Below are 82932 nucleotides of genomic sequence, written 5' to 3'. Positions count from 1 at the left end.
ACGGATGCTCGGCGAGCCGGGCTCGGTGCACGCCCGGGCCGTCTCCAACCCGCCCGGCGCGCGTGACCTGGCCGTCGTCAACAGTCCGCTCTGGCGCCGGGCCGCCGTCCCGGCCATCAACGTGCACGCCACGTCGATGGCGATCGCCCGCTTCTACGCCGCCGTCCTCGACGGCCGGCTGCCCGCTCTCGCGATACCGCAGTTCACCGGCACCGACCTGTTCATCGAGCAGGAGGTGACCTGGGGTCTCGGCGTCCAGATCGAGCCCGACGGGACCTGGGGGCAGGGCGGCCTGGGCGGCAACGCCGGGTGGGCCGACCCCGAACGCGGGCTTGCCGTCGCGTACGTCACCCGGCGTCTCGGAGATTTCGCCGCCGTCGACCGCATCGAATCCGCCCTGCCCGCCTGATCCGCGCGACCAGCGCGGGAAAACCTCATGTGCGCGACCCGTCCGCCGATTCTCACCGTCGCGGAAGAGGGATCAAAGGTGGTCGTGAGGGGGCGATGGCGGGCCCGGGCTGGTGTCCGCCATCCTCACGATCACCACGTCGGCGCCGCCCGTGGTTTCGGCCATGGGCGGCGCCGGTCCTGCTCCGGCGAAACCGCGAAAGCAAAAGCCCCGACCGGCACATGCGGGTCAGGGCTCAATCGCCTATGTCTTGGTGGCCAGGGGCGGGGTCGAACCGCCGACCTTCCGATTTTCAGTCGGACGCTCGTACCAACTGAGCTACCTGGCCAAGGATGGTGCTTGCGGTCCTGACGGGACTTGAACCCGCGACCTCCGCCTTGACAGGGCGGCGAGCACTCCGACTGCTCCACAGGACCTTGCTATTTACTTCTCAACTGCTCACTTCTCAACTACTCGAATCTCACTGGCTCATCGGTAGCTTACGCGACCAACCTACCAGTGCCCCCAACGGGATTCGAACCCGTGCTACCGCCTTGAAAGGGCGGCGTCCTGGGCCACTAGACGATGAGGGCAACTCCGCCAGTATTGCACGTCTGCAACGCTGTGCGGCGTAGACCCCAACCGGGCCCCGCTTGAGGCTTGGAAAGCATACGTGATCGACCGCCCCGCCTCCAAACCGGTATCCCCCGCGTTGCTGACCAGGGAAAACGTCATGCCAGGGCGGCTTTCACGACCTCCAGGGCGGAAGCCAGCGAGGTGAGCTGAACCACCCCGGGCGGCAAGTCGTGGGGCCAGCCGGGGCCGGCGGCGGCGATCAGGGGAACCCCGGTGATGCGGGTTAGCTGGCCGGCGTCGCCCGTGCTCGGCATCTGCGACCAGAGGACGACCACCGCCGGGCCGGTACGGGCGATTGCGTCGGCCAGCGCGCCGGGTGGCACGCGGCCGCCGAGGAGGCGGGACGGCACGCCGGCCGCCGCCAGCGCGGCGTCCAGAGCCTCCAGGGAGAGCGTGTGCTGCTCCTCGTCGGCGGCGGCCAGCAGGACCCGGGGGACCTCGCGGCCGCCGGGGCGGGGCACGGCCGCGAGCACCTCGCTGACGCTGCGGGAGATCAGGTGCTCGACCTCGACGAACTTCTTGGTCGCGGCGTAGCGCTCGCCGACCCCGATCAGCACCGGCAGGGCGACCTCGTCCCAGGCGCCGATCACGCCGCGCTCGGCGACCGCCTCCTGGAGGATCTCGCGCATGGCGGGGGCGTCGAGGCGCATGGCGGCGCGGGCCAGGCCGCGGGCGGCCGGGGTGACCGAGCCGAGCGGGATGGCCTGGCCCCCGCCGTCGCGCGCCGACGAGGAACGCGCTGACGAGGAAGCCGACGAGGAGGAAGCCGACGAGGAGGAAGCCGACGAGCGGGCAGCGGGGGCAGCGGGGGGAGGCGGCGCGGGGGAGGACGGCGGAGGCGGCGAGACCGACGTACGCCGGGCCCACGCCGCCGCCTCGGCCGGCGCGACGCCCTGGGTCGTCAGCCGCAGCATCACCTCGAGCCGGTCGAGATCCTGCGTCGTGTAGCGGCGATGCTGACCGGGCACGTGCCGGCTCGGCCCGAGCCCATATCTCTGATGCCAGGTGCGCAGCGTGGTGACCGCCACCCCGAGGCGGCGGGCGACGGCACCGGCGCTCAGCGCCTCATCGGCCACCCGACCGCTCCGGAACCTCGTCGGCGGCATCCGCGACCCGGGGACCCGGTGGGCGGGAGAGGTGGTCGGCCAGGCATGTGGTCACCCCGGCGAGCCACGGCGAGTACGACGAGGGGTCGGCGGCGAGACCGTCGATCAGTGCCGAGATCGACACCCAGCGCAGGTCGGCCACCTCGGCCGGATCGGGCGACGGCCGCGCGCCGGCCGGCAGGTCGCCGAGCAGCACATGGTCGTACTCGTGCTCGACCCGCCCGGTGACCGGATCGGCCGCCCGATAGGTGTAGACCCCGACCGGCGTCAGCGGCACCCCGTAGACGCCCAGCTCCTCGCCGAGCCGCCGGGCGGCGCCCACCGCGACGTCCTCGCCGGGCAGCGGATGCCCGCAGCACGTGTTCGCCCAGCGCAGCGGGAACCGCGTCTTGACCGCCGCCCGCTGCTGCAGCAGCACCCGCCCGTTGGCCGGGTCGCGCAGGAAGACCGAGAACGCCCGGTGCAGCATCCCCGGCTCGCGGTGCGCCTCGTCCACCGTGGTCACCCCGACCGATACGCCGGCCGTGTCCACCAGGTCGACGTCGTGCGACTCGCGAACACTCATGAGGACGCGCCCGTGACCCGGCTCGCCGCCAACTTTCCGGAGATCAGCACCATCGGCACGCCGACGCCGGGCTGCGTGCCCGAGCCGGTGAACACCACGTTGGGGAAGACCGGGTGCAGATTGGACGGGCGGAACGGTCCGGTCTGGCTGAAGGTGTGGGCGGCCGCGAACGGCGTGCCCGCCGCCATGCCCTGCGCCTCCCAGTCGGCCGGGGTCACGATCCGCATCACCTCGACGCCGTCGCCGAATCCCACGTAACCGCGCGCCTCCAGCGTGCGGATCAGCGAGTCGGCGTAGCGCTGACCCATTGTCTTCCAGTCCATCGGGCCGACCGACAGGTTCGGCGTCGGGGCCAGCACGTAGTACGTCTGCCGTCCCTCGGGCGCGGCCGACGGGTCGGTGAACGTCGGGTTGGTGACCAGCAGCGAGGGGTCGCTCATCAGCAGCCCGTCCCGGATCACCTCGTCGAACGTGCGCTTCCAGTGCGTACCGAAATGGATGTTGTGGTGGGCGATCTTCCCGTACGCCTGCCGGGACCCCACGTGCAGCACCACGCACGAGGGTGAGAACTGCAGCGAGCGCGACCGCCGCCGGGGAGGCAGAAGCTCGCGATCGGCGACCGGCAGGTCGGGGTTGAGCACCACCACGTCGGCCGGAATCCGCTCACCGTCGGCCGTGATCACCCCGGTCGCCCGCCCGTTGGCCGTCTCCACCGACGTGACGGTCGTCTCGTAGCGGAAGACCACACCGTGCTTCTCGGCCGCTCCGGCCAGCGCCCGCGGCACCGCGTGCATGCCGCCCTTGGGGTGGTAGACCCCGGCAACCGAGTCGAGATAGGCGATGACCGCGTAGATCGCCAGCGCGTCGTGCGGCGCCAGACCGGCGTACATCGCCTGGAACGAGAAGATCCGCTGGGTGCGCGGATCGCGCAGGAACGAGGCGACCTTGCCGTGCAACCGCCGGAAGCCACCCATCCCGAGCAGCTTGAGCAGGTTGAGGTTGACCAGGTCGAGCGGGGTGTCGAGGTTGCGTCCGATGAAGTGGTCGCGCTCGAGCAGCCAAAGCTTGCGGGCGAAGTCGACGAAGCGCAGGTAGCCGTCGGCCTCGCGGGGCCCGCACACCCGGGAGATCTCGGCCGCCATCCGGACCGTGTCGGTGCGCACGTCGAGCGTCGACCCGTCCGGGTAGTAGGCCCGGTAGGCGGGGTCGAGCGGCTCGAGCTCGAGCCAGTCGGCAAGCCGCTCCCCGACCGCGGCGAGCGGCTCCTCGATCAGCGACGGCATGGTCAGCACGGTCGGGCCGGTGTCGAACTCGTACCCCTGAAGGCTGAGCCGGCCGGCCCGTCCGCCCGGGATCGGCTCGCGCTCGACCACGGTGACCTGCCGGCCGGCCGCGGCCAGATGCAGGGCGCAGGCCAGGCCGCCGAGGCCGGCTCCGACGACGACGACCCGATCGGTGGGCCCGGTGACGACTCGCATGGCTGCCATCATGCCGGGCGCTGGGTCGCGCGGACGGCCAGCTCGGTCAGCGCGGCGCGGGCGTCGTCCTCGATCGGGGCATCGGCCAGCGCCGCGACGGCCGCCGCGACGCGCTCCGAGATCATCGCCTCCACCCGTGCGGGCGCGCCGGATTCGGCGATGCGCCGGGTGAGCAGCTCGATCTGGGCGGGGTTGAACCCGCCGGAGCCCTCGGCGGGGTTGACGGCTCCGGCGGGGGTCATGAACGCGCCGAGACGGCGCGCGAGAAGGAGAAGCGTGGTCGGTTTCCCGGTACGCAGGTCGTCGCCCGCGGGCTTGCCGGTGACGGCCGGGTCACCGAACACGCCGAGCAGGTCGTCGCGCAGCTGGAAGGCCTCGCCGACCAGCTCGCCGTAACGCAGGTAGGCGTCGTCGATCGCGGGGTCGGCCGGGCCCGCGAGCGCCAGCCCGAACTGCAGCGGCCGTTGCACGGTGTAGCTCGCCGTCTTCAGCCGGGCCACCAACAGCGCCCGGTCGATGTCGAAGCAGTCGGGGTCGGTCTCGCCCAGGACGTCGAGGTATTGACCGGCGACGGCCTCGACCCGCATCCGGTCGTACCGGGCCCGCACCGCGAAGAGCGTCGCCGTCGGCATCGGCGTGCGGGCGAGCAGCTGGTCGGCCCAGACCAGGCACAGGTCGCCGACCAGGATGGCGGCGCTGGCCCCGAACCGATCAGGGTCGGTTGCCCCGGCCTGCTGGCCGGCGAAGATGCGGTGGGCGGTGGGCCGGCCGCGGCGGGTGGCCGAGTCGTCCATCACATCGTCGTGCACCAGGGCGAAGGTGTGCATGAGCTCGAGCGCGGCGAGCGCCGGCAGCAGCGGCTCGACCGGCTCGCCGGCGACGGCGGCCCCACGCCAGCCCCAGTAGGCGAACGTGGGGCGCAGCCGCTTCCCGCCGGCCAGCACCAGGTCCCGCGTGGTGCGGGCGAGACCCCCGAGCGCTGGATCGACCGTATCGAGCGCGGCGATCTGGGCGGCGAGGAAGTCGGCAAGAGTGCCCTCGACCGCGTCGAGCAGAGTGGTGGAGCGGCCGGCCTGGCGGGGTATCCCGCGATGCCGGTTTCCCTCGAGCGTGTCGTTGGCCACGAGTTCACCGTACCCTAGGTTCGTGGTTGCGTCGATTCGTGCGTCGATTCTAAGGACGGGAAACGTGGAAGACGACCTCGCGAGCGCCTACGAGCGCTGCAAAACGCTGCACAAACAGCACGGCCGCACCTACTACCTCGCCACCCGCCTGCTGCCCGCCTGGAAGCGCCGCCACGTGCACGCGCTCTACGGCTTCACCCGTTACGCCGACGAGATCGTCGACCGGACCGAGGCGTTGCCGCCGGCGGAGCGGGCCGCGCGGCTCGGCGAGTGGTCGGATCGGTTCGTCGCGGGCCTGCGCGGTGAGCCGGTCGACGACCCGTTGCTGCCGGCGGTGCTGCACACGATCGCCGTCTTCGACCTCGACGTGGAGGACTTCGCGACGTTCCTGCGCTCCATGGCGATGGACCTGACGATCACGACCTATCGCACGTACGACGATCTGCTCGACTACATGGAGGGCTCGGCCGCCGTGATCGGCACCATGATGCTGCCGATCCTGGGCTCGAGCGATCCGATCGCGGCGCGGGAGCCCGCCCGGCAGCTCGGCCTCGCGTTCCAGCTCACCAACTTCATCCGGGACGTCGCCGAGGACCTCGAGCGGGGCCGGATCTATCTTCCCCTCGACGATCTCGCCCGCTTCGATCTCACGCCGGACGACCTGCGGCCCGGCAACCCCGAGGTCAAGAGCCTCATCGCGTACGAGGTGAGCCGCGCCCGCCGTCACTACGCGTTCGCGGCTCCGGGGATCCCCCTGCTCGAGCCCGCGTCCCAGGCCTGCATGCGCACCGCCTTCCAGCTCTACGGCGGCATCCTCGACGAGGTCGAGGCGGCCGACTACGACGTCTTCACCCGGCGGGCCACGGTGCCGAACTCCCGGCGTGCCTCGGTCGCCGCGCGCAGCCTGCTGACCCGGCCCGGCACCCCGATGGGGGTTTGATGCGGACGGCGGTGGTCCTGCTCACCCGCGACCTGCGGGTGCACGACAACCCGGCGCTCGCGGCGGCCTGCGCCAACGCCGACCGGGTCCTGCCGCTCTTCGTGCTCGACCCGAAGCTCGGCGCGCTCTCGCCCAACCGGTCGCGCTTCCTGCACCAGGCGCTCGCCGACCTGCGCTCGTCCCTGCGCGAGCGCGGCGGCGACCTGGTGGTGCGCCACGGTGACCCGGTCGCCGAGACGATCAAGCTGGCCGGCGAGACCGGGGCCACCATGCTCGGGATGGCGGCGGACGTCAGCGCGTACGCCCGCCGGCGGGAACGCCGCCTGCGCGAGGAATGCGACCGGCAGCGGATCGCGCTGCGGCTCTTCCCGAGCGTGACGGTCGTGGACCCGGGATCGCTGCGGCCGGGCGGCGGCGGCAACTCCTACCGGGTCTTCACGCCCTACTTCCGCACCTGGTCGTCGGCGAAATGGCGGGACGAGGTGGCCACCCCACGCAAGATCACGCTGCCCGATGTCGCGGCCGGGCCACTGCCGGCGCTGCCGGACGGCGAGTCACCGTACGCGGCCGAGGGCGGTGAGACGGAGGGGAAGCGCCGACTCACCGCGTGGCTTCGCCGCCTGGACGCGTACGAGGACATGCACGACGACATGCCCGGCGACGGCACCAGCCGGCTGAGCCCGTACCTCCGCTTCGGTTGTCTCTCGCCGCTGGCTGTGGCCGAGGCAGCCAGGGCGCGCGACGCCGGCGCCTTCGTCCGTCAGCTCTGCTGGCGCGACTTCTACTACCAGGTGGCCGCCGACTTCCCGCGGATCTCGACCGCCGCCTACCGCCGCAACGCCGACGACGACTGGCGCGCCGACCCCGACGCCCTGCAGCACTGGCAGGACGGGCTCACCGGGGTGCCGGTGGTGGACGCCGGAATGCGGCAGCTGCGGGCCGAGGGCTGGATGCACAACCGGGCCCGGCTGATCACCGCGGCGTTCCTCACCAAGCACCTGGGCGTCGACTGGCGGCTGGGCGTGCAGTGGTTCTTCCGCTGGCTGCTCGACGGGGATGTTCCCAACAATTCGGGCAATTGGCAGTGGGTGGCCGGGACCGGCAACGACAGCCGCCCCTACCGCCGGTTCAATCCGATCCGCCAGGCCGGTCGTTTCGACCCGGAAGGCGTGTACGTTCGGCGCTACATACCGGAACTCGAGGCCATCGACGGCCCGGCCGTCCACCAGCCGTGGCGCCTCCCTTCGGAGGTTCGCCGCCGGCTGGACTATCCGGGCCCGCTGGAGTCACACCGGGACGAGGCGGTGTGGCTGCGGCCATGACCCCCGCCCGGTACGCCCGGGCGGGTTCCAGTGGGGTCCGTCGGCAGTTGCGTCCGTCTAAACGCTGAGGCCGGCGGGCCCCTCTCCGGTTGCTCCCGCTATGCCTTTCCGCGTCGGGTCATGCCGGCTGCCACGTGTTGTCGTCGCTGTTCGGGGTCGGCTCGCAGATCATCAGCTTGCCGTTCTCGGTGCGGCCCTCCGAACCGGTCGGCGCACACTCCTCGTTGGCCTTGACGTCGCGCTCGACCGGGGCGACCGGCTTGCGGGGCAGGGCCGACATCGCGCGGTCGCGGTCGGCCGAGCTCGCCGGGCTGGGCACGGGCGGCTCGTGGCTGATCGAGTCGGCCTCGTCCAGCACCGGCGACGGCGGGGTCGGCACCCGCGAGGTGACCGCGGCCTTCTTGGCCCGGGCCGGCTTCGGCGAGTCGGCGACGGCCGCCGTGTTCGACAAGATGTCCCGCTGCGACTTGCCCGAGACGGCGAGGACACCGAAGAAGGTCACACCACCGAGCAGAGCCAGCATTGCCATCAGCGGAGCCAGGTATGCGCTCCGGCGGGACGTCCGCGAAGAAGTCACGTCTACACCTTGTCGCGACGTTCGTGCGCCGTCGATGGTCCCTTTGTCCATGGCCCCACGGAATTCAGGCCGGGCTTTTGCCCGTCCAGTCCCCTGGTGATCAACCGCCCTGGCTCGCCTTGATCACCTCCCGGAGGACGGCCGCTCCGGTGGCGGCGGTGACATCCGGCCGAAATGCCAGGTCGGCGGGCCACTCGCGCTTCAGGGAGACCCATCCCGTACGCAGGCCGGCCGCCACGCCGCCGCCGACGTCGGCCGCCGCGCTGTCCCCCACCATCCAGCCCGTTCCCGGTTTTCCCGGCTTGGTCCTCGCCCACGACCGGCCCGCCTCCGCCGCCGCGATCTCGAAGATCCGGGGGTCGGGCTTGCGCACGCCGACACCCTCGGAGATGGTCCAGCCCGCGACCAGGCGGTCCAGGCCGGTGCGCCGCAATTTGGCCTCCTGCTGGGCGACCGTCCCGTTTGTCACGACGAACGGAACGAAGCCGGCGTCGGCCGCCTCGACCAGCACCGCGTCGATCTCGGGGTCGGGCGACATCTGCGCGACCATGCCCGCCCGCAGCTCGGCCAGCATCTCGTGCGCGTCGCCGCCGTAGCGCGCCACGATCCGGGCGGCGAGCATTTCCCGGGCCTCGAAGCCGTCTTTGTCCGCTTCCACGAGCCACGGTGTCTCGGATTCCCCGAACCGGGACTCCGCCCAGCTCTTGAAGGCCGCGCGGCGGTCGATGAGAGTGTTATCCAGATCGATCAGAAGCAGCACCGGAACATTGTGACTGGCGCATTCGAGGAGGCGGCGTGCTGACATTCACGAACGCGGCGGAACAGGCGGCGTGGACCTTGGCGGAGGCGCTCAGCGAGAAGGCCTTCGCCGCGATGAAACAGGCCGAGGAGGCCGCCGAGGCCTTCCGCTCCGGCAAGATGGCCATGCGCCGCCAGTTCAAGGCGCGCGGCATGTCCGAAGTGGACGCCGACATCCGCTGGTCGGGCACCAGCCAGTCGCGCAAGGCCCTTTCCGACAACGAGTGGTACATGGCGCAGGCATCGATGTACAACGAGGCGGCCGCAGCCCAGTACGCAAAGGCGCTGTACCTCAAGAAGTCCTGACCCACTTGTGGATAAGTCCGGGGAAGTGTCGTACCCGGGCCGTATCGTCGCCCCACCCAGTGACCGGGTGGGGTGCAGTAGCCCGCGGCTGGGCCGAGTGGAACGGCTGGGCGCAGCAGACCCGACCTGCCTGTGGATAGCGCCGCGCGAAATGTCGTACCCCGGCCGTAACGTCACCCCCACCCAGTGACCGGGTGGGGTGGAGTAGGCCGGCGCTCGGCGCAGCAGACGGCATCGGGCTGACGCTGGCTTATCCGAGTGGTGCGGCGCGGTGATGCGTCTGGCGGCGAGGCGCATCCTGGGAGCGGCCCAAGGCAGCGCCACGCAATCCGGGCGGCGCAGTGGCGGGCGTAGGGCGATGCGGTGCAACGAGGCGGCACGGCGGCGGGCTAAGCAGGGCGATGCGATCCGGGCGGCGCGATGGCGGTCCAAGCGGCGCGGAGGGTCAAGCGGCCGGGCGGTGGGCTGAGCGGCCGGGCGGCGGGCTGAGCCGCCGGGCGGCGGGCTTAGCGGACCAGCGGCGGGCCAAGCGGCAGGAGCGGAACAAGCGGGCATGCGAGCGGTGTCGAAGCGGCGCGCGGATGGCTAAGCGGCTGACCGGCGGGGTCAGGGGCGCACGGCGGACCAAGCACCCTAGTGGCCGACCGGGAGACCGAGTAACGGGGCGACCGAGCGACCCAGCCTAAGCGGCCCGATGGCGGAGGGTGGCCACGGTCGAGCCGGCCAGGGCGAGCAGACAGTCGGGCAGCTGGCCGTCCGCTATCGCGGCCCCGAAAAGGGCCTCTCCAGTAGGGATGTCGCCGTTCATGTAGGCGCTCACGAAGCGGGCCACCCAGCGCTTGTCGTATCGGGCATCGTCGATGCCGGGGAAATCCAGGGTCCAGGCGCCGCCGGAAGGGACCTGGCCGACCATCGTGGCGGCCAGGCACCACGCTACGTCGTACGCCCCGACCACGCCCGAGCGGTCGACGACCGCGTCGAACGTGCCGACCACAGCGTCGCTGTCGCCGCTGAGCGCACTCTGCAGCACCAGCGCGGCGTCGTCGAAAGCGTGCTGTGGTACCTCCGTCACGTGAAGAAAGGTACGTGGATCGGTCAAGGATCGCTCGCGGACAGCCCGACATGCACCGGAATTCACGCTCCGCGCAGAAGACAGGTGATCCGGGCGGTGCAGACCCGCTCGCCGGCGTCGTCGGTGATGACCACCTCGTACGTCGTCATCGTCCGCCCCCGGTGCACCGGCGTGGCCACCCCGGTGACCAGCCCGGACCGCGCGCCCTTGTGATGGGTGGCGTTGATGTCGACGCCCACCGCGAACGGCCGGTCCACGGTCTGGCCGTGCATCACGGCGCCGACCGAGCCGAGCGTCTCGGCCAGGACGCAGGAGGCGCCACCGTGCAGGAGCCCGTACGGCTGAGTGTTGCCCTCGACGGGCATGGTGCCGACGACCCGCTCGGGTGAGGCCTCGATGAGCTGGATGCCCATGCGCCGGCCGAGGTCGCCGCCACCCCCGGAGGCGAGCAGCGTCTGTAGTGCGTCGTCGGCGATGTCCATGAGCCGGAACGTTACCCGTCGTTCAGTTCCTTTCCAGCGACATCGATCACAGGCACCAGGTCGCACGTATAGCTCTATGGCCCTACTGTTCGCATGACCCCGAACCGCATGAGGAGACCTGATGAGTGAGCCGCAGGAGACCGTGGAGACGCGCGGCGACGACCGCGTCGACCTGATCGCCAACGACACGACCGGCGACGGCAAGCCGGACGTCTGGGTGTCCGACACCGACGGGGACGGCAAGCCCGACCTGTTCCAGTTCGACACCGACGGCGACGGCAAGGTCGACATCACCATGGTCGACCTCGACCAGGACGGCAATCCGGACACCATCGTCGACGGCGATGGCGGGCTCCCGCCGCGGGCCTGAAGCTCCTACGCGCCACCGAGCGCCGACAGCGCCACCCACAGGACGGCGATCGCCACCATGGTGGTGACGACCGTGGAGGCCGTGTGCCGCCACGATCGCGGACCGGCGATCGCCTCCGGGTGGCCGAGACGGCGTAGCACTTTCCGCTGCTGACGCACCTCCGCGGCCGAGCTGTCGTCGACCTGGCCCACGTCGGCGGCGACCCGGCTCATTTGCACGGCCAGCCGAGCCTGGGCGTGCTGCAGACGGCGTACGGCCTGCTGACCCGCACGCCCCGCGGCCGCGCTCGCATGCCGCCGCGCCGCCGCCCGCGCCGAGCTGGAACCGAGCGCCGCGAGCTCGCCGTCGGTGATCAGCTCGGGATCGCGCAGCGTCGCGAGATGCCCCACGTAGTAGTCCGCCTCCCGGTCGTGGGCGCGCCGCACGAGCCACAGGATCAGCAGCAGCGGCGGCAGGCCCTTGAGCACCAGCACCCCGAGCAGCGCCAGCGGCCCGTTGCCGATGCCGTCGCCCAGCAGCGGCGAGTTCCACAGCACGTGCGAGGCCCAGGCGCCGAGGCAGGCGAGCACGGCCACGCCGATCCGCATGCCGAGCGGACGGTCCCGGCGCACCACGAGGTAGCCGATCCCGGCGCCGGCCAGCGCGCCGAAGAGCGTGTGGCTCCACACTCCGGAGAGGAAGCCGCGCAGCAGGAACGTGGCGATCACCGGCTGCACGTGGTCGCCCTGTCCGGCCAGCGCCACCGCGCCGACCGCGAAGACCACATCCTCGGCGATCTGGAAGCCGAGGCCGACCATCGCGCCGTAGACGATCCCGTCCAGCACGCTATTGATCTGGGAGCGGGCGATCAGCACGATCACGACCACGCCGAGCGTCTTGGCCGTCTCCTCGACGGTGGGCGCGGCCAGCGCGGCGCCCCAGTCGGCGGCCAGATGGGGCGAGCCGAGCTTGGCCACCAGGTCCTCGAGCGCCACGCTCGCCGGGATCGAGGCGCTGGTCGCGACCAGCCCACCCCAGGCGAAGGCCAGCACCAGCAGCTCGGTCGGCTCGCGCTCGAGGAAGTCGAGCTCGGAGACGACGAGCCAGAACGGAACGGCGAACAGCGCGAAGAGCACGACGGCGGTCACGGTGGCGAGGGGGTACGCCGAGAACAGTCGCCCGGCGATCTGGGATATCCGCACAGCGCCCGCCACCACGAGGGCCGCGACCACCCAGAACGCCGGCACCCGGGCCAGCGCCGGCGCCCGGCCGCCGCCGCCGTCGGGCCGGACCGGGGTCGCGGTCACCGGGCGCCTCCGTCGTACCGCAGGGTGCGGGTGCTCGCCTCGATCTGCGGGAGGGTGCGGCCCAGGTCAAGGTCGACACCACTGATGGTGACCTCGATCGTGAGACCGTCGGTGACGAAAACCGCGTACCGGCCGCCCCGCCCCGGCGCCGTGTAGCCGCCCTGGATCCCGCTCAGCCCGCCGGCGGTGTCGACCTGGAGCTGGGCGCCGGTGACCTGGTACCCCGGGTTGCCGGTGATCCGCTGGCGCAGCCCGGCCGCGGCCGTCTGCACGTCGCCGTCGAAGGGCCGCACCGCGATCTTGTATTGCACCGCACCCAGCCGGAAGAGCACGGTGCCGGACGAGTCGCCGGGGCGGGTTCCGGTGACGTCGAGGGTGGCACCGACCGGCGGGACGACCGTGACGCCGGCGCCGACGGCATAGCGCTGCTCGGCGCTGACCGGCCGCTCGGCCGGGAGCGCCCGGTCGATTGCGGGCAACCCGAAGGCGAGCCCGCAGAGCGTGGCGACGACACCGAACGCACCGAGAAGATTCATCAGCTCACGCCGCGTGATCCTCGCCATGCGCCCACGCTAATCGAGCGCGAGCCGTGACCGGATGCTTCGGCCACTGTGGAAACCGGATCAACCAGCGAAACTACTGATTTGTCGGTTTTGGCGAGAGGTACGCGGGAGCGACCACCGCGGTCAGCCAGACCCCGTTGTCGCTGCGGTGGAAAACGTGCCCGGCCGCGGCCATGGCGGCGGCGTGCACTTCGAGCACCACCACGTCGGCCGAGCGGCGCCGGCCCACGACCAGGGCGGTCGGCACGTCCTGGGACAGGTGCACGTGGTGCCGGCTGCGGGGGCGCAGCCCGTGCCGCATGATCGAGCCCAGGTTTTCCCGCGGCGTGCCGTGGTAGAGCACGGCGGGCGGCTCGGCCGGCGGCAGGTCGAGGTCGACCCCGACCCGGCGGGAGTGGCCCTGGCTGGCCCGGATCCAATCGGCGCCGTCGTCGCGACGGGCGATCGCGAACCGGGACTTGTCGTTCTTCTCGACGATCTCGTCGAGCTCGGCGCGGGTCAGGCGCAGCGCGGTCAGCAGCTCGGTGACCGGCACCCAGCCGTTCGCGTCGAGCGTGAGGCCGGCCGACTCCGGCCGGTGCCGCAGGACCATCGAGATCCGGCGGCTGACCCGCACCTGATCGCGGGTTAAAGCGGTCATTTCATCAACTCCATGACCGCAAGGTAGTAGGGCCGGTCGGCGTCGTCGATCGAATTGAGCCGCCATCCCGTACCGGCCAGGAGCTTTTCCAGCTCCTCCACCGAGCAGTTCAGGTAGTCGAACCACTCGGTCGCGAGCAGCCGGTATCGCAGCCGCAGGCGCAGCTGGCCGCCGATCCGGCCGCGCTCCCGGTTGCGCCGGTGATAGCTCACGTGCACGGGATCGTTCGTGCCGTACGGATCGGTGCCCTGGGCGACGATCCGGGCGCCGGGCTTGGCCAGCCGGGACAGCGCGGCGAGGAAGGCCGGGGCGCGTTCGGCCCCCTCGAGCAGGCCGAGGTTGTTGCCGAGCAACAGGAACGTGTCGTATCGGGTGGCGGCGCGGGAAGCGTACGCGTCGATGGTGGTCGCCACCGTGTCGCGCAGGCCGCGTCGGCGCGCGACGTCGATCGCGCCCGGCGAGGTGTCCAGGCCGGTCACCGCCATGCCGCGCCGCTGGAGCTCGAGGGCCGCCCGGCCGGCGCCGGTGCCGATGTCGAGCACCTGACCGCGACAGAGGCGCAGCGCCCGATGGTCGTGCGGCTGCCAGTCCGCCGGCTCGTTCAAGTAGTGATCGGCCGGGGCGCCGTTGATCAGGCCGTCGTCCCGCTCGATCACCTCGATGACCGGACGTGGCACCCGGCCGCCGGCGAGCGGGCGCGGGCCCCGGCCGGTGCGGACGGCGTACGCGTCCCGGATCATCTCGCCCCAGACGTCGCCGATCGGTGGCTCATCCATTGTCGGAACGTACCCGGACACGAAGAAGGGGCGGTCGCCTTCCCCAGCGCTCGCCCCCTGCATCGATGCTTCGACTAAAACGACTCCGTCGGTCAGTCGCCCTGACGCTGCGTGGGAATCTGCCCCTGCAGCAGGGCACGAACCTCCGACTCCCGGTAACGACGGTGGCCGCCCAGCGTGCGGATTGCACTGAGCTTGCCGGCCTTCGCCCACCGGGTGACGGTCTTCGGGTCGACGCGGAACATCGACGCCACCTCGGCCGGGGTCAGTAGCGGCTCAGGATCATGCGTACGCGATGCCATCGGTCACTCCTCCACAGGTACCTATAGACATCGGCCGGGGTCCCGCCGGCCGGTGCGTCTCTCATGGTCCGGCTAGTCCCCGATGTCCGACATGGGCCGAACGGACGAACGTCCCCAGATAGACGGATGAAGCATGCCCGATTTTTCCGCGTTTTCTACGCCAGATAGTGCCGCGTTTAGTCCGATTATCACGCTTCGGCGACCAGTGATTACGAAGAGTGTTCGCTTCGGGAGCGTTCCCACGGTGGACAAACCGGCGGAAAAATCCGCCTATCTGTCCTATTTTCGCAGGTCAATTGCAGCGTTCCAGCAACTGCACGCTCCGCCAGCGATCGACGAGCTTCTCGTACGCCTCGGAGGCCGCGTCCGCATCGCCTCGGGACAGCGCCGAGAGACCGGCCGCCACCAGTCCGGGTGAGTCGTCCTCCGTCAGGACGTCATCCGGGAGGAGGTTGACGAGACCCCCGTAGTCGAGCTCCACGATCGACCGCGGGTGGAACTCCTCCAGCCACCGGGTGCCCTCCTCGACCGCCTCGGTGATCGGGGCGTCGCCCAGCGACTTGCGCAGGACGGAGACGCCGCGGTGAGCGCGGCGGCGGGCCTTGGAGATCTCCGTGCGGTAGCGCAGCGTGCGCCGGCCCTCGACGAGCTCGAACTCCCGCTCGTCGAGGTCGATGAAGACGAACCAGCGCAGCGGCACGCCCCAGGTCGCGATCTGCTCGTGCACGCGCGGCACGCCGTGCTCGAGCACCTTGGCCCCGCTGCGCCAGTCCTCGACGATGGCCCGGGCCTGGCCGGCCAGCACCGGCGGGACGAACGCGTCGGCCAGCACGCTGGGCACGCCGTCGCGGGCGTTCAGCGCGGCCTCGGCGACCCGCAGGCGCAGGTTCCACGGGCAGACCAGCAGCGTGTCGCCCCACTCCAGCACGTACGCCTCGTCGGGCAGGTCGGGCAGCCTGGTCCAGCCGGCGCCCAGCGCCTCGAGCACGGCGGAACGCTGCTTGACCGGGCCGTCGACGGGGCCCAGGGCCCGGCCCTCGCGGGCGTACTTCCGCCAGAAAACCTGGCGGTCGCGGTCGAAGGCGGTCAGCGGCTCGTAAACCCGAAGGTACGACGCGAACAGTGACGGCACGACGCGATCCTTCCATGAATTCGGCCGCATGGAACTTCCCGCGCGGACGTAATCAGTCCCGGGTCCGCCCGACTAGGCTCGCTATGTCCGGCACACCCCGCCGGGCCAGCGGCCTCACAAGGGCCTCGACCAAGAAGATCAGGAGAACAGCGATGGGCGTGTTCGACACCGACGGCACCGACGCCAGCGGGCACGAACAGGTCGTCTTCTGCCAGGACCGGCAGACCGGCCTCAGGGCGATCATCGGCATCTATTCCACGGCCCTCGGGCCCGCGCTGGGCGGCACCCGCTTCTATCCGTACGAGACGGAGGCCGACGCCCTCGCCGACGTGCTCAAGCTGTCGCAGGGCATGGCGTACAAGAACGCGCTGGCCGGTCTCGACCTCGGCGGCGGCAAGGCGGTCATCTGGGGCGACCCGGCGCGCGCCAAGTCCGAGGGGCTGCTTCGGGCGTACGGCCGCTTCGTCGAATCCCTGCACGGCCGCTACTACACGGCGTGCGACGTCGGCACGTACGTGCCGGACATGGACGTCATCGCCCGCGAGACCCGCTACGTCACCGGCCGCAGCGTCGAGCACGGCGGCGCCGGCGACTCCTCCATCCTCACCGCCTGGGGCGTCTTCCAGGGCATGCGGGCCGCGGCCGAGCACACCTGGGGCGCGCCCACGCTGGCCGGCCGCACGGTCGGCATCGCCGGGCTCGGCAAGGTCGGCAAGTACCTCGCCGGCCACCTGATCGAGGACGGCGCCACGGTGGTCGCCACCGACGTGAACGAGACGGCCCGCGCCTGGGCCCGCGCCACCTACCCGCAGATCGAGCTGGCGGCCGACACGCACGCGCTGATCACCTCCGATATCGACGTGTACGCGCCCTGCGCCCTCGGCGGCGCCCTGGACGACGACACCGTCCCGGTGCTGCGGGCCAAGGTCGTCACCGGCGGGGCCAACAACCAGCTCGCCCACCCCGGCATCGAGAAGACGCTCGCCGAGCGCGGCATCCTCTACACGCCCGACTACCTGGTGAACGCCGGCGGCGTGATCCAGGTGGCCGACGAGATCGAGGGCTTCAACTTCGAGCGGGCCAAGCTGCGCGCCACCGGCATCTTCGAGACCACCCGGAAGATCCTGGCGCTGGCCGACGAGGAGAGCGTCGCGCCGGCCGTCGCGGCCGACCGGCTGGCCGAGCAGCGGATGGCCGAGGTCGGCCGGCTGCGCGCGATTTATCTCGGCTGAGTCTCTCTTTTCGCGGCCGCCGGCCCCCTCGGGAGACCGGTTTGCGACCTGCCGCGCGTTCCGGGATGTAAAACCCGCGACGCGCGGCAGTGTCACACGCAACCCGAGGTGCCGAAGGCGGCATCGTCCATGTACCGTAAGACCCACGAGAGATGCCTGACGTCATCGGGGCCCGCCTTCGGGCTGCCCCGAATTCTGTGCGAGGGGGTCGAGCCATGGGGCGCGGCCGTGCTAAGGCCAAGCAGACGAAGGTGGCCCGGGAGCTGAAGTACCACTCCCCGAACACCGACCTCACCGCCTTGCAGCGCGAACTGGCGGGTGCCAGTGGTAAGTCCGACCGTCATTTCGACGACGACAACGACGAGTTCGTCGACGACGACGAGGACGACGCGGAAGACGACCAGGACTCCTGGTCGCCAACAAGGCGCTGACCCGTATTGCACAGAGCACGCGGCTGACCGCGTGCTTCCGTGTGTCGCGGTCACACTTCCCACGGTTCAGCAACGTCGAAGCCCACGCGGGCCCCACCCGCGTGGGCTTCGAGCCGGGCCACCTCAGCATCCGCTGACGAGTCACGGTCGTCTCGCGCTGCGCCGTTCCACGCCTCGCACCGCGGTCGCGTTGCCGCACGCGCCGATGCCGGCGTCACGTTGCCCGCGCCATGCCATGCATCGCGCCTGAATCGCGCCCGCTTCGCACTATGAGGTCGGGGATCGCCAGAGACGGATGGGTGCGTCGCGCTCGCTTTGCGTCGCGCTCGCTTCACGCCTGCGCCGCCCTCGCCTGCGTCGCACTCGCTTCACGCTTGCGTCGCGCTCGCTTCACGCTTGCCGAGCGATGCTCTTCAGGGCTCCACGGCGCCGCTCCATGCCGCATGCCGACGCCAAGCGCCTCCACCCAGCCGGCGCGCATGGGTAAGCAGAGCCGGACGCGCCCGCCCAGCCAGCGCGCATGGGTAAGCAGAGCTGCGCCCAGCCCGCCCGCGCGGTCACCCCTTCGTCTGCGTGGACTCCCACTCACGGAACTGCCCGCGATCGCCTCGCTGAGGGGCAGGCAGTCGATTTTCCGTCGCCGCGGGGTGTGCGGTGCCGGGAAATCGGCTGCCTGCCCCTCAGCCTCCAAGAGGCGATCGCCCGCGGCGCCGGAGGCGACGCCATCCAACACAGTGCCGGGAAATCGGCTGCCTGCCCCTCAGCCTCCAAGAGGCGATCGCCCGCGGCGCCGAAGGCGACGCCATCCAACACAGTGCCGGGAAATCGGCTGCCTGCCCCTCAGCCTCGAAGAGGCGATCGCCCGCGGCGCCGAAGGCGACGCCATCTAACGCGGCCGGTTGTTCCAGTTGTAGAACGTCGGGATGTTCTCGAAGTGGTTCCAGGCGCACACCGCCGAACCCTCCTCCGACGACGTGCTCTCCGCACGCCGCTCGCGGGCCGCCTCGGCCTCCGCGATGAGCGCGGCCAGCCCGGCTCGGGTGTCGTGCACCCGTGCCGCCACCGGATCGGCTCCCACGCTCTCCGGCTGTGCGGCCTCAGACCGCCGTGGGCTCGTGATCTCGGGCATGGTCCAGCACCCCTTCCAGTAGGCGAATCTTGCTATTACGGCAGTGGTCGGTCTCGGTCGTGTCGAACCGGCCGTGCTCGAAGTAGCGGTTGGCCGCGTGGGCGCCGCCGCAGAAGCCGAAGTACGGGCAAGTCGCGCGGCATGCCTCGACGCCGCGCAGGAACTCGGCTATCCACGGGGTCTCCGCGGCCGCGGCCAAGATTTCGCCGAGCGGGGTGGTCAGCACGTTGCCGCTGGTGAAGTCGCCGTATCGGGGGTCGTGGAAGCCGGCCAGCTCGGGCGAGAGCAGCACCACCGAGCCGTCGTGGGCGACGGTGGGTATCGGGTCGAGCCGGCGCGGCAGCAGGTCGTCGGCCGAGCCGTCGAGCACCGCGGCGGCGTAGCGCAGCGACCATTCGATCTCGCGCAGGTGGATCCGCGGGTCGCGGCGCCAGGCGGCGACCAGCTCGGCCCAGAACGCCGTCACGTCGGCGGCATCGTGCCGGTTGGCCCGCTTGTTCACGCCCTCGAGCTCCTCGACGTTGATGCCGAGCACCTCGCAACCCAGCTCGAGGAAGTAGGCGTACAGCGAGGCGGCGGCTCCGGGGCGAGGGTCGCTCACCACACAGAGCGCCGAGAACGGGATCTGGTGGCGGCGCAGCGCGTCGATGCCGCGCATGATCCGGTCGTACGCCGGTTTGCCGCCCCGGGTGACCCGATCTCCATTGCGGTCCGCCGGGCCGTCCACGCTCACGCTGACCCGCACCTGGTGCTCGGCGAAGAACTCGCACCACGCGTCGTCGATGAGCGTCGCGTTGGTCTGCACGTGATGCTCGACGGCCCCGCCGAAGGGTGCCAACAGCGCGGCCAGATGGTCACGCCCGGTAGCGAGCGGCTCACCGCCGTGCCAGACCACCGAGAACCGGCCGGCGCGGGCGAAGGTGTCGACCGAACCGGCCACGGCGGCGGCCACCTCGACCGGCATGCGCTTGTCGGCCGAGCGGAACGGAAGGTAACAGTAGGAACAATCGAGGTTGCACAGAGTCGTGGGCTGCATCACGACGTACGTGGGGATGGCCGCAATGCCGCGCATCCCGCTCCATTGACCGCCCATGTGCACCCCCGTCCGGCGTTCGCCTCAAGGTAGGCCGCCCGAGCCACCCCGTACATGAAAGATCCGCGCGTGTCATAGATAGACACACGCGGATTCTTCCACCGATTTTGTCAGCCGCGGGTGTATTGGCCCATCATCTGCACCTCGCCGGTGCCGTCGATGACCTCGCCGACCTGCCACGCCTCGACGCCGCGGCCGGTCAGGTAGGCCATGGCCCGGTCGGCGTCGTCGGAGGAGACGATCGCGAACATGCCCACGCCCATGTTGAACGTGGCCTCCATCTCGTTGTCCTCGATCCGCCCCTTGGCCTGGATCAGATCGAAGATCGGCTGCGGGCGCCAGGTCGAGCGGTCGACCACCGCGTCCACGTGGTCGGGCAGGATGCGCACCAGGTTGCCGGGGATGCCGCCGCCGGTCACGTGCGAGAACGCGCGGACCTCGGTCTCCTCGATCAGGCCGAGGCAGTCCTTGGCGTAGATCTTGGTCGGGGTCAGCAGTTCCTCGCCGAGCGTGCGCTGGGAGCCGAAGTCGTCGACCACCGAGTCGAGCCGCATCCGGCCGGCGCCGAGCAGCACGTGCCGGACCAGCGAGTAGCCGTTGGAGTGCAGGCCCGAGGAGCGCATCGCGATCACCGCGTCGCCGACCTCGACCCGGTCCCGGCCGAGGATCTCGCTCTCCTCGACCACGCCGACGCCGGTCGCGGAAACGTCGTACTCATCCGGGCGCAGGACGCCGGGGTGCTCCGCGGTCTCGCCGCCGAGCAGCGCGCAGCCGGCGTAGCGGCAGCCGTCCGCGATGCCGGCGCCGATCTCGGCGACCTTGTCCGGCACGACCTCGCCGCAGGCGATGTAGTCGAGCAGGAAGAGCGGCTCGGCGCCGCAGGCGACCAGGTCGTCGACGACCATGGCGACCAGGTCGATGCCGATCGTGTCGTGGATGTCGAGCTGCTGGGCGATCACCAGCTTGGTGCCGACGCCGTCGGTCGACGAGGCCAGGATCGGGCTCTTGTACTTCTGGGTGTTCAGCCGGAACAGGCCGGAGAAGCCGCCCAGGTCGCCCATCACCTCGGGCCGGGTCGTCTTCTTCACCTTGGTCTTCAGCAGCTCCACCGCGCGGTCACCGGCCTCGATCGAGACGCCGGCTTCCGCGTACGTGACCGAACGCTTGCGCGCGGCGCGGCCGGAGCCCGCCGTCCAAGGCCTCCGGTCGCCCTCGGCGCCGTTGGCACTGTTGCGCTCGGACACGTGGGTCACGATATTCCCCTTACAAGTCTCTTGGCGATCACGGGTGCTGCAGGGCGTTGCCGCCGCCGGGGCTGGCGACCAGCCGGGTGCCGGCCCGGTCGTCGTACTCCGCTTCGAGCTCGGCGACCGCCGCCGTGGCGGCATCGTCGGTGGCGGCCGGCATCGAGGCGCGCTTGCCGACCCCCTCCAGCAGGTGCTTTCCGATCAGGTTGCCCGCGGGCAGCTCGATCGGGTACTGCCCGTCGAAGCAGGCCATGCAGAGCCGTGACTTGGGCTGCTCGGTCGCCTGGACCAGGCCGTCGAGGGAAACATAACCCAGGGTGTCGGCGCCGATCGAGCGCCGGATCCCGTCGATCTCCAAACCGTTCGCGATCAGCTCGGCGCGGGTCGCGAAGTCGATGCCGTAGAAGCACGGCCACTGCACCGGCGGCGACGAGATGCGCACGTGCACCTCGAGGGCGCCGGCCTCGCGCAGCATGCGCACGAGGGCCCGCTGCGTGTTGCCGCGGACGATCGAGTCGTCGACCACGACCAGGCGCTTGCCCCGCACGACCTCGCGCAGCGGGTTGAGCTTGAGCCGGATGCCGAGCTGACGGATCGTCTGCGAGGGCTGGATGAAGGTGCGGCCGACGTACGCGTTCTTGGTCAGGCCCGCGCTGTACGGGATGCCGGACGCCTCCGCGTACCCGATGGCGGCCGGGGTGCCGGACTCGGGCACCGGGATGACCAGGTCGGCCTCGACCGGGTGCTCCTTGGCCAGCCGGCGGCCGATCTCGACGCGGGCCGAGTACATGTTGCGGCCGGCGATCGTCGTGTCCGGGCGGGCCAGGTAGACGTACTCGAAGAGGCAGCCCTTGGGCTCGGGCGCGGCGAACCGGGTCGACCGCAGGCCGTGCTCGTCGACCGCCAGCATCTCGCCCGGCTCGACCTCACGCACGAAGCTGGCGCCGACGATGTCGAGTGCCGCCGTCTCGCTCGCGATGACCCAGCCGCGCTCCATCCGGCCGAGCACCAGCGGGCGTACGCCCTGAGCATCGCGCGCCGCGTAGAGCGTGTTCTCGTCCATGAACACGAAGCTGAAGGCGCCCCGCAGACGCGGAAGGACCTCGAGCGCCGCGGCCTCGACCGACAGGTCGGGACGGCTGGCCAGCAACGTCGTGACCAACGCCGTGTCGGAGGTGGCGACGTCGGCCTCGAGACCGCGGTCGGCGACCTCGCGGGCGAGCTCGGCCGTGTTGACCAAGTTGCCGTTGTGGGCCAGGGCGATCGTCGTGCCGGCCGTGGTCGCGCGGATCGTGGGCTGCGCGTTCTCCCAGTTCGACCCGCCGGTCGTGGAATAGCGCGTGTGGCCGATCGCGAGGTGGCCCCGCAGGCTGGCCAGCGTCGGCTCGTCGAAGACCTGGGAGACCAGGCCGAGGTCCTTGTAGACCACCACGCCCGAGCCGTCGCTCACCGCGATGCCGGCCGCTTCCTGGCCGCGGTGCTGCAGAGCGAAGAGCCCGAAATACGTGAGTTTCGCGACCTCTTCCTCCGGAGCCCAGACACCGAAGACGCCACAGGCATCCTGGGGGCCGCGCTCCTGGGGGTCGAGATCGTCGGTCAACCGGCCGTCGCCTCGGGGCACCTGTCGCTCCCTGATCTGGTCGTTTTGCTGGACGCTCCGACGGCCCAGTGTACGCGAGGCGAAGGTGGTCGGCTCGGGCTCGCGCCGCGCTTACTCACCGCTTCCGGGCCGGTACAGCGGCAGGTACTCGGTGAGGTCGGTGCGGATGCCGCTGGCCCGGAGACGTCCGTCACTGAGCGCATCCGCCCAGCTCACACGCTCCGTGGCGAGCAGCACCCAGGTCCGCGGATCCGTTTCGACCACATTGGGCGGTGTGCCGCGTGTGTGCCGGGGACCCGCGACACACTGAATCGCACCGAAAGGCGGAATTCGCACCTCCACCGAACGGCCAGGTGCTCGTCGCGCCAACTCGGTCAGCAGTGCTCGCACAGCGTCACGCAGGACCGTACGCTCGGGTTCTTCGCCGCGATCCAGCGCGTCCAACGCGCGTTGCACGGACTCGGATTTATTGTGCGCAGGGGACACGTCGGGACGATACGACCCGCTCTGCCGAGATTGGTACGCGCCCCTGGGTCGCGGAATGGACCCGTGACAAGGCATAGTGGCCGACGGTGTTTTTAGTCGCGGGATGTAACCGGCACTCGAGTGAGCCCGGAGAACCGTGCGACCGGAAGGCGGTGTACGTGACAACGCACCTACGAGCCCGAGCGGCCCAAGCCGGTGCGTTACTGGCGGTTGTCGTCGGCGGTATCGCCGTCGCGCCCGCGGTGGCGCTGGCGGTTCCCCCGGAAGTGCAAATCACGAGCGTTCCGACCGACGTGCTGTCCGGGAACACCGTGCAGATGCAGTACCAGGTGCGCAACGCCAATCCGGACGGGCAGGTCCGGGTCACCATCGCGGTGACCAGCGGCATGTCCAAGTGCTCCGGTAACTGCGGCCAGGTCGACCAGGTCGACGGCAACGGCAAGACGTACCAGGCGACCTTCACGGCGCCGAACGTCGACGCCGGCCAGACCAAGTCGATCCCGATCAAGGTCACCGTCAACACCCAGGGCGAGCAGCCCGCGTCCGACACGGTGAACGTCAACGTCCAGGGTCCGGACAAGCCGCAGACGGTCACGTCGATCTCCGGCAAGGTCAAGGACTCGAACGGCAAGGCCGTCGCCGGCGCCGACGTCGCCATGAAGGACAGTGGCGGGCACCCGTACCAGGCGAAGACCAACGGCTCGGGCGGCTACTCCTTCAACTCGTCCGACTCGCAGCCGATCACGCCGGGCAACATCACGGTCGGCGCGCTCAAGGAGGGCTACGAGACGGCGACCGTGACCATCCAGGCCTCGGCCGGCAAGAGCGCGATCGCGAACCTGACCCTCAAGGTCCTGGAGTCGACCGCGTCGGCCTCGCCGTCGGCGTCGGTCTCGGCCTCGGCCACCACCGAGGCGACCGACGAGGTCACCGAGGAGCCGACCCAGGAGGACTCGGTCGCGGCCGACCCGAACACCCAGAAGACCGCCTCCGACCAGGGTGGCGGCTCCGGCTCGATGCTGTTCATCGTGCTCGGCGGCCTGCTCGTCGCGGCCGGCGTCGGCGCGATCGTGCTGGTGCTGATGCGCCGCAAGAACAACCCCGAGGCGGGCGGCGGTCCCGAGGTCGACCCGACCGTCATGGGCGGCGGGCCGGCCGGCATGGTTCCGCCGAGCCAGGGCCGGTTCAACGACGCGACCCGGGTGGCCTCGCCGATGGGCGCCGGGCGGGACGCGACCATGGTGGCGCCGCGTGCGGCCTCCCCGATGGCGGACGCGCCGACCATGCTGCAGCGCCCGGTCGAGGACGAGTTCCCCGACCCGTACGGCGCGCCGGTCCCGCACCAGGGCGGCCAGTACGGCGGCGGTGGCTGGGACAACCAGGCCGGCGTCAACGGCGGTCAGCAGTACGGCGGCGGCAACCAGTACGGCGAGCCCACGCAGTATGGCCGCCCCCAGGACAACGGCCAGTACGGCGGCGGCACCAGCACGTACGGCGCCGCGGCGGCCGCGCCGGTCGCCGGGGGCACCTACGGCGGCCAGCAATACGGCGGCGGCCAGCAGCAGCGCTACGACGAGCCGACCGGCATGTACCGCCCCGAGCCGGGCGCGGACGACGGCTACGGCGCCGGCCAGTACGGCGGCGGCAACTACCAGGCCGGTGGCGGCTACGACCAGGGCGTCTACGGCGACCAGGGCGGGTACGACCAGGGTGGCTACGGCGACCAGGGCGGCTACGACCAGCGCGCCGGTGGCGGCACCTACGGCGGCGGCCAGTACGGCGGCGGCCAGTACGGTGGCGGCGGCTACGACGACGACCATGGCGGCTACGGCGACCAGGGTGGCCAGCAGTACGGTGGCGGCCAGTACGGCGGCGGCCAGTACGGCGGCGGGGCCGGTCAGCAGTACGGCGCCCGCAACGACGGCTACGACCAGGGCCCGGCCGGTTACGACGACGGCGCCTACGACCAGCGCGCCGGCAACCGGCAGCCCTCGCACCCCGGCCAGCGTCGTCCGACCGAGTGGGACAGCTAGCCGGCTCAGTTCGACCAGAAAAAGGCCCCGCGTCCGAGGACGCGGGGCCTTTCTGCTTGGTCGGATCAGTCCTCGGCGGGCTCGATCGGTCCACCCGGGACAGCGTCACCCAGTTCGGCGATCTCCAGCTCCACGGAGGTAGCCGGGCTGCCGTCGGCCGCGACGGAGGCCGGGCTCCCGTCGGCCGAGGCCGGGCTCTCGTCGGCCGCGAGGGCAGCCGAGGCGGCCGGGATGCCGTCGGCCTCGATCGGGGCCGCGGACTCCATCGCCGCGCCGGCCGCGGCCGTCGTCAGCACCTGGCTGCCACGGTCGCCCGCCGGCGCGGACGGGTCGGCCGCGTGCTCCGGGTCGCCGTGCCGGCCGGCCAGCTCCGCCACCCCGCCGAACAGCCGGGGAAGTGTCCCCGACCAGGCCTCGCGCAGCTCCGGCAGCGGGATCGTGAACTGCTCCCGAACCTCGAGCTCGGGCTCATGCGTGGTGACGCCGAGCGGGGTGCACGGCACGCCGTAGTCGGCGGCCAGTGCCACGAACGCCTTGTCGTGCCCGCGCGGAACGGCCACCAGGGCCCGCCCGGCCGACTCGCTGAACAGATGGACGAACGCCGAGTTGCCGTCCTCCGGGAACGCGACCCGGGCGCCCACCTCGTACCGCAGGCAGCTCTCGACCAGCGCCTGGGCGAGACCGCCGTCGGAGAGGTCGTGGGCGGCGCTGACGTGACCGGCCTGCGAGGCCCGCGCCATCAGCGCGCCGAGCCGCTGCTCGCGGACCAGGTCGACCTTGGGCGGCCGGCCGCCGAGGTGGCCGTGGGTGACCCACGCCCACTCGGAGCCGGACAGCTCGCACGACGTCTCGCCGAGCAGGAAGAGCTGGTCGCCCTCACCGTCGGTGCGCGGGAAGCCCATCGGGATGCGCCGGGCCACGTTGTCGAAGACGCCGAGCACGCCGACCACCGGGGTCGGGTGGATCGCGGCCGCTCCGGTCTGGTTGTAGAAGCTGACGTTGCCGCCGGTCACCGGGGTGCCCAGCTGCTGGCAGCCGTCGGCGAGACCGCGCACCGCCTCGGCGAACTGCCACATCACGGCCGGGTCCTCGGGCGAGCCGAAGTTGAGGCAGTCGGTGACCGCCACCGGCTCGGCGCCGGTGACCGCGACGTTCCGGTACGCCTCGGCCAGGGCCAGCTTGGCGCCCTCGTACGGGTCGAGCCGGGCGAACCGGCCGTTGCCGTCGACCGATAGCGCCACCCCGAGGCCGGTGCGCTCGTCGATGCGCAGCACGCCCGAGTCCTCCGGCTGGGCCAGCACGGTGTTGCCGAGCACGTACCGGTCGTACTGCTCGGTCACCCACGTCTTGTCGCACAGGTTCGGCGACGCGACCATCCGCAGCACCGTCTCGCGCAGCTCGTCGCCGGTGGACGGCCGGGGCAGGGTCTCGGCCTTGTCGGCCTGCAGCAGGATCAGGTCGGCCGGCTCGCGGATCGGCCGGGCGTAGACCGGACCGTCGTCGGCGAGCGAGCCGGGCGGCACGTCGACGACCACGTAGTCCTTCCAGCTGATCACCAGCCGGCCCGGGGACCCGTCGGCCTCGGTCGGCGTGACCTCGCCGATCGCGGTGGCCCAGACGCCCCACTTCTCGGCGACCGCCAGCACCCGGTCGAGGTTCTCCGGGGTGACGATCAGGAGCATGCGCTCCTGCGACTCGCTGGCCAGAATCTCGGTCGGCGACATCGACGCCTCGCGCAGCGGCACCCGCTCGAGCCAGACCCGCATGCCGGTGCCGGCCGCGGCCGCCGTCTCGGTCAGCGCGCAGGTCAGGCCGGCGCCGCCGAGGTCCTGGATGCCGGCGACGAGGCCGGCGTCGTACAGCTCGAGGCAGCTCTCGATCAGCAGCTTCTCCATGAACGGGTCGCCGACCTGCACCGACGGGCGGCGCTGCTCGGCCTCCTCGTCGAAGGTCGCGGACGCGAGCACGGAGACACCGCCGATGCCGTCCCGGCCGGTACGCGCGCCGAGCAGCACGACCACGTTGCCGACGCCGGCCGCCTCCTTGTGCTGGAGACGCTGCACCGGCAGCACGCCGATGCTCAGGGCGTTGACCAGCGGGTTGCCCTGGTAGGTCGGGTCGAAGACGATCTCGCCGCCGATGTTGGGCAGGCCCAGGCAGTTGCCGTAGCCGCCGATGCCGGCCACCACGCCGGGCAGCACGCGGGCGGTGTCGGGGTGGTCGGCCGCGCCGAAGCGCAGCGGGTCCATCACGGCGATCGGCCGGGCGCCCATGGCGAGGATGTCGCGCACTATGCCACCGACGCCGGTCGCGGCGCCCTGGTACGGCTCGACGAAGCTCGGGTGGTTGTGCGACTCGACCTTGAAGGTGACCGCGAGGTCGTCCGAGATCTGCACCACCCCCGCGTTCTCCCCGATGCCCGCCAGCATCCGGGTGTTCTGCGGGGCCTTGTCGCCGAACTGGCGCAGGTGCACCTTGCTCGACTTGTACGAGCAGTGCTCGCTCCACATGATCGAGTACATGGCGAGCTCGGAGGCGGTCGGCCGCCGCCCGAGGATCTGCCGGATCCGCTCGTACTCGTCGTCCTTGAGACCGAGCTCGGTATGCGGCTGGAGCTCGTCCGGCGTGTCGAGTGCGCGCTGCACCGTGTCCGGCTCGCCGCCGAACTCGTTGACCAGCACATCGGTCGCGGCGAACCCGGTCGGTTTGGCGCCCGCCGTCTCCGGCTGCGTCGTCATTTACTGTCCCCCTGCTTGCTGTCCGCCCGCGGTCGCCCCGGCCAGGGCACGCAGGACGGAGGTGAAGAAGCCGAGGCCGTCCAGCGACGGGCCGGTCAGCGCCTCCACCGCGTGTTCCGGGTGCGGCATGATGCCGACGACGTTGCCGGCCTCATTGGTGATCGCGGCGATGTCTCGCTGCGAACCGTTCGGGTTTCCGCGGATGTAGCGCGCGACGACGCGACCCTCGGCCTCGAGGGCGTCGAGCGTCTTATCGTCCGCGACGAAGCAGCCCTCGCCGTTCTTCACCGGGATGAGGATCTCCTGGCCCGGCGTGAAGCCGTTGCTCCAAGCGGTGTCGGTGGACTCGACGCGCAGGAACTGGTCGCGGTTGCGGAAGTGCAGGTGCTGGTTGCGGGTGAGCGCACCGGGAAGCAGGTGCGCCTCGCAGAGGATCTGGAAGCCGTTGCAGATGCCGAGCACCGGCAGGCCGCCGCGGGCGGCGTCGATGATCGTCTCCATCACCGGGGCGAACCGGGCGATGGCGCCGCAGCGCAGGGCGTCGCCGTAGGAGAAGCCGCCGGGCAGCACCACGGCGTCGACGCCGTGCAGGTCGGGGTCGCCGTGCCAGAGACGGACCACGTCGCCGCCGGCGATGCGCGCGGCGCGGGCCGCGTCCCCGTCGTCGAGCGAGCCCGGGAAGGTGACCACACCGATGCGCATGGTCAGGCGACCTCCGCCGTCGCGCCATCCAGGTGGATGGTGAAGTCCTCGATCACGGGGTTGGCGAGCAGCTTGTCCGCGATCTCGCGGGCGCGCTCGAGGTCGGCCTCACCGGCGAACTCGATCTCGATACGGCGACCGATGCGGACGGAGGAGACATCGTTGACGCCGAGCCGGGGCAGCGCGTTCGCAACCGCCTGGCCCTGCGGATCGAGGATCTCCGGCTTGAGCATGACGTCGACCACGACGCGAGCCACGGGCACTCCTGACTGATAGATGTGAGCATCGCGAGCCTACCTTGCGGCGCTCGGGAGAAAGCCATCGGCCGGTGTCGGCAGAGCGACGCCAGCGCCCCTGAGCAGGGGATGTCGGCCCGGCTTGTGATCTTGCAAGCGGACCATCACACGGTGATATGGCCGAGCTGGGTGGTTGGCGGCGCGATCGGCCGCGCATAGGTTCGGCTCATCGATCTCCCGAAGAGCCGGCGGCGGCGCCCCCACCGCCGCCGGTGGGGGGCGATCGAGCGGGTTCCGCCGAGGTGCGGCGTGAGGGTCGAGCTCCGCCGCGCCTCGACGGCGTATCAGAGGATCGGCGCCGGCGAGTACCGCGCCGCGGCCGGGTGCGCCGCGACGATCGACGCAACCCGGTCGGCCACGGCACGCACCTGCGACGGCGCCGCCCCGACGAAGGCCGCCCGGTCGGCGACCAGGGTGTCGATCTCGCCGCGGGTCAGCCGCAGCCGCTCGTCGCCGGCGAGCCGGTCGAACAGATCGTTCACGGCCGCGCCCTTCTCCCGCATGGCCAGCGCCACCGCGACCGCGTGCTCCTTGATCACTTCGTGCGCGGTCTCCCGGCCGACGCCCTTGCGCACGGCCGCCACCAGGATCTTGGTGGTGGCCAGGAACGGCAGGAACCGGTCGAGCTCGCGGGCGATCACCGCCGGGTACGCCCCGAACTCCTCGAGCACGGTGAGGAACGTCTGGAACAGGCCGTCGGTGGCGAAGAACGCGTCGGGCAGGGCCACCCGGCGGACCACCGAGCAGGAGACGTCGCCCTCGTTCCACTGGTCGCCGGCCAGCTCGCCGACCATCGAGAGATAGCCGCGGACGATCACGGCGAGCCCGTTGACCCGCTCGGAGGAGCGCGTGTTCATCTTGTGCGGCATCGCCGACGAGCCGACCTGGCCCGGCTTGAAGCCCTCGGTGACCAGCTCCTGGCCGACCATCAGGCGGATCGTGGTGGCCAGCGACGACGGGCCGGCGACGACCTGGGCCAGGGCCGCGACCACGTCGAAGTCGAGCGACCTCGGGTAGACCTGGCCGACGCTGCTGAGCACCCGGTTGAAGCCGAGGTGGCCGGCGACCCGCTGCTCGAGCGTGGCGAGCGCCTCGAAGTCGCCGTCGAGCAGGTCGAGCTGGTCGGCGGCGGTGCCGACCGGACCCTTGATCCCGCGCAGGGGATACCGCCCGATCAGGTCGTCCAGTCGCTCGTACGCGATGAGCAGCTCTTCCGCGGCCGAGGCGAAACGCTTGCCGAGGGTGGTCGCCTGCGCCGCCACGTTGTGCGAGCGGCCGGTGATCACCAGATCCGAGTACTCGACGGCGCGCTCGGTGAGCCGGGCGAGGGCGCTCACCACCCGTTCGCGTACGAGCTCGAGGGAGGCCCGGATCTGCAGCTGCTCGACGTTCTCGGTCAGATCGCGCGAGGTCATGCCCTTGTGGATCTGCTCGAAGCCGGCGAGCGCGCTGAACTCCTCGATGCGCGCCTTCACGTCGTGCCGGGTGACCCGCTCCCGGGCCGCGATCGACGACAGGTCGACCTGGTCGAGCACCGCCTCGTAGGCCTCGACCGCGCCCTCGGGCACCGACACTCCCAGATCGCGCTGCGCGCGCAGCACGGCGAGCCAGAGCCGGCGCTCCATCCGGATCTTCTCCTCCGGGGACCAGAGGGCGGTGAGCTCGGCGGAGGCGTATCGGGCGGCCAGCACGTTCGGGATCGTCACGCGATCGATTCTTTCATGGGCTCGGCGGCGGGCTCGGGCAGCTTGTGCGCCAGCGTGCGCACGTCCCGCCTGCTCAGCATGAACACGACGGCGGCGACCATGAGCAGTCCCGCGCCGATCAGGGTGGCCTCCCGGCCGGCGAGCTGGGCGATGGGACCGACGGTCATCTCGCCGACGGGTATCGCGACGAAAGAGCCGACCATGTCGTACGAGTAGACGCGCGCGAGTTTGTCCGACGGCACATGTTCCTGCATCGACGTCTCCCAGGCGACGCCGAACTGCTCGAGGGTGAGGCCGCCGAGAAACGCGCCGATCATCAGCGCCCACGGCTGCGGATACGCGCCGAGCAGGAAGACCGGCAGGGAGAGCGGCAGGCAGCACGCGACGCCGAAGAACAGCAGCCGCCGCAGCCGGAGCCGCATCGCGACGAGTCCCCCGATGATCATGCCGGCGGTCTGCGCGGCCAGCACGAAACCCCAGGCCCGGCGCCCGAACGTGTCGTCGGCGACGACCGGACCGAGCACGAAGAGGCCGCCGGCCCAGGCCATGTTGAACACGCCGAAACCGGCCACCACGACCCACAGCCAGGTGCGGGACCGGAACTCCGACCACCCGGTCCGCAGGTCGGCGAAGATGTGCGGGCGCGTGGCGTTCTCCGCCTTGCCGGTCGCCGGCGCCGGCATGCCGAGCGCGGCGAAGCACACCGCCGAGATCGCGAAGCTCACCGCGTCGACCGCGATGCCCCAGCCCGGGCCGACCGCCGCCACCACGATGCCGGCCGCCGGCGCCCCGAAGATCGCGGCGCCGTTGAGGAAGAGCCGGCTGAGCGCGTTCGCCTGCTGGCGGATCCCCTCCGGCACGGTCTGCGGCAGGATCGAGGCGCTGGCCGGCAACGCCAGCGCGCCCACCATGCCGTTGATCGCGGCCAGGCCGATCAGCAACGGAATCGTCGCCGAGTGGGTCAGCACCAGCGCCGCGACGACGCCCTGGGTCGCCGCCGCGGCCAGGCTCGAGCCGACCATCAGCAGGTTCTTCGGCAAGCGGTCGGCCAGGACCCCGCCGAAGAGCAGGAACGCGACGTTGACCACCGTGCGGGCGCCGACCACGAAGCCGAGGTCGGTGGCCGAGCCGCTGATGTCGAGGACGGCGAAGGCGAGCGCGATCGGGGCGAACGCGTTGCCCAGCGCATTGATCGTGCGGCCCGCGAGCAGGACACGGAACGGACGGTGGCGCAGCGGCGCGGGAACTCTCATTCCTCTTCCCCCATCTGGAACATCGCGGCCGTCGTGCTCGTGCGGATGGTGCCGGGGGTGCGCGGGGGGCGGGCCACCTCGTGCAGCTCGCGCAGGGCGTCGGCGACCCGCTTGCGGATCTCGGCCCATCTCTCCGGTTCGACCCAGAGCTCGGCGTCGGCCATGAGCTTCGGTCCCGGCGGGAAGTGCGCTTCACGCGTACGCCTGATCAGCTCGTGTGCGAAAGCCGAGAACTCGAGACGGAGCTGCTCATCCGACTTCGGACCGCGCTGTCGCTCCTGCGCGTGATCGTGCGCCACGTCGTAGCGATAACGCTTGGCGACACCGCCGCGAATCTTCTCCTCGCCCTCGACCCTGATCAGCCCGCCGGCGAGCAGGTTGCGCAGGTGATAGCTCGCGTTGGCGTGGGTGAGGCCGAGCTCCCGCGCGACCTCGGCCGCGGTCATCGGCGCGGCCGTGAGCAGCGACATCATCCGTAGCCGGACCGGATGGGCCATGGCCCGCAGCGCGGCCTTCTCCCCACCGGCCGGCTCGGCCGCCGCATCTCCCAAAGACATGTTGGGGAGTCTATGCGTGCGCGCGCCGACTGTCCAACACTTATTGGGGAGTGGCACACTGCACGAAGAAGCGGCATTGTCGCTAAGGTTACCGACGAGTAGGTACAGCGCAGATACCGAAAGGTCCACCGATGACTGATTTCAACCCCGAGTCGCTCGCCTCGATCGGCCCGAAGGAGTTCGCTCAGCTCGTCAAGACGACGCCGGATTCGCAGATCGCCGAGGTCATGGCCGGCGACGCGCGCACGAAGATCCTGGACGAGGTCTTCAACCGGATGCCGACGCTGTTCCGCGCCGAGAAGGCCGGCAACACCTCGGCCGTCATCCACTGGATCATCACCGGCGGCGCCGGCGGCGCGAGCGACACCTACGAGACCGTGATCGAGAACGGCGCCTGCACCGTGACCAACCAGCCGGCCCGCGAGCCGAAGCTCGCCATGACCATGGACCCGGTCACGTTCCTGAAGGTCGTCTCGGGCGACGGCAACCCGATGATGATGTTCATGACCGGCAAGATCAAGGCCAAGGGCGACCTCGGCCTCGCCGCCAACGTGGCCAAGCTCTTCGACATCCCGAAGGCCTGACGCTTCGGTTCGTTGTCAGGGGCCGGCTGATCCAGCCGGCCCCTTCGCGGTCTTGATCAGAGGCGGATGCGGCCCTCGACCGCGGCCAGCGCGATGTCCGTCCGGTACTGCGCGCCGTCCAGTGTGACGCCGTCGACCAGGGCGTACGCGGCTTCGCGAGCCGCCGCCAGGTCGGCGCCCAGCGCGGTCACGCTGAGCACCCGGCCGCCGGCCGAGATCAGGGCGCCGTCGTCGCGGCGGGCCGTGCCGGCGTGGATCACGCCGGGGACCTCGGCGCCGGTGATGACGTCGCCGGTGCGCGGGGTTCCGGGGTAGTTCTGGCTGGCCACCACGACCGTGACGGCCGCGCCCTCGTGCCAGCGCAGCGGCGGGTGCGCGGCCAGCTTGCCGGTCGCCGCCGCCTCGAGCAGGCCGCCCAGCGGCGTCGCCAGCAGCGCCAGCACGACCTGCGTCTCCGGGTCGCCGAAGCGGGCGTTGAACTCGATGACCTTGGGCCCGTCCGGCGTCAACGCGAGTCCGACGTAGAGCAACCCGGCGAACGGGATGCCCCGCGAGCGCATCTCGGCCAGCGTCGGCTCGACGACCTCGCGCATCACCTGGGGCACCAGGTCGTCCGGCGCCCAGTCCAACGGCGCGTACGCTCCCATGCCGCCCGTGTTCGGGCCCTCGTCGCCGTCGCCCAGGCGCTTGAAGTCCTGGGCCGGCATCAGGGGGACCGCCGCGGTGCCGTCGGTGACCACGAAGAGCGACACCTCAGGGCCCGACAGATACTCCTCGATCACGACTTTTCCGCAGTCGGCGGCGTGCCGGCGGGCCTCCTCGAGTGACGAGGTGACCACCACGCCCTTGCCGGCCGCGAGACCGTCGTTCTTGACCACATAGGGCGCACCGAGATCGGCCAGCGCGCGATCGACCTGCTCCGCGGAGGTGCACGCAGCGGACCGCGCGGTCGGCACGCCGGCCGCCGCCATCACGTCCTTCGCGAACGCCTTCGACCCCTCCAGCTGGGCGGCGGCGGCGCTCGGGCCGAAGCAGGCGATGCCCTTGGCGCGTACGGCATCGGCCACCCCCGCCACCAGCGGCGCCTCCGGTCCGACGACCACCAGGTCGGCCGCGAGCTCGACGGCCAGCGCGGCCACCGCGCCCGGATCGGTGGCCGTCACCGCGTGGATCTCCGCGAGCTGGGCGATGCCCGGATTGCCGGGAGCGGCGGCGAGGAAGTCGACGGACGGATCGGCGGCGAGGCCGACGGCGAGGGCGTGTTCCCGCCCGCCGGACCCGATCAGAAGTACGCGCACGACCGCCGATCCTACCGGCGGCGTCCTTCCGCACGTCGCACCGCTGGTCGGTCGCGTAAACTTCGCAGGTACCCGGGCTTTCCCGCGTACACGGGAGCGACGGAAGGCGTCACGGAAGTGCCGGTGATCGTGTTGGTCGGCGCCCAATGGGGCGACGAGGGCAAGGGCAAGGCCACTGACCTGCTGGGCGACCGGCTCGACTACGTGGTCAAGTTCAACGGAGGCAACAACGCCGGCCACACCGTGGTGATCAACGGCGAAAAGTACGCGCTGCACCTGCTCCCGAGCGGAATCCTGACCCCGGGCGTGGTCCCGGTGATCGGCAACGGCGTGGTGGTCGACCTCGCCGTCCTGTTCCAGGAGATCGACGGCCTCGAGGCCCGCGGCATCGACACGTCGCGCCTGCGGATCAGCGCCAACGCGCACGTCATCCCGTCCTACAACCGCACGCTCGACAAGGTCAGCGAGCGGTACCTGGGCGCGCGCCGGATCGGCACGACCGGTCGCGGCATCGGCCCCACCTACGCCGACAAGATGAACCGGATGGGCGTCCGCATCCAGGACCTCTTCGACGAGTCGATCCTGCGCCAGAAGGTCGAGGCGGCTCTCTCCTTCAAGAACCAGGTGCTGTCCAAGATTTACAACCGGCAGGCGGTCAAGCCGGAGGACGTGGTCAAGGAGCTCCTCTCGTACGTCGATCGCCTCCGCCCCTATGTCGGTGACACGGCGCTGGAGCTGGCGAACGCCATCGACGACGGCAAGGTCGTGCTGTGCGAGGCCGGCCAGGCCACCCTGCTCGATGTGGACCACGGCACCTACCCGTTCGTGACCAGCTCGAACGCGACGTCCGGCGGCGCCTGCACCGGCTCCGGCATCCCGCCCACCCGGATCGACCGGGTGGTGGCCGTGCTCAAGGCGTTCACCAGCCGGGTCGGCGAGGGCCCGTTCCCGACCGAGCTGCACGACAAGTTCGGCGACTACCTCCGCGAGGTCGGCCACGAGTACGGCACGACGACCGGACGCCCGCGCCGCATCGGCTGGCTCGACCTGGTCATCGGCCGGTACGCGCAGCGGGTCAACGGGGTCACCGACTTCGCACTGACCAAGTTGGACAACTACGACGATCTGGACGAGATCCCGGTCTGCGTGGCCTATGACGTCAACGGCGTGCGCCACGACGAGATGCCGATCAACCAGACCGACTTCCACCACGCGGTCCCGATCTACGAGACGCTGCCCGGCTGGAAACAGGACATCTCCGGCTGCCGTACGTTCGAGGACCTCCCCAAGGACGCGCAGCGCTTCGTCGAGTTCGTCGAGCAGCGCCTCGGCGCCCGGATCTCCATCGTCGGCGTCGGCCCGGGCCGCGAGGCGGTCATCGAGCGGCACTCGGTGCTGGGCGGGGCCTGATGTACGACGTCGTGATCCTGAGTCTGGCCGAGGGGCAGGGTTCGGCCGGCGCGTGCGGCGGCGCCTGCGGTTCGGCTTGCGGTTCGGCGTCGGCGTCGGCTTCGGCTTCCGCGTCGGCTTCCGCGTCGGCCTCGGCCTCTACCGAGCCTGAGGCCTGCGCCGCGCCTCGGGTGCCGGTGCTGCAGCTCGCCGAGGCCCTCACGAAGGCGGGCGCGCGGGTCGAGACGATCACCGCCGAGAGCGACGAGGAGATCGACGCGGTTCTCGCGCGCTTCGACGGCGATCCCCGGCCCGACGGCCTGACCTGGCCCGACCCCGACAGCAAGGCCCGGCTGGTGGTGGCGACGGCGGTCGACGGCCAGTTGCGCGCCGTCCTGCGACGGCTGGTCCGGCGGTACGCCCCGGCGCCGAGCAAGCGGCCGTCCGACCTGCCCGCGGAGCGGACCGTCCCCGATCTGCCGCCCGTGGCGCTGCTGCCGCTCGATGTGACGAACACAACGGATCTCGCCGCCCAGCTCGAGCTCCCGCGTACCCCCGCCGGGGTCGCCGAGGCCGTGCTCGCCGGAAAGGTCCGCCGGCTCGATCTGCTGCGCAACGACGGCGGCTCGGTGACCGTCGACGGCGCCCTGGTCGGCGGCGCGGACGACGACGGTCGCGCGGTCGCCTGGCGGGGCCGGGTGGAGGTGGACGACGCGCTGCTCTCCGACGGCGAAGAGCCGATCCTGGCCTGCGCGATCGGCAACGGCGCCGGGTACGCGGAGTTCGACGGGTTCCGCCTGTTGGCCGACGGTGATCCCACGGACGGCCGGGTCGAGGTGGCGGTCGCGGTCCCTAAGATCGTCAAGCAGCGGTTCCGCGGCACCAAGGTCCAGGTCGAGGTGCGCCGCGCTCGCGGCCGCGCGGTCTCGGTGCTGCCCCGCGACGGTGAGCTGCACTTCCTCGACGACGGCGTCGGCGGCTCGATGACCCGCAAGCGCTCCTGGTGGACCGAGCCCGGCGCCTGGGCGGTGTACGCGAGCTGACGGACCGTGAGAGTCTGAAGTAGTACTGAAGTACGACAATTTCGGGGAGGACGCTTCCGTGGAGGACGAGCACGCCGACCGCGTCTACGTCCCGGGGACGAATCCCACGCCCCCCGACCGGGACGTGGAGCCGTTCTGGGACGACGAGGTGGAAGCGCCGGTGCACGGCCGCCCGGTGCCGCACCAGACGCCGCCCCCGGTCCCCGTGCCCGGCCCACCCGGCGTTCCGGGCGCACACGGCGTATCCGGCATCCCCGGCGCTCCCGGCTCGCACAGCGCCCCCGGCTCACACGCCGTCCCAGGCGCTTCCGGCCGGCCCGGCGTTCCCGGCCAGCACGGCGTTCCCGGCCAGCACGGCGTTCCCGGCCAGCACGGCGTTCCCGGCCAGCACAGCGCCCCCGGCTCGTCCGCCCAGCCCACCGTGCCGGGCATGCCCGCCTCCCAGCCGGTCTACCGCCCCGACCGCGGGGCTCCCGTGCCGCCCCCGCCGAACGCCCCGGTCCACCCACCCACGACGCAGATCCCCCCGGCCACGCAGATCCCGGTGCCGCGCCCGCCGATGGCCACCCCGCCGCCCCGCGCGCAGCACGCGGCCCCGTCCCAGGCCTGGCCCAACCTCGAACCACCGGCAACCAGCCCGACCCCCACCGCCGAGTCCCCCGCTTCCCCCGCGGCGCCGACCTCAGGATCGGGCGTGCACACCAGCCCCGACTCCCCGTGGTCCCAGCCTCCGCAGCGCCCCACCACCGACCCCACACCCCCACCGGCCCGCGCCACCGCCTCGGTCCCCGGCACACCCGGCCCCGCCGCGGCCAGCACAGCCGGCCCCGGCGTGACCGGCCCGAGCGTGACCGGCCCGAGCGTGACCGGCCCGAGCGCGACCGGCCCGAGCGCGACCGGCCCCAGCGCGACCGGCCCGAGCGCGACCGGCCCGGCCGCGGTCCGTCCCGGGCAGCCCTCTGTCCAGCCCTCATCCGGCCCGGCCCCGCATTCCCCGTCCGCCGATCCCTCAAATGGCGCGATCTACCGCCCGGGCCCCACTCCCCAGAGCGCCGCACCCCACCCGCAAGGCGCCGCCCAGGTCCCGCCGGCACCGACCACCCAGTCCGCGCCGACCAACCTCTCCGCGCAGACCGGCCCAACTCCTCAGATCGGCCCGACTCCTCAGACCGGCCCGACGCAACCGCAGTCAGCCCCGCCACTGCACCCGGCCCCACCGCACTCCGCACCCCCGCAGGCCACCACCCTTCCCCCTGCCATTCCCCCGCAGCACCAGGCCCAGCACGCGCCCCCGCCGCCGCCCGGTCCCTACCCGCCGACCATGGACCCGCGCGCCTTCCCGCCGCAGGCCCACGCCCCGGCCCAGCCGCCACCCCCGCCGCCGGGCCAGCCCTCGGGCGACCCGTTCGAGGACCTCCCGTGGGTCTCCGACGGCACGCCCACCGCCGAGGAGTTCGCCCGCCGCCGCCTGGCCAAGCCGGCCGAGCCCACCGCGACCATGGGCGCCCGCGCGATGCTCAACAAGACCGCGATGGGCCTGGTCCGGCTCGCCCCGGGCAAGCGCGAGCAGGAGTACAAGCAGGACGTGGAGATGGTCCGCCGCAACTTCGGCGGGCTGCGCCAGGTGACCGTGGTCAACCCCAAGGGCGGCGCGGGCAAGACGGTGGCGGTCCTGCTGCTGGCCATGACATTCGGCCAGAAGCGCGGCGGCTACGTGCTCGCCTGGGACAACAACGAGACCCAGGGCACCCTCGGCATGCGGGCGCAGCAGGACTTCCACGCCCGCACCGTGCGGGACATGATGCGCGACCTGCATCTCTTCCGCGGCTCGCACGGCCGGGTCGGCGATCTTTCCCAATACGTACGGGCGCAGGGCGAGGGCATGTTCGACGTGCTCGCGTCGGACGAGTCCGCGACCGCCGGCGAGATGCTGACGGCCGCCGCCTTCGCCGAGATCCGGGAGATCGTCAGCCGGTTCTACAAGCTGATCTTTGTGGACACCGGCAACAACGTCCGCGCTCAGAACTGGCAGGCCGCGATCGACGCCACCGACCAGCTGGTGATCAGCATGTCGGCCCGGAACGACTCGGCCGAGACCGCCGCCCGCATGCTCGACCACCTCGAGCAGAGCGGCCGCCAGCGGCTGGTCCGCCAGGCGATCACCGTCGTCTCGCTGCCGCCGACCCGCAAGGACATCGACCTGCCGGCGATCCAGCGGCACTTCGCGGCCCGCACCCGGGCCGTGCTGATGGCGCCCTACGAGAAGCTGATCGACTCCGGCGAGCCGCTGAGATACGGCCAGCTCTCCGCCAACACGAAGGACGCCTGGCTCAAAATCGCCGCCGCCGTGGCCGAAGGGCTGTAACCGCCCTCCGGCCACGAGTCGGCCTCAGGTCAGGGCGTCGGCCGCGGCCGGGTCGCTGTCGCGGAGGAACTGGGCGCACCGCGCCGCCTCGTCGGCCTCGCCGATCTCGGCGGCGGCCTGCGACAGGCTGTGCAGGCAGCGCAGGAAGCCCTGGTTCGGCCCGTGCGACCAGGGCACCGGGCCATGGCCCTTCCATCCGTTGCGGCGCAGCGCGTCGAGGCCGCGGTGGTAACCGGTGCGGGCGTAGGCGTAGGCGGTGACGGGTTCGCCGGCGGCAAGCGCGTCGGCGGCGAGGGCGGCCCAGCCGCCACTGAAGGCCGGGTGGGCGGCCGCGACCGCCTTGTACGCGTCGGCGGTGCCGGTCTCGGCCGCCTTGGCCAGCGCGTTCTCGGCCTCGGCGTCGGCCGGCAGCAGGGTGGCCGGCGGCTCGGGAAGCAGGTTCTGCATGACTTCATTCAACCGGCCGCATGGGGATGAATTCCCACTGCCCCGGACTTTCGATCAATCCCACGCCTGCGCGAGGCGGGCCAGGCGGTCCGCGTACTCGATCCGGGTTTGCCATGCCGCCGGCCACGCGGAAAGCCCGAGTGCCGCACCCGCGAAAGCCCCCGCCAGGCAGGCGATCGAGTCGGAGTCGCCGGAGGAGGCCGCCCCACGCCCGATCACCGCGACCGGTTCGTCCGGCGAGATCAGATAGCAGTAGAGCGCGGTCGCCAGGGCCTCCTCGGCGATCCATCCCGCACCCGTCACCAGACACGGATCTCCGCTGAGCTCACCCGCCGCCAGCGCGGCCTCCACCCGGTCGAGCGCGGTCAGGCACTCGTCCCAGCCGGTCACGATGAACTCCTCCGGCGACGTCGGCACGCTCGCCTGCCGCCAGAGATCCCCCAGCCAGTCGCCGCGGTAGACCTTCCGCTGCCCACGGCAGCGATCCCGGAGGGCGCCGAGCACCTCTCGCGGCGGGAGACCATTCAAGAGCCACCAGCACGCGTACGCCGTGAGCTCGCTCGCCGCTAGACCGGTCGGATGTCCATGGGTGAGGGCCGCCTGCAGTTGCGCCGCGCCCGCGCGTTGGTCGTCGCTCAGCCCCGGCATGAGGCCGACCGGCGTCACCCGCATGTTCGCACCGCAGCCCTTCGACTCGGCCACGGTCGCATGCTGCCAGGGCCGCCCGTCCTCGAGCAGCGCGCACGCCCGCAGGCAGGTCATCCCCGGCGCCCGGTTGTTGTCCGGGCTCCTGGCCCAGTCGAGGAAGGCCCGCCGCAGCACCGGCTCGAGCGCCGCCGCCGTGATCTCCTCGGTCGCCAGCAGGGACTCACCCACCGCGAGCGCCATCTGGGTGTCGTCGGTGACCAGCGCCGGCGTCCCGATCAGCTCCGTCGGCCCGCCCCGGCCGTATCGGGCCACGATCGTCGCGTAGTCCTGGAACTCGGTCGGCTTCCCGAACGCGTCCCCGTACGCCAGCCCGTAGAGCGATCCCGCCGCGTTTCGCACGATCGCTACCCTACGGGGATGCCCGGCGACCCCCTTCACCCCGTGCTCGGCGGGGACATCCCGTTCGACGAAACCGCCTACGAGGTCGAGTCCCGGGCCGAGTTCGACTCCCACCTGCGCAAGCGGTCGCTGGCCGGCCTCGTCGTGCTCGGCCTGCACCTGGACGAGAACCCGCCCGACTTCACCGGCGTGGACGTGACCGGCGCCCTCTTCGTGGGTTGCCGCCTCGCCGGCCCCGACGTCGAGATCGACCTGATCCGCCGCGGCGCCCACCTGGTGCCGCCGTTCGACGCCCGGCCGTACCCCACGCATCCGGCCACCCTCTACACGCCCGAGGACCTGTCGTTCGGCTTCGCCCAGGAGGGCTTCGCCGGCATGTACGACACGGTGGTCTACCGCCACTTCGTCGAGCACGGCGGCGCCGGCCCCGACATCCGCGAGGCCCTGGCCCAGCGCCTGCACGACGCCGGCATCGACAACGCCCTGGGCAAGGCGCTCGCCGCCTGGGCACACCGCCGGAGCGAGGGCAGCCCTTCCCCCGGCGGGCAGCGCTCGGACGACCTCGCCGAGCACGGGCAAGGCCCCGGCGGCTCTCCTGTCGGCGGGCCGGGCCCGGCCAAGGCCGCCGTCGGCATCATGGGCGGCCACGCGGTTCCCCGGGGCTCCGCCGCCTATCGCATGGCCGCCACCCTCGCCTGGCGCCTGGCCTCGGTCGGCCGCCTGATCGTCACCGGCGGCGGCCCCGGCGTGATGGAGGCGGCCAACCTCGGCGCCTACTTCTCCACACGCCCCGCCACCCAGCTCTCGACCGCGATCGACCGCCTCTCGTCCGCTCCCCATTTCGCCGACCACGATCCCTACACGGCCGCCGCCCTGGCCGTGCGCGCCGCTTTCCCGGCCCCGCCCACCGCCGTAGCCGACGTCGTAGGCCGCCTGCGCCACGGCGGGCTGGCCCTGCCCACCTGGCTCTACGGTCACGAGCCCGCCAACCTGTTCGCCGGCCAGATCGGCAAGTACTTCTCCAACGCCGTACGCGAAGACTCGATCCTGCGTCTCTCCCGGGGCGGCATAGTCTTCGCCCCCGGCTGGGCCGGCACGGTGCAGGAGATCTTCCAGGCCGCGACCAAGACCTTCTACCAGACCGACGGCCCGTCCGGAGCGTTCGTCTTCCTGGGCGTGGAGCACTGGCGCCAGCTCCCGGTCGAGGCCCTGTTACGCCCGTTGCTCGCGAAGTCCCCGCACGGCGACCAGTCCCACCTCATCGTCGTGACCGATTCGCTGGACGTCGCGATGGCCGCCCTCTCCCAGTGACCCCACCCGTGTTGGGTGGGGCCTACTGAAGCAGCTGAGTACGACATTTCCGAGCGCTCATCCACAACGGAACCTCAAGCGACGTGTACGCGGCGCCAGTTCGTTGCCGGCAAATCGGACTCGGGGACGTCCGTCAACCCGTTCTCGTCCATCGCGTTGTAGATCGCCAACCGCGCGCCCTCGAACAGGAACTCGATCGCGTGCAGGATGCGTGGCCGCCACTCGGCCACGGTGATCAGCTCGATCACGTTGACCGCTCGCAAGATCTTTCCCCGGGCCCGGCGCAACGCGACATGCGGGTCGGGCCGCCAGTCGAAGTGCTCGTACCAGTCGACCGGCTGATTCAAGTCGATCTGGTCCCACGTGATCGCGCACTCGTCGAACTTACGGTGCGTGATCTCCACGTGGGTGAATCCGAAGTCGAGCACCACCGGGCCGTCCGCGAACCACCCTCGCTCGACCATGTCCCACATGAGCCAGCCCGACCGCATCGTCCGCCCGATGAGCCGCACAAACCTGGTGCGGTGAACGGCCGCGAGGGCTTCCGCGTCGTGGTGCCACGCGGGCTCGTAGCCCTCGATACCGAGCACGATCATGATCCTCCGGGGGTCGGAGGGACGATCGTACACATACCTGTGAGTAACCCGCCAAGACGAAACAGGCCGATCCCCTAACGGGGACCGGCCGTCTACGAACGGTTACTTCGAGAGGGTGGTGCCGGTCGAGCGGAGGTTCTCGCACGCCTCGACGACCCGCTTGGCCAGGCCGTTCTCGGCGAGCTTGCCCCAGGCGCGGGGGTCGTACGCCTTCTTGTTGCCGACCTCGCCGTCGATCTTCAGGACGCCGTCGTAGTTCTTGAACATGTGGTCGACCACCGGACGGGTGAACGCGTACTGCGTGTCGGTGTCGATGTTCATCTTGACCACGCCGTAGTCCAGGGCGCCGTGGATCTCGGAGAGCAGCGAGCCCGAGCCGCCGTGGAACACCAGGTCGAACGGCTTCTCCTTGCCGTACTTGGCGCCGACCGCGTCCTGGATCTCCTTGAGGATCTCGGGGCGCAGCTTGACGTTGCCCGGCTTGTAGACGCCGTGCACGTTGCCGAAGGTCAGGGCGACCATGTACCGGCCCTTCTCGCCCAGACCGAGCGCGGCGGCGGTGGCCAGGCCGTCTTCCACGGTCGAGTACAGCTTGTCGTTGATCTCGTTGGCGACGCCGTCCTCCTCGCCGCCGACCACGCCGACCTCGATCTCGAGGATGATGTGCGCGGCGGCCGCGTCGCGCAGCAGCTCCTCGGCGATCTGCAGGTTCTCGTCGACCGGCACGGCCGAGCCGTCCCACATGTGCGACTGGAACAGCGGCGCGCGGCCGTTGGCGACCCGCTCCTTCGAGATCGTGAGCAGCGGCCGGACGTACTTGTCCAGCTTGTCCTTCGGGCAGTGGTCGGTGTGCAGGGCCACGTTGATCGGGTAGTTCTTGGCGACCTCGTGGGCGAACTCGGCGAGCGCCACGGCACCGGTGACCATGTTCTTCACCGTGGGGCCGGACACGTACTCGGCGCCGCCGGTGGAGATCTGGATGATGCCGTCGCTGCCGGCCTCGGTGAAGCCCTGCAGGGCCGCGTTGAGGGTCTGCGAGGACGTCACGTTGATCGCCGGGTAGGCGAACGCGCCGGCCTTGGCGCGGTCGAGCATCTCGGCGTAGACCTCGGGAGAAGCGATGGGCATCGGTGCGCTCCTAGTTCAATCACGTACGGAGACAGAGGGCAGGACCGCGCTGTCCTCCAGCAGGCAGTATTCCGCAGCCGCGAAGGCGAAGGGAAACCGCCCCGAAAGTTGCTTCCAGAACCTGGCACATGCCGCATTTTGCGCATCTAGGGTCAAGTTATGGCGAGGATCGGGCGTGCGCTGGCCGCCGTTTTTCTTCTGACCTTTACCCTCGTGCTCCCGGCCGACCCGGCCGCCGCCGCGGGAACGACGGTGGCGCCGCATCTCGGCCGGATCACTCTGGCCCCGGGCGGCGCCGAGAAGCAGACGCTTCTCTGGCTGCGCGTCGCCACCACAACCGAGGACGAGCGTCATTTCGCGGTGACTGTGGATTACACCGATGCCGCGAAGTTCGCGAAGGTCGACCTCGCTCTCGGGTTCGCCGCCGGCGCGGCCGCGGCCCGGGCCGTCAACACCGGCGCATTGGGCACCGCGGAGACCGGGACCGGAAGCGACTGCACCAACACCGGCAGCACGGTGACCTGCCAGTGGGACTGGTACTTCCCGGCGACCGAGGTCCTGCTCCCCGTCGCGATCATGACGGCGAGCCCGCTCTCGACCGCCACCGACCAGGACTCGGCCGCGGTCACCGTGACCGCGAAGATCGACGACACCGCCGCCACCGACCAGTCGGAGATCGCGGTCGGCACGGCGGTCGATCTCGCGGCCGACGACGGCGCCGAGATCCCGGCCGCTCCCGGCAAGACCGTGGATCTCCTGCCGACCGTCCACAACGCCGGCACGGTCGCGGTGGAGGCGCCGACGCTGGCCATCTCCGGCCCGTCCGCGCTCCTCGGCACCACCTCGTACAGCAACTGCCGGTACGGCGAGGACCTGATCCTGTGCAGCTTCGACAACGCCTCGGTCGCGGCCGGCGCCACCTACGCCCCGGCCCAGCCGTTCACCCTCGAACCGCCGGCCGACTCGGTTCCCGGCAGTGTCGGCGAGTACGAGGCCGGGTGGCTGACCAGCAGCGACTACCAGGACTTCCTCGACATCCTGCCCAGCGCCGACACCGACGACCTGGACAAGTACATCGGCCCCTTCGGCACCGGCGCCGAGCTGCAGCTGAACCAGGTGACGGCCGCGCAGGACCAGCCGCAGTCGGATGTGAACAACAAGAACGACTCCACGACGTACACGATGACCGTCTCCGGCACCGCCATGCCGGACATGGCCGCCATCGGCGCCAAGCGCACCGCCAAGCTCGGCGGCACGGTCGACTTCGAGGTCGGCATGCTCAACCGCGGCCCCGGCACGCTGCATCCCGAGCTCTACTACAACAACCAGCTCAGCGCCCTGGTCCGCCTGCCCGGGAACGTCACCGCCTCCGACATCGACCCGCGCTGCGAGGAAGCGAGCGAGGACGGCCTGGCGTTCCTCTGCGCCCTCAACCGCGCGCTCGGACCCGGCGAGAAGACGATGTTCAGCGTGTCGGTGGACCTGGACTCCCGCAAGGGCGAGGCCGGCTCGATCGACGTGGCCGACGCGCTGGCGACCGAGACGGCGGCGAGCGTCGGCGCCAAGGCGGCGAACGCGGCGAACAACACCGCCGAGATCGTCGTCAGCGCGACCGGCTCCGAGGCCACCCTCCCGATCACCGGACAGCGGGTGGCGGGAACGGCCCTCTCCGGCCTCGCACTTATCGCGATAGGACTACTACTGACCGTTCGGAGGAGCCGCCGGCGGATTGGGGCGCATGCTAGAGGGAACTCGGGTCGTGGAAGGAGAGCGCGATGACCTACCCGGAGAACCTCGATCTCGAAACTCCCGAGGCCGACGCCGCGGAGCAGGCGACCACGGCCCGCCTCGAGGAGAACACCGACGACACGCCCCTGCTGGACGGCGAGGTCCCCGAGTGGGACGCCCAGGAGCAGCATCGAGTGGTGGAGCTGGAGGACGAGTACCGCTGACAAATCGGTCGCCCCGCATGCGGAACGGGCCGATCATCTAGGGCGTGCTGCTCACCGTCACGACCACTCACGCGCCCGCCACCGACCTCGGCTATCTGCTGGTCAAGCACCCCGGCAAGGTGCATGCGTTCGACGTGCCCACCGGCATGGCGTACGTGATGTATCCGGAGGCGACCGAGCAGCGGTGCACGGCGGCGCTGATGCTGGACGTCGACCCGCGGCGGCTGCGCCTGCAGCGTGACTCGTTCGACCTGGGCCAGTACGTCAACGATCGCCCGTACGCGGCCTCGAGCCTGCTCGCCGCGGCGCTGGCCAAGGTCTTCCGCAGCGCGTTGCGCGGCGCCTCCCGGGACCGTCCCGAGCTGGCCGCCCGCCGCATCCCGCTGGAGATCCGCGTGCCGGTGCTGCGCGGCACTCCCGAGCTGGCCACCCGTCTGTTCGCGCCGCTCGGCTGGCAGGTGACGGCCGCGCCGATCCCGCTCGAGCCGGAGATCGGCGGCGACAGCCGCTACCTCGACCTGCGCCTGTCCGGCACGCTGCGGCTGGCCGACGCGCTCAATCATCTGTACGTGCTGCTGCCCGTCCTCGACGACAACAAGCACTACTGGGTCGCGCCCGACGAGATCGAGAAGCTCCTGCGCTCGGGCGAGGGCTGGCTGGCCGGGCATCCGGACAAGATCCTGATCGCCCGCCGTTACCTGGCGCACAAGCGGGCCCTCGCCGACTCGGCGCTGAAGCGGCTGGAGATCGACGAGGAGATCAAGGACGAGGACCAGGACCTTCCGGTCGTACGCCGAAGCTCGCTCGCCGAACAGCGCCGCGACGCCGTCCTCGAGGCCCTCCACGACGTCGAGGCCGCCCGCGTGCTCGACCTCGGTTGCGGCCCCGGCGCGCTGCTGGCCGCCCTGATCAAGGACCGCCGGTTCACCGAGATCGTCGGCTGCGACGTCTCCTCGGCGGCGCTCGACCAGGCGGCCCGGCGGCTGCGGCTCGACCGGATGCCGGAGCGGCAGCGCGACCGCGTCCGGCTGTGGCAGTCGGCGCTGACCTACCGCGACGACAGGCTGCGCGGCTACGACGCGGCCGTGCTCATGGAGGTGATCGAGCACGTCGACCCGCCGCGGCTGCCGGCCATGGCGGCGAGCGTCTTCGGCCACGCGAAGCCGCGCACGGTCATCGTCACCACGCCGAACGCCGAGTACAACGTCCACTACGAGGGGCTGACCGGCATGCGCCACCCGGACCACCGCTTCGAGTGGACCCGCGCCGAGTTCCGGGCGTGGGCCGGTCAGGTCGCAACCGATCACGGCTACCGCGTGGCATTCCGTCCGGTCGGTGAAGAGCACGAGACCACCGGCGCACCCACCCAGATGGCGATCTTCACGGCGAAGGAGGAGAGCAAGTGATCGACGTACCGGAGCTCGCGCTCGTCGCGCTGGTCGGCATCTCCGGATCCGGCAAGTCGACCTTCGCCCGCGCCCACTTCAAGCCGACCCAGGTGCTCTCCTCCGACTACTTCCGGGGGCTGGTCGCCGACGACGAGAACGACCAGTCGGCGTCGGCCGCCGCCTTCGACGTGCTGCACTACGTGGCGGGCAAGCGGCTGGCCGCCGGCCGGCTCACCGTCGTGGACGCCACCAACCTCCAGCCGCACGCCCGGGCCGGCCTGGTCAAGGTCGCCCGGGAGCACGACGTGCTGCCGGTGGCGATCGTCCTCGACGTGCCCGAGGCGCTGGCCTGGGAACGCACGCAGGCGCGCGACGACCGCGCGTTCGGCCGCCCGGTGCTCACCCGCATGCACCGCGACCTGCGGCGCTCGCTCGGGTCGCTGACCCGCGAGGGGTTCCGCAAGGTGCACGTGCTGCGCGGCCCGGAGGAGATCGCGGCGGCCGAGATCCGCTACGAGAAGCTCTTCAACGACAAGCGGGAGCTGACCGGGCCGTTCGACATCGTCGGCGACGTGCACGGCTGCCTGGCCGAGCTGCTGGCCCTGCTCGGCCAGCTGGGATATGAGGTGGTGCGCGACGCCGCCGGGCGCGCGGTCGACGCCGTACACCCGGAAGGTCGCACTTTGATCTTCGTGGGTGACCTGGTGGACCGTGGCCCGGACTCGCCCGGTGTGCTGCGGCTGGCGATGGGCATGGTCGCGGCGGGCACGGCGATCTGCGTGCCGGGCAACCACGAGCAGAAGCTCGCCCGCAAGCTCGGCGGCCGCCAGGTGCAGCTCACCCACGGCCTGCCGGAGACGCTCGACCAGCTCTCCCGGGAGAGCCCGGAGTTCGTCGGCGAGGTCAGGTCCTTCATCGAGGGTCTGGTCAGCCATTACGTGCTCGACGGCGGCAAGCTCGTGGTGGCGCACGCCGGCCTCAAGGAGGCCTATCAGGGGCGGGCGTCGGGCCGGGTGCGCAGCTTCGCGCTCTACGGGGAGACGACCGGCGAGACCGACGAGTACGGGTTGCCGGTGCGCTATCCGTGGGCGCGGGACTACCGGGGTACGGCCGCGGTCGTCTACGGGCACACGCCGACCCCGAAGCCGGAGTGGATCAACAACACGATCTGCCTCGACACCGGTTGCGTCTTCGGCGGCGAGCTGACCGCCCTGCGCTGGCCGTCGCGCGAGCTGGTGGCGGTGCCGGCGGCGCGGGAGTACTACGCGCCGGTGCGGCCGCTCACGCTCGCCGGTCCGGAGAAGCCGGACGAGGGACTGGACATCGCGGACGTGACGGGCCGTCGGCACATCGACTACGGGTACGGGCGGACGACCGTCGCCGCGGAGAACGCGGCCGCCGCCCTCGAGGTCATGAGCCGGTTCGCCGTCGACCCGGCGACGCTCGTGTGGCTGCCGCCGACGATGGCGCCGTGCTCGACCTCGAACGTGGACGGGTACCTCGAGCACCCGTCCTCGGCGCTGGCCGACCTGCGCGCGGCCGGCGTCGGGACGGTCGTGTGCGAGGAGAAGCACATGGGCTCCCGGGCCGTGGTGCGGGTCTCGCGCTCGGGCACGGGCGACGCGATCTGGACCCGTACCGGCCGGCCGTTCTTCGGGCCCTCCCTCGACGAGCCGCTGCTGGCCCGGGTCCGCGCCGCCGCCACGCCGCTGTTCGCCGAGCTCGGCACCGACTGGCTGCTGATCGACGCCGAGCTGCTGCCGTGGTCGGCCAAGGCGGCCGGGCTCATCCGCGAGCGGTACGCCGGGGTCGGCGCGGCCGGCCGGCACGCCCTGCCGGCGGCGCTCGCGGTCCTCGACCGGGTCGCGGCCCGCGGGCTGGACGTCACCGAGCTGCGCGACCGGATCGAGCTGCGGTCGTCGGAGATCGACGGCTACTCGGCGGCCTACCGCGCCTACGTGAAGCCGACCGACGGCCTGAGCGGGGTCACCCTCGCGCCGTTCGCGGTCCTGGCCGGTGCCGGTGTCTCGTACGCCTCGAAGGATCATGGTTGGCACCTGGCGCTCGCCGACCGTCTGGTCGCGGCCGACCCGGAGATCTTCACGCCGACCCGGCGGCTGGTCGTCGATCTGACCGATCCGGCGGCCGAGACGGCGGCGATCGACTGGTGGCTCGCGCTCACCGCGGCCGGCGGGGAGGGGATGGTGGTCAAGCCGTACGCGGGACTGGCCGTCACCGACGGCAGGGGCCGCCTGGTCCAGCCCGGCGTGAAGTGCCGCGGCCGGGAGTACCTGCGGATCATCTACGGTCCCGAGTACACCCGCCCCGAGCAGCTCGCCGCCCTGCGCGGCCGCAACCTGGGCCGCAAGCGCAACCTGGCCCTGCGCGAGCACGGTCTCGGGCTGGCGGCGCTCGACCGGCTGGCCGAGGGTGCGCCGCAGTGGCGGGTGCACGAGCTGGTGTTCGCGATCCTGGCCGCCGAGTCGGAGCCGGTCGACCCCAGGCTGTGAAAGCTTTACACAGGATCTGTACAGCTTGCGGCAGCCCGATGGCCGGTACCCTGGCTCTCCGTGGACATCCGTGCGCTGACCGAGCAGCTTGCCTTCAACCCGTTGCGGCCCGAAGACCTGATTCACACCTTCGGGCTCATCGGCGTTGTCGCCGTCATGTTCGCCGAGACGGGCCTGCTCGTCGGGTTCTTCTTCCCCGGCGACTCGCTGCTGTTCCTGGCCGGCGTGGCCTCCTCACCGGTGGCCGACTCGATCTTCGGGGCAGGCAGCCGGATCTCGTTCACCGGCCTGCTCATCGGCGCGCCGATCGCCGCTATCGCGGGCGCCCAGCTCGGGCACTGGCTGGGCGCGCGCTACGGGCGGCGCATGTTCGACAAGCCCGACTCCAAGCTCTTCAAGCGGGAGTACGTGGAGAAGGCCGAGTACTACTTCGAGAAGTTCGGCCCGGCCAAGGCCGTCGTGCTCGCCCGGTTCATCCCGATCGTGCGCACGTTCCTCAACCCGGTGGCGGGCACGCTCGGCATGCCGGCCCGGAAGTTCTTCGTGTGGAACGTGGTGGGCGCGATCCTCTGGACCGACGGCATCCTGATCATCGGCCACGCGCTGGCCCAGCAGATCTACGACGCCGTCGGTGACAAGATCGACCACTACATCCTGCCCGTGGTCGCGCTGATCATCGTGATCTCGCTGCTGCCGATCGTCATCGAGGTCCTGCGCGAGCGCCGGCACAAGAAGAACGGCGGCGCCTCGGGCGATCCGGATCCGGCGGCCGCGGTCGGCGTCGTGGCGGCGGCCAGCATCGCGGGCATCGTCGAGTCGATCCGGGATGACGACGAGGACGAGCAGCCGCGTACGCCCAGGTCGCACCGCAGGCACTGAGGGGCTCTCGCATTTCGCGCACGCCGGCGGGTTCACCCCGCCGGCGTGCTTCGTATTCGCGCCTTGGTGCAGCGACTTACACAGCGACCGCGGCGTTCCCGGACAAGCGCTCCAGGAACTCCTCGGGACAGTCGCGCAGGTTCTCCAGGCGACCGGCCGCAAGCGCGCGGTAGGTCAGCTGGGCGGCCTCTTCGAGGTTGCGAGCCCGCTTGTGGGCGAGCTCGACGGTGTCGCCCATGACCACGCAGCCGTGGTGACTGAGCACCAGGCAGTCGGTGCCGTCGGCGGCCATGGCCGCGGTGAGAGCCGCGACCTCGGGACCGCCCGGCAGCCGGAACGGCACCGTCGACACCCGCCGCAGGTAGTAGGCGTGGTCGGTGGTGACGATCCGGATGTGCTCGCCGAGGGCGTCGAGCAGCAGTGCGGTTTGGGGATGAAGGTGTACGACGGCGTTGACGTCCGGGCGGGCCCGGTACAACGCCAGGTGCAGAGCTATCTCGCTGGTCGGCTCGGTGCGCGGCGGCGGCAGGGTGCCGACCGTCGCGGGCGAGCCGTCGGAAATTCGCACGGGTGCGAAGGTGGCCCGGCTTAGCCGGTCGAGCCAGGAACCACTTGCGGTCACCCAGATCGCGTCCTCGTCGGGGATCCGCGCGGACAGATTGCCGCCCGATCCGACGACGAGGCCGGACTGGGCCACGTCGTAGCCCACGTGCGCGAGCTGGTCGCGCAGGTCGCCCGGAACGTAGTTCACCCGTTTACTCCTCGGGTCCGGGGGGTGGACTGGAGGGGCATTCGGCCTGGCGCCACGCCCCCATAGCTATGACGCCAGGCTTTCCGCTCTTTCGGTTGTGCTTCGCTTCTCTTCCGAGCCGGGCGTCAGCGCGCCTTCTTGGTGGCCCGCTTCCGCGGCGGGGTCAGCAGGTCGGCGATCGTCGCGATCGCGGTCGGCACGAGGCGGTAGTACGCCCACACACCGCGCTTCTCCCGCTCGAGGAGGCCGGCCTCCGTCAGGATCCGCAGGTGGTGGCTGACGGTCGGCTGCGAGAGGCCCAGGGGGGCCGTCAGGTCGCAGACGCACGCCTCGCCGTCCGTTGCGGACTGGATCAGGCTCAGCAGCCGCAGCCGGGCCGGGTCGGCAAGTGCCTTGAGCACCCCGGCCAGCCGTTCGGCGTCGGCACGTTCAATAGGCTCGCCGGCAAGCGGCGAGATCTGAGGCATTGTCATTTCCGCCAACGCAGTTCCCACGATCTCCATCCTTCCACCACGTGCATCGATTCTCCTGCATGTGCGCAGGAACGAACCGGCTAACTTTCGGGCCGTAAGGCCGACATCGATCACCTTGTCGGTCGATCGAGGCGGGCCGGCTACCCGTACTCCCCAACGACCTTTACCGCGGTACCGACTTCGGTCTCTGCCTCTGCAACGCCTCAGCCGCCGTCAGGTCGCTGCCGGTGCGCGTCGAGCTCTCGATCCCCGCCCCCAGGGTGAGGAGCCCCACGTTTTCAATTCGTCGATCCGTTCCGGGTCCTGATCCGTTTCCAGTGAGGTGCGCACCAACCCCACCGGCCCGGTATCGCCGCACTGCGCGATCTCTCGGCCGAGGCGGCTCGGCGCGAGATGTTCACGACCCGATGAAAGCACGGCGCCACTCTCCGCGACGGCAAATTCAGTGATGAATTTACGCAGGTCGTGGCGTGCTTCCATGCATCGAGCGTACTGGCTGGAAGGAAACAGGTACCTTTCGCCCCGCCGGGGCGGAACCGAACTATTGACGCACGGCATTGGGTAGATCTGAAAATAAACCTAACTGTTTCGTCGGTCCCTTTCGCCCGATCCGGCAAGCATCGATGCAGCTCAAAGCACCTATGTCCCGCGTCACATCTCTGCACCCCGACAAGTCACCCGGTCGTGGCGCTGAGAAGGTCCTGTGAATCGTGCGATGCGACGTTTACCCATCCAGCAAAAAAGACCCTCCGACCGGCCGGGTGAGAACTACCCGGACAGCCGATAGGGGTACTACCCCCGCAACCAAAGGTACCCGTTCGAGTGACCCACGGCGGTCGATACGAGACACCGTGTGACCAGTCACTCCGCCGATCGAGGCCGCTCCGGAGCGGCCGGGCCGCGCTCGCCGGCGCCGTCCGCGGGTCCCGCATTGTGGGAAGCAGAAGGTGACTCGCCGGTAACTTTCTGCGTGTTCGAAGCGCGCCCGTCCACACTGTCGGCGCCGGCTTTTCCGCCAGTTCTTTCCGGTTTGGAGTCGCTCTCGGAAGCTTCCCGCACCGAGCCGGCCGACTCACCGGCGCCCGCCGTTTCCGTCGCGATCTCCGACCGAGCCGAATGATCCTCGGATACCCGCGTATCGGATGCGGGCGCTTCAGACGCCGCCGCAGCCGACGCAGCCGCGGAGGGCTGCCGCCCGGCAGAGGAGGCAGTCTCCTGGCCGGCGATCGCGGAGACGGCGGGCGCGCCAGTCGCGTCGTGACCGGCAGGCGCGTCTTGACCGGCAGGCGCGTCTTGACCGGCAGGCGCGTCTTGACCGGCAGGCGCGTCTTGACCGGCAGGCGCGTGGTTACCGGCAGCCGCCTGCTGATCGGCGGGCGCATCCTGACCCACGGGATTCTCGGACGAGGTCGGAGTAGGGTCCTGCGGGCGAGCCCAGGCGGAATCGGCATCGACACCAGGCTGAACCACCGGGTAGCCCGGACCCGACGACGGCACGGCAGCGGGAACCTGAGTCGGCTGCCCGGTCGGCGGAACATTCGGCACGGAGCTGGGCGGAGCACCCTGAGCCCCGGGCGCGGCCGGCATCCCGTAGGGCCCATAAGCCGACGGACCATAGCCACCCGGACCAGGCGGCATAGCCCACGGGCCTTGCGCGTAGGCACCGGGCGCCGACGGGTTGCCCCACGTGCCCGGAGCCGCCGGCGGCCCATACGAACCCGGTGCCGGCTGCGGACCATACGAGCCCGGCGCAGGCGCACCATAGGGGCCCGCGGCAGGCGGCGGACCATACTGACCCGGCCCAGGCGGACCATAGGGTCCAGCGGCCGGCGGCGGACCATATGGACTTCCCGGGCCGAAGGGATCCCCGGCCTGCGGACCCTGGGCACCCGCCACGGGCGTCGCGGACGTCGGCCCGTAAGCCCCCGGCGCGGACGTCGGCCCGTAAGCCCCCGGCGCGGAAGCCGGCCCGTAACCCCCCGGCGCGGAAGCCGGCCCGTAAGCCCCCGGCGCGGAAGCCGGCCCGTAAGCCCCCGGCGCGGAAGCCGGCCCGTAAGCCCCCGGCGCGGAAGCCGGCCCGTAACCCCCCGGCGCGTTAGCCGGCCCGTAAGCCCCCGAGACCGGCTGCCCATACGGCCCGGCAGGCGGCGCGGAGGCCGGCCCATACGGCCCCGCGGGCGGTGCGGACGCGGGACCGTAAGCCCCGGCGGCGGGCGGCGCGGACGCGGGACCGTAAACGCTCGGGTCCGGGGCGTAAGCCGCATCCGGGCCGAAGCCCCCACCTGGATATCCGGCGACCGCGTACCCGCCGGGGTAGGGCGCGCCGTACTGCGGGAGCCCCGCCGGCTGGGCGACCGGCTCGGCGGTGCGGCGGAAGAAGGCCTTGGGCGCCGCCAGGATCAGGAACGCCACCAGCGCGTACGCCAGGATCTGCAGTGCCGCCAGCGCGACGTTCGTGCCCAGCCAGCCGCTCGGATAGGCGCGAGTGAGTTGTTCGCCGACCGACCAGGGCGCCGAGTCGCCGCCGCGCTCGATGCCGAGGGTGACCAGCGCGCCCGCCCCGGCCACCGCGCCGATGCCGCAGACCACCAGCGTGGCGATCCGGCCGGTGTTGCTGCCGCGGCGAAGCGCGATGCCGAGCACGATGTAGAGCGCGAAGAGGATCACCGCGAGAGCCATCGCCACCGCGGCGCCGAGCCAGACCACGCTGACGTACGTGTCGGGGTCCGCGCCTTCCTGCAACTGCTCGAATCCGGTGGTCGTGCTGCCGACCGAGTCGCGGAAGCGGTCGATCGTGCCGGGCACCACGGCCAGCGTCACGATCGCGTAGACCAGCCCGGCCGCTGCCATGACCCAGAGCAGGACGGCCGCGATCGACACGACCGGCGGACGCCCGGCGGGTGAGGCCGGCACCACGGCCGGCGGCGGCAGAGTTGGGTACGACATCGACGACCCCCAAGGTGATCCGTTGCGCCCGAACCTACCCGGCACCGCACCACCGCGCGGGGAGAACCCGGTCCCGATCGCCGAAGACGGCGACGCCCCGCCGTTCGAAAACGGCGGGGCGTCGATAGGTCGGGCCAGAACGGTGGATCACGCCGGGTCGGTCGGCGGCCGCGGCGGCTGGTCCTCTTCCTTGCGCGACGGCGGCGACGGAGGCGGCGGGGGCGGCGGGTAAGCCGTGGTCGGCGGCTCGGCCTGGGCCGGGTACGACGGGAGGCCCGACGGCGGCTGCGGCGGGATGGCCGTGGTCGGCGGCTCGGCCTGCCCCGGGTATGAGGGAAGGCCCGACGACGGCAAGGCGGTCGTCGGCGGCTCGGGCTGCGACGAATCCGGCCGCGACGAATCGGGCTGCGGCGGCAACGCGGTGGTCGGCGGCTCGGGCTGCGACGAATCCGGCTGCGGCGGCAACGCGGTGGTCGGCGGCTCGGCCGGCGGCTGGCCCGGATACTGAGGCGCCCCGGACGAGGGAGCCTGCCCGGGATAGGAAGGCGCCCCGCCGGAGGACGGCTGCCCGGGATAGGGCGGCAGGCCGGGCGCCGGCTGACCGGGCTGGCCCTGCGGTCCGTAGGGCGACTGGCTCCCCGCCGGCGGATACCCGGGCTGGCCGGGCGCCGGGTAGCCGGGCTGGCCGGACGCCGGGTAGCCGGGCTGTCCAGGCACCCCCGGTGGCGGATACCCAGGCTGGCCGGCCTGGCCCAGTGCCGACGGATACCCGCCCGGACCGGGCGCGGAGGGATACCCGCCCTGACCAGGCGCCGCGGGATACCCGGGCTGCCCGGGCGCCGGGTAGCTCGGATACGGCAGGGACGGATCGAACCCGCCCGCCACCGGCTTCTTGCGGAAGAACTCGTTCGAGGCCGGCAGCGCCAGCAAGATGATCGTCGCCAGGATCGCCAGGAGGATGATCACGGTGAACGTGGTGCTGACCGGGGTGTACCAGGACGGCAGCGCCGCGTCGAGGCGGGCCTGCACCTCGGACTGCGACGGCGCGCCCGCGCTGTTGTTCTCGAGCGAGCTGGTGAAGGCCCCGCCGCCGAGCCCGGCGCCGACACAGCAGAGCGAGATGCCGCCGACCACCCAGGTGATGATGCGGGAGGCGTTCTTGCCGCGCCCGTTCAGCAGGCCGAGGACCACGAAGCCGGCCGCGAGCAGCAGGTTGATCACCGCGCCGATCGAGTACGCCGCCGTGATGATGCCCTCGGCGCTGTCGTTGACCGACGAGTCGGCGTAGACGTCCTTGATCGCGTTGGTGACGTCGCTGAGGGTGGCGAACGTGAGGATCGCGTTGATCACCTGCAGGGCGGCCACGAGGAAGAGGAGGTACGTCGCGACCGTCACGATGGTCGGCCGCGACCGTGGTGTGGGTGCGGGATAGCCGGGTGCCGAATAGCTCGGAACGGTCACGTTTCCCCCTATGTTGATCCACTCACGGTATCGGTCTTCCGCCACATATGCGACCGTCCTGCGGGCCGCCGTCCCGCTATGGCAACATCGGGCGACGATGGCCGAAATATCCGGAAATAGGTCGCCCGGGAGAGGGGCGACACGGGCCGATCCGGAGCCCTACACTTCCCCTCGTGGCGCCCGAGCAGCAGAGACCTCCAGCGGCGCCGCCTGCCCGCAAGAGTCGCCCGCCCCGCCGAGAGAGCGCAGAGTGCGCCGGGGCCGAGGCAGACCGCAGCCGGGCCAAGATTCCCATACGCGGGCCGCGTGACCACGCCGCGGCCGCCCCAGACCTGTTAAGGACCGGTGAGTCCCATGCCCCAAGCCGACACCCTGACCGTCGTTCACCATGACGACACCCGCACCCGGTTCAAGGACGTGCGGTACCAGTTACACCGTGACGGCATCAAGATCTGGTCGGATGAGGGCGAACACCTCGTCACCGACGTCCTGATGACGGAGGCCTACCGGCAACGAACGGCCAAGTAAGAGAGACAAGTAAGAGAGAAAGGCCCCGGGGATGGATCCCCGGGGCCTTTCCGCATCGGAAGCGTCAGGCGGCCAGCGCGGCCACCGTCAACCCGTCCTTGCCGAAGGAGCGGTCCACGACCACGGTGTCCCCGTCCCGGATCTCGCCCGCGAGCAGCGCCTTGGCCAGCGAGTCGCCGATCGCCGACTGCACGAGCCGGCGCAGCGGACGGGCGCCGTAGATCGGGTCGTACCCGTGCTCGCCCAGCCACTCGACCGCTTCCCGGGTGACCTCGAGCCGCAGACGCCGGTCGGCCAGCCGGGCCCGCAGCCGCTCGAGCTGGATGTCCACGATCGCGGCCAGGTCGTCCTTGGTCAGCGCGTGGAACACCACGATGTCGTCGAGCCGGTTGAGGAACTCGGGCTTGAAGTGCGCCCGCACCACGGCCAGCACCTCGTCACGGCGCTCCTCGTCACCCATCGTGAAGTCGGCCGCCTGCGATCCCAGGTTCGAGGTGAGGACCAGGATCGCGTTGCGGAAGTCGACCGTCCGGCCCTGACCGTCGGTGAGCCGCCCGTCGTCGAGCACCTGCAGAAGCACGTCGAAGACGTCCGGGTGGGCCTTCTCCACCTCGTCGAGCAGCACGACGCTGTACGGCCGGCGCCGTACCGCCTCGGTCAGCTGCCCGCCCTCCTCGTAGCCGACGTAGCCGGGAGGCGCGCCCACCAGCCGGGCCACCGAGTGCTTCTCGCCGTACTCGCTCATGTCGATGCGGACCATCGCCCGCTCGTCGTCGAACAGGAACCCGGCCAGCGCCTTGGCCAGCTCGGTCTTGCCGACACCGGTCGGGCCGAGGAAGAGGAAGCTACCGGTCGGCCGGTCCGGGTCGGCGATGCCGGCCCGCGCCCGCCGGACCGCGCCGGCCACCGCGGCCACCGCCTCCCGCTGGCCGATGACCTTGGCCTGCAGCGACTCCTCCATGCGCAGCAGCTTGGCGGTCTCGCCCTCCAGCATCCGGCCGGCCGGGATGCCGGTCCACGAGGAGATGACCTCGGCGATGTCGTCGGCGCCGACCTCCTCCTTCACCATCGGCGGCTCGGTCTTCTGCTCCTCGTCGGCGTCCGAGGCGCTGAGGATCTCCTGCTCGAGCGCCGGGATCTCCTGGTACTGCAGCCGGGAGGCCTTCTCCCACTCGGCGTCGCGCTGCGCCCGCTCGAGCGCGTCGCGCGCCTCGTCGAGCCGCTTCTTCAGCTCGCCGACCCGGTTGAGGCCGCCACGCTCGCGCTCCCACCGGGCGTTCAGCGCGGTCAGCTCCTCCTCGCGGTCGGCCAGGTCGCGGTCGAGCCGGGCCAGCCGGTCGCGGGAGGCCGGGTCGGTCTCCTTCTCCAGCGCGAGCTTCTCGACCCGCATCCGGTCGACCTGCCGCTGCAGCTGGTCGAGCTCGACCGGCCGGGAGTCGATCTCCATGCGCAGCCGGGACGCGGCCTCGTCGATCAGGTCGATCGCCTTGTCCGGCAGGAACCGGTCGCTGATGTAGCGGTCGGACAGCGAGGCGGCGGCGACCAGGGCGGCGTCGGTGATCTGCACCCGGTGGTGCGCCTCGTACCGGCCCTTGAGCCCGCGCAGGATGCCGATCGTGTCCTCGACCGTCGGCTCGCCGACCACGACCGGCTGGAAGCGCCGCTCGAGGGCCGGGTCCTTCTCGATGTGCTCGCGGTACTCGTCGAGCGTGGTGGCGCCGACCATCCGCAGCTCGCCGCGAGCCAGCATCGGCTTGAGCATGTTGCCGGCGTCCATCGAGCCCTCGCCCTTGCCGGCGCCGACGACCGTGTGCAGCTCGTCGAGGAACGTGACGACCTGCCCGTTCGACCCGCGGATCTCCTCGAGGACGCTCTTGAGCCGCTCCTCGAACTGCCCGCGGTACTGCGCGCCGGCGACCATCGCGCCGAGGTCGAGCGAGACCAGCTTCTTGTCGCGCAGGGTCTCGGGCACGTCGCCGGCCACGATCCGCTGGGCCAGGCCCTCGACGATCGCGGTCTTGCCGACGCCCGGCTCACCGATCAGCACCGGGTTGTTCTTGGTGCGGCGGGAGAGCACCTGCACGACCCGGCGGATCTCGGTGTCCCGGCCGATGACCGGGTCGATCTTGCCCTCGCGGGCCTGGGCGGTGAGGTCGACGCTGTACTTCTCCAGCGCCTGGTACGTCTGCTCGCCGTCGGGGGTGGTGACCCGGCGCTCGCCGCCGCGCACCTGGGGGAACGCCGCGACCAGCGACTCCTCGGTCACGCCGACGCCCTTGAGCGCACGGCCGACCGCCCCGCCGACCCGGGCCAGGCCGGCCAGCAGGTGCTCGGTCGACACGTACTCGTCGCCGAGCGGCTGCGCGATGAGCTCGGCCTCGCCGATCGCGTTCACGAACTCGCGCGACAGGCTCGGCTCGGCGGTGCTCGCGCCCCGGGCCGAGGGCAGCTGCTCGAGCGCGCGCACCGCGGCGCGGCGGACGTCGGCCGGGTTCGCACCGACCGCCCGCAGCAGCGCGGGCGCGGTCGAGCCGCCGGTGTCGAGCAGCGCAAGCAGCATGTGCCACGGCTCCACCGTGGCGTGCCCGCGACGGCCCGCGTCGGCGACGGCGCCGGTGATGACGTCGCGGCTCTTGGTGGTCAAACGTTCGGCGTCCATCCAGCTCCCCTGATCGGAAGACTTGAGCGAGTTCCACTCAACTCTAAGAGCCTAGAACCACCTCGACAACGTCAACGCACGAACTACCGTGACGGTGGACACCAACGCTTCCGGACGGACCCCCACCCGGCCGTAACGTAAGGCATCGTGCCTGTAGCACCCCTGACCCGCCGGCTTGTCCCCCTGTCCCTCGTCTTCATCGTGGTCGGCCTCGGCGTCTCCTTCGTCGGCCCCTACCTCGCGCTCTTCCTCACCGACGCGGTTCATGCCGATCCCCTGCACACCACCGCGTTCCTGATCGTCGCGCCGATCTCCGGCGTCGCCGTGTCGTGGCTGATCGGGCGCGTCTCCGATCGCCGGCCCATCCGCCGCCAGCTGCTCATCGCGGCGGCTCTGGCCGGTGCCGCCGGCGCGGGCCTGACCGCGGTTCTGCGGAACTACTGGGCGGTGCTCGCGGTCACCATGACCCTCACGGCGGTCGCCGGCTCACTCTTCCCGCAGAGCTTCGCGTACGCCCGGCAGGTCCTCCAGCAGCGCGACCCCGGCCGGGCAGCGTTCGCCATCAGCGCTCTGCGCACGCTGTTCTCCGCCGCCTGGGTGGGCGGGCCGCCGCTGGCCGCGCTGATCCTGGCCGCGCACGGCTTCGGCTGGACCTACGGCCTCGCCGGAGCGCTCTACCTGCTCGGCGCGCTGCTGATCGTGACGCTGCTGCCCCGGGTTCCGGCCCCGGTCACGGCCGCCGCCGAGGTGCACGCCCACGGCGGCCGCGAGGCCCGGCCGATCGCGCTCTTCCTGATCATCGCGAGCTTCACCGTGATCTCGACCGCGTCGACCTTGAACGTCCAAGCCATGCCGCTGTTCGTCGAGCGCGACCTGGGCGGCACGATCAGCCAGGCCGGCCTGGTCCTCGGCATCTGCGCGGCGCTCGAGATCCCGATGATGCTGGCCCTGGGCGCGCTGTCGACCCGGATCCCGGTGCGGCGGCTGATCTACGCCGGCGTCCTCTGCGCGGTGGCCTACCACGCGGTCGCGGCCACGGCGACGCACGTCTGGATGCTGGCCGCGGCCCAACTGCTGCAGGCCATGGTCATCTCGACGGTCGGCGCGCTGGGCATCTCGTACGTGCAGGACCTGCTCCCCGCGCACCCCGGACGGGCCACCACCATGGTCACCAACACCTTCCCGATGGGCCAGATCCTGGCGGCCCCGCTCTTCGGGCTCGCGCAGCATTTCGACTTCCGGCTCGCGTACGCCTGCAATCTGCTCCTTTGTGTGGTCGGTGTCCTGCTCCTGGTCGCCAGCGGGCGGGTGCGGCCGGCCGCCGCGGCCAACCGGCCCGAGCCTGCGTTGAGCGCCAGTTATTAGACGATCGTCAAGTAACGTTGCGGGCGTGCGTGTACGGGTTGAGCAAACTCCACTTCCGGGAATCGGCGTCCGGCACGACCTGGTCACTTCCTCGGGTCGTACGGTCGGGGTCGTCTCGCATCGCAACGGCCGCCGGGATCTGGTGCTGTACGACGTGGACGACCCCGACGCGTGCCTGGCGTCCATCCCGTTGACCGACGACGAGGCCGAGGCCCTGGCCGACGTGCTCGGCGCGTCCCTGATGCTGGGCCAGCTCGCCGGCCTCCGGCAGCAGGCGGCGGGGCTGCTGACCGAGCAGATCGCGCTGCCGGCCGGCTCCCCGTTCGTCGGGCGCAAGCTCGGAGACACGCGGGCCCGTACGCGTACGAGCGCATCGATCGTGGCCGTGCTGCGCGACCGTGAGGTGATCGCCTCGCCCGGCCCCTCCTTCGCCTTCGAGGCGAACGACGTGGTCGTCGCCGTCGGCACCCGCGAAGGTCTGGACGGCGTCACCGCCATCCTGGCCGGCGAGAACGACGACTAGGCCGGAGTACGGGTGCACAGTACGACGACTCTCCTGATCGAGGTCGGCGCGCTGCTGTTCGCGCTGGGCATGCTCGGCCGCCTGGGCCGGCGGGTCGGCCTCTCCCCGATCCCGCTCTACCTGCTGGCCGGTCTCGCCTTCGGCCACGGCGGCCTGGTGCCGCTCTCGGCCAGCGAGGAGTTCATCCAGATCGGCGCCGAGATCGGCGTGATCCTGTTGCTGGTCATGCTCGGCCTCGAGTACTCGGCGTCCGAGCTGGTCAGCAACCTGCGCGCGGCCGCGCCCGCCGGCCTGCTCGATGCGGTGCTCAACGCCCTGCCCGGGGCCGCCTTCGCCTTCCTGCTCGGCTGGGGCTGGGAGGCCGCGCTGGTGCTGGCCGGCATCACCTGGGTCTCGTCCTCGGGCGTGATCGCCAAGGTGCTCGGTGACCTCGGCCGGCTCGGTAACCGCGAGACGCCGATCATCCTCTCGGTGCTGGTCATCGAGGACCTGGCGATGGCGTTCTACCTGCCGCTGGTCACCGCCGTGCTGGCCGGCGTCGGCCTGGCCGGCGGCCTCAAGGCGCTCGCCGTCGCGGTGGTCACGGTGATCGCGGTGCTGGTGGTGGCGATCCGGTACGGCAGCACGATCAGCAAGTTCATGTCGGTCCAGGACCCGGAGGCGTTGCTGCTCAGCGTGCTCGGCCTGACCCTGTTCGTGGCCGGGGTGGCGGCCGAGCTCAAGGTCTCGGCCGCGGTCGGCGCGTTCCTGGTCGGCATCGCGCTCTCCGGCCCGGTCGCGCACCACGCCACCGAGATGCTCTCCCCGCTGCGTGACCTGTTCGCGGCCGTGTTCTTCGTCTTCTTCGGGCTCTCCACCGACCCCGCCGACATGCCCCCGGTGCTGCTGCCCGCGCTCGGCCTCGCCGTGCTCACCATGGCGACCAAGATCCTGACCGGCTACCTGGCCGCCCGCCGCGGCGGGATCGCCCTGCCCGGCCGCCTGCGCGCCGGCCTGGCCCTCATGCCGCGGGGCGAGTTCTCGGTCGTCATCGCCGGCCTGGCCGTGGCGTCCGGAGTCGAGCCCCGCCTCGCCCCGCTCGCGACCGCCTACGTCTTGATCACCGTAATCTCCGGCCCGCTGCTGGCGCGGCTGCCCGATTACCACTGGTTCAAGAACTTTGTCAGGCGCCGCATGGCCCTGCGACGCCAGGCCGCCAGCCCTCTTCCCGCAGGTGAGTGACGTGCCAACTGTCAAGACTGCTGAAAGCTACTGATCAGTATCCGATTGTGACGTGGTAACACTTCCGTGGGAACTTCCGGCGCGCTAGCGTTCGGCCTCGACAACTACGTGTTATTCGGACTTTCTGGTGGGCGGCGGCGTGACAGTGCGTGAGTCGACTTTCTACGGGTTCGCCAACCCGGTCGATCCTCGGCCGGAGGAGATGCAGGCGTGGGCCTATCACCCCGAGTCGGTGCCACTCGACGCCATGCCACCCGACTGGGACCTGCTCATCTCGGGCGACGTCCTGGCCCCGACCCTCTTCGAGCTGGCGATGGACCGCCAGTGCCCGGCGCGCCGCTTCGCCCTGCATTGCATGTACATCTACGCCGCCGACGGCGTCCGGCAGAACGCAACAAACCAGCGCAAGCGCCGCCTCAAGAAGTACGTAGAGCGAGCCGAAGAGGTCGGCGACGAGCCGATGTCCATCTGGGCGCACAACTGCCGAGTGCTGATGAGCCGCCCCGAGACGTTCGACTACGCCGACTGGATCGAGGGCGGCCTGGTCCGCCACCCGCGCCGCCTGGGCATGTTCCGCCGCTGACCCAGCCCGGGTTCCACCAGCCGTGCCGCACCCCCGCCCGCCGTGCCGCGCGCCCGCACCCACCGCGGTCCGCACCCACAGTGCCGCGCGTTAACACCGCCGTGCCGCGCGCCCGCACCCACCGCGCCGCAACGCAGTTCGCCGGGCAACCCCACCCTCGTCACTGGGTGGGGCGACGTTAGCGCCTCGCTACGACAGTTTTGGGGCGTCCTCCACAACCCGAACCCGTGGGTCGTCTACGCGGTTGGCGGTCCTCGCCGGGAGTGTTCTCGCCGCGCGGGAACTCATCGCGCCGGTCGGCGGGCCGTGAGCTTCCTTGACGCGCAGATAGGTCCGCGGGCTACCGACCCACCAGCCCGGCCAACGGGTGATCGACTTGTGGCGCGTATCGGTAAGCAGAGCAAGGGCGCGGAAACCGATGCTCCCGCCGGCCGCGCACGGCGCCCTCTGGCACATGGGCCCGGCACGAGGGCCATCCGGCACGCCGGGCCATCCAGCCCCGGGCCATCCGGCGCACAAAGAAAGAGCGGCCCGCCCCGCTGGGGAAAGGCCGCCACCTTCTTCGTAAAGCGCTACTTGTCGGCAGCCCGCCGCGGGCGCCAGACCACCAGCGCCGTCGATGGGCGCTCCTGGCGGACCAAGTCGCGGCCGCTGTACGGGCTCTCCATCTGGGCGATCCGGGTGTACGCCTCGTCGAGCTGATGCTCCAGCTCCTGCACGCGATGCTGGAGGTCGGCCACCAGCTGCTCGAGGCCGATGATCCGCTTGATGCCGGCCAGGTTGACGCCGTCCTCCTGGCTCAGGCGCTGCACCTCGCGCAGCAGCGCGACGTCCCGCTCGCTGTAACGCCGGCCGCCGCCGCCCGCCCGACCGGGCTGCACCAGCCCGAGCCGGTCGTACTGGCGCAGCGTCTGCGGGTGCATGCCGGCCAGCCGCGCGGCCACCGAGATGATCAGGACCTTCGCGTCGGAGGCCTGCTCCACCGTGATGTCGATCTGTTCATACATGCGCCACCTCCAGATCAGGCCCTAACTGCCCCGGCGCACGCGCGCCTCGAGCCGTTCCCGCCCGGCCGGCGGGGTCAGTTTCGCGAAACGCTCCAGCGCGTCCCGTGCTTCCCCCGTGACACCGCCCGGCACCTGCACGTCGACCGTGACGATCAGGTCTCCGGGTGGTCCCTCCTTGCGGGCCACGCCCTTGCCCCGGGCCCGCAGCTTGCGTCCGCTCGGCGTGCCGGGCGGCACCCGCATCGTGACCGGGCCGTCCAGCGTGGGCACCCGCAGGTCGGCGCCGAGCACCGCCTCGGCGATGCTGATCGGCAGCGTCAGCGTGAGGTCGTCCCCGCTGCGGCCGAACAGCTCGTCCGGCCGGACCCCGACCTGCACGTACAGGTCGCCGGCCGGCCCGCCGCGGTCGCCCGGCTCGCCCCGGCCGCTGAGCCGGATCCGCTGCCCGTCGGCCACACCGGCCGGGAAGCGGACGTTGATCGTGCGGGCCTTGGTGACGCCGCCGGTGCCACGGCACTCCGGGCACTTCTCGTCGACGATCGTCCCCGCGCCCTGGCACTCGCGGCACGGCTCGGAGAAGCTGAACGACCCCTGGTTGCGGGAGATCAGACCGCTGCCGTGGCACTGCGGGCAGGTCCGCGGCGAGGTGCCGGGCTTGGCGCCGTTGCCGTGGCAGGTGTCGCACTCGCCGGCCGACCGCAGCGTCAGCGGGAGCGTCGTGCCGCGTACCGCCTGGGTGAAGTCGAGAGTCACCTCGGTCTCGACGTCGCGCCCGCGCCGCGGGCCCCGCCGGGCCGCGCCTCCGCCCGGGCCGCCGCCGGAGAATATCGAGCTGAAGATGTCGGAGAAGCCGGCGCCACCGAACCGGCGGTCACCGGCGCCGGCCTGCGCGCCCGGGTTGGAGAACCCGCCGAACAGGTCGGACGGGTCGAACTGCGTACCGCCGCCCGAGCGTGCGCCGCGCCGGAACGCGCCCGAGCCGAACAGGGAGCGCATCTCGTCGTACTCTTTGCGCTTCTTGTCGTCGGAGAGCACGTCGTACGCCTCGGACGCCGCCTTGAACTTCTCCTCGGCCTCCCGGTTGCCCGGGTTCCGGTCGGGGTGCAGATCGCGGGCGAGCTTGCGGTACGCCTTCTTGATCTCGTCGGTTGAGGCGGACTTGTTCACGCCGAGCACGGCGTAGAAGTCCTTCTCGAGCCAGTCCTTCGAGCTCATCGCGTCCACCTCCGCCTAGCGGTAGTCCCGCCCGCCGCGACGCGGCGGGCGGGACGAGCCTGTGAGATCACTCCGGGTCGGCGACCGCGACCAGGGCGGGCCGCAGCAGCCGCTCGCCCAGCGTGTAGCCCCGGCGCATGACCTCGATGCAGGTCGGCTCCGTGACGTCGGCCGACGTCTGGTGCGCGACCGCCTCGTGGCGGTTGGGGTCGAACGGGTCGCCCTTCTCGCCGAAGGCGGTGAGCCCGAGCTTCCCGGTCACCGCGGTGAGCGACTCCGCCACCGAGGCGAACGGGCCGACCAGGTCACCGTGCTCGCGCGCCCGGTCGATGTCGTCGAGCACCGGCAGCAGCGCGGTGAGCACCGCGCCCGTGGTGAGCTCGGCGGCCGCCGACCGGTCGCGGTCGACCCGCTTGCGGTAGTTGGCGTACTCCGCCGTCACCCGCTGCAGGTCGTGCGTCCGCTCGTCGAGCTCGCCGCGCAGTGCCTCGAGCTCCGCGCCGAGTGCGGGCTTCGCCTCGCTCTCGGCCGCCGGGACCTGCGCGCCCTCTTCCGGCTCGGCGGCGCGGTGCGCGCCGCCGGTCGCCTTCTCCTTGACCTCGGCCGTGCCCTTGGCCTTGCCCTCGGTCTTCGGGTCTATCTTGCGGCGGTCCCGGATGACGACCCGCTCGGTCGCCTGACCGTCGTTCTCGTCGTCCGCGGCAGTCACTTCTTGTCGTCCTCCACGATCTCGGCGTCGACGACGTCGTCGCCACCGCCGCCGGCCGTCGGGCCCGCGCCGGTCGCGCCGCCGGGCGCCTGGGTGCCGTCGGCCCCGCCGGTGGCGGCCTGCGTGCCGTCACCCTGCGAGTAGAGCGTCGAGCCGGCCTCCTGGGAGACCTGCGACAGCCGCTCGTGCGCCGACTTGATCTTCTCGATGTCCGAGCCGCCGAGCGCGCCGCGGAGGTCACCGAGCGCCTCGTTGATCTTGTTCTTGCTGTCCTCGGGCAGCTTGTCGCCGCTCTCGGCCAGGAACTTCTCGGTCTGCCACTGCAGCTGCTCGGCCAGGTTGCGGGTCTCCGCGTCCTCGCGGCGCTTCTTGTCCTCGTCCGCGTGGTCCTGGGCGTCCCGCATCATGCGCTCGATGTCTTCCTTCGGCAGCGCCGAGCCGCCGGTGATCGTCATCTTCTGCTCCTTGCCCGTGCCCAGGTCCTTGGCGGACACGTGCACGATGCCGTTCGCGTCGATGTCGAAGGAGACCTCGATCTGCGGTACGCCGCGGGGAGCCGGCGCGATGCCGCTGAGCTCGAAGGTGCCGAGCTTCTTGTTGTACGCGGCCATCTCGCGCTCGCCCTGGAATACCTGGATCAGCACCGAGGGCTGGTTGTCGTCGGCCGTGGTGTAGACCTCGGAACGGTGCGCCGGGATGGTCGTGTTGCGCTCGACCAGCTTATGCATGATGCCGCCCTTGGTCTCGATGCCCAGGGACAGCGGGGTGACGTCGAGGAGCAGAACGTCCTTGACCTCGCCCTTGAGCACGCCGGCCTGCAGCGCGGCGCCGACGGCGACGACCTCGTCCGGGTTGACGCCCTTGTTCGGCTCCTTGCCGGTCATGCTCTTGACCAGGTCGGCGACCGCCGGCATGCGGGTCGAGCCGCCGACCAGGATGACGTGGTCGACGTCGGAGAGCTTGACGTCGGCGTCCTTGATCGCGGACTCGAACGGGCCCTTGCAGCGGTCGAGCAGGTCCTGCGTCATGCGCTGGAACTCGGCCCGGGACAGCGACATGTCCAGGTGCAGCGGGCCGTCCGGACCGGCCGTGATGTAGGGCAGGTTGATGCTGGTGGTGGTGGCCGCGGACAGCTCGATCTTCGCCTTCTCGGCCGCCTCGCGCAGACGCTGCAGGGCCATCTTGTCGGCGCCCAGGTCGATGCCGTGCTCACCGCGGAAGGTCTTGACCAGGTGGTCGATGATCCGCTGGTCCCAGTCGTCGCCGCCCAGGTGGTTGTCGCCGGAGGTCGACTTGACCTCGATGACGCCGTCACCGAGCTCGAGCAGCGAGACGTCGAAGGTGCCGCCGCCGAGGTCGAAGACCAGGACGGTCTGCTCCTTGGAGCCCTTGTCCAGGCCGTAGGCCAGAGCGGCCGCGGTCGGCTCGTTCACGATCCGCAGCACGTTCAGGCCCGCGATCTCGCCGGCCTCCTTGGTGGCCTGACGCTGCGCGTCGTTGAAGTAGGCCGGGACGGTGATGACCGCGTCGGTGACCTGCTCACCCAGGTACGCCTCGGAGTCGCGCTTGAGCTTCATCAGCACCCGCGCCGAGATTTCCTGCGGCGTGTACTTCTTGCCATCGATGTCGATCGACCAGTTGGTGCCGATCTCCCGCTTGACCGAGCGGATCGTCCGGTCGGGGTTCGTCACCGCCTGGCGCTTGGCGACCTCGCCGACCAGCACCTCGCCGTTGCGGGCGAAGGCGACGATGGACGGGGTCGTCCGGGAGCCCTCCGCGTTGGCGATGACGGTGGGCTCGCCTCCTTCCAGAACGCTGACGCAGGAGTTCGTGGTGCCGAGGTCGATGCCGACCGCACGTGCCATGGTGTTCCTCGCTTCAAAGGCTTCGGTACAAGGTTGAGTGGAACAGACTCAATGATGCCACGGGCGGGCCACCCGTCAAATCGAAGTTGAGCCTACTCGGCGCAAGGGACTTCATCCCGCCAGCACTTCGGTAGATACCTGTCCGGTCACGGCATACCGGCACCTGTTGTCCTGCATGCATAGATCAGGCACTCTTTACCCGTGACGACGCACGGTGACGCGGTCGGTCCATCGGCCATCTCCGCCGTGGACGCCGCAACGCAAGAGCCTGCCGGATCGGACGAGAAGGGCCTGAAGAGCGCGGTTTCGACCGATGCCGGGGACAACTCTGATCGTACGGAAGCCGTCGTGTCCCGTCAGCCACATCCCGATCCCGGCGCCGGCGCGTTCGAGCCCGACGACGACACCGTTGCCGAGAGTGATCACGAGACCAAGATCGAGTTATCGGAGGAAGCCGGCGAGCCCGCCGGTATTCCGGCAGTAACCGAAAGTTCACCGGACCCCGACACGGGGCAATCCGGTCATGTGGAGCGGTCAGAAGAGGCGCAGATCACGGAGCCCGGCGAAACGATCGCCGAGGATGCAGTGACGCCTGAGGAGCGGGTGACCGCCGAGGACGCGGTGACCGCCGACGAGCCGGTGACCGCCGAGGAGGCCGTGACGGCCGAGGAGCCGGTGCCGGTCGAGCCGCCGCCCGCGGTCGGACGGCTGGCCACCGCGTTGAGCCGGCTGCGCGCGGCGATCGGCGGCACCTCGTACCCCCTGGTCATGCCCTCCGCCGAGGAAGCCCGCCGGGTCGGCGCCGCGCTCGTCGCCCAGCTCGACGACTACCTTCTCCCCCGCCTCGCGCGCCTCGACGCACCCCTGCTCGTGGTCGTCGGCGGCTCGACCGGCGCCGGCAAGTCGACGCTGGTCAACAGCCTGGTCCGGGCCCCGGTCAGCGCGGCCGGCGTGCTCCGGCCGACCACCCGCTCGCCGGTGCTGGTCAGCAACGCGGCCGATCTGGCCTGGTTCCGGCAGGGACAGCTGCTACCCGGGCTGGTCCGCACCCCGGAGTCGAGCCCCGATCCCCGTACGCTCCAGATCGTCTCCGCCCCCGCGCTCGGCGCCGGCCTCGCGTTCCTCGACGCGCCCGACATCGACTCGGTGGTGGCCGGCAACCGGCAGCTGGCCGCGCAACTGCTCGCCGCCGCCGACCTCTGGCTGTTCGTGACCACGGCCGCCCGCTACGCCGACAACGTCCCGTGGGAGCTGCTGACCACGGCCCGGCTGCGCGGCACCGTGATCGCGCTGGTGCTCGACCGGGTGCCGCCCGAGGCCGCCGCCGACATCACCGCCCACCTGCGCGAGATGCTGGCCGCCCGCAACCTGGGCGCCGCGCCGCTGTTCGTGCTGCCGGAGACGACGCTGGACGGTCAGGGCCTGATCGCCGAGGACGTGATCGGGCCGCTGCACGACTGGTTCGGCCAGCTCGCGGCCGACGCCGGCGCCCGGTCGGCGGTGGTGCGGCAGACCCTGGACGGCGCGCTCGCCGCGCTCGGCCCCGCCGTCTCCGGCCTGGCCGACGCCGCCGACGAGCAGGCCGTCGCCGCCCGCGCGCTGGACGAGCGGGTCGCGGTCGCCTACCGCAACGCGCGGCAGACGGTGGTCGAGGGCCTGCGCGACGGCCGCCTCCTCCGCGGCGAGGTGCTCGCCCGCTGGCAGGAGTTCGTCGGCACCGGCGAGTTCATGCGCACCCTGGAGAACAAGGTTGGCCTGCTGCGCGACCGGCTCGTCTCGGCGATCACCGGGCGCCCGCTGCCCGGGCGCAACCTGCAGACGGCGCTGGAGTCGCAGCTGGTCACCCTGCTGCGCGGGGTGGCCACCGACGCGGCCGAGCAGGCGTACGCGGCATGGCAGGCCCACCCGGCCGGCGCCGCCCTGCTCCAGCCCGAGTTGCAGCGCGCCTCGGCCGACCTGCCGCAGCGCGCCGACCGGCTGGTGCGCGACTGGCAGCAGTGGGTGCTGGGCCTGGTCCGCGAGCAGAGCGCGGAGAAGAGAGTGGTGGCCCGCGGCGCCGCCTACGCGGTGAACGGCGCCGGCCTGGCCGTGATGATCGCCGTCTTCACCTCGACCGCCTTCATACCGACAGGGCTCGAGGTCGCGGCCGGCGTCGGCACCACGGTCGCGGCCCAGAAGGTGCTCGAGGCCGTCTTCGGCGACCAGGCGATCCGCGGGCTGGCCAACCGGGCCCGGGAAGACCTGTTGTTCCGGGTGGGCGAGCTGCTGGACGCCGAGGCCGCCCGGTACACCGAGCGCACCGCCGCCACCGGGCTCGACACGGCGCCCGCCGCCGAGCTGCGCCGGGCCGCGCTGGACGTCGAGGACGCCCGGAACGAACTCGCGTTGACGGGGAGCGCGACATGAGCTTGATTGAGAAGGTGCGCGGGGCGCTGACCGGTGCGGACGGCCGGGTGGACGCCGAGGAACTGGTGCAGCGGCTCGACGCGCTGGCCAAGTTCCTCCGTCTCGTCGACCCGTACCTGCCGGATCCCGACCTGGTCGCGGCGCACACCCTGGTCGAGCGGGCCGGCACCCGGCTCGAGCTCTCCCGCGACCACACCGTGGTGGCCCTGGCCGGCAGCACCGGCAGCGGCAAGTCCAGCCTCTTCAACGCGCTCGCCCGGCTGAAGCTCTCGCCGGTCGGGGTACGGCGGCCGACCACCGGCGCCGCGCACGCCTGCGTCTGGGGCCCGCTCGAGCCGGCCAACCGGCTGCTCGACTGGATCGGGGTGCTGCCACGGCAGCGGTTCATCCGGGAGAGCGCTCTCGACGGCGACGACGAGGCCGCCCTGCGCGGGCTGGTGCTGCTCGACCTGCCCGACTTCGACTCGATCGAGCGCAGCCACCGGCTCGAGGTCGACCGGCTGCTCGGCCTGGTCGACCAGATCGTCTGGGTGGTCGACCCGCAGAAGTACGGCGACCGGATCCTGCACCAGGCCTACCTGTCGCAGTTCAGCGCGCACGCCGGCGTCACGATCGTGGTCCTCAACCAGGCCGACCGGCTGTCCGCCGGGGACACCGAGGTCGTGCTCGGCGACCTGCGCCGGCTGATCGAGGAGGACGGCCTGAGCGGCGCGCCGGTGCTGGCGACCTCGGCCAAGCAGCCCGGGATGCTGCACGAGCTGCGGGAGAAGCTGGAGAAGACGGTCGCCGACCGGCAGGCGGCGCTGCGCCGCCTGGCCGGCGACCTGGAAGCGGTGAGCGAGCCGCTGACGGCCATGATCGGGCCACCGGCCGCGGAGGACGAGGTCGATCGGGCGACCGTACGCCAGCTGTCCGACGCCCTGGCCGCGGCGGCCGGCGTGGGCGCGGTCGCCGATGCGGCCGCGGGCTCCTACCGGCACCGCGCCACGGCGGCGACCGGGTGGCCGGTCCTGCGTGGCCTGCGCCGGCTGCGGCCCGACCCGCTGCGCCGGCTGCACCTGGCCGAGAAGAAGCCCACCGACGCGGTCTCGACCGACATCGTGCCGCGCACGTCGGTGCCCGAGGCCGACGCCGCCCAGAAGTCGGCGGTCGGCATCACCGTGCGCGCGGTCGCCGATCGCGCGGCGGCCCCGCTGCCGCCGGTGTGGGCGCCCGCGCTCAACACGGCGGCCCGCTCGCGCGTCGCCGACCTGCCCGACGCTCTCGACCGGGCGGTGGCCAAGACCGACCTCGGCGCCAACCGCACCCCGCTCTGGTGGCGCGGCGTCGGGCTGCTGCAGTGGCTGCTGGTCGCGGCCGCGGTCGCCGGGCTCGGCTGGCTGCTCACCGGGTACGCGGTGCGTGCTCTCGGCCTGCCCGAGCTGCACTACCCGAAGGTCGGCGCGGTGCCGGTCCCCACGCTTCTGCTGCTCGGCGGCCTGCTCGTCGGCGTGCTGCTCTGGCTGTTGCTCAAGCCGATCGTCAACTTGGGAGCCCGGCACGCCCGGCGCCGGGCCGAGCAACAGCTGCGGGCGTCGGTCACCGAAGTTGCCCGCGAGTACGTGGTGGCACCGGTCCGCGAGGTGCTCAACGCGTACGCCCAGGCGCGCGAAGCACTCACGACCGTTCGTTCGGAGTAGTCTCCGAGCGTCGCCGTCCCGGTACGCTCGCGATATGCCCGAGTCTTCGAGTCCGTACGAGGCGGTTCTGCACGCGGCCCGCGACGTGGCGAAGCTCGACTGCGCCCTGGACGCCGAGTTGCTGGGCACCGCGTTGCTCGGCAGCGTCTACTCGGTGGCGGATGCCGATCGGGCGACCGCGGTGCGCGACTTCGTGAGCCACTTTCTCGCCGCGACCACCCGGCGTCGCACGGCGGCGGCCACGACCATCCGCGAGGTCTTCGCGACCCTGGTGCCCGACGCGGTGGGAGCGGGGCAGGTCCGGCGGGGCGCGCAGGCGCCGTCGTGGGCGGCCCAGCTGGGTCGCGTACGCCCGACCGGCTGCTACGCCTACGGCGATGTCTACGGTGACCAGACGTCCTATCTGGTCACCTTCGCCTACGACGACGAGGACGACGGCGGCCCCGAGCACGCGGTCGTCGCCCTGGTCGACCACAACATCGGCATCACCAAGGACGTCTTCGTCGGCGCCTCGGCCGAGCGGGTGCTCCAGCAGGTCCGCGAGATGTGCGCCGAGGACGATCTGACCTGGTTCCGTGAGGAGGACCCGGGCCGGGTGCGCGACGAGGTCGACCGGCACCTGGCCATCACCGACGGCCTGAGCTCGCTGCCGGCCGAGGGCTCGCTGGCCACCGACCGCGCGCTGGCCGCGGCCCGGCTGGCGCTGCTGCCGGCCGCCACCACGCCGCCGCTGGCCGAGCCGCCCCGCCCGAGCAGCACCGAGATCTCCCGCGACTTCCTGGCCAGCGCCGAGGCGGCCCGGTTCGGCCTCGACCGGGTCGGCGACGACGAGCTGCCCTCGCTGCACTTCTGCCTGAGCCTGCTGCTGGATCACGCCGCGACGCTGCCCGGCGCCGACCCGCTGCGCTGGAGCCCGGCCGTGGCCGGCCTGTTCCTGCTCGACTGGGTGCACCGGCGGGCGGTCCTCGACATGGACGACGCGGCCATGCTGCCCCGGGTGACGCGGGCCTGGTCGGCCTACACGGCCCGGCGCAAGGGCCTGCCCGAGGCGGCCGCCGGTCAGACCGACGAGACGGTCGACGAGATGGTGCCCGAGTTCGCCCGGCTCTACGCGACCGGCGAGCGGCGCAGCCCCGCGACGGCGGCCGTGGCCCAGCTCATCTCGGAGGGCGTCGACCCCGACGACACCGAGGCGATCGAGGCGTGGATCGAGGCGAACCGCAACCACCTCGAGGGCGGCGCTTAGGGTCCAGGGTCCGCCCTGGTCAGGAGCCGGACAGCCGGCCCCTCAGGTCCTCGGTGGGCTCGGCGTGGTGGCGGCCCACTCGCGAGCCGCGGCGCTGCGCCGGCGTCTGGTCGTCGGCGTGGTGCAGGCTGCCGGCCCGGTGGCTGCCACGGTAGGGCCGGGTCGCGAGCTGGTTGTCCTCGCCGCGCGCCTCGGGGATGTGCCGGAGGGCGTTGAGGTTCCCCGGGGCGTAGCTGCGCTCGAGGATGCTCGCGGCGCGGATTTGGTTGGGTCGTTCGGACACTGCTGACCTCCGGCGGTGCTCGGACCGGTCGCTGGACCGGCGGCGGACGTGGGAACGCGTGTCGTGGCTGGTGCTGCTGCTCTCGCAGAGGCGGCGGCGGGACCAGTCGGGCCGCCGGTGGTGGGAAGACTTGTCCCCGCATTCGCCGCGCTCGTGGCAGAGCGGCCGCCGCGCCCAGGCCGGCGGCTCGTCCCCGGAGTCATCCCCGCCGTCGGGCTCATCAGAAGAGTCCGAATTGTCCGGTGAGCCGTGCGAATCGGACGAGCCATCGGAGTCGGGATCATCCACATCGCCCGAGGAGGACTGGTCGTCCGAAGAGGACCCGCCGTCGGAAGACGACTGGTCGCCCGAAGAGGACCCGCCGTCGGAAGAAGACTGGTCGCCCGAAGAGGACTGGTCATCGGAAGACGACTGGTCGTCGGGCGCGGACGGCGACGACGGCGAGGGGTGCGACGGCCGGGAAGGCGGCGAGGGGTGCGACGGCTGGGAGGGCGGCGAGGAGGAAGGCGGCACCGAAGGCGACGACGGCGCCGACCCGTGACCGGCCGAGCGACCCCGCACCGGGGGCAGGTCCGGAAGAGCGGGCATACCGGGCAATGCCGGAAATGCCGCCATGGATGGCACGTCATCCGTGTCATCGGAGCCGCCCGACCTATCAGAACCGGACGAGGAACCGGACGAGGAACCGGACGACGAACCGGACGACGAACCGGACGCGGACTCCGATGAGGAACCGGACGAGGAACTCGACGAAGAACCGGCCGAGGACTCGGCCGAGGAGCCGGCCGAGGAACGCGACGGCTCCCCGCCGTACGGGGAAATCCGGCCGATCTCGCCCGCCACCCGCCCCGCCCGCGCGATCGCCGCGCCCGCCGAAGGATCGATCGGCGAGGGTGACGGACCCACCTTCGCATCGCCCGACGGACCTTGGATCGGCCCCGGCGACGCGGGCGGCAGGAACGGGATGTCCATGGTGTCGGTCGTCCCGCCGGCGAGCTCGTTCGACCCGGCCGTGATCGCCGCGAGCGTCGGCACCGACGCCAGCCCCACCAGAAGCGCCACGATGAGCACATACCGGCGCGTCGGTCCGGAAAAGCCGGAATCGGCCCGGTAGACCCCGTTCAGCCGCTTGCGCATCACCTTCAGCGGCGGCACGAGATCCTCGTCTGGCTGTTCCGGCACGGCCGGTTCCCCTCCCCCTGCGCTGGAGCCGAACTAATGATCAACATGGATCGGTCTCGGTCATCGGGATGAACGACGGACCCGCCCCGGCGCAGCGGTGAAAACGGCCCGTTCGTACGGTAGTGACCGTACGAAAAGTACTTATCCGGACAAACATGGACGCCGATGTGACGGCAGAATTTCCCGACTGTGATCGACCCGACCTGTAACGACGCTCACGTTCTCTGTCAGGATGAAGGCGACGGCACCGCCGCCGTCGCCTTCCGCCGATCCAGCGGGGCGAGGTGGGGGTCGTCACTCCCCGGCGGGGTCGAGGCCCGCGCCGAGACGTCGCGCGGCAACCTCACCAAGGTCAGGCGCGGCGACCCCAGCGGTTCGCCGCGCGGACGGGCAACACCCGCCGCGGGCGCAGAGATGAAACAGGGAGACACGGATGGCGAACGGCGAAAGCACCGTTGGCGGGGACGCCCCGGCCGGCGGCTTCGTCCAACTGCTCACCCCCGACGGGGAACGCGTCGACAGCGTCACCACGGCGGACGGCATGACCTACTCGGTCGACTTCACCGACGACGAGTACCGCGAGCTCTACCGCGACCTGGTGACGGTCCGGCGGCTCGACGCCGAGGCGACCGCCCTTCAGCGCCAGGGCGAGCTCGGCATCTGGGCGAGCCTGCTGGGTCAGGAGGCGGCTCAGGTCGGCTCCGGCCGGGCGCTGCGCCCGCAGGACATGGCGTTCCCGACCTACCGCGAGCATGGCGTTCTCTACTGCCGCGGCATCGACCCGATCATGCCGTTCGGCCTGTTCCGCGGCGTCGACCAGGGCGGATGGGATCCGAACGAGTTCAAGTTCAACACGTACACGATCGTGATCGGCTCGCAGACGCTGCACGCGACCGGATACGCCATGGGCATCACCATGGACGGCAAGACCGGCAACGCCGACGGTGAGGCCGTGATCGCCTACTTCGGCGACGGCGCCACCAGCCAGGGCGACGTCAACGAGGCGTTCGTCTGGTCCGGCGTCTTCCACGCGCCGATCGTCTTCTTCTGCCAGAACAACCAGTACGCGATCTCCGAGCCGCTCGAGCGCCAGACCCGCATCCCGCTCTACCGGCGCGCCCTGGGCTACGGCTTCCCGGGCGTCCGGATCGACGGCAACGACGTGCTGGCCACGTACGCGGTGACCCGTGCCGCCCTCGACCAGGCCCGCAACGGGCAGGGACCGACGCTGATCGAGGCCTACACCTACCGGATGGGCGCGCACACCAGCTCCGACGACCCGACCCGCTACCGCATCGCCAGCGAGGTCGAGGCGTGGAAGGCGAAGGACCCGATCGCCCGGGTCAAGGCGTTCCTGGCCAAGCAGCAGATCGCCGGCGACGACTTCTTCGGCGAGGTGGACGAGGCCGCCAAGAAGCTCGCGCTCGACCTGCGCGAGCGGGTGCTGGCCATGCCCGACCCGCAGCCGGTGACCCTGTTCGACAACGTCTACCCGCACGGTTCGCCCGAGGTCGACGCCCAGAAGGCGGAGTTCGAGCGGTACCACGCGTCGTTCGAGGGGAGCGCCCACTGATGAGCGAGACGATCACCCTGGGCAAGGCCCTCAACCACGGCCTGCGCCGCGCGCTCGAGGACGACTCCAAGGTCGTCATCATGGGCGAGGACGTCGGAAAGCTCGGCGGCGTCTTCCGCATCACCGACGGCCTGCAGAAGGACTTCGGCGACGACCGGGTCATCGACACCCCGCTCGCCGAGTCCGGCATCGTCGGCACCGCGGTCGGCCTGGCCATCCGCGGCTACCGCCCGGTCTGCGAGATCCAGTTCGACGGGTTCGTGTTCCCGGCGTTCAACCAGATCGTGGCCCAGGTCGCGAAGATGTACTACCGCTCGCTGGGCAACGTGCGGCTGCCGATCGTCATCCGCATCCCGTTCGGCGGCGGCATCGGCGCGGTCGAGCACCACTCCGAGTCCCCCGAGGCACTGTTCGCGCACACCCCCGGTCTCAAGGTCGTCAGCTGCGCCAACCCGGCCGACGCGTACACGATGATCCGCCAGGCGATCCGCTCGGACGACCCGATCGTCTTCTTCGAGCCCAAGCGGCGGTACTGGGAGAAGGGCGAGGTCGACCTCGACGCCCCGCTCGAGAACGCCTTCCCCCTGCATCAGGCCCGGGTCGCCCGGCCCGGCACGGACGCGACGCTTCTCGCGTACGGGCCGATGGTCCGCACCTGCTTGGACGCGGCGACCGCGGCGAGCGAGGACGGCCGCAACCTGGAGGTCATCGACCTGCGCTCGCTCTCCCCGCTCGACATGGGCACGGTCTACGAGTCGGTGAAGCGCACCGGCCGGGCCGTCGTGGTGCACGAGGCGCCGGGCAACCTGGGTCTCGGCGCCGAGCTCGCCGCGCGCGTCACCGAGGAGTGCTTCTACTCGCTCGAGGCGCCGGTGCTGCGGGTGACCGGCTACGACGTTCCCTATCCGGCGGCCCGGGTCGAGGAGGAGTACCTCCCCGATCTCGACCGGGTGCTGGACGCCGTCGACCGCTCGTTCGGCTGGTGACGCCGATGTCGCGGATCAAGGAGTTCACGCTGCCCGATCTCGGCGAGGGCCTGACCGAGGGCGAGATCCTCTCCTGGCTGGTCAAGGTCGGTGACTCGATCGAGCTCAACCAGCCGATCGTCGAGGTCGAGACGGCCAAGGCGGCGGTGGAGATCCCGGCGAAGTGGGCCGGCGTCGTCACCAAGATCTTCCACGAGGCGGGCACGACGGTCGAGGTGGGCGCGCCGATCGTCGCGATCGACACCGACCCGTCGGGTGGGGAGCTGCCCACGCCCTCCGCGGAGTCGCTGGCGGCGGTGGAGATCGCGCCGGCCGAGGGGTCGGTCGAGCCCGGTCTCATCGGTGGTCCGGCGCCGGGTGGGCGCACGGCGGTCCTGGTGGGTTACGGTCCGCGGAATACGAGCGCCAAGCGCCGACCCCGATTGGGTACGCCCGGAGCACCGTCCCCGGCGGTTGTCCCTTCGACTCCGGCGCCGGTCGCTCCGGCCCCGGTCGCTCCGGCCCCGGTCGTTCCGGCACCTGTCGCTCCCGCCACCAACGGGAAGGCGCTGGCCAAGCCGCCGGTGCGGAAGCTGGCCCGTGATCTCGGGGTCGACCTGACCACGATCACCGGCAGCGGGCCGATGGGCTCGGTGACGCGGGAGGACGTACAGAAGGCCGCCGCTCGGCCCTCCGCGCCCGCGGCGCCTTCTTTCGACACTTCTCGGGAGCAGCGGATCCCGGTCAAGGGCGTCCGGAAGCTCACCGCCGAGAACATGGTGGCCTCGGCGTTCTCGGCGCCGCACGTCACCGAGTTCCTCACCGTCGACGTGACCAAGACGATGAAGGCGGTCGACAAGCTCAAGGGCCGCCGCGAGTTCGCCGACGTGCGGATCTCGCCGTTGCTAATGGTGGCCAAGGCCGTGCTGCTCGCGGTCCAGCGCCACCCGATGGTCAACTCGACCTGGTCGGGCGAGACCGGCGAGATCATCGTCAAGGAGTACGTCAACCTCGGTATCGCCGCCGCGACCGAGCGCGGTCTCATCGTTCCCAACATCAAGGACGCCGGGCGTCTCACGTTGCGGGAGCTGGCCGAGGCCCTGAACACACTCGTGCAAGTGGCGAAGTCGGGCAAGACGCCTCCGGCCGACATGTCCGGCGGCACCCTGTCGATCACGAACGTCGGCGTGTTCGGGGTCGACACCGGCACCCCGATCCTGCCGCCGGGCGAGTCGGCGATCCTGGCCTTCGGCGCGATCCGGCCGACGCCGTGGGTGCACAACGGCAAGATCAAGATCCGGCAGGTGACCACGCTCGGCCTCTCCTTCGACCACCGGATCATCGATGGTGAGCTGGGCTCCCGCTTCCTGCGGGACGTCGGGGACTTCCTTACCGACCCGGAGTCGGCGCTCCTCTCCTGGACGTAGGCATGGTTGAGAAATTAAGGCAACTGCTTTTTTTGACCTTCGATCGTTAGTCAAGTGCTCGGCATCACCCCCTAAATCGTTGGCGGCTCGGCTCGCGGCGAGACACAATTGGTCTTGCTTCGAGCCGAGCACCAAAGACGTGGCCCAGCGAGGGCCAAAGGGATGTGAGCAGCACCATGAGCATTGCCGACCGGGTACGCCAGCGTCGTCTGATCAACCGTCAGAACCGGGCCCTCGACCGGGCGTGGCAGTCCGCGCCCAGCCAGGCCATGCGGGACGAGATCGCCATCTTCGCCCAGCGCAAGACCTTCTGATCCACCGCGACGAGCGTCATTACGGCGGCCCGCCCGGAGACATCCGGACGGGCCGCTTTCTCTTTCAAGTCTCCCTTAAAGATCCGTTCGCGGTCCCCTTCCGGACGTACACCGGGATTCCTCCGGTCGCTCCGGCCCGGTACGGTTGGGCACGGTCCTCAGCCCTGGCCCGGCTCGCCCGCCTGGCCCGGTAGGAGGACCGGGGCCTCCGAAGGCGCACCCGCGCCGGCGGTCCCGCACGGCCTGGCCCCAGAGCTGGGCACGGCGCGCCGGTGCGTTGGCCGGTGAGTCGCGTCCGTGCAAAGCTGGCACGGCCGCATTGACGAGGGAGGCGCTCATGACGTCCGAGGGGCAGTACGCCGGTTCGCAGCCGGCCGAGGCCACGTCGGGCGGTCCAACGTCGGACGACTTCCCGCCGGACACTGACGGCCGGCGGATCGCGGGCCGGGCCTCGGCCCCGCCCCCCACCGACGGATTCCCGAGCTCGTACGCTCCGCCCCCGCAGGCCACCCCCAACGGCGGCTCGCCGTTCGTGGTTCCCGCGGTCAACACCTTCGGTTCCGGCTCCGACAGCGCGCGCGAGCGGCCCGCCGCCCCGCCCGGCACGTCCTACGGTTCGGCCCGAGTCCCGGCGCCCTCTTCGCCGTCGTCTTCTTCTTCGGCGTCGTCGTCTTCTGCGCAGTCGTCTTCTTCTTCGGCGTCGTCTTCTGCGCCGTCGTCGTCTTCTTTTGCGCCGTCCGAAGCTTCGCCGCTCGCCCAGCCGGCGCGGCCCGGCGCCGACGCGGGCCCGCAGCGCGGGGCCGCCTCGCCGTACGGGTCGGTGACCCCCAGTGCGGCCGCCTCGCCGTACGGCTCGGTCTCGCCTTCCTCGTTCCCGCCGCCGCCGAGCGCCTCGGGCACCGCGTTCCCACCGCCGCCGAGCGCCTCGGGCACCACGTTCCCACCGCCGGCGAGCGCCTCGGGTTCCTCGTTCCCGCCGCCATCGGCCGCCTCGGGTTCCGCCCTACCGTCGGCCGCCTCGGGTTCCGCCCTGCCGCCGTCGGCCGCCTCGGGTTCCTCCTTGCCGCCGCCGCCCTCCTCCGGGCCGGGCTCGGCGCCGTTCGTTCCCGCCTCCGGCAACGCCCCCGAGCCCCCGCGCTCGGCGTGGGCGCCGCAGCAGGCCCCCGCGCCCGCCGACAGCCCGCTGCCGCAGCGCACCCCCTCGGCCGTCGACCCCGGCACGATCGGCGAGTTCGACGGCTTCGCGGCCGGCACTCCCGGTCGCGGCACCGTCGCCGAGCAGCCCGAGGTCGACCCGGCCACCGGCCGCCCGCCCGGCATCTCGGCGTTCGGCGCCCAGCGCGTCCGCGTGCCCGGCGCCACCCTCACCGACCTGCCCGACGCCCCGCCCCCGGCCCGTTCCGGCGACAGCAGCGGCTTCCCGCTGCGCGGCGGCTCACCGTCCTCGAGCGGTTCGTCGTCCGCGCCCCACGAGGGCAGCGGCTCCGAGAGCGGCGGTTTCCCTTTGCGCGGCGGCGGCAACAGCACGTTCCCCACCCGCCGAGGCGAGAGCGGCGGCTTCCCCCTGCGCGGCGCTGCGACCATCCCGCCCGCGCCGAACTCGGCCGAGCCCACGTCCGACCAGCCACCCGCCCAGCCCCCGGCGCCCGCAAACGACCTGCCGATCCGCAGCCAGCAGGCTCCGTTCGGCACCCCACCCGGCGCCTCGTTCAACGCCTTCGGCTCCGCCCCGACCGGCGGCGAGCAGCCCGAGTCGTTCGGCCGCCGCCCCGGCAGCGAGCAGCCCGAGTCGGCCGACCAGCCGGCCTTCGGGTCGGCGCGCCCGGTCTCGTCGGGAACCTACGGCTCGGCGAAGCCTTCCTCGCCGGCCCGCCCCTTCGACTCTTCCTCACCGGCCGTCGACGAGCGTTCCGGATCTGCTTCGTCCCCGTTCGGCGAACGCCCCGGGTCTTCGTCCTCGCCGTTCGGTGAGCGGCCCGGTTCATCCTCGTCGTTCGACGAGCGCCCCGGCTCGTCCTCGCCGTTCGACGACCGCCCAGGTTCATCCTCGTCGTTCGACGAGCGCCCCGGCTCGTCCTCGCCGTTCGACGAGCGCTCCGGAGCCTCCTCCGCTCCGTTCGGCGAGCGGCCCGGATCGGCGGCCGGCTCCTTCGGCAACCGGGCCGGCTCTCCCTTCGCCGAGGGCGACTCCGATGCGCAGGATGACCACGCGCCCTATCGTCGTCCCGAGTCTCCGGCTTCCGACTCCGAGCGCGGCAGTGGTTACCCGCAGCGGGTGCCCGGGGCCGCCCTCAACGCGGCCGGTGGCGCTCCTGCCGTTCCGGAGAACCGTTCGGTCCCGGCTCCGCGCGACCCGGCCGAGAACCCGTCCGGCGCCGCCGTGGGCTCGGCCCGCCCGGTCACCGCGAGCGCCTCGGTGCCGAACGCCAGCCGCGCCGGTGTCGACCCGGGCGAGATTCCGCCTCCGGCCGCCGCGCCGCAGGCCCGGGTCTACGGCCGTCCCGCCGCGCCGGCCGAGCCCCAGGGCGACGAGGCCGCCGACGCCACCCCGGACGCGAACGACGACGACCGCCCTGGTGGCTTCGGCTCCCCGGCGTTCGCCCAGCGCCCCGGCGCCGGTGACGGACCCGACGGCGTCGGCTCGCCGGCGTTTGCCCGGCGTCCGGGAGGCGACGACGACTCCGACCACTTCGGATCCCCGGTAATCAGCCATCGTCCCGGCAGCAGCGACAATCCCGGGTCGCCGGCCTTCGGTCAGCGTCCCGGCAGCGGCGACGGCCCCGGTGCTCCGGCGTTCGGTCAGCGGCCCGGCAGCGGCGATGGGCCTGGATCTCCGGCGTTCGGTCAGCGCCCCGGCGACGGCCCCGGCGCCCCGGCGTTCGGCCAGCGTCCCGGCGATGGGCCTGGATCTCCGGCATTCGGCCAGCGGCCCGGCGGCGGCGACGGGCCGGACGGCTTCGGGTCCGCGCCGTCCGCTCAGCGCTCCGCGCCCGGTGTCGGTGACCGGCCCGGGGGCGACCGCGGCGACTCCGGCGCGGCCGGCGTAGCCCCGCAGTCTCCGGCCCGCGCCACCGCGCGCGCGTCGGCCAGTGCCCGTGTGGCCCCGCCCGGCGCGGCGGCCCCGGAGCAGCCCCGCAGCGGCGCGCCCTTCGGCGCCGCCCCGGTTCCCGGCTCGCCCGACCAGGCATCGCCCTTCGGCGCGCAGGAGCAGTCCCCGTTCGGCCCCCCGCCCGAGCCCTTCGGCGAGCCGCACGGAACGGCTCCCGAGCAGAAGTCTCCCTTCGGACCGCCGCCCGGGCAGCAGCCTCCGTTCGGCGGACCCCCGGAGCAGAAGTCTCCCTTCGGGCCACCGCCCGGACAGCAATCCCCGTTCGGCGGGCCCCCGGAGCAGACGTCTCCCTTCGGGCAGCAGCCCCCGTTCGGCGGGCCTCAGGAGCAGGACGGCCCGTTCGGCGCGCCGCCTGAGCAGGGCGGTCCGTTCGGGCCTCGACCCGAGTCGCAGTCGGGTCCGTTCGGCCCTCGGCCGGAGTCGTTCGGCGGCGACCAGCCCCGCAACCTGCCGGCGTTCACCGACCTGACCAGTCCGTCGCCCAACGGCAACGGCCCGGGCCCCGCCGGCTACGCGCCCGAGCAGTACAGCGAGCACACGACGGACATCGCCGGGCGGGACAACGGCAACCCGTACGCCCCGCCGCCGTTCCCGCCGCCGCCGAACAGCGCCGCGTCGGACTTCGGTGGTTCGGTCAGCCGGTCCACGGTGACTCCACCGAGCCCGGAAGACACCACGAACTGGCCCAGCCCCGGCGGCGACGGTCGCTTCGACCAGTTCAAGCCCGAGTCCTCGCCGGCCAAGCCGGAGACCCCGCACGTGCGGATGTTCCCGATCCTGCTCGCGGTCGTCGTCGGCGCGGTGCTGCTGCTCGGCGTCGTGTTCGGCATCGTCTACCTGGTCGCGGGCAACAAGAGCGAGGGCTTCAGCGCGACCACCGGCGAGTGCGTGAAGCGCGACGGCAACGCCGCGGTGCTGGCCAAGTGCACGGACGCGCAGTCGTTCAAGATCACATCGATCGTGAATGACAAGTCGAAGTGCGCCGACCCCCAGCAGCCGTACGTGATCAACCCCACCGGCGACGGCAAGAACCAGGTTCTCTGCCTCAAGCCCAACAGCTGAAGATGACCGCACGCGTACGGGCGCCCGAGCTCCGGGGCCGAGGCTGGCTGAACACCGGCGGTAAGGATCTGACCCTC

The 82932-nt window shown here is 71.6% G+C and carries 76 protein-coding genes and 3 tRNA genes (2 of these 79 cut by a window edge); 34 read left to right on the top strand and 45 right to left on the bottom strand.

The genetic code is table 11. The features are described from left to right. On the top strand, positions 1-409 hold the 3' portion of the coding sequence (locus ACQP2F_RS00975) for a serine hydrolase domain-containing protein (RefSeq protein WP_433299799.1). The gene continues 620 nt to the left of window position 1, outside the view; the window shows 409 of its 1029 coding nt (coding positions 621-1029); its start codon lies beyond the left edge, outside the window; its stop codon occupies positions 407-409. A 251-nt stretch (positions 410-660) separates the two neighbouring features. On the opposite strand, the gene ACQP2F_RS00970 is transcribed toward ACQP2F_RS00975, so the two are convergent. The 7 genes from ACQP2F_RS00970 to ACQP2F_RS00940 form a co-directional block, all read right to left on the bottom strand. Beyond that, positions 661-737 (bottom strand) — tRNA-Phe (locus ACQP2F_RS00970). 14 nt (positions 738-751) lie between these two features. Next, a tRNA-Asp gene (locus tag ACQP2F_RS00965) sits at positions 752-825 on the bottom strand. Between the two features lie 83 nt (positions 826-908). Beyond that, positions 909-981, bottom strand: a tRNA-Glu gene (locus tag ACQP2F_RS00960). A 138-nt stretch (positions 982-1119) separates the two neighbouring features. Then, positions 1120-2100, bottom strand: coding sequence for a MerR family transcriptional regulator (locus ACQP2F_RS00955; protein ID WP_433299798.1), 981 nt, complete (start codon positions 2098-2100; stop codon positions 1120-1122). Next, the gene (gene idi / locus ACQP2F_RS00950; RefSeq protein WP_433299797.1) at positions 2090-2695 is read right to left on the bottom strand and encodes an isopentenyl-diphosphate Delta-isomerase; all 606 of its coding nucleotides are present in this window, start codon (positions 2693-2695) and stop codon (positions 2090-2092) included. The genes ACQP2F_RS00955 and idi overlap by 11 nt, the downstream gene beginning before the upstream one ends. Beyond that, positions 2692-4173 carry a phytoene desaturase family protein gene (gene crtI / locus ACQP2F_RS00945; protein ID WP_433299796.1) on the bottom strand — a complete coding sequence of 494 codons (1482 nt, stop codon included), beginning with the start codon at positions 4171-4173 and terminating at the stop codon, positions 2692-2694. Before crtI ends, idi begins: the two co-directional genes overlap by 4 nt. An 8-nt stretch (positions 4174-4181) precedes the next feature. Beyond that, positions 4182-5297 (bottom strand): polyprenyl synthetase family protein, encoded by a 1116-nt coding sequence (locus tag ACQP2F_RS00940; RefSeq protein ID WP_433299795.1) that lies wholly within the window; start codon positions 5295-5297, stop codon positions 4182-4184. A gap of 64 nt (positions 5298-5361) precedes the next feature. Here ACQP2F_RS00940 and ACQP2F_RS00935 point away from each other — a divergent pair, with 64 nt between their 5' ends. Next, positions 5362-6237: a phytoene/squalene synthase family protein gene (locus tag ACQP2F_RS00935; protein ID WP_433299794.1), complete on the top strand. Its 876-nt coding sequence runs from the start codon at positions 5362-5364 to the stop codon at positions 6235-6237. Further along, positions 6237-7559 carry a cryptochrome/photolyase family protein gene (locus ACQP2F_RS00930; RefSeq protein ID WP_433299793.1) on the top strand — a complete coding sequence of 441 codons (1323 nt, stop codon included), beginning with the start codon at positions 6237-6239 and terminating at the stop codon, positions 7557-7559. The genes ACQP2F_RS00935 and ACQP2F_RS00930 overlap by 1 nt, the downstream gene beginning before the upstream one ends. 118 nt (positions 7560-7677) lie before the next feature. Here ACQP2F_RS00930 and ACQP2F_RS00925 read toward each other — a convergent pair whose 3' ends face one another. Then, positions 7678-8136 carry a hypothetical protein gene (locus tag ACQP2F_RS00925; protein WP_433299792.1) on the bottom strand — a complete coding sequence of 153 codons (459 nt, stop codon included), beginning with the start codon at positions 8134-8136 and terminating at the stop codon, positions 7678-7680. A gap of 100 nt (positions 8137-8236) precedes the next feature. Beyond that, positions 8237-8896 carry an HAD family hydrolase gene (locus ACQP2F_RS00920; protein WP_433299791.1) on the bottom strand — a complete coding sequence of 220 codons (660 nt, stop codon included), beginning with the start codon at positions 8894-8896 and terminating at the stop codon, positions 8237-8239. Positions 8897-8931: 35 nt separating this feature from the next. On the opposite strand from ACQP2F_RS00920, the gene ACQP2F_RS00915 reads away from it, so the two are divergent. Further along, positions 8932-9240, top strand: coding sequence for a hypothetical protein (locus ACQP2F_RS00915; protein ID WP_433299790.1), 309 nt, complete (start codon positions 8932-8934; stop codon positions 9238-9240). Between the two features lie 682 nt (positions 9241-9922). Here the strand turns inward: ACQP2F_RS00915 and ACQP2F_RS00910 are convergent. Continuing rightward, on the bottom strand, positions 9923-10312 hold the full coding sequence (locus tag ACQP2F_RS00910; RefSeq protein WP_433299789.1) for a hypothetical protein: 390 nt from the start codon (positions 10310-10312) through the stop codon (positions 9923-9925). Between the two features lie 62 nt (positions 10313-10374). After that, positions 10375-10794 carry a PaaI family thioesterase gene (locus ACQP2F_RS00905; protein WP_433299788.1) on the bottom strand — a complete coding sequence of 140 codons (420 nt, stop codon included), beginning with the start codon at positions 10792-10794 and terminating at the stop codon, positions 10375-10377. Positions 10795-10915: 121 nt separating this feature from the next. On the opposite strand from ACQP2F_RS00905, the gene ACQP2F_RS00900 reads away from it, so the two are divergent. Continuing rightward, positions 10916-11164: a hypothetical protein gene (locus ACQP2F_RS00900; protein WP_433299787.1), complete on the top strand. Its 249-nt coding sequence runs from the start codon at positions 10916-10918 to the stop codon at positions 11162-11164. A gap of 5 nt (positions 11165-11169) precedes the next feature. On the opposite strand, the gene ACQP2F_RS00895 is transcribed toward ACQP2F_RS00900, so the two are convergent. The 6 genes from ACQP2F_RS00895 to ACQP2F_RS00870 all read right to left on the bottom strand — a co-directional run bounded on the left by ACQP2F_RS00895 (position 11170) and on the right by ACQP2F_RS00870 (position 15863). Beyond that, positions 11170-12450, bottom strand: a complete 1281-nt coding sequence (locus ACQP2F_RS00895) for a PrsW family intramembrane metalloprotease (protein WP_433299786.1) — start codon at positions 12448-12450, stop codon at positions 11170-11172. Then, on the bottom strand, positions 12447-13013 hold the full coding sequence (locus tag ACQP2F_RS00890; RefSeq protein WP_433299785.1) for a hypothetical protein: 567 nt from the start codon (positions 13011-13013) through the stop codon (positions 12447-12449). Before ACQP2F_RS00890 ends, ACQP2F_RS00895 begins: the two co-directional genes overlap by 4 nt. Positions 13014-13086: 73 nt before the next feature. Next, positions 13087-13653: an RNA 2'-phosphotransferase gene (locus ACQP2F_RS00885; RefSeq protein ID WP_433299784.1), complete on the bottom strand. Its 567-nt coding sequence runs from the start codon at positions 13651-13653 to the stop codon at positions 13087-13089. Next, entirely contained in the window at positions 13650-14429 is a 780-nt protein-coding gene (locus tag ACQP2F_RS00880; protein WP_433299783.1) for a class I SAM-dependent methyltransferase, read from the bottom strand. The genes ACQP2F_RS00885 and ACQP2F_RS00880 overlap by 4 nt, the downstream gene beginning before the upstream one ends. Positions 14430-14521: 92 nt before the next feature. After that, positions 14522-14731 (bottom strand): BldC family transcriptional regulator, encoded by a 210-nt coding sequence (locus ACQP2F_RS00875; RefSeq protein ID WP_014687221.1) that lies wholly within the window; start codon positions 14729-14731, stop codon positions 14522-14524. Positions 14732-15023: 292 nt separating this feature from the next. Further along, positions 15024-15863 carry a hypothetical protein gene (locus ACQP2F_RS00870; RefSeq protein WP_433299782.1) on the bottom strand — a complete coding sequence of 280 codons (840 nt, stop codon included), beginning with the start codon at positions 15861-15863 and terminating at the stop codon, positions 15024-15026. A 152-nt stretch (positions 15864-16015) separates the two neighbouring features. On the opposite strand from ACQP2F_RS00870, the gene ACQP2F_RS00865 reads away from it, so the two are divergent. Together ACQP2F_RS00865 and ACQP2F_RS00860 are read left to right on the top strand one after the other, a co-directional pair. After that, on the top strand, positions 16016-17095 hold the full coding sequence (locus tag ACQP2F_RS00865; RefSeq protein WP_433299781.1) for a Glu/Leu/Phe/Val family dehydrogenase: 1080 nt from the start codon (positions 16016-16018) through the stop codon (positions 17093-17095). A 215-nt stretch (positions 17096-17310) separates the two neighbouring features. Continuing rightward, positions 17311-17526: a DUF3073 domain-containing protein gene (locus tag ACQP2F_RS00860; RefSeq protein ID WP_433299780.1), complete on the top strand. Its 216-nt coding sequence runs from the start codon at positions 17311-17313 to the stop codon at positions 17524-17526. Positions 17527-18412: 886 nt separating this feature from the next. Here the strand turns inward: ACQP2F_RS00860 and amcA are convergent. The 5 genes from amcA to ACQP2F_RS00835 all read right to left on the bottom strand — a co-directional run bounded on the left by amcA (position 18413) and on the right by ACQP2F_RS00835 (position 23081). Next, complete coding sequence (gene amcA / locus ACQP2F_RS00855) at positions 18413-18655, bottom strand: multiple cyclophane-containing RiPP AmcA (RefSeq protein ID WP_433299779.1); 243 nt, start codon at positions 18653-18655, stop codon at positions 18413-18415. Beyond that, entirely contained in the window at positions 18624-19727 is a 1104-nt protein-coding gene (amcB, locus tag ACQP2F_RS00850) for a cyclophane-forming radical SAM peptide maturase AmcB (protein ID WP_433299778.1), read from the bottom strand. Before amcB ends, amcA begins: the two co-directional genes overlap by 32 nt. 131 nt (positions 19728-19858) lie before the next feature. Continuing rightward, a complete protein-coding gene (purM, locus tag ACQP2F_RS00845) occupies positions 19859-21001 on the bottom strand; it encodes a phosphoribosylformylglycinamidine cyclo-ligase (RefSeq protein WP_433299777.1) in 1143 nt (380 codons plus the stop codon). A 28-nt stretch (positions 21002-21029) separates the two neighbouring features. After that, positions 21030-22616: an amidophosphoribosyltransferase gene (gene purF / locus ACQP2F_RS00840; RefSeq protein WP_433299776.1), complete on the bottom strand. Its 1587-nt coding sequence runs from the start codon at positions 22614-22616 to the stop codon at positions 21030-21032. A 90-nt stretch (positions 22617-22706) separates the two neighbouring features. Further along, positions 22707-23081, bottom strand: coding sequence for a sterol carrier family protein (locus tag ACQP2F_RS00835; RefSeq protein WP_433299775.1), 375 nt, complete (start codon positions 23079-23081; stop codon positions 22707-22709). A gap of 266 nt (positions 23082-23347) precedes the next feature. Between ACQP2F_RS00835 and ACQP2F_RS00830 the strand changes: the two genes are divergently transcribed. Further along, on the top strand, positions 23348-25114 hold the full coding sequence (locus ACQP2F_RS00830; protein WP_433299774.1) for a carboxypeptidase-like regulatory domain-containing protein: 1767 nt from the start codon (positions 23348-23350) through the stop codon (positions 25112-25114). Positions 25115-25179: 65 nt separating this feature from the next. On the opposite strand, the gene purL is transcribed toward ACQP2F_RS00830, so the two are convergent. The 6 genes from purL to ACQP2F_RS00800 all read right to left on the bottom strand — a co-directional run bounded on the left by purL (position 25180) and on the right by ACQP2F_RS00800 (position 32366). Beyond that, positions 25180-27852 (bottom strand): phosphoribosylformylglycinamidine synthase subunit PurL, encoded by a 2673-nt coding sequence (gene purL / locus ACQP2F_RS00825; RefSeq protein WP_433299773.1) that lies wholly within the window; start codon positions 27850-27852, stop codon positions 25180-25182. Then, on the bottom strand, positions 27853-28560 hold the full coding sequence (gene purQ, locus ACQP2F_RS00820) for a phosphoribosylformylglycinamidine synthase subunit PurQ (RefSeq protein WP_433307950.1): 708 nt from the start codon (positions 28558-28560) through the stop codon (positions 27853-27855). Next, positions 28557-28811 carry a phosphoribosylformylglycinamidine synthase subunit PurS gene (gene purS, locus ACQP2F_RS00815; RefSeq protein WP_433299772.1) on the bottom strand — a complete coding sequence of 85 codons (255 nt, stop codon included), beginning with the start codon at positions 28809-28811 and terminating at the stop codon, positions 28557-28559. The genes purQ and purS overlap by 4 nt, the downstream gene beginning before the upstream one ends. Positions 28812-29134: 323 nt before the next feature. Continuing rightward, positions 29135-30556 (bottom strand): adenylosuccinate lyase, encoded by a 1422-nt coding sequence (gene purB / locus ACQP2F_RS00810; protein WP_433299771.1) that lies wholly within the window; start codon positions 30554-30556, stop codon positions 29135-29137. Continuing rightward, entirely contained in the window at positions 30553-31809 is a 1257-nt protein-coding gene (locus ACQP2F_RS00805; RefSeq protein WP_433299770.1) for an MFS transporter, read from the bottom strand. The genes purB and ACQP2F_RS00805 overlap by 4 nt, the downstream gene beginning before the upstream one ends. Beyond that, entirely contained in the window at positions 31806-32366 is a 561-nt protein-coding gene (locus tag ACQP2F_RS00800) for an ArsR/SmtB family transcription factor (RefSeq protein ID WP_433299769.1), read from the bottom strand. Before ACQP2F_RS00800 ends, ACQP2F_RS00805 begins: the two co-directional genes overlap by 4 nt. A 131-nt stretch (positions 32367-32497) precedes the next feature. Between ACQP2F_RS00800 and ACQP2F_RS00795 the strand changes: the two genes are divergently transcribed. Beyond that, a complete protein-coding gene (locus tag ACQP2F_RS00795) occupies positions 32498-32950 on the top strand; it encodes an SCP2 sterol-binding domain-containing protein (protein ID WP_433299768.1) in 453 nt (150 codons plus the stop codon). A gap of 56 nt (positions 32951-33006) precedes the next feature. Here the strand turns inward: ACQP2F_RS00795 and purD are convergent, their stop codons facing one another. Then, a complete protein-coding gene (gene purD / locus ACQP2F_RS00790; protein ID WP_433299767.1) occupies positions 33007-34248 on the bottom strand; it encodes a phosphoribosylamine--glycine ligase in 1242 nt (413 codons plus the stop codon). 117 nt (positions 34249-34365) lie between these two features. Here purD and ACQP2F_RS00785 point away from each other — a divergent pair, with 117 nt between their 5' ends. Genes ACQP2F_RS00785 through ACQP2F_RS00775 form a run of 3 tightly spaced genes read left to right on the top strand, consistent with a single transcriptional unit; the run spans position 34366 to position 39045 of the window. Continuing rightward, on the top strand, positions 34366-35658 hold the full coding sequence (locus ACQP2F_RS00785) for an adenylosuccinate synthase (protein WP_433299766.1): 1293 nt from the start codon (positions 34366-34368) through the stop codon (positions 35656-35658). Beyond that, positions 35658-36680, top strand: a complete 1023-nt coding sequence (locus ACQP2F_RS00780; protein WP_433299765.1) for a hypothetical protein — start codon at positions 35658-35660, stop codon at positions 36678-36680. Before ACQP2F_RS00785 ends, ACQP2F_RS00780 begins: the two co-directional genes overlap by 1 nt. A 58-nt stretch (positions 36681-36738) precedes the next feature. Then, positions 36739-39045, top strand: coding sequence for a chromosome partitioning protein (locus ACQP2F_RS00775; RefSeq protein WP_433299764.1), 2307 nt, complete (start codon positions 36739-36741; stop codon positions 39043-39045). Positions 39046-39069: 24 nt separating this feature from the next. On the opposite strand, the gene ACQP2F_RS00770 is transcribed toward ACQP2F_RS00775, so the two are convergent. Continuing rightward, a complete protein-coding gene (locus ACQP2F_RS00770) occupies positions 39070-39492 on the bottom strand; it encodes a DUF3151 domain-containing protein (protein ID WP_433299763.1) in 423 nt (140 codons plus the stop codon). A gap of 54 nt (positions 39493-39546) precedes the next feature. Next, the gene (locus ACQP2F_RS00765) at positions 39547-40539 is read right to left on the bottom strand and encodes an ADP-ribosylglycohydrolase family protein (RefSeq protein WP_433299762.1); all 993 of its coding nucleotides are present in this window, start codon (positions 40537-40539) and stop codon (positions 39547-39549) included. Between the two features lie 18 nt (positions 40540-40557). Between ACQP2F_RS00765 and ACQP2F_RS00760 the strand changes: the two genes are divergently transcribed. After that, positions 40558-41850, top strand: a complete 1293-nt coding sequence (locus ACQP2F_RS00760) for an LOG family protein (protein WP_433299761.1) — start codon at positions 40558-40560, stop codon at positions 41848-41850. 74 nt (positions 41851-41924) lie between these two features. Here ACQP2F_RS00760 and ACQP2F_RS00755 read toward each other — a convergent pair whose 3' ends face one another. Together ACQP2F_RS00755 and fbaA are read right to left on the bottom strand one after the other, a co-directional pair. Further along, complete coding sequence (locus tag ACQP2F_RS00755; RefSeq protein ID WP_433299760.1) at positions 41925-42446, bottom strand: hypothetical protein; 522 nt, start codon at positions 42444-42446, stop codon at positions 41925-41927. Positions 42447-42548: 102 nt separating this feature from the next. Next, the gene (gene fbaA / locus ACQP2F_RS00750) at positions 42549-43574 is read right to left on the bottom strand and encodes a class II fructose-bisphosphate aldolase (RefSeq protein WP_433299759.1); all 1026 of its coding nucleotides are present in this window, start codon (positions 43572-43574) and stop codon (positions 42549-42551) included. Positions 43575-43733: 159 nt separating this feature from the next. Between fbaA and ACQP2F_RS00745 the strand changes: the two genes are divergently transcribed. The 5 genes from ACQP2F_RS00745 to ACQP2F_RS00725 are packed head-to-tail and all read left to right on the top strand — an operon-like array spanning position 43734 to position 50303. Continuing rightward, positions 43734-45353 (top strand): LPXTG cell wall anchor domain-containing protein, encoded by a 1620-nt coding sequence (locus tag ACQP2F_RS00745; RefSeq protein WP_433299758.1) that lies wholly within the window; start codon positions 43734-43736, stop codon positions 45351-45353. Beyond that, a complete protein-coding gene (locus ACQP2F_RS00740; protein WP_433299757.1) occupies positions 45350-45526 on the top strand; it encodes a hypothetical protein in 177 nt (58 codons plus the stop codon). Before ACQP2F_RS00745 ends, ACQP2F_RS00740 begins: the two co-directional genes overlap by 4 nt. Before the next feature lie 44 nt (positions 45527-45570). Next, entirely contained in the window at positions 45571-46932 is a 1362-nt protein-coding gene (locus tag ACQP2F_RS00735; protein ID WP_433299756.1) for a 3' terminal RNA ribose 2'-O-methyltransferase Hen1, read from the top strand. Next, positions 46929-49424 carry a polynucleotide kinase-phosphatase gene (locus ACQP2F_RS00730; RefSeq protein WP_433299755.1) on the top strand — a complete coding sequence of 832 codons (2496 nt, stop codon included), beginning with the start codon at positions 46929-46931 and terminating at the stop codon, positions 49422-49424. The genes ACQP2F_RS00735 and ACQP2F_RS00730 overlap by 4 nt, the downstream gene beginning before the upstream one ends. A 60-nt stretch (positions 49425-49484) precedes the next feature. Further along, complete coding sequence (locus ACQP2F_RS00725) at positions 49485-50303, top strand: DedA family protein (RefSeq protein ID WP_433299754.1); 819 nt, start codon at positions 49485-49487, stop codon at positions 50301-50303. Between the two features lie 76 nt (positions 50304-50379). On the opposite strand, the gene ACQP2F_RS00720 is transcribed toward ACQP2F_RS00725, so the two are convergent. The 5 genes from ACQP2F_RS00720 to ACQP2F_RS00700 all read right to left on the bottom strand — a co-directional run bounded on the left by ACQP2F_RS00720 (position 50380) and on the right by ACQP2F_RS00700 (position 55934). Further along, on the bottom strand, positions 50380-51054 hold the full coding sequence (locus ACQP2F_RS00720; RefSeq protein ID WP_433299753.1) for a class II aldolase/adducin family protein: 675 nt from the start codon (positions 51052-51054) through the stop codon (positions 50380-50382). A 125-nt stretch (positions 51055-51179) separates the two neighbouring features. Beyond that, complete coding sequence (locus tag ACQP2F_RS00715) at positions 51180-51557, bottom strand: ArsR/SmtB family transcription factor (protein WP_014440216.1); 378 nt, start codon at positions 51555-51557, stop codon at positions 51180-51182. 183 nt (positions 51558-51740) lie between these two features. Then, a complete protein-coding gene (locus ACQP2F_RS00710) occupies positions 51741-52007 on the bottom strand; it encodes a hypothetical protein (protein ID WP_433299752.1) in 267 nt (88 codons plus the stop codon). 381 nt (positions 52008-52388) lie between these two features. Next, the gene (locus ACQP2F_RS00705; protein ID WP_433299751.1) at positions 52389-54407 is read right to left on the bottom strand and encodes a hypothetical protein; all 2019 of its coding nucleotides are present in this window, start codon (positions 54405-54407) and stop codon (positions 52389-52391) included. Positions 54408-54620: 213 nt separating this feature from the next. Continuing rightward, a complete protein-coding gene (locus ACQP2F_RS00700) occupies positions 54621-55934 on the bottom strand; it encodes a hypothetical protein (protein ID WP_433299750.1) in 1314 nt (437 codons plus the stop codon). 354 nt (positions 55935-56288) lie between these two features. On the opposite strand from ACQP2F_RS00700, the gene ACQP2F_RS00695 reads away from it, so the two are divergent. Beyond that, a complete protein-coding gene (locus ACQP2F_RS00695) occupies positions 56289-56462 on the top strand; it encodes a hypothetical protein (RefSeq protein ID WP_433299749.1) in 174 nt (57 codons plus the stop codon). Between the two features lie 64 nt (positions 56463-56526). Here the strand turns inward: ACQP2F_RS00695 and clpB are convergent, their stop codons facing one another. Further along, on the bottom strand, positions 56527-59121 hold the full coding sequence (gene clpB / locus ACQP2F_RS00690) for an ATP-dependent chaperone ClpB (RefSeq protein ID WP_433299748.1): 2595 nt from the start codon (positions 59119-59121) through the stop codon (positions 56527-56529). Between the two features lie 147 nt (positions 59122-59268). On the opposite strand from clpB, the gene ACQP2F_RS00685 reads away from it, so the two are divergent. From ACQP2F_RS00685 to ACQP2F_RS00670, 4 genes are all read left to right on the top strand, one after another. Next, on the top strand, positions 59269-60486 hold the full coding sequence (locus ACQP2F_RS00685) for a sugar efflux transporter (RefSeq protein WP_433299747.1): 1218 nt from the start codon (positions 59269-59271) through the stop codon (positions 60484-60486). A gap of 25 nt (positions 60487-60511) precedes the next feature. After that, a complete protein-coding gene (locus ACQP2F_RS00680; RefSeq protein WP_433299746.1) occupies positions 60512-61009 on the top strand; it encodes a cation:proton antiporter regulatory subunit in 498 nt (165 codons plus the stop codon). Between the two features lie 12 nt (positions 61010-61021). Next, positions 61022-62230 (top strand): cation:proton antiporter, encoded by a 1209-nt coding sequence (locus ACQP2F_RS00675; RefSeq protein ID WP_433299745.1) that lies wholly within the window; start codon positions 61022-61024, stop codon positions 62228-62230. Between the two features lie 139 nt (positions 62231-62369). Next, on the top strand, positions 62370-62813 hold the full coding sequence (locus ACQP2F_RS00670) for a hypothetical protein (RefSeq protein WP_433299744.1): 444 nt from the start codon (positions 62370-62372) through the stop codon (positions 62811-62813). Between the two features lie 572 nt (positions 62814-63385). On the opposite strand, the gene ACQP2F_RS00665 is transcribed toward ACQP2F_RS00670, so the two are convergent. The 4 genes from ACQP2F_RS00665 to dnaK all read right to left on the bottom strand — a co-directional run bounded on the left by ACQP2F_RS00665 (position 63386) and on the right by dnaK (position 67609). After that, on the bottom strand, positions 63386-63820 hold the full coding sequence (locus tag ACQP2F_RS00665; RefSeq protein ID WP_433299743.1) for a heat shock protein transcriptional repressor HspR: 435 nt from the start codon (positions 63818-63820) through the stop codon (positions 63386-63388). 21 nt (positions 63821-63841) lie between these two features. Then, on the bottom strand, positions 63842-65035 hold the full coding sequence (dnaJ, locus tag ACQP2F_RS00660; protein ID WP_433299742.1) for a molecular chaperone DnaJ: 1194 nt from the start codon (positions 65033-65035) through the stop codon (positions 63842-63844). Positions 65036-65102: 67 nt separating this feature from the next. Further along, positions 65103-65744 carry a nucleotide exchange factor GrpE gene (grpE, locus tag ACQP2F_RS00655; protein WP_433299741.1) on the bottom strand — a complete coding sequence of 214 codons (642 nt, stop codon included), beginning with the start codon at positions 65742-65744 and terminating at the stop codon, positions 65103-65105. Beyond that, on the bottom strand, positions 65741-67609 hold the full coding sequence (gene dnaK, locus ACQP2F_RS00650) for a molecular chaperone DnaK (RefSeq protein ID WP_433299740.1): 1869 nt from the start codon (positions 67607-67609) through the stop codon (positions 65741-65743). The genes grpE and dnaK overlap by 4 nt, the downstream gene beginning before the upstream one ends. Positions 67610-67957: 348 nt before the next feature. Here dnaK and ACQP2F_RS00645 point away from each other — a divergent pair, with 348 nt between their 5' ends. The 3 genes from ACQP2F_RS00645 to ACQP2F_RS00635 are packed head-to-tail and all read left to right on the top strand — an operon-like array spanning position 67958 to position 72940. Next, the gene (locus ACQP2F_RS00645; protein ID WP_433299739.1) at positions 67958-70015 is read left to right on the top strand and encodes an ABC transporter; all 2058 of its coding nucleotides are present in this window, start codon (positions 67958-67960) and stop codon (positions 70013-70015) included. Further along, entirely contained in the window at positions 70012-71694 is a 1683-nt protein-coding gene (locus tag ACQP2F_RS00640; RefSeq protein ID WP_433299738.1) for a GTPase, read from the top strand. Before ACQP2F_RS00645 ends, ACQP2F_RS00640 begins: the two co-directional genes overlap by 4 nt. Before the next feature lie 34 nt (positions 71695-71728). Further along, on the top strand, positions 71729-72940 hold the full coding sequence (locus tag ACQP2F_RS00635; RefSeq protein WP_433299737.1) for a hypothetical protein: 1212 nt from the start codon (positions 71729-71731) through the stop codon (positions 72938-72940). 19 nt (positions 72941-72959) lie between these two features. On the opposite strand, the gene ACQP2F_RS00630 is transcribed toward ACQP2F_RS00635, so the two are convergent. Next, on the bottom strand, positions 72960-73223 hold the full coding sequence (locus ACQP2F_RS00630; RefSeq protein ID WP_433299736.1) for a hypothetical protein: 264 nt from the start codon (positions 73221-73223) through the stop codon (positions 72960-72962). A gap of 235 nt (positions 73224-73458) precedes the next feature. Here ACQP2F_RS00630 and ACQP2F_RS00625 point away from each other — a divergent pair, with 235 nt between their 5' ends. The 6 genes from ACQP2F_RS00625 (at position 73459) to ACQP2F_RS00600 (ending at position 78684) form a co-directional block, all read left to right on the top strand. Then, a complete protein-coding gene (locus tag ACQP2F_RS00625) occupies positions 73459-73764 on the top strand; it encodes a hypothetical protein (protein WP_433299735.1) in 306 nt (101 codons plus the stop codon). A gap of 90 nt (positions 73765-73854) precedes the next feature. Beyond that, positions 73855-74337, top strand: a complete 483-nt coding sequence (locus ACQP2F_RS00620; protein WP_433299733.1) for a hypothetical protein — start codon at positions 73855-73857, stop codon at positions 74335-74337. Positions 74338-74838: 501 nt separating this feature from the next. Continuing rightward, positions 74839-75978: a pyruvate dehydrogenase (acetyl-transferring) E1 component subunit alpha gene (gene pdhA / locus ACQP2F_RS00615; protein WP_433299731.1), complete on the top strand. Its 1140-nt coding sequence runs from the start codon at positions 74839-74841 to the stop codon at positions 75976-75978. Next, a complete protein-coding gene (locus tag ACQP2F_RS00610) occupies positions 75975-76964 on the top strand; it encodes an alpha-ketoacid dehydrogenase subunit beta (protein WP_433307947.1) in 990 nt (329 codons plus the stop codon). The genes pdhA and ACQP2F_RS00610 overlap by 4 nt, the downstream gene beginning before the upstream one ends. A 5-nt stretch (positions 76965-76969) precedes the next feature. Continuing rightward, a complete protein-coding gene (locus ACQP2F_RS00605; protein ID WP_433299729.1) occupies positions 76970-78370 on the top strand; it encodes a dihydrolipoamide acetyltransferase family protein in 1401 nt (466 codons plus the stop codon). A 176-nt stretch (positions 78371-78546) separates the two neighbouring features. Then, on the top strand, positions 78547-78684 hold the full coding sequence (locus ACQP2F_RS00600) for a hypothetical protein (RefSeq protein ID WP_433299727.1): 138 nt from the start codon (positions 78547-78549) through the stop codon (positions 78682-78684). 609 nt (positions 78685-79293) lie between these two features. Here ACQP2F_RS00600 and ACQP2F_RS00595 read toward each other — a convergent pair. Beyond that, a complete protein-coding gene (locus ACQP2F_RS00595; protein ID WP_433299725.1) occupies positions 79294-79803 on the bottom strand; it encodes a hypothetical protein in 510 nt (169 codons plus the stop codon). On the opposite strand from ACQP2F_RS00595, the gene ACQP2F_RS00590 reads away from it, so the two are divergent. Beyond that, entirely contained in the window at positions 79745-82855 is a 3111-nt protein-coding gene (locus ACQP2F_RS00590) for an LppU/SCO3897 family protein (RefSeq protein WP_433299723.1), read from the top strand. The two genes, ACQP2F_RS00595 and ACQP2F_RS00590, sit on opposite strands and share 59 nt — an antisense overlap. Before the next feature lie 2 nt (positions 82856-82857). Continuing rightward, positions 82858-82932, top strand: the start of a protein-coding gene (locus ACQP2F_RS00585; protein WP_433299721.1) for an NHL domain-containing thioredoxin family protein. 1713 nt of this gene lie beyond the right edge of the window; the window shows 75 of its 1788 coding nt (coding positions 1-75); the start codon lies at positions 82858-82860; its stop codon lies off the right edge, out of view.

This window comes from Actinoplanes sp. CA-030573 (genome assembly GCF_050951115.1).
Lineage (GTDB): Bacteria > Actinomycetota > Actinomycetes > Mycobacteriales > Micromonosporaceae > Actinoplanes.
This window is presented reverse-complemented; position numbering and strand designations above follow the sequence as displayed.

Bases quoted from the DNA above. Each gene is read 5' to 3' on its own strand.
- idi (WP_433299797.1), bottom strand. From the start codon at position 2,695: ATGAGTGTTCGCGAGTCGCACGACGTCGACCTGGTGGACACGGCCGGC.
- crtI (WP_433299796.1), bottom strand. From the start codon at position 4,173: ATGCGAGTCGTCACCGGGCCCACCGATCGGGTCGTCGTCGTCGGAGCC.
- ACQP2F_RS00930 (WP_433299793.1), top strand. From the start codon at position 6,237: ATGCGGACGGCGGTGGTCCTGCTCACCCGCGACCTGCGGGTGCACGAC.
- ACQP2F_RS00905 (WP_433299788.1), bottom strand. From the start codon at position 10,794: ATGGACATCGCCGACGACGCACTACAGACGCTGCTCGCCTCCGGGGGT.
- ACQP2F_RS00900 (WP_433299787.1), top strand. From the start codon at position 10,916: ATGAGTGAGCCGCAGGAGACCGTGGAGACGCGCGGCGACGACCGCGTC.
- ACQP2F_RS00890 (WP_433299785.1), bottom strand. From the start codon at position 13,013: ATGGCGAGGATCACGCGGCGTGAGCTGATGAATCTTCTCGGTGCGTTC.
- ACQP2F_RS00885 (WP_433299784.1), bottom strand. From the start codon at position 13,653: ATGACCGCTTTAACCCGCGATCAGGTGCGGGTCAGCCGCCGGATCTCG.
- ACQP2F_RS00880 (WP_433299783.1), bottom strand. From the start codon at position 14,429: ATGGATGAGCCACCGATCGGCGACGTCTGGGGCGAGATGATCCGGGAC.
- ACQP2F_RS00875 (WP_014687221.1), bottom strand. From the start codon at position 14,731: ATGGCATCGCGTACGCATGATCCTGAGCCGCTACTGACCCCGGCCGAG.
- ACQP2F_RS00865 (WP_433299781.1), top strand. From the start codon at position 16,016: ATGGGCGTGTTCGACACCGACGGCACCGACGCCAGCGGGCACGAACAG.
- ACQP2F_RS00860 (WP_433299780.1), top strand. From the start codon at position 17,311: ATGGGGCGCGGCCGTGCTAAGGCCAAGCAGACGAAGGTGGCCCGGGAG.
- amcA (WP_433299779.1), bottom strand. From the start codon at position 18,655: ATGCCCGAGATCACGAGCCCACGGCGGTCTGAGGCCGCACAGCCGGAG.
- amcB (WP_433299778.1), bottom strand. From the start codon at position 19,727: ATGCGCGGCATTGCGGCCATCCCCACGTACGTCGTGATGCAGCCCACG.
- purL (WP_433299773.1), bottom strand. From the start codon at position 27,852: ATGACGACGCAGCCGGAGACGGCGGGCGCCAAACCGACCGGGTTCGCC.
- ACQP2F_RS00805 (WP_433299770.1), bottom strand. From the start codon at position 31,809: ATGAGAGTTCCCGCGCCGCTGCGCCACCGTCCGTTCCGTGTCCTGCTC.
- ACQP2F_RS00800 (WP_433299769.1), bottom strand. From the start codon at position 32,366: ATGTCTTTGGGAGATGCGGCGGCCGAGCCGGCCGGTGGGGAGAAGGCC.
- ACQP2F_RS00795 (WP_433299768.1), top strand. From the start codon at position 32,498: ATGACTGATTTCAACCCCGAGTCGCTCGCCTCGATCGGCCCGAAGGAG.
- ACQP2F_RS00780 (WP_433299765.1), top strand. From the start codon at position 35,658: ATGTACGACGTCGTGATCCTGAGTCTGGCCGAGGGGCAGGGTTCGGCC.
- ACQP2F_RS00770 (WP_433299763.1), bottom strand. From the start codon at position 39,492: ATGCAGAACCTGCTTCCCGAGCCGCCGGCCACCCTGCTGCCGGCCGAC.
- ACQP2F_RS00760 (WP_433299761.1), top strand. From the start codon at position 40,558: ATGCCCGGCGACCCCCTTCACCCCGTGCTCGGCGGGGACATCCCGTTC.
- ACQP2F_RS00755 (WP_433299760.1), bottom strand. From the start codon at position 42,446: ATGATCGTGCTCGGTATCGAGGGCTACGAGCCCGCGTGGCACCACGAC.
- fbaA (WP_433299759.1), bottom strand. From the start codon at position 43,574: ATGCCCATCGCTTCTCCCGAGGTCTACGCCGAGATGCTCGACCGCGCC.
- ACQP2F_RS00745 (WP_433299758.1), top strand. From the start codon at position 43,734: ATGGCGAGGATCGGGCGTGCGCTGGCCGCCGTTTTTCTTCTGACCTTT.
- ACQP2F_RS00740 (WP_433299757.1), top strand. From the start codon at position 45,350: ATGACCTACCCGGAGAACCTCGATCTCGAAACTCCCGAGGCCGACGCC.
- ACQP2F_RS00715 (WP_014440216.1), bottom strand. From the start codon at position 51,557: ATGGAGATCGTGGGAACTGCGTTGGCGGAAATGACAATGCCTCAGATC.
- ACQP2F_RS00710 (WP_433299752.1), bottom strand. From the start codon at position 52,007: ATGGAAGCACGCCACGACCTGCGTAAATTCATCACTGAATTTGCCGTC.
- ACQP2F_RS00695 (WP_433299749.1), top strand. From the start codon at position 56,289: ATGCCCCAAGCCGACACCCTGACCGTCGTTCACCATGACGACACCCGC.
- clpB (WP_433299748.1), bottom strand. From the start codon at position 59,121: ATGGACGCCGAACGTTTGACCACCAAGAGCCGCGACGTCATCACCGGC.
- ACQP2F_RS00665 (WP_433299743.1), bottom strand. From the start codon at position 63,820: ATGTATGAACAGATCGACATCACGGTGGAGCAGGCCTCCGACGCGAAG.
- dnaJ (WP_433299742.1), bottom strand. From the start codon at position 65,035: ATGAGCTCGAAGGACTGGCTCGAGAAGGACTTCTACGCCGTGCTCGGC.
- dnaK (WP_433299740.1), bottom strand. From the start codon at position 67,609: ATGGCACGTGCGGTCGGCATCGACCTCGGCACCACGAACTCCTGCGTC.
- ACQP2F_RS00640 (WP_433299738.1), top strand. From the start codon at position 70,012: ATGAGCTTGATTGAGAAGGTGCGCGGGGCGCTGACCGGTGCGGACGGC.
- ACQP2F_RS00635 (WP_433299737.1), top strand. From the start codon at position 71,729: ATGCCCGAGTCTTCGAGTCCGTACGAGGCGGTTCTGCACGCGGCCCGC.
- pdhA (WP_433299731.1), top strand. From the start codon at position 74,839: ATGGCGAACGGCGAAAGCACCGTTGGCGGGGACGCCCCGGCCGGCGGC.
- ACQP2F_RS00605 (WP_433299729.1), top strand. From the start codon at position 76,970: ATGTCGCGGATCAAGGAGTTCACGCTGCCCGATCTCGGCGAGGGCCTG.
- ACQP2F_RS00600 (WP_433299727.1), top strand. From the start codon at position 78,547: ATGAGCATTGCCGACCGGGTACGCCAGCGTCGTCTGATCAACCGTCAG.